This window comes from Sphingomonas sp. dw_22 (genome assembly GCF_018449795.1).
Classification (GTDB): domain Bacteria; phylum Pseudomonadota; class Alphaproteobacteria; order Sphingomonadales; family Sphingomonadaceae; genus Sphingomonas.
Map to the genome: position 1 here is coordinate 1 of NZ_JAAVVE010000001.1, position 115343 is coordinate 115343.

The 115343-nt window shown below is 64.7% G+C and carries 96 protein-coding genes, 3 tRNA genes and 1 pseudogene (1 of these 100 running past the window's edge); 52 read left to right on the forward strand and 48 right to left on the reverse strand.

The annotated features are described in order from the left end of the window. Positions 1–5 precede the first annotated feature (5 nt). From HB724_RS00005 to HB724_RS00025, 5 genes are all read left to right on the forward strand, one after another. Entirely contained in the window at positions 6–1925 is a 1920-nt protein-coding gene (locus HB724_RS00005; protein WP_346344637.1) for a lytic transglycosylase domain-containing protein, read from the forward strand. A gap of 31 nt (positions 1926–1956) precedes the next feature. Next, a complete protein-coding gene (greB, locus tag HB724_RS00010) occupies positions 1957–2433 on the forward strand; it encodes a transcription elongation factor GreB (RefSeq protein WP_213978850.1) in 477 nt (158 codons plus the stop codon). 121 nt (positions 2434–2554) lie between these two features. Continuing rightward, positions 2555–2833 carry an acylphosphatase gene (locus tag HB724_RS00015; protein WP_213978851.1) on the forward strand — a complete coding sequence of 93 codons (279 nt, stop codon included), beginning with the start codon at positions 2555–2557 and terminating at the stop codon, positions 2831–2833. 116 nt (positions 2834–2949) lie between these two features. Continuing rightward, positions 2950–3330 carry a DoxX family protein gene (locus HB724_RS00020; RefSeq protein ID WP_213978852.1) on the forward strand — a complete coding sequence of 127 codons (381 nt, stop codon included), beginning with the start codon at positions 2950–2952 and terminating at the stop codon, positions 3328–3330. 1 nt (position 3331) lies between these two features. Continuing rightward, complete coding sequence (locus HB724_RS00025) at positions 3332–4054, forward strand: NYN domain-containing protein (RefSeq protein WP_213978853.1); 723 nt, start codon at positions 3332–3334, stop codon at positions 4052–4054. Positions 4055–4146: 92 nt separating this feature from the next. Here the strand turns inward: HB724_RS00025 and HB724_RS00030 are convergent, their stop codons facing one another. After that, positions 4147–4809: a hypothetical protein gene (locus tag HB724_RS00030; RefSeq protein WP_213978854.1), complete on the reverse strand. Its 663-nt coding sequence runs from the start codon at positions 4807–4809 to the stop codon at positions 4147–4149. A 144-nt stretch (positions 4810–4953) separates the two neighbouring features. Here HB724_RS00030 and HB724_RS00035 point away from each other — a divergent pair, with 144 nt between their 5' ends. Further along, positions 4954–5757: a transporter gene (locus tag HB724_RS00035; RefSeq protein WP_213978855.1), complete on the forward strand. Its 804-nt coding sequence runs from the start codon at positions 4954–4956 to the stop codon at positions 5755–5757. 7 nt (positions 5758–5764) lie between these two features. On the opposite strand, the gene HB724_RS00040 is transcribed toward HB724_RS00035, so the two are convergent. After that, a complete protein-coding gene (locus tag HB724_RS00040; RefSeq protein WP_213978856.1) occupies positions 5765–6658 on the reverse strand; it encodes a LysR family transcriptional regulator in 894 nt (297 codons plus the stop codon). 95 nt (positions 6659–6753) lie between these two features. Here HB724_RS00040 and HB724_RS00045 point away from each other — a divergent pair, with 95 nt between their 5' ends. Next, positions 6754–7632 carry an aldo/keto reductase family oxidoreductase gene (locus HB724_RS00045; protein ID WP_213978857.1) on the forward strand — a complete coding sequence of 293 codons (879 nt, stop codon included), beginning with the start codon at positions 6754–6756 and terminating at the stop codon, positions 7630–7632. A gap of 50 nt (positions 7633–7682) precedes the next feature. On the opposite strand, the gene ettA is transcribed toward HB724_RS00045, so the two are convergent. Further along, positions 7683–9362, reverse strand: coding sequence for an energy-dependent translational throttle protein EttA (gene ettA, locus HB724_RS00050; RefSeq protein ID WP_213978858.1), 1680 nt, complete (start codon positions 9360–9362; stop codon positions 7683–7685). A 155-nt stretch (positions 9363–9517) separates the two neighbouring features. On the opposite strand from ettA, the gene HB724_RS00055 reads away from it, so the two are divergent. The 3 genes from HB724_RS00055 (at position 9518) to dctA (ending at position 12743) form a co-directional block, all read left to right on the forward strand. Further along, positions 9518–10900, forward strand: a complete 1383-nt coding sequence (locus HB724_RS00055; RefSeq protein WP_213978859.1) for a M20/M25/M40 family metallo-hydrolase — start codon at positions 9518–9520, stop codon at positions 10898–10900. A gap of 205 nt (positions 10901–11105) precedes the next feature. Beyond that, on the forward strand, positions 11106–11321 hold the full coding sequence (locus tag HB724_RS00060) for a hypothetical protein (protein WP_213978860.1): 216 nt from the start codon (positions 11106–11108) through the stop codon (positions 11319–11321). 132 nt (positions 11322–11453) lie between these two features. Beyond that, positions 11454–12743, forward strand: a complete 1290-nt coding sequence (dctA, locus tag HB724_RS00065; RefSeq protein WP_256731219.1) for a C4-dicarboxylate transporter DctA — start codon at positions 11454–11456, stop codon at positions 12741–12743. Between the two features lie 153 nt (positions 12744–12896). Here dctA and HB724_RS00070 read toward each other — a convergent pair whose 3' ends face one another. Beyond that, positions 12897–13706 carry a DUF5694 domain-containing protein gene (locus HB724_RS00070; RefSeq protein ID WP_213978862.1) on the reverse strand — a complete coding sequence of 270 codons (810 nt, stop codon included), beginning with the start codon at positions 13704–13706 and terminating at the stop codon, positions 12897–12899. Between the two features lie 157 nt (positions 13707–13863). On the opposite strand from HB724_RS00070, the gene HB724_RS00075 reads away from it, so the two are divergent. Beyond that, positions 13864–16047 (forward strand): penicillin acylase family protein, encoded by a 2184-nt coding sequence (locus tag HB724_RS00075; protein ID WP_213978863.1) that lies wholly within the window; start codon positions 13864–13866, stop codon positions 16045–16047. A gap of 44 nt (positions 16048–16091) precedes the next feature. Here the strand turns inward: HB724_RS00075 and HB724_RS00080 are convergent, their stop codons facing one another. Further along, positions 16092–16874 carry a hypothetical protein gene (locus tag HB724_RS00080; RefSeq protein ID WP_213978864.1) on the reverse strand — a complete coding sequence of 261 codons (783 nt, stop codon included), beginning with the start codon at positions 16872–16874 and terminating at the stop codon, positions 16092–16094. 49 nt (positions 16875–16923) lie between these two features. Continuing rightward, positions 16924–17898 (reverse strand): LysR substrate-binding domain-containing protein, encoded by a 975-nt coding sequence (locus HB724_RS00085; protein ID WP_213978865.1) that lies wholly within the window; start codon positions 17896–17898, stop codon positions 16924–16926. A gap of 94 nt (positions 17899–17992) precedes the next feature. Here HB724_RS00085 and HB724_RS00090 point away from each other — a divergent pair, with 94 nt between their 5' ends. Next, on the forward strand, positions 17993–18928 hold the full coding sequence (locus HB724_RS00090) for an AEC family transporter (protein ID WP_213978866.1): 936 nt from the start codon (positions 17993–17995) through the stop codon (positions 18926–18928). A gap of 53 nt (positions 18929–18981) precedes the next feature. On the opposite strand, the gene HB724_RS00095 is transcribed toward HB724_RS00090, so the two are convergent. Then, positions 18982–19058, reverse strand: a tRNA-Pro gene (locus HB724_RS00095). Between the two features lie 230 nt (positions 19059–19288). Here HB724_RS00095 and HB724_RS20290 point away from each other — a divergent pair. Further along, positions 19289–19948: a choice-of-anchor E domain-containing protein gene (locus tag HB724_RS20290; protein ID WP_256731204.1), complete on the forward strand. Its 660-nt coding sequence runs from the start codon at positions 19289–19291 to the stop codon at positions 19946–19948. Between the two features lie 55 nt (positions 19949–20003). On the opposite strand, the gene HB724_RS00105 is transcribed toward HB724_RS20290, so the two are convergent. The 3 genes from HB724_RS00105 to HB724_RS00115 all read right to left on the reverse strand — a co-directional run bounded on the left by HB724_RS00105 (position 20004) and on the right by HB724_RS00115 (position 22951). Then, positions 20004–20079: transfer RNA gene (locus HB724_RS00105), tRNA-Ile, on the reverse strand. Next, complete coding sequence (locus HB724_RS00110) at positions 20070–21146, reverse strand: polysaccharide deacetylase family protein (protein WP_346344627.1); 1077 nt, start codon at positions 21144–21146, stop codon at positions 20070–20072. Before HB724_RS00110 ends, HB724_RS00105 begins: the two co-directional genes overlap by 10 nt. Before the next feature lie 2 nt (positions 21147–21148). After that, positions 21149–22951, reverse strand: coding sequence for a HAMP domain-containing sensor histidine kinase (locus HB724_RS00115; protein WP_256731205.1), 1803 nt, complete (start codon positions 22949–22951; stop codon positions 21149–21151). A gap of 174 nt (positions 22952–23125) precedes the next feature. Here HB724_RS00115 and HB724_RS00120 point away from each other — a divergent pair, with 174 nt between their 5' ends. Continuing rightward, complete coding sequence (locus HB724_RS00120) at positions 23126–23593, forward strand: Lrp/AsnC family transcriptional regulator (protein ID WP_213978867.1); 468 nt, start codon at positions 23126–23128, stop codon at positions 23591–23593. Between the two features lie 69 nt (positions 23594–23662). Here HB724_RS00120 and HB724_RS00125 read toward each other — a convergent pair whose 3' ends face one another. Continuing rightward, complete coding sequence (locus HB724_RS00125) at positions 23663–24940, reverse strand: tetratricopeptide repeat protein (RefSeq protein ID WP_213978868.1); 1278 nt, start codon at positions 24938–24940, stop codon at positions 23663–23665. Between the two features lie 206 nt (positions 24941–25146). Between HB724_RS00125 and HB724_RS00130 the strand changes: the two genes are divergently transcribed. The 8 genes from HB724_RS00130 to HB724_RS00165 all read left to right on the forward strand — a co-directional run bounded on the left by HB724_RS00130 (position 25147) and on the right by HB724_RS00165 (position 34339). Next, the gene (locus HB724_RS00130) at positions 25147–25737 is read left to right on the forward strand and encodes a hypothetical protein (RefSeq protein WP_213978869.1); all 591 of its coding nucleotides are present in this window, start codon (positions 25147–25149) and stop codon (positions 25735–25737) included. 113 nt (positions 25738–25850) lie between these two features. Next, positions 25851–28661: a DNA gyrase subunit A gene (gyrA, locus tag HB724_RS00135; protein WP_213978870.1), complete on the forward strand. Its 2811-nt coding sequence runs from the start codon at positions 25851–25853 to the stop codon at positions 28659–28661. 108 nt (positions 28662–28769) lie between these two features. Then, the gene (locus HB724_RS00140; protein WP_213978871.1) at positions 28770–29681 is read left to right on the forward strand and encodes a collagen-binding domain-containing protein; all 912 of its coding nucleotides are present in this window, start codon (positions 28770–28772) and stop codon (positions 29679–29681) included. Between the two features lie 3 nt (positions 29682–29684). After that, the gene (locus HB724_RS00145; RefSeq protein ID WP_213978872.1) at positions 29685–30038 is read left to right on the forward strand and encodes a DUF952 domain-containing protein; all 354 of its coding nucleotides are present in this window, start codon (positions 29685–29687) and stop codon (positions 30036–30038) included. A 44-nt stretch (positions 30039–30082) separates the two neighbouring features. After that, on the forward strand, positions 30083–30496 hold the full coding sequence (locus HB724_RS00150; RefSeq protein ID WP_213978873.1) for a hypothetical protein: 414 nt from the start codon (positions 30083–30085) through the stop codon (positions 30494–30496). A 44-nt stretch (positions 30497–30540) separates the two neighbouring features. Then, positions 30541–32814, forward strand: coding sequence for a TonB-dependent receptor (locus tag HB724_RS00155; RefSeq protein WP_213978874.1), 2274 nt, complete (start codon positions 30541–30543; stop codon positions 32812–32814). Between the two features lie 52 nt (positions 32815–32866). After that, positions 32867–32942 (forward strand) — tRNA-Glu (locus HB724_RS00160). A 164-nt stretch (positions 32943–33106) separates the two neighbouring features. Next, positions 33107–34339: an integrase arm-type DNA-binding domain-containing protein gene (locus HB724_RS00165; RefSeq protein ID WP_213978875.1), complete on the forward strand. Its 1233-nt coding sequence runs from the start codon at positions 33107–33109 to the stop codon at positions 34337–34339. A 12-nt stretch (positions 34340–34351) separates the two neighbouring features. Here HB724_RS00165 and HB724_RS00170 read toward each other — a convergent pair whose 3' ends face one another. Continuing rightward, positions 34352–34558 carry an AlpA family phage regulatory protein gene (locus tag HB724_RS00170; protein ID WP_213978876.1) on the reverse strand — a complete coding sequence of 69 codons (207 nt, stop codon included), beginning with the start codon at positions 34556–34558 and terminating at the stop codon, positions 34352–34354. A 569-nt stretch (positions 34559–35127) separates the two neighbouring features. Between HB724_RS00170 and HB724_RS00175 the strand changes: the two genes are divergently transcribed. Then, complete coding sequence (locus HB724_RS00175) at positions 35128–35844, forward strand: hypothetical protein (RefSeq protein ID WP_213978877.1); 717 nt, start codon at positions 35128–35130, stop codon at positions 35842–35844. 53 nt (positions 35845–35897) lie between these two features. On the opposite strand, the gene HB724_RS00180 is transcribed toward HB724_RS00175, so the two are convergent. Then, positions 35898–36248, reverse strand: a complete 351-nt coding sequence (locus tag HB724_RS00180; protein WP_213978878.1) for a hypothetical protein — start codon at positions 36246–36248, stop codon at positions 35898–35900. Between the two features lie 29 nt (positions 36249–36277). Here HB724_RS00180 and HB724_RS00185 point away from each other — a divergent pair, with 29 nt between their 5' ends. Both HB724_RS00185 and HB724_RS00190 read left to right on the forward strand, forming a co-directional pair. Next, positions 36278–36661, forward strand: a complete 384-nt coding sequence (locus HB724_RS00185) for a hypothetical protein (protein ID WP_213978879.1) — start codon at positions 36278–36280, stop codon at positions 36659–36661. A gap of 39 nt (positions 36662–36700) precedes the next feature. After that, positions 36701–37012 carry a GIY-YIG nuclease family protein gene (locus HB724_RS00190; RefSeq protein WP_213978880.1) on the forward strand — a complete coding sequence of 104 codons (312 nt, stop codon included), beginning with the start codon at positions 36701–36703 and terminating at the stop codon, positions 37010–37012. On the opposite strand, the gene HB724_RS00195 is transcribed toward HB724_RS00190, so the two are convergent. After that, the gene (locus HB724_RS00195) at positions 36990–37208 is read right to left on the reverse strand and encodes a conjugal transfer protein TraD (RefSeq protein WP_213978881.1); all 219 of its coding nucleotides are present in this window, start codon (positions 37206–37208) and stop codon (positions 36990–36992) included. The genes HB724_RS00190 and HB724_RS00195 overlap by 23 nt on opposite strands. Positions 37209–37245: 37 nt before the next feature. Next, positions 37246–37551 (reverse strand): conjugal transfer protein TraD, encoded by a 306-nt coding sequence (locus tag HB724_RS00200; RefSeq protein ID WP_213978882.1) that lies wholly within the window; start codon positions 37549–37551, stop codon positions 37246–37248. 171 nt (positions 37552–37722) lie between these two features. Between HB724_RS00200 and traA the strand changes: the two genes are divergently transcribed. The 9 genes from traA to HB724_RS00245 all read left to right on the forward strand — a co-directional run bounded on the left by traA (position 37723) and on the right by HB724_RS00245 (position 50847). After that, a complete protein-coding gene (gene traA, locus HB724_RS00205) occupies positions 37723–40737 on the forward strand; it encodes a Ti-type conjugative transfer relaxase TraA (RefSeq protein ID WP_213978883.1) in 3015 nt (1004 codons plus the stop codon). Between the two features lie 17 nt (positions 40738–40754). Beyond that, positions 40755–41498 carry a DUF6118 family protein gene (locus HB724_RS00210; RefSeq protein WP_213978884.1) on the forward strand — a complete coding sequence of 248 codons (744 nt, stop codon included), beginning with the start codon at positions 40755–40757 and terminating at the stop codon, positions 41496–41498. 142 nt (positions 41499–41640) lie between these two features. Then, entirely contained in the window at positions 41641–43140 is a 1500-nt protein-coding gene (locus HB724_RS00215; RefSeq protein ID WP_213978885.1) for a hypothetical protein, read from the forward strand. 495 nt (positions 43141–43635) lie between these two features. Next, on the forward strand, positions 43636–44295 hold the full coding sequence (locus HB724_RS00220) for a LuxR C-terminal-related transcriptional regulator (RefSeq protein WP_213978886.1): 660 nt from the start codon (positions 43636–43638) through the stop codon (positions 44293–44295). Positions 44296–44439: 144 nt separating this feature from the next. After that, positions 44440–45189, forward strand: coding sequence for a hypothetical protein (locus tag HB724_RS00225; protein WP_213978887.1), 750 nt, complete (start codon positions 44440–44442; stop codon positions 45187–45189). Next, positions 45189–45614, forward strand: a complete 426-nt coding sequence (locus tag HB724_RS00230) for a hypothetical protein (protein ID WP_213978888.1) — start codon at positions 45189–45191, stop codon at positions 45612–45614. The genes HB724_RS00225 and HB724_RS00230 overlap by 1 nt, the downstream gene beginning before the upstream one ends. Positions 45615–46272: 658 nt before the next feature. Next, positions 46273–47475 carry a cupin domain-containing protein gene (locus tag HB724_RS00235; protein ID WP_213978889.1) on the forward strand — a complete coding sequence of 401 codons (1203 nt, stop codon included), beginning with the start codon at positions 46273–46275 and terminating at the stop codon, positions 47473–47475. Positions 47476–47533: 58 nt separating this feature from the next. Then, positions 47534–48727, forward strand: a complete 1194-nt coding sequence (locus HB724_RS00240; protein WP_213978890.1) for an HlyD family efflux transporter periplasmic adaptor subunit — start codon at positions 47534–47536, stop codon at positions 48725–48727. Next, positions 48724–50847 carry a peptidase domain-containing ABC transporter gene (locus tag HB724_RS00245; RefSeq protein ID WP_213978891.1) on the forward strand — a complete coding sequence of 708 codons (2124 nt, stop codon included), beginning with the start codon at positions 48724–48726 and terminating at the stop codon, positions 50845–50847. The genes HB724_RS00240 and HB724_RS00245 overlap by 4 nt, the downstream gene beginning before the upstream one ends. Positions 50848–51440: 593 nt before the next feature. On the opposite strand, the gene HB724_RS00250 is transcribed toward HB724_RS00245, so the two are convergent. Genes HB724_RS00250 through HB724_RS20300 form a run of 3 tightly spaced genes read right to left on the reverse strand, consistent with a single transcriptional unit; the run spans position 51441 to position 52736 of the window. Next, positions 51441–51947, reverse strand: a complete 507-nt coding sequence (locus HB724_RS00250) for a site-specific integrase (RefSeq protein ID WP_213978892.1) — start codon at positions 51945–51947, stop codon at positions 51441–51443. Continuing rightward, on the reverse strand, positions 51851–52585 hold the full coding sequence (locus HB724_RS20655; RefSeq protein ID WP_213978893.1) for a DUF3596 domain-containing protein: 735 nt from the start codon (positions 52583–52585) through the stop codon (positions 51851–51853). The genes HB724_RS00250 and HB724_RS20655 overlap by 97 nt, the downstream gene beginning before the upstream one ends. Before the next feature lie 16 nt (positions 52586–52601). After that, complete coding sequence (locus HB724_RS20300) at positions 52602–52736, reverse strand: hypothetical protein (protein ID WP_256731207.1); 135 nt, start codon at positions 52734–52736, stop codon at positions 52602–52604. A gap of 527 nt (positions 52737–53263) precedes the next feature. Here HB724_RS20300 and HB724_RS00260 point away from each other — a divergent pair. Further along, on the forward strand, positions 53264–54793 hold the full coding sequence (locus tag HB724_RS00260; protein WP_213978894.1) for a hypothetical protein: 1530 nt from the start codon (positions 53264–53266) through the stop codon (positions 54791–54793). 12 nt (positions 54794–54805) lie between these two features. Then, positions 54806–55672: a CoiA-like domain protein gene (locus tag HB724_RS00265; RefSeq protein ID WP_213978895.1), complete on the forward strand. Its 867-nt coding sequence runs from the start codon at positions 54806–54808 to the stop codon at positions 55670–55672. Here the strand turns inward: HB724_RS00265 and HB724_RS00270 are convergent. Further along, on the reverse strand, positions 55650–59456 hold the full coding sequence (locus tag HB724_RS00270) for an SIR2 family protein (RefSeq protein ID WP_213978896.1): 3807 nt from the start codon (positions 59454–59456) through the stop codon (positions 55650–55652). The two genes, HB724_RS00265 and HB724_RS00270, sit on opposite strands and share 23 nt — an antisense overlap. A gap of 169 nt (positions 59457–59625) precedes the next feature. Between HB724_RS00270 and HB724_RS00275 the strand changes: the two genes are divergently transcribed. From HB724_RS00275 to HB724_RS00285, 3 genes and pseudogenes are all read left to right on the forward strand, one after another. After that, positions 59626–59874, forward strand: a complete 249-nt coding sequence (locus HB724_RS00275; RefSeq protein ID WP_213978897.1) for a hypothetical protein — start codon at positions 59626–59628, stop codon at positions 59872–59874. Continuing rightward, positions 59853–64343: a hypothetical protein gene (locus HB724_RS00280; protein ID WP_213978898.1), complete on the forward strand. Its 4491-nt coding sequence runs from the start codon at positions 59853–59855 to the stop codon at positions 64341–64343. Before HB724_RS00275 ends, HB724_RS00280 begins: the two co-directional genes overlap by 22 nt. Before the next feature lie 176 nt (positions 64344–64519). After that, positions 64520–64636 (forward strand): annotated as a pseudogene (locus HB724_RS00285) (IS5/IS1182 family transposase); the annotation flags it as partial. A 50-nt stretch (positions 64637–64686) separates the two neighbouring features. Here the strand turns inward: HB724_RS00285 and HB724_RS00290 are convergent. The 3 genes from HB724_RS00290 to HB724_RS00300 form a co-directional block, all read right to left on the reverse strand. Further along, complete coding sequence (locus HB724_RS00290; RefSeq protein WP_213978899.1) at positions 64687–67737, reverse strand: efflux RND transporter permease subunit; 3051 nt, start codon at positions 67735–67737, stop codon at positions 64687–64689. Beyond that, positions 67734–68807 (reverse strand): efflux RND transporter periplasmic adaptor subunit, encoded by a 1074-nt coding sequence (locus HB724_RS00295; RefSeq protein WP_346344628.1) that lies wholly within the window; start codon positions 68805–68807, stop codon positions 67734–67736. Before HB724_RS00295 ends, HB724_RS00290 begins: the two co-directional genes overlap by 4 nt. Positions 68808–68899: 92 nt before the next feature. Beyond that, complete coding sequence (locus tag HB724_RS00300) at positions 68900–69532, reverse strand: TetR/AcrR family transcriptional regulator (RefSeq protein ID WP_213978900.1); 633 nt, start codon at positions 69530–69532, stop codon at positions 68900–68902. Between the two features lie 91 nt (positions 69533–69623). Here HB724_RS00300 and HB724_RS00305 point away from each other — a divergent pair, with 91 nt between their 5' ends. Beyond that, on the forward strand, positions 69624–71063 hold the full coding sequence (locus HB724_RS00305) for an efflux transporter outer membrane subunit (RefSeq protein ID WP_256731208.1): 1440 nt from the start codon (positions 69624–69626) through the stop codon (positions 71061–71063). A 648-nt stretch (positions 71064–71711) separates the two neighbouring features. Beyond that, positions 71712–72575 carry an alpha/beta hydrolase gene (locus HB724_RS00310; protein ID WP_213978901.1) on the forward strand — a complete coding sequence of 288 codons (864 nt, stop codon included), beginning with the start codon at positions 71712–71714 and terminating at the stop codon, positions 72573–72575. Between the two features lie 882 nt (positions 72576–73457). On the opposite strand, the gene HB724_RS00315 is transcribed toward HB724_RS00310, so the two are convergent. After that, positions 73458–74771: a citrate:proton symporter gene (locus HB724_RS00315; protein ID WP_213978902.1), complete on the reverse strand. Its 1314-nt coding sequence runs from the start codon at positions 74769–74771 to the stop codon at positions 73458–73460. Positions 74772–74910: 139 nt separating this feature from the next. Further along, positions 74911–77184 carry a TonB-dependent receptor gene (locus HB724_RS00320; RefSeq protein ID WP_213978903.1) on the reverse strand — a complete coding sequence of 758 codons (2274 nt, stop codon included), beginning with the start codon at positions 77182–77184 and terminating at the stop codon, positions 74911–74913. Positions 77185–77308: 124 nt separating this feature from the next. Between HB724_RS00320 and HB724_RS00325 the strand changes: the two genes are divergently transcribed. After that, the gene (locus HB724_RS00325) at positions 77309–78226 is read left to right on the forward strand and encodes an NAD(P)-binding domain-containing protein (protein ID WP_213978904.1); all 918 of its coding nucleotides are present in this window, start codon (positions 77309–77311) and stop codon (positions 78224–78226) included. Here HB724_RS00325 and HB724_RS00330 read toward each other — a convergent pair. Continuing rightward, positions 78223–79257: an ornithine cyclodeaminase gene (locus HB724_RS00330; protein WP_213978905.1), complete on the reverse strand. Its 1035-nt coding sequence runs from the start codon at positions 79255–79257 to the stop codon at positions 78223–78225. The two genes, HB724_RS00325 and HB724_RS00330, sit on opposite strands and share 4 nt — an antisense overlap. 122 nt (positions 79258–79379) lie before the next feature. Here HB724_RS00330 and HB724_RS00335 point away from each other — a divergent pair, with 122 nt between their 5' ends. Beyond that, positions 79380–79802 (forward strand): Lrp/AsnC family transcriptional regulator, encoded by a 423-nt coding sequence (locus HB724_RS00335; RefSeq protein ID WP_213978906.1) that lies wholly within the window; start codon positions 79380–79382, stop codon positions 79800–79802. Here the strand turns inward: HB724_RS00335 and HB724_RS00340 are convergent. From HB724_RS00340 to HB724_RS00355, 4 genes are read right to left on the reverse strand one after another with little or no spacing between them, the layout of a single operon-like run. Then, on the reverse strand, positions 79799–80095 hold the full coding sequence (locus HB724_RS00340) for an antibiotic biosynthesis monooxygenase family protein (protein ID WP_213978907.1): 297 nt from the start codon (positions 80093–80095) through the stop codon (positions 79799–79801). The two genes, HB724_RS00335 and HB724_RS00340, sit on opposite strands and share 4 nt — an antisense overlap. Further along, positions 80095–80487 (reverse strand): cupin domain-containing protein, encoded by a 393-nt coding sequence (locus HB724_RS00345; RefSeq protein WP_213978908.1) that lies wholly within the window; start codon positions 80485–80487, stop codon positions 80095–80097. The genes HB724_RS00340 and HB724_RS00345 overlap by 1 nt, the downstream gene beginning before the upstream one ends. Beyond that, a complete protein-coding gene (locus tag HB724_RS00350) occupies positions 80484–81848 on the reverse strand; it encodes an aldehyde dehydrogenase family protein (protein WP_213978909.1) in 1365 nt (454 codons plus the stop codon). Before HB724_RS00350 ends, HB724_RS00345 begins: the two co-directional genes overlap by 4 nt. Then, on the reverse strand, positions 81845–82885 hold the full coding sequence (locus HB724_RS00355) for an isocitrate/isopropylmalate family dehydrogenase (RefSeq protein WP_213978910.1): 1041 nt from the start codon (positions 82883–82885) through the stop codon (positions 81845–81847). The genes HB724_RS00350 and HB724_RS00355 overlap by 4 nt, the downstream gene beginning before the upstream one ends. A gap of 216 nt (positions 82886–83101) precedes the next feature. On the opposite strand from HB724_RS00355, the gene HB724_RS00360 reads away from it, so the two are divergent. After that, positions 83102–84541: a serine hydrolase gene (locus HB724_RS00360; protein ID WP_213978911.1), complete on the forward strand. Its 1440-nt coding sequence runs from the start codon at positions 83102–83104 to the stop codon at positions 84539–84541. A gap of 15 nt (positions 84542–84556) precedes the next feature. On the opposite strand, the gene HB724_RS00365 is transcribed toward HB724_RS00360, so the two are convergent. The 9 genes from HB724_RS00365 to HB724_RS00405 form a co-directional block, all read right to left on the reverse strand. Next, complete coding sequence (locus HB724_RS00365) at positions 84557–85594, reverse strand: proline racemase family protein (RefSeq protein WP_346344629.1); 1038 nt, start codon at positions 85592–85594, stop codon at positions 84557–84559. Next, on the reverse strand, positions 85591–86553 hold the full coding sequence (locus HB724_RS00370) for an ornithine cyclodeaminase family protein (RefSeq protein ID WP_213978912.1): 963 nt from the start codon (positions 86551–86553) through the stop codon (positions 85591–85593). The genes HB724_RS00365 and HB724_RS00370 overlap by 4 nt, the downstream gene beginning before the upstream one ends. A gap of 1 nt (position 86554) precedes the next feature. After that, positions 86555–87349 carry a pyrroline-5-carboxylate reductase gene (gene proC, locus HB724_RS00375; protein WP_346344638.1) on the reverse strand — a complete coding sequence of 265 codons (795 nt, stop codon included), beginning with the start codon at positions 87347–87349 and terminating at the stop codon, positions 86555–86557. Positions 87350–87426: 77 nt separating this feature from the next. Then, complete coding sequence (locus tag HB724_RS00380; RefSeq protein ID WP_213978914.1) at positions 87427–88353, reverse strand: GntR family transcriptional regulator; 927 nt, start codon at positions 88351–88353, stop codon at positions 87427–87429. Positions 88354–88478: 125 nt separating this feature from the next. Then, entirely contained in the window at positions 88479–90098 is a 1620-nt protein-coding gene (locus tag HB724_RS00385) for a dipeptide ABC transporter ATP-binding protein (protein WP_213978915.1), read from the reverse strand. After that, complete coding sequence (locus tag HB724_RS00390; RefSeq protein WP_213978916.1) at positions 90095–90904, reverse strand: ABC transporter permease; 810 nt, start codon at positions 90902–90904, stop codon at positions 90095–90097. The genes HB724_RS00385 and HB724_RS00390 overlap by 4 nt, the downstream gene beginning before the upstream one ends. Further along, on the reverse strand, positions 90901–91845 hold the full coding sequence (locus HB724_RS00395) for an ABC transporter permease (RefSeq protein WP_213978917.1): 945 nt from the start codon (positions 91843–91845) through the stop codon (positions 90901–90903). Before HB724_RS00395 ends, HB724_RS00390 begins: the two co-directional genes overlap by 4 nt. Further along, positions 91845–93419, reverse strand: a complete 1575-nt coding sequence (locus HB724_RS00400; protein ID WP_213978918.1) for an ABC transporter substrate-binding protein — start codon at positions 93417–93419, stop codon at positions 91845–91847. The genes HB724_RS00395 and HB724_RS00400 overlap by 1 nt, the downstream gene beginning before the upstream one ends. Then, complete coding sequence (locus HB724_RS00405; RefSeq protein WP_346344630.1) at positions 93412–94560, reverse strand: C45 family peptidase; 1149 nt, start codon at positions 94558–94560, stop codon at positions 93412–93414. The genes HB724_RS00400 and HB724_RS00405 overlap by 8 nt, the downstream gene beginning before the upstream one ends. Positions 94561–94733: 173 nt before the next feature. Here HB724_RS00405 and HB724_RS00410 point away from each other — a divergent pair, with 173 nt between their 5' ends. Both HB724_RS00410 and HB724_RS00415 read left to right on the forward strand, forming a co-directional pair. Further along, on the forward strand, positions 94734–96167 hold the full coding sequence (locus tag HB724_RS00410; RefSeq protein WP_213978920.1) for a M20/M25/M40 family metallo-hydrolase: 1434 nt from the start codon (positions 94734–94736) through the stop codon (positions 96165–96167). Next, positions 96167–97831, forward strand: a complete 1665-nt coding sequence (locus HB724_RS00415; RefSeq protein ID WP_213978921.1) for a tannase/feruloyl esterase family alpha/beta hydrolase — start codon at positions 96167–96169, stop codon at positions 97829–97831. The genes HB724_RS00410 and HB724_RS00415 overlap by 1 nt, the downstream gene beginning before the upstream one ends. Before the next feature lie 6 nt (positions 97832–97837). Here the strand turns inward: HB724_RS00415 and HB724_RS00420 are convergent, their stop codons facing one another. Further along, positions 97838–99004, reverse strand: a complete 1167-nt coding sequence (locus HB724_RS00420) for a lactonase family protein (protein ID WP_213978922.1) — start codon at positions 99002–99004, stop codon at positions 97838–97840. 60 nt (positions 99005–99064) lie between these two features. Here HB724_RS00420 and HB724_RS00425 point away from each other — a divergent pair, with 60 nt between their 5' ends. Both HB724_RS00425 and acnA read left to right on the forward strand, forming a co-directional pair. After that, complete coding sequence (locus HB724_RS00425; RefSeq protein WP_213978923.1) at positions 99065–100384, forward strand: MFS transporter; 1320 nt, start codon at positions 99065–99067, stop codon at positions 100382–100384. After that, the gene (acnA, locus tag HB724_RS00430) at positions 100381–102966 is read left to right on the forward strand and encodes an aconitate hydratase AcnA (protein ID WP_213978924.1); all 2586 of its coding nucleotides are present in this window, start codon (positions 100381–100383) and stop codon (positions 102964–102966) included. The genes HB724_RS00425 and acnA overlap by 4 nt, the downstream gene beginning before the upstream one ends. Here acnA and HB724_RS00435 read toward each other — a convergent pair. The 7 genes from HB724_RS00435 to HB724_RS00465 form a co-directional block, all read right to left on the reverse strand. Further along, the gene (locus tag HB724_RS00435; protein ID WP_213978925.1) at positions 102950–103975 is read right to left on the reverse strand and encodes an alpha/beta hydrolase; all 1026 of its coding nucleotides are present in this window, start codon (positions 103973–103975) and stop codon (positions 102950–102952) included. The genes acnA and HB724_RS00435 overlap by 17 nt on opposite strands. Positions 103976–104037: 62 nt before the next feature. Continuing rightward, a complete protein-coding gene (locus HB724_RS00440; RefSeq protein ID WP_213978926.1) occupies positions 104038–105006 on the reverse strand; it encodes a threonine/serine dehydratase in 969 nt (322 codons plus the stop codon). A 13-nt stretch (positions 105007–105019) separates the two neighbouring features. Beyond that, on the reverse strand, positions 105020–106120 hold the full coding sequence (locus tag HB724_RS00445) for a pyridoxal phosphate-dependent aminotransferase (RefSeq protein ID WP_213978927.1): 1101 nt from the start codon (positions 106118–106120) through the stop codon (positions 105020–105022). Positions 106121–106195: 75 nt separating this feature from the next. Next, positions 106196–106933 carry a helix-turn-helix transcriptional regulator gene (locus HB724_RS00450; protein WP_213978928.1) on the reverse strand — a complete coding sequence of 246 codons (738 nt, stop codon included), beginning with the start codon at positions 106931–106933 and terminating at the stop codon, positions 106196–106198. Continuing rightward, positions 106930–107829, reverse strand: a complete 900-nt coding sequence (locus HB724_RS00455) for an alpha/beta fold hydrolase (protein ID WP_213978929.1) — start codon at positions 107827–107829, stop codon at positions 106930–106932. The genes HB724_RS00450 and HB724_RS00455 overlap by 4 nt, the downstream gene beginning before the upstream one ends. Before the next feature lie 112 nt (positions 107830–107941). Next, positions 107942–108757 carry an NAD(P)-binding domain-containing protein gene (locus HB724_RS00460; RefSeq protein ID WP_213978930.1) on the reverse strand — a complete coding sequence of 272 codons (816 nt, stop codon included), beginning with the start codon at positions 108755–108757 and terminating at the stop codon, positions 107942–107944. After that, a complete protein-coding gene (locus HB724_RS00465; RefSeq protein ID WP_213978931.1) occupies positions 108757–109662 on the reverse strand; it encodes a dihydrodipicolinate synthase family protein in 906 nt (301 codons plus the stop codon). The genes HB724_RS00460 and HB724_RS00465 overlap by 1 nt, the downstream gene beginning before the upstream one ends. Before the next feature lie 90 nt (positions 109663–109752). Here HB724_RS00465 and HB724_RS00470 point away from each other — a divergent pair, with 90 nt between their 5' ends. The 3 genes from HB724_RS00470 to HB724_RS00480 all read left to right on the forward strand — a co-directional run bounded on the left by HB724_RS00470 (position 109753) and on the right by HB724_RS00480 (position 111984). Further along, on the forward strand, positions 109753–110106 hold the full coding sequence (locus HB724_RS00470; RefSeq protein ID WP_213978932.1) for a RidA family protein: 354 nt from the start codon (positions 109753–109755) through the stop codon (positions 110104–110106). Positions 110107–110172: 66 nt separating this feature from the next. Then, on the forward strand, positions 110173–110871 hold the full coding sequence (locus HB724_RS00475) for a GntR family transcriptional regulator (protein ID WP_213978933.1): 699 nt from the start codon (positions 110173–110175) through the stop codon (positions 110869–110871). Positions 110872–110952: 81 nt separating this feature from the next. Further along, a complete protein-coding gene (locus HB724_RS00480; protein ID WP_213978934.1) occupies positions 110953–111984 on the forward strand; it encodes a proline racemase family protein in 1032 nt (343 codons plus the stop codon). A gap of 87 nt (positions 111985–112071) precedes the next feature. Here HB724_RS00480 and HB724_RS00485 read toward each other — a convergent pair whose 3' ends face one another. Continuing rightward, the gene (locus tag HB724_RS00485; protein WP_213978935.1) at positions 112072–112674 is read right to left on the reverse strand and encodes a TetR/AcrR family transcriptional regulator; all 603 of its coding nucleotides are present in this window, start codon (positions 112672–112674) and stop codon (positions 112072–112074) included. Between the two features lie 70 nt (positions 112675–112744). Here HB724_RS00485 and HB724_RS00490 point away from each other — a divergent pair, with 70 nt between their 5' ends. Further along, on the forward strand, positions 112745–113752 hold the full coding sequence (locus HB724_RS00490; RefSeq protein WP_213978936.1) for an NAD-dependent epimerase/dehydratase family protein: 1008 nt from the start codon (positions 112745–112747) through the stop codon (positions 113750–113752). Positions 113753–114118: 366 nt separating this feature from the next. Here the strand turns inward: HB724_RS00490 and HB724_RS00495 are convergent, their stop codons facing one another. Continuing rightward, positions 114119–115343, reverse strand: partial view of a hypothetical protein gene (locus HB724_RS00495; RefSeq protein WP_213978937.1) — the 3' portion only. 716 nt of this gene lie beyond the right edge of the window; the window shows 1225 of its 1941 coding nt (coding positions 717–1941); the start codon falls outside the window, past its right edge; the stop codon is at positions 114119–114121.

Below are 115343 nucleotides of genomic sequence, written 5' to 3' on the forward strand. Positions count from 1 at the left end.
AGCAGTTGCAATGGTATGGCGCGGCATTGGCGCGGGGCGTCGTGCCGGCCGGGCAGATGGTGCAGAGCGATTCGCTCGCCGACGCGCTGATCGAATGGAAGCGGCTCCAGCAATCGGACAATTACGCTTTCTCCGATTATGCCAATTTCCTGCTGATGCATCCCGGCTGGCCCGGCGAGACGCGGCGGCGGGCGGCGGCCGAGACGGTGCTCGACAGCGGCAGCTTCGCGCCGGCGCTGGTGATCCGCTTCTTCGAGAAGTTTCCGCCGCTCACGCCCGCGGGCCGGGTCCGCTTTGCCGAGGCGCTGGCGGCGTCGGGGCGGCCGGGCGAAGCGAACGAGCAGGCGCGGCGCGCGTGGCGGGCGGGGCAGCTCCGCACCACCGACGAAAGCAAGCTGATCGGCGCCTTTCCGGGCGCGCTGACCGTCGCCGATCATGACGCCCGCGAGGACATGCTGCTGTGGCAGGGCGCGATCGCGGCGGCGCAGCGGCAGGTGGTCTTCACCTCCCCCGCCAAGCGGCAGGTCTTCGAGGCGCGGATCGCCTTCCGCACCAAGGCTCCCGATGTCGAGGTCAAGGCCGCGGTGCCGCCGGGCGGGCGCAACGATCCCGGCTTCATCGCCGACCGCGCGCGCTGGCTGCGCGACGGCAACCAGAGCCCGGCGATGCGCGCCTATCTGGCCCAGCCGCGCCAGTTGAACGGCTTTCCGGGCGATGCCGAGAAATGGTATGAGGTGCTGCTCGCCGCCGCGCGTGGGGCAGCGGCGGACGGGCAATACAGCCTTGCCTATCAGATCGCCTCCCAGGTCGATGATGCCTTCCCGGCCGGCACCGACATCAGCGCGCTGCCGCTAGGCGAGCGCGACGACTATACCAGCCTGGTGTGGCTGGCGGGGCAGACCGCCTATTACAACCTCGCCCGGCCGCGCGACGCGATGGCGATGTTCGATCGCTATTCGCGCGGATCGCGCTCGCCCCAGACCCAGTCCAAGGGGCTGTATTGGGCGGGTCGCGCCGCCGAGAGCGCGGGCGATACGGCCGGCGCCCAATATTATTTCGGGCGCGCGGCGGGCTTTCCCGACCTTTATTACGGCCAGCTCGCCAGCGAGCGTATGGGGCGCACGCTCCAGGGACCGACCAGCCTGGCCGGCAAGACCGCCGATCCCGTCGAGCGTGAGGCATTCTTCCGCAAGGAGATCGTGCGCGCGGCGCAGATGCTCGGCTCGATGGGCAACCGCACCGACCAGGATCTGTTCATCCGCCAGATCGCCCAGGACGCCAAGACCGACAACGACCATATCCTCGCCGCCGAGCTGAGCCGCACGATCAACCGGCCGGATCTGGGCGTGATGGTGGGCCGCAGCGCGCTCCAGAACGGCCTGTCCGACTATACCGCCGCGGGCTACCCCTCGGTGCCGGTGCCGGCGACGCAGCAGGATTACTGGACGATCATCCACGCGATCGCGCGGCAGGAGAGCCAGTTCAACCGCGACGCGGTCAGCCATGCCGGCGCGCGCGGGCTGATGCAGCTCATGCCGGGCACCGCGCGCGAGACCGCGACCAAGCTGGGGCTGAGCTATGATCCCAGCTCGCTCAATGCGAATACCGATTACAACATCCAGCTCGGATCGAGCTATTTCCAGCGGATGCTGACCTATTATGGCGGCAATTATCCGCTGGCGGTGGCGGCCTACAATGCCGGGCCGGGCAATGTGAACAAGTGGATCAAGGCCAATGGCGACCCCCGGCTGCCGGGCGGCGACATGGTCAAATGGGTCGAGCAGATCCCGATCTTCGAGACCAAGAACTATGTCCAGCGCGTGCTGGAGAATGCCGTGGTCTACGACCTGATGAACCCCCAGCATGCGCGCAGCCGGGGGCCGGCGAATTTGAGCTGGTATCTGGGGAAGAACCGGCCGGGGTGACGCCCGCACGCCCGCGCGGTAAAGCCGTCGGATGGATCGTCCCAACTACATCACGCCTGCGGGCTATGCGGTGCTCAAGGCCGAATATGACGCGCTGCTGGGCGGCGAACGGCCCCGGCTGGTCGAGGTCATCTCCTGGGCGGCGGGCAATGGCGATCGTTCGGAGAACGGCGACTATATCTATGGCCGCAAGCGGCTGCGCGAGATCGATCGGCGGCTGGGCTGGCTGTCGAAGCGGATGAAGGCCGCCAAGGTGGTCGATCCCGCGCAGCAGGTCGATCGCAGCAAGGTCTATTTCGGCGCGACCGTGACGGTGGCCGACGAGGATGACAACGAGCGCACGGTCACCCTGGTCGGCGACGACGAGACCGATGCCGGCAAGGGGCTGATCGGATGGAACGCGCCGCTCGCCCGGGCGCTGCGCGGCGCGGCGGTGGGCGACCTGCGCCGCGTGACGCTGCCGGGCGGCGAGCGCGAATATGAAGTGATCGCCGTCGCTTATCCCTGATCCGCACGCGACGGAGCTTGCCTTGGCTGCGGTAAACCGCTTGGGCGCGCCCCTTCCCTTATGCGCCAAGCTGCTAAGGTAAACGCGGCCGGCAGTTTTCGGCCGGGTGAGCGTGGGGTATATGGCAATACAACGGATTTTCGTCAGCGGCCGCGTGCAGGGCGTGGGCTATCGCGACTGGGTGGTGCGGACCGCCCAGCGGACGGGGCTCACCGGCTGGGTGCGCAACCTGAAGGACGGCCGCGTCGAGATATTGGCGGCCGGCGAGGAGGACGCGCTCAACGCGCTGATCGAGGGATGCCGCGAAGGCACTCCGCTGGCGCGGATCGATCATGTCGAGAATTATCCCGCGGACGGCGAAAAGGCGCACAAGGGCTTCACCAAACGCTTCACCGCCTGAAGGCCCCGAACGGAAACGATCGGTTTCGGGACGCGGCAGTTGATAATGCTGCGGCGGCATGAACATATTCCGCTCTCGAAACGGCACGGCGATCGTGCCCGAAAAGGAGTGATCCCATGCCCATCCCCGCAAGCTGGTCGTCCCCGCTGCTCAGCCTGCTGCGCATCGCGGCCGGCCTCGCCTTCCTGCAGCACGGCGTATCGAAGTTCTTCAGCATCCCGCCCTTCCCGATGCCGCTCAATCCGCTGCTATATGCGGCAGGCACGATCGAGCTGGTCGGCGGCGCGCTGATCGTGATCGGCCTGTTCACCCGGCCCGCGGCGTTCATCGCATCGGGCATGGCGGCGGTCGCCTATTTCCTGGTCCATGCGCCGCAGAGCTTCTTCCCCGCGGTGAACCAGGGCGAGGCGGCGCTGCTCTATGCCTTCATCTTCCTCTATCTCGCGGCGGCCGGCGGCGGCGCGTGGAGCGTCGACGCGCTGCGCAGCAAGGCCTGACATGGCGGAGGGGCTGCCCACCGGGAATGTCGCCCTGCTGATCGACGCGGACAATGCCTCCCCCGCGTCGATCGATCCGGTGCTGACCGTGCTGGCCGATCTCGGCACGGTCAACATCCGGCGCGTCTATGGCAATTGGAGCAAGCCGGGGCTCAAGGGCTGGACCGAAGTCGCGCTGCGCTTCGCGCTGGAGCCGCAGCAGCAGTTCGACCTGACCAAGAACGCCACCGACATGAAGATGACGATCGACGCGATGGACCTGCTCGCGGGCGGACGCGTCACCGGTTTCGGGATCATGTCGTCGGACAGCGACTTCATGCCGCTGGCCACGCGGCTGCGGCAGGACGGGCTGGTCGTCTATGGCTTCGGCCGCGCGACCACGCCCGAGGGCTTTCGCGAGGCGTGCAACCGCTTTATCGACGTCGATACGCTGACGACCACCAAAAATGCGGAAATACCCCGCGTCGAGACCGCCGCGCCCGCGTCCAAGCCGGGCGCGGTCGACCAGGAAGTCGTCAAGCTGCTGATCGACGCATATCAGAACGCCAAGCGCGATCCCCAGGGCTATGCCAGCCTGAGCGAGGTCGGCCAGCGCGCCGCCAATCGATCGAGTTTCGACACGCGCAACTATGGCTTCGCACGGCTTTCCGATCTGTTCGAAGCGGTGCCGGGCTTCGTCGTCGACCGGCGCGACGGCGGGGCGTTCGTCAAGCGGGTCGGCTGAGCGGGGTCGGCATTCCGCGTTGCGGTTGCCTCCATTCCGTCACCCCGGCCGAAGTGCCGGGGTGACGGTGGAGTTTTCGGGCACCCCTCAGCTCATTGCGGCTGGATGGCGCTGCAATCGCCGCCGGCGCGCTGCGCGAAACCGTCGGCATAATAGCCGAGCTCCGCGCGATCGGCCTTGCCGATCTGATAGCGGACCTTGCGCTGGTCGCTAGTGGTCACTTCGACCGTCCACGCCTCACGGCCGTTCACCTGTTCGCTGCCGACCACGTCGAGCGTGAAGCGGCCGAGCCCCTTGTCATATTGATAGAAGGGCATCTCGAAATGCGCGCCCTGCGCGAGCGGCAGCGCCGCGAAAGTCAGGCCCCAGAGATTGCCGTCCCAGATCCTGCCGTCGAACGCGGTCTCGACCGGCGCGGCGCCCGGACGGGTGGTGACCGCCCTGCCTTTGCCATAGGCGACGCGGACATGCTCGACGCCCGATTTGCGGCTGTCCATCGCGATCGGCGTCAGGTCTGCCCGGCGGAGCACGAAATGATCGCGCAGGTCGAACTTGCCGTCGCCGATGCGCTGGTGGACGACGATATCCCAGGCGGGCACGCCGTCCGCGGTGACGGCGCTTATCTTCTGGAAGGTGGCCCCCATCACCGTGTCGCCGCGCACGATCGCGTAGCAGGCCGTGGAGGGCTTGAGCAGCGCGCCGTCGACGACGGGCGAAGCGGCTTGCGCCAGGGCGAGCAGGGCTGAAAGGAGCATGCCGTCCTTTTATCGCCTCCCGCCCCGGCGCGCCATGGTGTTTTACATGACTAACACGGGACGAAGACCGGCGATCCTGCCCGTTTGTCCCGCTTCGCCGTCCGCGCGTTCTATGATGGGAAGGCAACTAGGCAGGACGAACGGATGTCGAGATTCTTGGTCGGGTTCACCGTCGCGATGCTGGCGGGCGTGGGTGCCGCACAGGCACAGGAACTCCGCCCCTTCTGCGCCGACCGGCCCGGGCTGGGAACGCCCGCCTGCACCGTCGATACGGGCCATGTCGTCGCCGAGCTCGGCGCGCTCGACTGGACGCGCGACCAGCAGGGCTCGGTGCGCTCCGATGCCTGGACGGGGGGCGATCTCCTGGTCCGGCTGGGGGTTGCCGACAATCTGGAGGTCCAGGCCGGCTGGACCGCCTGGGGCGCGGTGCGCACGCGGGACCGCGCGAACGGAACGGTCGCCAGGAGCAATGGCGCGGGCGACGTTACCCTCGCCGTCCGGCGGAATGTCTCGCATCCCGACGGCTCGGGATTCTCCGCCGCGGTGATGCCGTTCGCGACGCTGCCCGTGGGCGGCGCGACGATCGGTGCGGGCGATTGGGGCGCGGGGGTGGTGGTGCCGCTCAGCTACAGCCTCAACGATATTTTCGGCATCGCCGTGACGCCCGAGGTCGATGCCGCGGTCGATGGCGACCGGCGCGGGCGTCACCTCGCTTATGGCAGCGTGATCGGCCTGAGCGCGGCGCTCGGCGCGACGCTCAGCAGCGCGCTCGAATTCCAGGCGGTGCGCGACGAAGACCCCGCGGGCCACGGCACCCAGGAGCTCGCCAGCCTGTCGCTCGCATGGCAGCCCAGGGACGGATTGCAGTTCGATGTCGGCGCGGTTGCCGGGCTCAACGCCGCCAGCCCCGATGCCGAGCTGTATGTGGGCGTGGCGCGGCGTTTCTGACCGTCCCTCATGCCCTGATGAAATCGACAAAGGCGCGCAGCGGCGCCGGCAGATGGCGGCGGCCGGGATAATAGAGGAACGGCCCCGAGAATTCCTGCCACCAGGGCTCCAGGATCGGCTCCAGCGCGCCGCTGTCGAGATGCGGCTTCAGCCAGCCTTCGAACAGATGGATGATTCCCAGGCCGTCGACCGAGGCCCTTACCGCCAGATCCACCGCCGCGCCCGCCTGGACGATCAGCGGCCCGCCCGGATCGATCCGCACCACCTCGCCCGCGCGTTCGAACTCCCAGATCGGCATCGCACCGCTGGTGAAGCGCCCACGCAGGCACGCATGATCTAGCAGGTCGCGAGGATGCTCCGGCCGGCCGTGCGCGGCCAGATAGGCGGGCGACGCCGCCGTGGCGAAGCGCTGGATACGCGGGCCGATCGGCACCGCGATCATGTCCTGCTCCAGCCGCTCGTCATAGCGGATGCCGGCATCGCAGCCGGCCGCCAGCACGTCCACGAACCCATCCTCCACCGTCACTTCCAGCCGGATCTCCGGATAGGCTTTCAGGAAGGGCGCCACGATCGGCGGCAGCACGAGGTTCGAGACGCTGGCGGGGACGTTGAGCCGGAGCGTGCCCGCGGGGCGATCGCGAAAGGCGTTGACGACGTCGAGCGCCGCTTCCACCTCGCCCAGTGCGGGAACGAGGCGCTCAAACAGACGCTGCCCCGCCTCGGTCGGCGCGACGCTGCGCGTGGTGCGGTTGAGCAGGCGCACGCCCAGCCGCGCCTCCAGCCGGCGCACAGCCTCGCTGAGGCCGGAGGCCGAAATGCGGCTCGCGCGCGCCGCGTCGCGGAAGCCCCCTGCCCGCACCACCGCGACAAAGGCCGATAGATCGTCGAGTTCCGCCGCCATTGTTCGATTTTACGTACAGCCCGTGCCGATTGCCACCGCTTATCGCACTTAAACCCAGCCGCCATATTGCCGGAACAATGGAACGGAGACCTGTCATGACCGATATCACCGCCGCCGGCACCTTCCGCATGGGCGATCGCATCGTGAACCGCCTGGGCTATGGCGCGATGCAGCTCGCCGGCCCAGGCGTGTTCGGCCCGCCCAGGGACCGCGACGCCGCGCTCGCCGTGCTGCGCGAAGCCGTGGCCAGCGGCGTCGACCATATCGACACGAGCGACTTCTACGGCCCGCACGTCACCAACCAGATCATCCGCGAGGCGCTCTCGCCCTATCCGGAGGCCCTGACGATCGTCACCAAGCTGGGCGCAGTGCGCGGCGCGGATGCCTCCTGGCTTCCCGCGATACGCCCTGACGACCTGATCGCCGGCGTGCACGACAATCTGCGCAATCTCGGCGTGGAGGCGCTCGATATCGTAAACCTGCGCGTGATGGGCAGCATCCACGCCCCCAGCGAAGGCCCGATCGCGGAGCAGTTCGAGACGCTGGCGGCACTCCAGCAGCAGGGCCTGATCCGCCATCTCGGCGTCAGCAACGTGACCCCGACACAGCTTGCCGAAGCGCTGGCGATCGCCCCGGTGGTGTGCGTGCAGAACCAGTACAACCTGGTCCACCGCGAGGACGATGCCTTCATCGACGAACTGGCGGCCAAGGGCATCGCCTATGTGCCGTTCTTCCCGCTGGGCGGGTTCACGCCGCTCCAGTCGGGGGCGCTGAATGCCGTCGCGGAGAGGCTGGGCGCGACGCCGATGCAGGTGGCGCTGGCATGGCTGCTGCACCGCTCGTCCAACATCCTCCTGATCCCCGGCACTTCCTCCCTCGGCCATCTGCGCGAGAATCTGGCTGCGGCGTCGCTGGAGCTTTCGGAGGAGACGCTTGCCGAACTGGATGCGATCGGCGGCAGGGCCATGGCCTGAAATCGAAACGGGGGGCCGATCGCCCGCCCCCCGTTTACATATCTACTCGGTCAGCGCGTCAGCTTCTTGTACGCCAGCGCGGTCGGCCGGTCCGCCGCGTCGCCCAGGCGGCGGCGCTTGTCTTCCTCATAGGCTTCGAAATTGCCCTCGAACCATTCGACATGGCTGTTGCCTTCGAAGGCGAGGATGTGCGTCGCCAGACGATCGAGGAAGAAGCGATCGTGGCTGATGACCACGGCGCAGCCCGCGAAATTCTCGATCGCTTCCTCCAACGCGCCCAGCGTCTCGACGTCGAGGTCGTTGGTTGGCTCGTCGAGCAGCAGGACGTTGCCGCCCTTCTTGAGCATCTTGGCGATGTGGACGCGGTTGCGTTCGCCGCCCGAGAGCTTGCCGACGTTCTTCTGCTGGTCCTGGCCCTTGAAGTTGAACGCGCCGACATAGGCGCGGGTGCTCATGTCGTGGCCGTTGACCTTCACATAATCGAGCCCGTCGGAGATCTCCTCCCAGACGTTCTTCTTCGGGTCGAGATGGTCGCGGCTCTGGTCGACATAGCCAAGGCGCACGGTCGATCCGAAATCGACCTCGCCGCTGTCGGGCTTTTCCTGGCCGGTGAGGATCTTGAACAGCGTCGACTTGCCCGCGCCGTTCGGCCCGATCACGCCGACGATGCCGCCGGCCGGCAGCGTGAACGACAGATCCTCGAACAGCAGCTTGTCGCCATAGGCCTTGGAGATGTTCTCGACCTCGATCACCTTGCCGCCCAGCCGCTCGGGCACCTGGATGACGATCTGGGCCTTGCCCGGCGCGCGATTCTTCTGCGCCTCCACCAGTTGCTCGAACTTGGCGATACGCGCCTTGGACTTGGTCTGACGGGCCTTCGCCCCCTGTCGGATCCACTCCAGCTCGTTCTTGATCGCAGTCTGGCGCCCGGATTCCTCGCGATCCTCCTGCTCGAGGCGCTTGGCCTTCTTCTCCAGATAGGTCGAGTAATTGCCCTCGTAGGGGAAATATTTCCCGCGATCGATCTCGAGGATCCAGCCGACGACGTTATCGAGGAAATAGCGGTCGTGGGTGATCATCAGCACCGCGCCGGCATATTCCTTGAGGTGGTTTTCCAGCCAGTTGACGCTTTCGGCATCGAGATGGTTGGTCGGCTCGTCGAGCAGCAGGATCGACGGCTTCTGGATCAGCAGCCGGGTGAGCGCGATGCGGCGCTTCTCGCCGCCCGACAGGTTGGTGACGGGCCAGTCGCCGGGCGGGCAGCGCAATGCCTCCATCGCGACTTCGAGCTGGTTGTCGAGCGTCCAGCCGTCGACCGCGTCGATCTTGGCCTGGAGCTCGCCCATCTCCTCCATCAGCGCATCGAAATCGGTATCGTCCTTGGGATCGCCCATCTCGGCGGAGATCGCGTTGAAGCGATCGACCAGGTCGGCGGTTTCGCGCGCGCCCTGCTTGACGTTCTCGAGCACGGTCTTGGTCGGGTCGAGCTCCGGCTCCTGCTCCAGATAGCCCACGGTAATATATTCGCCCGGCCATGCCTCGCCGGTGAAGTCCTTGTCGACGCCGGCCATGATCTTCATCAGCGTCGACTTGCCGGCGCCGTTGGGGCCGACGATGCCGATCTTGGCGCCCTGATAGAATTGCAGGTTGATGTTGCTCAGCACCGGCTTGGGCGCGCCGGGGAAGGTCTTGGTCATGTCCTTCATGACGAAGGCGTATTGCGCAGCCACTGTAGCGGTCTCCGATGGGGAATTTCGAATGCGGGAAGTTTGGCGGCGCATGTAGCGATCCACGGCCGCGATGGCAACGCGGGCGTCGCCGGACACGATATGGGAATCGCGATCCCGATTGGCAAATGTTACGGGGGTGGCTAGCATTCGGGTCCATGACCAAGCGCCTCCTCCTCGCGGCCGCCGCCGCCCTCGCCCTTCCCCTCCCCTCGCTGGCCCAGACGGCGCCCGATGTCGCCAAGCTGCGCGACGCGGCGCTGAGTGACGACAAGGTCGCCTGGGACATCGTCGAGGGGCTGACGACCGAGGTCGGCCAGCGCCTCGCCGCGACCGAAGCGGAGGCCCGCGCGCGCGCCTGGGCAGTGAAGAAGCTGACCGCGCTCGGCTTCCAGAATGTCCATATCGAGACCTACCAAATGCCGGTCTGGGTGCGCGGCGCCGAGACCGCCGAGGTGGTCGGCCCCTCGGCACAGAAGCTGACGATCACCGCGCTCGGCAATTCGGGCAGCACCGGCCCCGGCGGCGTCGATGGCGAAGTCGTCTATTTCCCCACCCTGGCCGACCTCCAGGCCGCGCCGGCGGGGAGCCTGAAGGGCAAGATCGCGTTCGTCAGCAACGCGATGACCGCGACGCAGGACGGCTCGCAATATGGCTATTACGGCGCCGCCCGCCGCGCCGGGCCGAACCTGGCGGCAAGCAAGGGCGCGGCAGCGATCCTGATCCGCTCGATCGGCACCGACTATCACCGCAACCCGCATACCGGCGTGACCAACTGGGCGGACGGCGTGAAGCCGATCGCCGCGGCGGCGCTCTCCGTGCCCGATGCCGAGCAGCTCGAACGTCTGCTGAAGCGCGGCCCGGTGCGGCTCAAGCTGCTGGTGACGCCGCAGTTCAAGGGTCAGGCGGAATCGGGCAATGTCGTGGCCGACGTCCCCGGCAGCGATCCGGGCGCAGGGATCGTGCTGATCGGCGGGCATCTCGATAGCTGGGATCTCGGCACCGGCGCGATCGACGACGGTGCCGGCGTGGCGATCACGACCGCCGCGGCGATGCGGGTGCGCGCCGCCGGCCAGCCGAAGCGGACGATCCGCGTCGTCTGGTTCGGCGCCGAGGAGCCGGGTGGCTTCGGCGGCGAAGCCTATGCCAGGGCGCATGCCAGCGAGCGCCATGTGCTGGCGATGGAATCCGATTTCGGCGCCGATCGCGTCTGGAAGTTCGAGACCAGCCTGCCCGACGCCGCCAGGCCGATCGCCGACCGGCTGGCCGCAGCGCTGGCGCCGCTCGGCATCTCGCGCGGACGCAGCGGCGCGCATGGCGGCACCGATGTCGGCCCGGTGATCCAGACCGGCGTGGGCGGAGTCGATATGTCGCAATCGGGCCTGCGCTACTTCGATTACCACCACACGCCCGACGATACCCTCGACAAGATCGATCCGGCGCAGTTGCGGCAGAATGTGGCAGCCTGGACCACGATGCTCGCGATCGTCGCCAACGCGCCGGAGGATATCGGGCCGGTGCCGCGCCATTCCAGTGAATAATTTCAATCACTTGGTGGAAGACAGCGCAAATCGCAGCGGGCCGATTAACGGCGCCGGGATGGCAACATCCGGGCAGAAAAATGGCAAAAATCTTGCGACGCGGTGAATTTACGATTGACGGAATCGTAACGGCCGCTATTTCAACGGCTTCGCGAAGGCAATCGGGCCGGATGCGAAACGTTTGAGTCCCACTGGGAGCGCCAATATGAAGAAGATCCTCATCGTTGCTGCGACTGCCGGCCTGATGTCGCTTGCGGCTTGCGAAGGCGGCACCACCAACACGGAAGCCGCAAACACCGCAGTCGAAGCGAACGCCTCGATCTATCAGGAAGACGCCGAGAACGGCGCCAACGTCATTGCCGAGAACGTGATCGAGAACGCTACCGACGGCAACGTCGAAGCGCCGGCGAACGCGAACTGATCGGCCATTCCGGTCGCCTGGCGATCGGAAGCTGAAGGATAGGAAGGGCGTCCCCTAACGGGGGCGCCCTTTTCCATTGGGGTGACGGTGCCCGGCACGCTATCGGCGGGACGCGCGAAGGGGATGAGCATGATGCCCAATCACGGCGGACCCGTAGCGCCCGGACGGCCGCACTTCTGGCGACTGCTCTATTTCTGGGTGCTGGTGGCGATCGCCGCGGGCGTGACGCTCGGCTATTTCCGGCCCGGCATCGGCGCGGCCATGCAGCCGCTGGGCGAGGCGTTCATCGCGCTCGTCAAGATGATCATCCCGCCGGTGATCTTCCTGACGGTGGTGACCGGAATCGCCGGATCGCACGGGCTCGGCTCGCTCGGCCGCGTGGCGATCAAGGCATTCGCCTATTTCCTGTTCTTCTCCACGATCGCGCTGATCGTCGGCCTGGTGGTCTCGCACATCGTCCAGCCCGGCGCCGGCATGCACATCGATCCGCGCACGCTGAACGCCGCCGCAGTCCATGGCTATGCCGAGAAGGCGCATGAGACGAGCGTCACCGGCTTCCTGATGGCGATCATCCCGACCACGCTGGTTTCGGCCTTCACCAGCGGATCGATCCTCCAGGTGCTGTTCGTCGCGGTGCTGTTCGGCGTCGCGCTGGCGCTGGTGGGCGAGCCCGCGCGGCCGGTGACCGACCTGCTCGAGCGGCTTTCGCTGGTGGTGTTCCGGCTGGTCTCCATCGTGATGTGGGCGGCGCCGGTGGGGGCGTTCGGCGCGATGGCCTTCACCATCGGCAGATATGGCGTAGGGACGCTTTGGAGCCTCGGCGCGCTGGTTGCGACCTTCTATCTCACGTCGCTGATCTTCGTGCTGGTGGTACTGGGCACGGTGGCGGCGCTGACCGGCTTCTCGATCCTCAAGCTGCTGCGCTATTTGAAAGCCGAGCTGCTGCTGGTGCTCGGCACCTCCTCGTCCGAAGCTGCCCTGCCCGCGCTGATCGAGAAGCTCCAGCGCGCCGGCGCCGCCAAGGACGTGGTCGGCGTAATCGTGCCCGCGGGCTATTCGTTCAACCTCGACGGCACCAACATCTACATGACGCTGGCGGCGCTGTTCATCGCCCAGGCGACCGGCGTCGAGCTGACGCTGGGCGAGCAGATCGGGCTGCTGCTGGTCGCGATGCTGAGCAGCAAGGGCGCGGCGGGCGTGACCGGCGCGGGGTTCGTCACGCTCGCCGCGACGCTGGCGATCGTGCCCAAGGTGCCGCTTGCGGGCATGGCGCTCATCCTGGGCGTCGATCGCTTCATGAGCGAATGCCGGAGCCTTACCAATTTCGTCGGCAATGCCGTGGCGACGCTGGTGGTGGCCCGCTGGGAAGGCGCGCTCGGCCTGTCCAATCCGATCTATTTCAACTTCGATCCCGATTTCTGACGGGAGCCCGGTCGGGATCGCGAGTCGGGCGCTGGGGAACGGACTGTTTCGCGACATTCAACTGCGCGATCCCGGTCATGTTCCCCAAAGGCGCCCGTCCACGCATGGGCAGGCATGGCGGTGCGTTGTTGCCCCGCGCCCGGCCCGCACGTCTCAGTCGTTTGGCAGATAGGTACGGGCGTCCACCAGCACATAGCCGGGCGTCTCGCTGACGCATTGTTGCAGCAGCGGCAGATGACCGGCCCCGAAGAAGACGATGACGCGATCGCCGGGCCGGGCTGCCTGGAGGAGGTTGGCGCAGATGCCCAGATTGCGCTTGTACCAGGCGAGCGTCGCGTCCAGGCCGGGTTGCTCCTTGCCTGCGCCCAGCTCCAGGATCTCCCGATAGAGGCCGTGCGATCGAAGCGCCGCTGCCGAATCGTTCAGCAGCCGGAGCGTCGCCGCCACGCCCTTCTCGCGCAGGGTCTTTTCCTGCGCCGCGACATTGGCGTCGCTGACCTTCGTGATGTCGTCGATGACCGCCTGATGTCCATGCGCCGTCGCGAATGCGACGGCCGGATCGAACGGCAGGGACATCGGCATGTCGAGTCCATGCACGCGCGCAAGCCCATTGGCGCGCGCTACGCGAAAGCCGAGCTGCACGATTTCGCTTCGGTCGGCGGGCAGCGCGTCGGCCAGATATTTCTTGTAATCCGCGTCCGGCGCGCCCGGCTCCCATTCGACGCCGACCAGGGTCGGCTTGAAGGCGGACAGGGCCGCGGCGACCTTGACGATTTCGGCCTGCCGCGCCGGGGCCAGCATGTCGTCTACAGAGGCGTTCCGGTAGTCCTTCCCCGGATTGTCGAAATGGAAGACGCCTACGACCATCACCTGGATGATGGGTTCCGCCGGCTTGTCCTGGGCCATGGCCGGCGGCGTCGCCAGCAGAAGACAGCCGGCCACCAGCGCCTTGAAGATATTCATCGAAAACTCCCTTGCCGCCACATCGCGCGGCAGGCGTCGCATGCCCCTAAGCCCGAGTTGCCATCGGCGATAGCGCCAAAGCGCGCCGGAAGCGCGGGAACGGCCGGTCGCCAGCCGGCGCATGGCCTTTCGGCTTTTCCCGCGTTACGCAGGCGCAATGGAAAAGACCCTTCGACGCACGCGCTCCGCGCTGATCCTGCTGGCAATGCTGACGACCGCGGCAAGCGCGCCCGATACCGACATGGCGCGGTGGCGGGCGGAAGCCGCGCGGGTCACGATCACGCGCGACGACTGGGGCATCCCCCATGTCCACGGCCAGTCGGACGCGGACGCCGTGTTCGGCCTGATCTATGCCCAGGCGGAGGACGATTTCTCCCGCGTCGAGGCGAACTATCTGACCGCGCTGGGCCGCACCGCCGAGGCGGAGGGCGAGGAGGCGATCTGGACCGATCTGCGCCAGCGGCTGTTCGCCGATCCCGCCGAGCTGAAGGCGCAATATGCGGCGAGCCCCGCCTGGCTGCGCAAGCTGATGGACGCCTGGGCGGACGGGCTGAACTATTATCTCGCCACCCATCCGGAGACGAAGCCCAAGGCGCTGACCCGGTTCGAGCCGTGGATGGCGCTCAGCTTCACCGAGGGCAGCATCGGCGGCGATATCGAGCGGATATCCCTCAGCGATCTCAAGACCTTCTACGGCCGCCCTACCCCGCCGACGCCGGAGGAACTGGGCATGGTCCCGCGCGAGCCCTCGGGATCGAACGGCATCACCATCGCGCCGAAGCTGACCGAGAACGGCCACGCCCTGCTGCTCATCAATCCGCACACCAGCTTCTATTTCCGCTCCGAGGCGCAGATGACCAGCGCCGAGGGGCTGAGCGTCTATGGCGCGAGCACCTGGGGCCAGTTCTTCATCTACCAGGGCTTCAACGCCAAGGCCGGCTGGATGCACACCTCCGCGACGGTGGATAATGTCGACGAGTTCGCCGAGACGATAGCGCGTGGCCCAAACGGCTATTCCTATCGCTACGGCACCGCGCAGCGCCCGGTCACGGCGAAGACGGTGACGATCCGCTATCGCAAGCCCGACGGCACGCTGGGCGAGCGCGGCTTCACCACCTGGCGCACGCATCACGGCCCGATCGTCGCGGCGAAGGGCGGCAAGTGGATCGCGACCGCCTTGATGTGGAACCCGGTTCCGGCGCTGGAGCAATCCTATCTGCGGACCAAGGCGACCGACCTCGCCAGCTATCTGAAGATCGCCGAGCGCAAGGCCAATTCCTCGAACGACACGCTGTTCGCCGACAGCAAGGGCGAAACCGCTTTCCTGATGCCGCAGTTCATGCCGGTGCGCAGCGCCCGCTTCGACTATACGAAGCCGGTCGACGGCAGCGATCCCGCGACCGATTGGAAGGGCCTGCACACGCTCGCCAGCCTGCCGAGCGTCCTCAATCCGCGCACGGGCTGGACCCACAACACCAATGACTGGCCGTGGAACGCGGCCGGCGCGGACAGCCCCAAGGCCGCCGACTATCCCCGCTACATGGACCAGGTGGGCCCGAACGCGCGCGGCACCCATGCCGATCTGCTGCTGACCGGCAAGACAGGCTGGACGGCGGAGAAGCTGCGCGCGGCGGCGTTCGATTCCTATCTGCCCGCCTTCGCCCGGCTGCTGCCAGGCCTCGTCGCGGCATGGGACAAGCTGCCCGAAAGCGATCCGCGCCGGGCGGCGCTGGCCGATCCGATCGCGCTGCTCCGGGGCTGGGACTATCGCTGGGGCTATGATTCCGCCGCGACCAGCCTGGCGGTGTTCTGGGGCGATCAATTGTGGCGCGAGGTCGGGAGTTTCGCCCAGGCCGAGCGGATCAACGTGCCCGACTATATCGCCACCCGAGTCGAACCCGGCACGAAGCTCGATGCGCTGACGGCGGCGGTCGATCGGCTCAAGCGCGACTTCGGCAATTGGCGGACGCCCTGGCGCGAGATCAACCGCTTCCAGCGGCTGGACGATGCGATTCGGCCGCATTTCGACGATGCGGCGGCCTCGCTCCCGGTGCCCTTCACCTCGGCGCAATGGGGCAGCCTGGCCTCGTTCGGGGCGAAGACCTGGCCGGGGACGAAGCGCTATTACGGCACCAGCGGCAACAGCTTCGTCGCGGTGATCGAGTTCGGCCCGCGCGTGAAGGCGATGGCGGTGATGGCCGGCGGGCAGAGCGGCGACCCCCGCTCTCCCCATTTCGCCGACCAGATCCAGCGCTATGCCGAGGGGCAGCTACGTCCGGTCTATTTCTATCCCGACGAGTTGAAGGGACATGTCGAGCGGACCTATCGCCCCGGCGATTGAGGGCCGTCGAACGGACGGATCATCGTGCGGCGTGCCGACCGGCATCATCCGCGCAATTCCGGCAGGAAATGCTCCATGACGGCGCGATTGAAGGGATCGCGCGCCATGCGCTGCATCATCTCGATCACGCGCTCGTCTTCCTTGACCCCGAGGAGCCACAACGCCTTGTCGAGGACGCGCCGGTCATAGGCGTAGCGGCCGCCGCCTTGCGTTTCGATGTGCGTGAGAATGCGGGCAATGTCCGGCTCGGCCAAGGCGAAGAGCCTCTCGAAATCCGCCAGGAACGCGCTGGCCTGCTCGGCCGTATCGATCTTGCCGGGGTGTCTGGTGCCCAGTTCCCGGTTGAGCGCCCTGAGCGCATAATCGTCCCACATGGTCGCGGCCTGGGGATGATAGAACCAGAGCATCTTCATGCAGAAGGACCGCAGCATGCTCGGGCGCTTGCCATGCGCGACCACGACGTCGCGAACGGCCTCGATCGCCTGCCACCACAGCCGCGCCAGCGTCTCGGCCGCGGTGTCCGGGGCGCCGCGATAGATGGGATCGAGTGCCTGCGCGATAGCGGCCAGCCGCGCTTCACGGCCGTCCTTTGGAGCCAGCGGGTAGTGAAAAACGCGATATTCCTGCGCAAAGGCCTGTAGCATCGCCGCCGACAGCGGCCCTTCCCGAACCGCGGCGACGATCTGCGCATCGGTCGGGCGCACCACATTCTTTCGATCCAGATTGACCGGGTCGATCCATTGGTTGCGGGCCTCCAGGCCTCCCCATGTCAGCGCGCCGAATCGCGTGCGGCCAAGTTTCAGGCAGTCAGCGTCGTTCCAGGTCAAGTTCTCGGCTCCTTCGTTCAGGGGCCGGCTATGACAAAGTCGTTGAGAATTATTGAGCGGCACCGTCCGGCATGCGCGACCTGGCGCGCTGCCCGGGCGATCTTTCACAGCCGGCGCTCGGGCGCTCGCGCGCTCCGGCAATCTCGGAAGCGACGGCGCGCGCGGCCGTCAGGAAATGCGGCAAGGCCGGATTCAGGTTGCCCGTCCGCCAGGCCAGAACCTGCTCGACGATCGGCGGATCGGCCAGCGCGCGGAACTTGACGCCGCTGATCCCGAGCTTGCGGAGCGACTGGGGGATGAGGGCGATGCCGATATTCTCCGCGACGAGGCTGACGATCGTCTGCTGGAGCTGCGTCTCCAGCCGGATCAGCGGCTCGCCGCCTGCCCGCGCCAGATAGTCGGCGATCGCCTGGCGCAATGTCGGCGTGACTTGCGTGGGCGCCGCGATCAGCGGTTCGCCCACAAGCATCTCCGCGGAAACGAGCTTATGGGCGGCCAGCGCATGATCGGCGGGCACCGCAAGGCAAAGCGGCTCGCGATGGATGACCGCGGTGGCGAGCCCCCGCACCGGCCCCGGGCTGAAGGTGATGCCGGCATCGAATTCGCCGTTCAGCACGCCGTCCACGAGAACGGTCGGCAGAACCTCCCGAAGATGCAGTCGGACCTGGGGCCTTGCCGCAATGAAGCGCCGGGTCAGCGCGGGCACGCTGCCATAGGCCGCATGCATCATGAACCCGATGGTCAGCTCGCCCAATTCTCCCGCATGCGCCGACTGCGCGTTGCGGCATGCCTGGTCGAACGCGGCGAGCACGGCCTTGCTGTCGGCAAGGAAACGCTCCCCCGCATAAGTGAGGCGGGCCTGTCGCGAATGGCGCTCGAGGAGCCGCACGCCCAGCTCCTTTTCCAGCGCGATCACCTGCCGGCTGAGCGGCGGCTGTGTGACGTGCAGCCGCTCCGCCGCACGCCCGAAATGGAGCGTCTCGGCGACCGCGACGAAATAGCGCAACTGGCGGATGTCGATCATGTGATACGCAATCGGAATGGATCGGGCCTGTAAACGGCATTAGATTGCATCAAATCGCCGGAATATGCCACGCACTCCTGCAAGCGAGGCCGGCATGTTGTCCGTTCTGACCGTCATTCTTCCGATATTCGCGCTGATCCTGGCGGGCTTCGCGGCGCGCCGGATCGGCGTGCTCGGCCCGCATGCGACCGGGGAGCTCAACCGCTTCGTCGTCTATCTCGCCTTGCCCGCCCTTCTTTTCGACATCGTCGCCAGGGCGCGCTGGAACGCGATATGGCAACCTGCGTTCATCGCGACCTTCGGCCTGGGCATGGCGCTGGTGTTCGCCGTCACCGTGGGATTTCGACGGCGCCGATCAAGGCATCTCGCCGATGCGACGATCGATGGCCTCAACGCCGCCTATGCCAATACGGGCTTCATGGGCTTTCCCCTTGTACTGGCGGTGTTGGGACCGGCAGCGCTGGCGCCGACGCTGATCGCCACCATCCTCACCGTCTGCATCCTGTTCGCGGTCGCGCTCATCCTGATCGAGGTCGGCCTCCAGACCGAGCGGCACCCCCGGCACATGGCGGCGAAGGTGATGGGTTCGCTGGCCCGCAATCCCCTGCTCATCGCGCCCGTGCTGGGCACATTGTTCCTCACCCTCCACATCCCGGTGCCCAGCCCGGCGGAAAGCTTCCTCAAACTGCTCGGCAGCGCGGCATCGCCCTGCGCACTCGTCGCCCTGGGGCTTTTCCTGGCCGAGAAACGCGAGAGCGCTGCGCCGGCACCGGGGACCACCGGGCTGCTGGTGGGACTGAAGCTGGTAGCGCAACCGGGCGCGACCTGGGCGCTGGCGACCGGGATATTCCATCTGTCGGCGCCGCTCACACAGGCAGCCGTCCTGCTGGCGGCCCTTCCAACCGGCACCGGGCCGTTCATGGTAGCGGAGTTCTACAGGCGCGAGGCGGGCATCACGTCCGGCGCCGTTCTGGCCTCGACGATCGCCTCGCTCGCGACAATCGCCCTTTACCTGAGCCTGGCGACATAGCGGCGAGCCGGAAACCACAGCATAAGACATTGAAAGCATTTGCTTCCAATGAATGGTCGGGGAGACAGGATTCGAACCTGCGACCCTCTGGTCCCAAACCAGATGCGCTACCAGGCTGCGCCACTCCCCGACGCGGGGCCTGCTAGCCGCTTGAACGCTCGCGGACAAGCTTTGCTGCACGCGACGGCGTTTCGCCTGGCCGGACGACCCGCATCGCCCCGTTTCGATACGTTAAGGATGGCGCGGTAAATCATCGTTCTATTTTCCATGGTTAACACGCGTTTTTCATTCCCACGCCCGTTGCGGCAAATAATTCCCTGCATCAGGACCAAGTGCGTTCAGTCAGCAGGATGCACCGATATGAAGACGATCCTTCTCGCGGCAGTCGCCGCATGCGCCGTCGCGGCCCCCGCGAATGCCGCCACGATCATCGAGACCGTGACCGTCGATGCCGCCGCGCCGCAATCGGCGACGCTGTCGTTCGGCAAGTTCAATCCGCTGCTGGGCACGCTCAACAGCGTCAGCCTGACATTTGACAGCGTCCTGAACGCATCGGGCACGCTCACGAACAATTCGCTGTTCTTCGGCCGCTATTTCCTGCTCACCAGCGGTGGCATCGCCTCGCTGAGCGGCAACGGCTTCAACATGATCGAGCTGCTTTCGGCCGGCGCCAGCCTGGTCCATGTCGCGCGCGACACGACCATGCACATCGGCCCCTATGCCGATGCCGGCAGCAGGACCGCCACGCTCACCTCGAACCTGGGCGCGTTCATCGGCAGCGGCGCGGTGCCGTTCGATTTCAGCTCGGCCAGCCTGTTCGCCGAGATCGGCCTCAACGGCTCGCTCTCGATCGTGCCGCTGATCGGCGGATCGGCCAGGCTGACCTATGACTATACCCCCAATGCGAGCGCGGTGCCCGAGCCGGCGAGCTGGGCGATGCTGCTGCTCGGCGTGGGCGCGATCGGCGGGGCGATGCGCCGGCGCCGCGCGGCGGTGACCACCACCGTCCGCTACGCCTGAGGGTGAAAAGGGGCGACGCATCCGCGCCGCCCCTTTTCGCAGCGGCAATCGATGCTGGTGGGCCCGGCAGGACTCGAACCCGCAACCTAGCCGTTATGAGCGGCCAGCTCTAACCGTTGAGCTACAGGCCCCCAGCGCCTGTGGCACTAGCGGAAGGTTGGGCCGCGCCGCAAGCCGCGTCGGCGGCAGCGACGATCTCCGCCAGCGACGCGGGCGCGACGCCAAGGTGCGCCAGCAGCGCGAACATGCGACCCCACCAGCGATGGAATACGGCGAGATCGGCGGCGTCGCGCACATAGGGCGTATGGCCGGGCTCGATCGACGGCGAGTGGAAGCTGAAATTGAGCAGCCGCACGCCCTCGCCCACCGCCACCCGCACCGCCTCCAGCGCCTCGCCCAGCGGCATGTCCTCGGGCGTCAGCGCAACGCGGGAGAGGAGGCGAAGGCGCGAGGCGACGCCGCGGCCGTGCGGAACCTTCGAGAGCCGGCGATAGAGATCGACGCCCCCTGCCCTAGCCATGCCGGTGAAGACGGTGGTGAGCGGCAGCTCGAACAGGCGCCTTTCCGGGCCTGTGCGAAAGGCGTGGCTGCCTATCCTTGAGAAATCGGGCCCGCCGCCGCCGGAATAGTCATAGGCAGCGCGCATCGAGCTATCGATGCGGTAGCCGAGTTCGGCCAGCAGCCCCAGCGTGTTCGGGCCGATGCCGTAGCGCCCCGCGCGATAGACGATCGGGCGCATGCCGAAGGCTTCGGCGATCGTATCGGTCAGCAGCGCCAGCTTGGCGGCTTCGAGCGCAGGCGAAAGATTACCGGAGAAGCTGTTGATATCGCCTACTTCCTCCTCGAACGGCGGATTGACCCAGGGGTGGAGCTGGGTGCCCACCGCCGAGCGGCCGTCCTCGATCAGGCGGCGCAGGATCTCGACCGAGCCGGGCGTGGAGGCGACCGGATAATCGACCAGATAGGTGAGTGGGACGCCATGATCCGCGAACCGAGCATGCGCGGCGGGCATCGCGGCGATGGCACGCGTGCCGCAGGCGTCACGGCTGAAGGGCGCGCTCCAGTCGAACTCCTCCTCGGTATCGACGAAGACGGCGAAGCGCGTGCCGAAGGCATCCGGCCAGTCGAGCAGCGCCCCGGGTGCCGGCGCCGGCACGCGATAGCCCTGCCCCCGGCCCGGCGGGGTCGCCTCCCCCACGATCAGCTCAGATGCGCCTGTCCCACCTGCTCGCTTACGGATGCCGGGAGCCGCAAAGTCAAGCTCTCGGGCGCGATCAGCAGCGAGCCGCCGAGCTCGCGGGCGAGATTGCGCGCGAGGCGCAGCGCGAAGCCGGTGCCGAGCAGCGTCGCATCCTCGCGCTCGTCATCGATGCCGAGCACCGAATCGCCCGGATAATCGGCAAGCGCCGCGGGCCGATCGATCGTGATCGCAACCTTGTGATCGCTCTCCAGCGCGAGCTGGACGCCGATCCGCTCGCCCGGGCCGCTGGCGGAGACGAGCGTCGCCATCAGCCGCGCGAGCAGCCGCTCGACCGCGCGGCGATCGCCCTCGACGAGCAGATCGTCGACCGGCAGCGAGATGATCGAGCCGCGCAGCGCGGCAAGCTCGGCCAGATCGTCGGCGATGCCGGAAATCAGCGGGCGGAGATGGACTCGTCCCGGCACCAGCGAGAGTGCGGCGCTGTCGATCCGCGCGGCGAGATCGAGATCGTCGATCGCGCCGAGCAACTCGCGCGCCTGGGTGCGGATGATGTGCGCGCGGTCGCGATAGGGATCGGCGACCGGACCCAGCATCTGCGTCTCGATCATCTCGGCGAAGCCGGCGATCGCATTGGTGGGCGTGCGCAGCTCATGAACGAGCTGGCGCAGCGAATCGGCGGGCGGCGCGGCCGGCGCGCGCACCGGCTCGGCGCGCTCGTCGGTGCGCGGGCGGCGCGCGGTGCCGCGATAGCCGGTGAAGCGGCCATTGGCGGGATCGAACACGGGAACGGCGGAGATCAGCCAATCGCCGCTCGCGTCCGAATCGCCTTCGATCGTCATCCGCGCGGTGCTGAAGCTGGCGCGGCGGCGGAACGCGCCCGAAGCGATGCCGTCGACCCGGCTGCCCTCCGACGTGCCCTGGAAATCGAGCGAGAGACCGACGACCGGCGCGCGGCTGACGCCCGCCACCCAGCGGACGATGCCCTTGGCATCGGTTTCGAAACGGAAATCCTCAGCGCGGGGAAGCGGGCGAAGCGGGCGCGGCCCCGTCTCTTCGCGATCGCGCCAGAAAGCGTCGATCCGCGCGACCACTTCGGCAATCTCGAACGGTCCCCCGCCCTCGACGGCATCGCCCTCGGGCACGTCGAATGCCGGGTGCGACGCCTGGAGCACCGTCAAATCCGCCTGATCCATGCCGGGAATCTGCGCCGACGGCTCAACCGATGCAATGGCCTCGACCGGGTTGTCCACAGAGATCGTCCCGCTTTGGACCGGCTCCGTCACGATCCCGCCCGGCGCGCCGGAAGCCAGCGCGATGAAGGAATAGTCTTCAGCCGGCGCAGGAGGGGTCACGGCAGGCGCCGTCCGGTCGCTTTCGTCGGGCAGCACGAAATCGATGGGCCCGAAGCTTTCGAGCGCGCGCTTCACGACCGGGCCGAGATCGCGGCGATGGCGCAGCACCGAGCGCGCGGCCGGCGCGAGCTCGGGCAGCAACTGCACCCATTCGGCCGAGGCCAGGCGCGCGCTGCGCAGCACGGGCAGCGCGATCGCGATGTCGTCGAGCGCGAAGAGGCGCACCAGCGGCGCGGGCGGATTCGCGAATTCAAGCGCACGCGCGCTGGCGGCCCGGACGGGCGCAGAAACCTGGCCGCGGATCGCGCGCAGCGTCGCCATCGCCCTGGTGTCGGCGGCGACGCGGCGCCGGCCGATCAAGTCGACGAGTTGCCGCCATGCCGAATGCACGCCATAGGGCGTGTTCAGATCGGCCGCGAGCACCGTCTCCAGAGTGTCGTCGAAGCGCAAGGCGAAGTCCCGTCCACCGGCGCCGGGAAGCGGGCCGTAAACGATTCATTAACCGCCGCCGGGCACCCCCGAAAACAGCCCATTTCGGCACGTCGCATTGTGGGACAATTGCGTTGCGGCGTAATATAATTATGCTAGCGAGCAATCTCAGGAAACGAATCTACGGGAATCAGGATGCGATTCGACGATATCGACGTGCGAATCCTCGGCTTGCTCCAGGACAATGGCCGAATGACCAATGTCGAACTGGCCGAACGTGTGGGGTTGACAGCCCCGCCCTGCCTGCGGCGCGTCCGCGCGCTGGAGCAGGAAGGCGCGATCAGCGGCTATCACGCGGCGCTCGATCCGGTAGCGCTGGGCTATAACCTCACCGTCTTCGCGATGGTGAGCCTGAAGAGCCAGGCGGACACTGATCTGCGCGCGTTCGAGCAGCTCGTCGCGGACATCCCCGAAGTGCGCGAATGCCATATGCTGAACGGCGAGATCGACTTCATCCTGAAGATCGTCGCGCCGGACCTGCAGAGCTTCCAGCAGATTCTGACGACCAAGCTCACCACCGCGCCCAATGTCGAGCATGTGAAGACGTCGCTGACGATCCGCACGTCGAAATCGCTGCCGGGCGTGCCTGTCCCCGAGATGTAAAAGCCCCGAGATGTGAGAAGGGGCGGCCTCGCGGCCGCCCCTCTCCGTATCTTCGCGATCCCGCGCCGCTCAGGCGAGCGGCGGCAGGTCCAGCGCCGTGGTCCACAGCAGGGCGACGTCTGCCGAGCCGGGCGCCTTGACCAGGCCGAAGGCGGTGCGCGCCTCGTCCTTGCGGCCGAGATAATAGAGCGCCTGGCCGCGGTGCAGGTTCACCTCGTCCGCGTTCACGCCGCCCTTCTGGACGGCAAGGTCGTAGAGCTCGAGCGCCTTGGCGTAATTGGCCGAGGCCAGATAGGCATCGGCGGTCTGCGAGGCGGTGCTGCCGTCCTTGGCCGTGGCAGCCTGCTTCGCCAGCGTGTCGAGCGAGCCCTCGGCCTTCACGCGGGTCTGCGCCGCGGCATACATCCGGTCGAGATCGGCATTGCCGGCAGGCGCCTTGCCCGAGGCGCGGCCGTCGCCGACCACCGCCACGGCTTCCCAGGGAAGGCCGGCCTGGGTGACGAGGTTCGAATATTCGAGATAGTCGTTGAGGTCGGCCAGCGCCTTGGTGGCGCGCATCAGGCGATACAGGTCGATCTTCTGCGCGTTGCTGAACCGCGCGCCCGAGCTGTTGGCGCCTTCGCGGAAGATCAGGATGCCCCAGCGCCAGTTCTGCACCGAGGGGTAATCCGCCAGCAGCCGCGATAGCCACTGCGCCGTCGCCGCGCGATCACCGGTCTGGTAGACGCGCGGAATGGCGAAACGATACCAAGCTTCGGGCGCCTTCTTGCCCGTCGCCTTGTTGGCCTCGATCGCGCGATTGACTTCGGCCACCGACTCCGCGGGCTTGCCCGTCGCCGAATAGGCATTGGCGAGCAGGATCTCGATGTCGGGCTGCTTCGAACCGGCCTCGCGCGCCTTGAGCAGCAGCGGAATCGCCTCGGCGAACTTCTTCTGCGAAGCCGCCTGCTGGCCGAGCAGGAAGTTGTACTGCCCCTGGTAGATCGGCATGTCCGTGGCGGGCGTCCGCGGGCTGGCGACCAGGATGGGCAGCGCCTTCAACTGGCCTTCCTCGTTGTTGCGCGAAGCGTCCATGCGGAAGCGGAGCCACGCCGCATAATAGCGCTCGTCGTCATTCTTCGCGGCGGCTTCGGCGGCGGCGATACTGGGTTCGGCGGTCGCCCAGTCCTTGGCGTTGACGGCGGTTTCGGCGGCGGCAGCCGGCTTGCGGAACTCGTCGCTGACCTTGAGCCCGGCGTCCTTGTCCGCCTTCTTGTCGGCCTTCTGCGCGGCGGCAGGCGCCGCACCCAGGACGGTGGCGCCCATTGACAGCACTGCGGCCAGCGCCAGCTTGGATACGAACCTCATTGTAGAACTCTCCTCGTGGGGGAACGGGCAGACGGGATCCCGGCTCCTCTAATTGCGCGCCCCGCGCCGTTCAAGCGCACCGGTAACCGATGCAGATCGCTTGATGAACGCGGATTGAATGCCTGCGATCCATCCGCACCGATCCTTGCTGGCATTTGTCTGCGATTGACGTTTAGGCTCGACAAACGATCCGGGGGAAAAAGAAAATGCCGATCCTGCTTGCTTTGATGGCCCAGACCGCGACTCTCGATGCCGATGATTCGAAGGCCGCGCTCGCCTGCGCGATGGCTGTCGCGGTCGCCAGCCCCTCGGAAAATCCCATGCGGATCACGTCGCAGGTCAGCCATTTCGTGATGCAGGCGGCAAAGGCCGATCCGGGCGGCAAGCCCTTTCTCGAGCGCATGGGCGAGCTGACCGGCGCGGCCGACCAGACCGCCGACTCGGCAAAGGCCCTGCTCCCCGAATGCGACCGCCGCTTCCCGCTCGCCCGTGCGAGCGCCACGGTTCGGCTGCCGGCCGATACGTTTCAGCGCGATCTGATGTGTTTCGGCATCCTGGGCATATTCAGGGGCGCGGCGGGCCAGTTGGAGGAGGATAGCGGCGATGCCGGCGCGCTGGACAGGATCCAGACCGTGCTGGCCCCGATCAGCGACCGCCTGACCGACGCAGCGCTGAACGCGCACGGCATCACATCCGAAGACGCTTTCTCGGCCGCGATCGGCGAGCAGATCAAGGCATCGCTGGCGCTCGGCAATGGCGAGGACGTGGCGCGCGCCTGCGGCGTCGCGAGCCTCTGAGAGGCCTTAGACCCTCGCGCGCGTACACGCACGCGCGGGCGCGCGGGGTTGGCAGAAGGCATCCGCCCCGCTAGAGCCATCGTAACGTCACAAAACCCGAAAGACATGATCCTTTGACCGACGAGACCGTCCTCGCCGACCCCTCCGACATTACGCCGATCTCGCTCGTCGAGGAGATGAAGACCTCGTACCTCGATTACGCGATGAGCGTGATCGTAGCGCGCGCCCTGCCCGATGTCCGCGACGGCCTGAAGCCCGTCCATCGCCGCATCCTCTACGCCGCGCAGGAAGGCGGCTATGTCGCCGGCCGGGCCTATCGCAAATCGGCCCGCCTCGTCGGTGACGTGATGGGTAAATATCACCCGCACGGCGACAGCTCGATCTACGACGCGATGGCGCGCATGGCCCAGGATTGGGCGATGCGGGTGCCGCTGATCGACGGCCAGGGCAATTTCGGCTCGATGGACCCCGACAAGCCGGCGGCGATGCGCTATACCGAGGCGCGGCTCGCCCGCGTCGCATCGGCGCTGCTCGACGACATCGACAAGGATACCGTCGACTTCCAGGACAATTACGACGGCTCGGAAAGCGAGCCGACGGTCCTGCCCGCGCGCTTCCCCAACCTGCTGGTCAACGGTGCCGGAGGCATCGCGGTCGGCATGGCGACCAACATCCCGCCGCACAACCTCGGCGAAGTGATCGACGCCTGCCTCGCCTATATCGACGGCATGACCGGCGCCCGCGAGGCGGTCACCCTCGAAGACCTGATGGAGATCGTGCCGGGGCCGGACTTCCCGACCGGCGCGCTGATCCTTGGCCGCTCGGGCTGCCGCTCGGCCTACCAGACCGGGCGCGGATCGATCATCGTCCGCTCGCGCTACGAGTTCGAGCAGCGCGGCGAGCGCCGCTCGATCGTGCTCACCGAGATCCCCTATCAGCAGGGCAAGAACGCGCTGGTCGAGAAGATCGCCGAGTCGGTGAAGGAAAAGCGCGTCGAGGGCGTCAGCGACATCCGCGACGAATCCTCGCGCGAGGGCGTCCGCATCGTCATCGACCTGAAGCGCGACGCCACGCCGGAAGTCGTGCTCAACCAGCTGTGGCGCAACACCCCGGCGCAATCGAGCTTCCCGGCCAACATGCTCGCGATCCGCGGCGGCCGGCCCGAACTGCTCAACCTGCTCGACATCGTCGAGGCGTTCGTCCGCTTCCGCGAGGAGGTCATCACCCGGCGCTCGAAGTTCGAGCTCGCCAAGGCGCGCGACCGGGCGCACATCTTGCTCGGCCTGGTGATCGCGGTCACCAATCTGGACGAGGTCGTCCGCATCATCCGCGGCTCCTCCAGCCCGACCGCGGCGCGCGAGGCGCTGCTGATGCGCGAATGGCCGATCGCCGAGATCGCATCCTATATCCGCCTGGTCGAAGCCGTGGAGACCGAAGTCACCGGCGACGTCTATCGCATGAGCGACGTCCAGGTTCGCGCGATCCTCGACCTGCGCCTGCACCGCCTCACCGCGCTCGGCCGCGACGAGATCGGCGACGAGCTCGCCAAGCTGGCCGAATCGATCGCCGAGTTGCTCGAGATCCTGGGCAACCGCGCCAAGCTCTACACGGTGCTGCGCGGCGAGCTGGTGCTGGTGCGCGACACCTATGCCACCCCGCGCCGCACCGAGATCGCCGCCGCCGCCGACGGGATCGAGGACGAAGACCTGATCGAGCGCGAAGACATGGTCGTCACCGTGACGATGGAAGGCTATATCAAGCGCACGCCGCTCGAGACCTTCCGGGCGCAGCGCCGCGGCGGCAAGGGCCGCGCCGGCATGGCGACCAAGGACGAGGACGTCGTCACCCACCTGTTCGTGACGAGCACGCACACCCCGGTGCTGTTCTTCTCCACCGCCGGCAAGGTCTATCGCATGAAGGTGTGGCGCCTGCCCGAGGGCGGGCCGGCCACGCGCGGGCGGCCGATGATAAACCTGCTGCCGCTGGCGAACGGCGAGACGATATCGACCGTGCTTCCCCTCCCCGAGAACGAGGAGGAATGGGGCGCGCTCCACGTCATGTTCGCCACCGCCAAGGGCAGCGTGCGCCGCAACTCGATGGATGCGTTCACCAACGTCCCCTCGAACGGCAAGATCGCGATGAAGTTCGAAGGCGACGATGCCGATGATCGGCTGATCGGCGTGGCGCTGATGGACGAGGGCGACGATGTGCTGCTCGCCAGCCGCCAGGGCAAGGCGATCCGCTTCGCCGCGACCGAGGTGCGCGAGTTCCAGAGCCGCAACTCCACCGGCGTGCGCGGCATCAGCCTGGCCGGCGGCGACGAAGTGATCTCGCTTTCGGTGCTTCACCGCGCCGGCATCCGCGACCAGGAGGAGCGCGACGACTATCTGCGCCACGCCCCCTGGAAGGGCGAGGATTCCGAGCGCGCGCCGCGCCAGATGGACGATGCCCGCTTCGAGGAGCTGAAGGACAAGGAGCAGTTCATCCTCACCGTCTGCGCCAACGGCTATGGCAAGCGCTCTTCGGCCTACGAATATCGCCGCACCGGCCGCGGCGGCCAGGGCATCACCAATATCGACAATCTCAAGCGCAACGGTCCGGTCGTCGCCAGCTTCCCGGCGCATAACGGCCAGCAGCTCATGCTCGTCACCGATCAGGCCAAGCTGATCCGCATGAATGTGGGCGATACGCGCGTGATCGGCCGGGGTTCGGCGGGCGTGAAGCTGTTCGACGTCGCCGACGACGAGCATGTCGTCTCGGCCGCACGGATCGAGGAGAGCGAGGACGAAGCCGAGGTGGATCTGGCCGACGGCGCTGTCGCAGGTGCCGCGACGCCGGACGCCGATACGGGCGAGGATCTGGCGGCGGGTCCGGGCGGCGACGCCGATGGAAATCCCGATCCGGGACAGGGGGACGACGCATAGCCGTCCGATTTTACAGAATTTGACTAATATCGGCCCTTGCCCGCGCCTATGTAGCGCCCGGTGCCAGGGTAAGGTGCCGATCGGAGTTATATGTCCATTCATCGTTCAGTGAAGATTGCCGCTGCGTGCGCCCTGTTCGCCGCCGGTTCCGCCCATGCGCAGACCGCGAAGGATTATAACGTCTTCGTATTCGGCAATTACAGCGCGTCGGGCAGCGACGTCGAAGGCCGGCTCGCGGCGGGGGGCGACGTATCGATCAGCGGCTACAGCGTCGGCGAAAAATTGGGCTCCGCCTATGCCGACAGCGACAATCTGGTCGCCGGTGGCAAGCTCAGCTTCAACAACGGCCGGCTCGTTCACGGCAACGCCGTGGGCGGATCGCTGAACGTCGGCAGCAGCGCGAGCTTCGGGAACGGCGCGGCGCGCGCGGATTCCACCGGCATCGATTTCGCAGCCGAGCAGCTGCGGATGTTCGGCCTTTCCAGCACGCTCGCCAGCGAAGCCGAAACGGGCGCGATGACGTGGCAATATGGCGGCTATACGCTGACCGGTTCCGGCGCCGCGCTCGACATATTCAATGTCTCGGGCGCGAACCTGTCGGGCGCGAACAGTTTCAACATCAGCGCTTCGAAAGACGCATTCGTCGTCATCAATGTGAGCGGCGTGGCGGACATGTTCCACAATTTGGGCATCAACCTGACCGGCATCGCCGCCGACCATGTCCTGTTCAATTTCTACGAAGCGAAATCGCTGACGATCGAGGGCATTTCGATCAAGGGATCGATCCTGGCGCCGCAGGCGAACGTGAATTTCAACAGCGGCCAGTTCAACGGCACGCTGATCGCCAATTCCATGACCGGCGGCGGGCAATTCAACTATGATCCCTATGCCGGCACGCTGCTGGACCCGACGCCGACCGGCGTGCCCGAGCCGGCCGCCTGGGGCATGATGATCGGCGGTTTCGCCCTGGCCGGCGCGGCGCTGCGCCGGCGCAAGCGAGGTGCTCGCGCGTTCGCATAGCTCATGACCGATCGCCCCCTGCTCGCCTACAAGGTGCTGACCGCCGATCAGATGGCAGCGCTGGAACGCGACGGCGCGTTCGCGGGCGCGCCGGTCGATATGGCGGACGGCTATATCCATCTCTCGACCGCCGGCCAGCTCGGCGGGACGATCGACAAGCATTTCGCCGGTCAGCAGGATCTCTGGCTGGTGGCGGTCGATCTGGCGGTGCTGGGCGATGCGGTGAGATGGGAGACCTCGCGCGGCGGCGCGCTGTTCCCGCATATCTACGGCACGCTGCCGCTGGACGCCGTCATCGCCTATAGCGAGCTGCAATACGAACCCGACGGGGCATTGCGCCTGCCCGTCACCGGTTGAATCCGGACTTGCCAATCCCCCCTCGGAAGTCGAGAGGCGGCACGATGATCGGAACCGCGAACATGCGTGCGGGAGGATGGCGGCGCGTCGCGCTGTTCCTCGTCGCGTGCTCGCTGCTGTTTCGCATCGCCGTCCCCGCCGGCTGGATGCCACAAGCCTATGCCCAGGGCGTCACGCTCGCCTGGTGCAGCGGCATGGGCGACGCCGCCCCCGCCGAAGCCAGGGTACTGATCGACAAGGCCCTGGGCGGGCAGGACGCGCCGAAGCACAAGCCCGCTTCCGACCAGCCCTGCGCCTTCGCCGCCGCCGCGCATCCGATCGCGCAGGTCGCCCCGGCCCCCCTGCCCATGCCGGCCGCGCACGAGCCGGTGGCGGTCCACCCTGTCCTGCCCGCCTTTCCCGGCCGCGGCCTTGTCGCACCGCCGCCCTTCGCCACAGGACCGCCGCTCCACGCCTGAACCGGAATTTTCCTGTTTCAGTCGGAGCATCTATGTCTTTCTCAATGCCATGCCGCGGGCGCCTGCCCCGCGTTTCACTCGTTCTCGCCACCCTGCTGGCGTTTCCCGCCCATGCCTCGGATGAGGACAAGGACCAGGACGGGAGCCACAAGCCCGTCATCATCGTCACCGGCCAGCGCGATCACGCGACGATCGAGAACGCCCCCTCCACCAGCGCCCATATCGATGCCGAGCGGATCGACGCCACGATCAACGCCGTCAATGTCGAGGACACGGTCAAATACCTGCCCAGCCTGGTCGTGCGGAAGCGCCATATCGGCGACACCCAGGCCCCCCTGGCCACGCGCACCTCGGGCCTGGGCGCCAGCGCGCGCAGCCTGATCTACGCCGACGGCGCACTGCTCTCCTCGCTGATCGGCAACAACAACACCAGCGCCAGCCCGCGCTGGGGCCTGGTCTCGCCCGAGGAGATCGAGCGGATCGACGTCCTCTACGGCCCCTTCTCGGCCGCCTATCCGGGCAGTTCGATCGGCGCGGTAGTCAACATCACCACGCGGTTGCCCGACAAGCTGGAGGGTACGCTGAGCGCGCTCACCAACATCCAGGACTATAGCCAGTACGGCACCAAGGCGCTCTACCCGACCTGGCAAGTCGCCGGCACGCTGGGCGATCGCTTCGGGCCGCTCTCGCTGTTTGCCGCCGCCACGCATACCGCGAGCAAGGGGCAGCCGCTGAGCTTCGTCACCGCCAACCGGCCCGCCACACCGGGCACTGGCGGAAGCGCCGCGACCGGCGGCTATGACGCGCTGAGCCGCACCGGGGCACCGATCCGCGTGCTCGGGGCCTCGGGGCTGGAGACGCAGCATCAGGACGTGTTCAAGCTCAAGGCCGCGCTCGACGTCACCGACGGGGTCCAGCTCCGCTATGTCGGCGGCCTGTTCCTCGATAACACCAATGCCGCCGCCGAGACCTATCTCTCGAACGGATCAGGCCAGGTCTATTCAGGGTCGCTCAATATCGGCGGTTATCCCTACGGCATCGCCGCGAGCGCCTTTTCAGGCGGAGTCTATTCGAAGGACTCGCGGCATTGGTCGCACACCCTCTCCGCGCGCGGCACGGGCGCGCTGGCCTGGGAGCTGATCGGCTCGCTCTACGATTTCGACCGCGACGTGCAGCGCAGCCCGAACGGCGCGCTCCCGGCGGCGAATGCCGGCGGCGCGGGGCAGATCGTCCGCCTCGACGGCACCGGCTGGCGCACGCTTGACGCCAAGGCGAACTGGCGAGGCCTGAGCGCAGGCGGCCATTGGGACCGCTTCACGATCGACAGCGACCGCTACGCCACCGCCGACTGGATCCGAGGCACCCAGGGCGCGCTCAACCTCGCCTCGCGTGGCAAGACCGAAACCTTCGCCCTCTGGGCACAGGACGCGATCCAGGCCGGCCCCGTCACGCTCACCCTGGGCGGACGCTATGAATGGTGGCGCGCGTTCGACGGCTACAACTATTCACTGACGCCCGCGCTGGCGGTGACCCAGCCCGAGCGGCATGCGCACGGCTTCTCCCCCAAGGCATCCATCGCCTGGGCGCCCGCCGCCGACTGGACGGTGCGGCTCTCCGCCGGCAAAGCCTATCGCTTCCCGACCGTGGGCGAACTCTATCAGGCGGTGACGACCGGCACGACACTCAGCGTGCCCGATCCGACGCTCCGGGCGGAACGCGCGCTGTCCGAGGAACTCGCGATCGAGCACGCCGATGGCCATGGCTCGCTACGGTTGTCGCTGTTCAACGAGATCGTCGAGGATGCGCTGGTATCGCAATCGGCGCCGCTCGTGGCGGGATCGGCGACGCTCTACAATTATGTCCAGAATGTCGGGCGCACCCGCGCGCGCGGCGTAGAGCTTGCGCTCGATCGCCGCGACGTGCTGCCGCGCTTCGATCTGGCCGGCAGCCTGACCTATGCCGACGCCACGACGCGCGAGGACACCGCCTTCCCCGCTGCGATCGGCAAGATGCTGCCCAGCGTGCCCCGCTGGAAGGCGAGCGCCGTCGCCACCTGGCGGCCGGACGACACGGTCTCGCTCACCGCCGCCGCCCGCTATGCCAGCCGCAACTGGGGCAGCCTCGATAACAGCGACGTGATCGGGAACACGTGGCAGGGCTTCTACAAATATCTCGTCATCGACGCCCGCGCCCGCTTCCAGGTGAACAAACGCTACGCTTTCGCGCTCGGCATCGATAACCTGACCAACGACAAATATTTCCTGTTCCACCCATTCCCGCAGCGATCGGTAACGGTCGAAGCAACAATGCGGCTATGAGCGCTTGACGACCAAGGCGGGTACCCTTAAGTGCCCGCCTTCCGCAGCACATGGCCCCTTCGTCTAGCGGTCTAGGACGTCGCCCTCTCACGGCGAAAACACGGGTTCGAGTCCCGTAGGGGTCACCAAAATCCTCTCCCAGAGGGTTCCAGAAGATGCCATAACTGGCTGATTTCTGCGGGTTTTTCGTGGTATAGGTATCCCATACGGAGCGGCTTCGTGCCACCGGATACCACCATGTTGATGGTATATCTGATGGTAGCGCGGTCCTCCCCCAAAAGGAGATACCATCATGGCGCTTACCGCTGTTTCGATCAAAAACGCCAAGGGCCGCGCAAAGCCCTACAAGCTCACTGATGGCGACGGGCTGTTCCTGTATGTCACCCCCAATGGCGGACGCTACTGGCGGATGAACTACCGCCACCTTGGCAAGCAGAAGACGCTGGCCTTTGGCGTCTATCCCGATACCGGCCTTGCCGAAGCCCGCGAGCAGCGCGACGCGGCCCGAAAGGTTCTGGCGCGCGGCGACGATCCGGCCGAGCGGATCAAGCTGGAAAAGGTTGCGGCAGCCGTCGCGGCCTCCAACAGCTTCAAGGCAGTGGCCGACGAATGGCTTGTGAAGGTCGAGCGTGAGGGCCGTTCTGCCGTTACCATGAAGAAACTGCGCTGGCTGCTGGACTTCATCAATGAGTCCATCGGCAAGCGCCCCGTCGCCTCCCTCACCGCGCAGGAGCTTCTTATCATGCTCCGCAAGATGGAGGGCAAAGGCCGCTACGAGACGGCTAAGCGGCTTCGCAGCACGTGCAGCCAGATATTCCGCTACGCCATCGCCACAGCGCGAGCGGAGCGCGACGTTGCCGCCGACCTTCGCGGCGCGCTGATCGCTCCCCAGCCCGTCCACCGCGCCGCGATCACCAACGCCGACAAGGCGGGCGGCCTGCTGCGCGCCATTGAGGCGTTCGAGGGGCATCCCAACACCAAGGCGGCGCTGCGGCTCTTGCCCCATGTCTTTGTGCGCCCCGGCGAACTTCGCTATGCCGAATGGGCCGACTTCGATTTCAACAAAGCCTTGTGGACGATCCCGCCGCACAAGACCAAGATGCGGCGCGTCCACAGCATCCCCCTGTCCCGGCAGGCGCTGGCAATCCTCGAAACCATCGAGCATGACGCCGAGTATAGCTCCTACTTGTTCCCGTCGCTGCGTTCGGTCGATCGGCCCATGTCGGAGAACACCATCAACGCGGCGTTGCGGCGCTTGGGCTTCGCTCAGGACGAAATGACCGGCCACGGCTTCCGGGCAATGGCGGCGACGCTGTTGAACGAAATGGGCCTATGGCATCCCGACGCGATTGAGCGCCAGCTTGCCCATTGCGACAACAACGCGGTGCGCCGCGCCTACACGCGGGGCGAATATTGGGACGAGCGCGTGCGGATGATGCAGCACTGGTCGGACCATCTCGATTTCCTCCGCGACGGTGCGAAAGTCATCAAGGGCACGTTCCGCAAGGCGAAGGCCGGGGAGTAACCCGGCCTTGCGTCATTCGGCGGCGCGATCTTCGCGGTAGCCTGCGGGATTGGCGATCCAGCGATCCACGGCGGACTCATACCAGCCGGTGCCGTGGACGCTGATCGGCACCTGGCGCGGGAACGTGCCTTCGGCGACCTTGCGGTAGAGGGTGGAGCGGGACAGGCCGGTGCGGGTCAGCACGGTCTTGAGACGGACAATCCTTTCCTTGTTACTCACGGGACGCACTTCCATTCTATGACGATTGATAAAACCCCCAAAACAAAGCATTGGTAAGCCGGAAGCACGATGCAAGAGTGCTCCGGTCAAGATGTGGCGAGCATAGTGCTCACGGCGGTCTAAGTGTGGGTAACGGTGGGCAACGGCGGCGAACTACGGCAAACGGCGGCGTATGTCGGTGGACGGAGGAACGGGGCGAAAATTCGCTCCCTATACTCGCACGTTTCTTTGTCCGCCGTGACAAATGGGCCACAGCAACGACCGGCTTTTGTGGTGGAGCAGACGCGGCCCGATGAACTCGGCCTGATTCCGATTCGCACGACATGGCGGACCTTCCCAAACATAACCAACTCGTCCGCCAAGACCGCATGCTGTATCGAGTTATTCGGGAACGCAAGAGGGGGAGGCACTACAGTGCCGATCGCGCCAACTTCGTGAGACGGCATGAGATTTTTTTGGTTCGGGTTGGTGCGTGATTGGTTTGTGGCGTTTCCGTTCGCTCGTGGCATGAACAGCCTATGCCCCACGCACTACCCATCCGATTGCCTTGGCCCGCCGATTTCCCCGATGTGGTGATCCACACCGATGTTCGGACGCGCGACAACCATCCCGGCTACGGAGCCGCCAAAGCAGGAGACGCCGACGCGGCGCTTACGCTCGCTTCCGATCTTCTGTCAGCCGCCGGGATTGAGCAGCTCCGGTTGATTGTCCACGACCGGCCCGCATTGTTGCTGCCTGTCATCGCGGACGAATTGACGGGCTTCAACGCGATCCCCGATGCGATGGCGCAGATATTGGGCGATGAACTCCGCCTTGCGGTGATCGCGGGCGAGATCGTCCAGACCAACAAGGTTGGGCACACACGCGCGCCAGCCTTTCAGCGTCTTGTGACACCAGCCACGTTCGAGGGGCCGGTGCAGCAAGGCGCAAGCTATGTGTTGGTTGACGATCATGTCGGCTTGGGCGGCACACTCGCCAATTTGCGCGGTCATGTCGAAGCGCGCGGCGGAATGGTCATCGCGATCACGACGCTGACCGAGAGCCGCGACGCCCGCGCAATTTCATTGCGACCCGCCACGCGAAACCTGCTATGGGAGCGTCATGGCGAAGCACTTGATGACCTCTGGAAAAGCCAGTTCGGCTACGGGATCGACTGCCTCACGGAAGTCGAAGCCCTCAACCTATGTCGTCAACAATCCGTTGCCGCCATCGAGGATTTCTTGGCTCAAGCAGCAGTCGAAGCACGTAGCCGAGGTATCCAGACAGCGGTTGAGCCGGACGGCTGACTGCTAGTCCATGCGAGGATGCAGGGCGACCGGGTAATCTCGAATACCCGCCCTCATTTCGTGATTCTTAGATCGGCTCGCATCGCTTCCTTCAGGTCGTGATCGGCCTTCATACGCGCCGCACGATCATCATTGGTTTCGACAATTCGGCGGATCGCATCACGAACTGAAGCTGGTGCAACCAACTCGCATCGCATCTGCCAGTAGGCAAACGCCTTGGCAGCTTCGTCCGTCCCTTCGACAGCCGCGCGATGATAGGCTTCCAACAATCCGACATATGCAGCTTGCTTCTCGCGAAACGCGCGCTCGTCCTGCTTCGATCGTTGCGCCAGCCATGATTGGACCAGGGCCGTGACGATCGATCCGAGGCCGAACGCTGTCAGAAGTGGAATGAGCTGCGCCATTCCGACAGTGTAACGACGATCGTTGCCCGATGCGACGTTCGTTCTACAGTTTCGGGATGCGGGACGAAATCATTTCGGAGATACGGCGATTAGCGGCATTGAGCGGACAACCGCCCGGACAAAAGCTGTTCGCCAAGGAAACCGGCATTGCCGAGCACCAATGGCGTGGGCGATATTGGCCGCGTTGGGGCGATGCCCTTCTTGAAGCCGGGTTTGAGCCTAACAAGTGGAACGGTCGCGGCGATTCCGGCGATGTTCTTTCAGGCTTGATCGCGGCTTGCCGACACTACGGCCGCCTTCCAACCGGCTCTGAACTCGAAGTGCTGCGACGAGCCGAGCCGTCGGTCCCGCATCCGAGCGTCATTAAGCGTCATTTCGGGCGGCGATCCGACATGATTGTGGCGCTTGCCTAATACGCGGCGGCAGATACGACGCTTTCGGACATTGCGGCGATGCTGCCCGATCAAGCGGACGCCGCTTTGCAGCCCCGTCCACCATCGAAGTCGATCGAAGGCTTCGTCTATCTCATTAAGTCCGGTGACTTCTACAAGATCGGGCGCAGCGACGAACTGGAACGGCGAGTAAAGGAGATTCGCGTCGCCCTGCCGGACAAGGCCGAATTGGTCCATTCGATCCGCACCGACGATCCGCCGGGCATCGAAGCCTATTGGCATCGTCGCTTCGCCGATCGCCGCGCAAACGGCGAATGGTTCAAGCTGACTTCGATCGACGTGTCAGCTTTCAGGAAACGGAAGTTTCAATAGCGTCGAACGCCCGCTTGCCGCGCCGCTTCCACAGGACGAGCACGTTGTCGCGTTCTTCGCCTTGCAGCTTGACCGCAATGGAGAGGAACGCACCGTATAGGGTGGCGCGATCGTCATCGGTCAGATCGACCAGTCCGGCCTTGACGACAAGGCCGCCCAATTCGATCAAATGGCGCGTTCTCTCCCGGCGTTTCATCACCCACTCCCGCGTGTCTATTCGCGCTTTGCGTGCCTCAACGCGATGCCGCGCCGCCTTCAAGCGGTAGAGCGCCTTTCGGTTGTTGTTCAGATCGCGACGCAGGCCGGCGTTGCTTGCCGCGAAAGAAGGCCGCGCCTGCCTTGCGCCACCCCTCGCTTGTCGCGACATCTTTGTTGGCGACGGCATCGAGCAGCACGCCCGCGAGCAGATCGGCGTCGAGTGCATCGGCCCCGGTTGCCGCGACCAGCTCGCCAAGCTGGCGCACCCGCCGTTCCTTGAGCGCCTTCGCTCTGTCGGCCAGCGCCTTCAGCTCCGAATCAAAGTCGCGCGGTTTACGCATCACAGTCTCCATTCTTGTCGGATGGAGTGATTCTAGAGTATTGCTTTGCGTGATGCAGTAGAGTCGCCGGGACGTTCTGGAACCGCCTAGTCCCTGCTCGGATTTTATTCGAGGAGGGCGCGCTTATACGTCGTTCCGACGTGCGCTCAGAAGTGTAAATGGTATGCCGCTATGGCGATATACCATTTCAGCGTGAAGGTCATCAGCCGCGCCGGCGGACGCAGCGCCGTGGCGGCGGCCGCCTATCGTTCGGCCGACCGGCTGCACGACGAACGGCTGGATCGCAACCATGATTTCACCAACAAGTCGGGCGTCGTCCATTCGGAAATCCTTTTGCCGGAGAACGCGCCCGAGGAACTGGTCGACCGCGAAAAACTATGGAACGCGGTCGAGGCCGGCGAGAAGCGGAAGGATGCGCAGCTATCGCGCGAAGTCGAGTTCGCCATTCCGCGCGAGATGACGCAGGCGCAGGGCATCGAGCTTGCCCGCGACTTCTCGCAGGCCGTGTTTGTCGATCGCGGCATGATCGCCGACCTCAACGTGCATTGGGATGTCGGCACGGACGGCCTCGCCAAGCCGCACGCCCATGTCATGCTCACCATGCGCGAGGTGGGCGAAGACGGGTTCGGCGCGAAGGTTCGCGACTGGAACAAGGCCGAGCTTGTCGAGCAATGGCGCGAGCGTTGGGCCGATCATGTCAACACGCGGCTTGCCGAACTCGACATAGATGCCCGCATCGATCATCGCAGCCTTGAGGCACAGGGCATCGGGCTTGAGCCGCAGGACAAGATCGGCCCCGCCGCGCAGCGGATGGGCGAGCGCGGGCTTGAGTCCGAGCGCATCGAGGATCACCGCGAGATTGCGCGCCGCAATGGTGAACGCATCATCGAGAACCCGCGTCTCGCCCTGGACGCAATTACCCACGGCCAAGCGACGTTCACGCGCCGCAACATGGCGATGTTCATCCACCGCCACAGCGACGGGAAAGAGCAGTTTGACGCCGCGATGAGCGCGGTGCGCGGCTCGCCCGATCTTGTCGCCCTGGGCAAGGATGGGCGCGGCCAGGATCGGTTTACCAGCCGCGACATGATCGAAACCGAGCAGCGGTTGCAGCGCGCATCGGAATTGATGGCAGAGCGCGAACGGCATCGCGTGGACGAGAAGGATCGCGCCGCCGCATTGGCGCAGGCGGAAGGGCACGGGCTGGCGCTGACCGGCGAGCAGCGCGGGGCGTTCGAGCATGTGACGGGCGACCGGAGCTTGAGCGTCGTCGTCGGCTATGCGGGCACCGGCAAGAGCGCGATGCTTGGCGTTGCGCGGGAGGCATGGGAGCGCGCGGGGTTCGAGGTGTGCGGAGCGGCGCTGTCCGGCATCGCGGCGGAGGGCTTGGAGAACGGCTCCGGCATCGCCTCGCGCACCATCGCCAGCATGGAACATGGCTGGTCGCAGGGGCGCGACCTTCTCACCGCCCGCGACGTGCTGGTGATCGACGAGGCGGGCATGATCGGCACGCGCCAGATGGAGCGCGTGCTGTCCCATGCCGCCGACGCCGGCGCAAAGGTCGTGCTGGTAGGCGACCCGCAGCAGTTGCAGGCGATCGAGGCGGGCGCGGCGTTCCGGGCGATCCATGAGCGCCACGGCGGCGTCGAGATTACGGAGGTTCGCCGCCAGCATGAGGGCTGGCAGCAGGACGCCACCCGGAACCTTGCCACCGGCAGGACCGGCGAGGCGATCCGGGCCTATGCGGATCATGGCATGATCCACGCGGCCGAGAGACGCGAGCAGGCGCGCGGCGAACTTGTCGAGCGTTGGGATCGCGAGCGCATCGCCGCACCGGATCAAACGCGCATCATCCTCACCCACACCAATGACGAGGTGCGCGAACTGAACGCGGCGGCGCGCGACCGGATGCGGACGGCGGGCAAGCTTGGCGATGACGTGTTGGTGAAGGCCGAGCGCGGCAATCGCATGTTCGCTAGCGGCGACCGCATCATGTTCCTTCGCAACGAGCGCGGCCTTGAGATGAAGAACGGCACGCTGGGGACCGTCGAGCAAGTGAACCAGCAGGGCATGACCATCCGCACCGATGACGGGCGTTCCGTGGCATTCGACACCAAGGATTACGCCCATGTCGATCATGGTTACGCCGCCACGATCCACAAGGCGCAGGGCATGAGCGTGGACCGCTCCCATATGCTCGCCACGCCGGGAATGGATCGGCACGGCGCTTATGTCGGGATGACGCGCCACCGCGACGGCATGGCCCTCCACTACGGCCGCGATGACTTCAAAGACGATGCCCGCCTTGTCCGCACACTGTCCCGCGAGCGCACCAAGGACATGACGAGCGACTATGCGCGCGTCGAACCTGTCCGCGAGTTTGCCGAGCGGCGCGGCATCAGCTTTGGCGAGCGTGTCATGGAGATCGCCCGCGCAGGGGCGGAGAAGGCGCGCGGGATCTTCGACGGGTTGCGCCTCTCGCTCCCCGGTCAGCAGCGCGAGCCATCGCCCACGCCCGAATCCCGTCGCGGCATGTTCGACGGCCTTGACCTTGGCCGTTTCGTTTCCGCGCCGGGCCTCGATCCTGCCCGTCAGCAGCAGCGTGAGCATGACTCGCAGCCGCTACGGGCGAGCGGCTTGCGCGGCGCGGTCGAGCGTTACGCCAAGGCGCTCGACGCGATCCAGCAGACCCGCGCGCACGGTATCGACCCCATGCCCCACCAGCGCGAGGCGTTTACCCGAGCGCGCGATGCTCTGGACACGATCCGGCCCGAAGGCTCCACCGATTTGAACAGCGCCTTTCGTCACAGCCCGGAACTCATCCGCGAAGCCGCCCAGGGACGCGGCCAGGCTGCGATGCGCGCGATGCAACTGGAATCGGAAATCCGCATCGATCCTTACAACCGCGCTGACAGGTTCGTGGAGGGCTGGCAGCAATTGCAGCGTGCCCATCAGGAACTGCTGCGCGACGGCGATTTCCGGGGAGCGAAGACCGCCGCGCAGCAGATGGCCAGCATGGCGAAAAGCCTCGAGCGCGACGCCCAGCTCGAATCGGTGCTGGGCCTCAGAAGCCGCGAGCTTGGCCTTGAGCTCGGCAGGGACTTGGGGCGCACCCTGTCGCGCGACATCGCCGATTCCATTCCCTTCGATCACGGCCGCCAGATCGGCCGCGGCATGAGCCGCTAACCACAGGAGAAGATGACATGGATGATGAACAATCGCTGTTGAGCGAACCGCAGGCCCGCCCCAGCACGGCGGCAGAGGCGTTCGCGCGCCTTGAGGCCCGCGTGGCGGCGATGGAGTTGCGGATGGACGGGCGCATGGCGATGATGACACGTGCCCTGGAGCATATCGCTATCGAGAAACAGACCATCGAGATTCCCGACTATAATCCGACGCTCGGCAAGATCAGTGGTCACCTTGCCGATATGGGCAAGCGCGTGAAAGCGATGGAGGAGTCTCCGGCTATGGAGATGACGCCGGAGGCTATGGCAGGACGCATTTCGAAAGCAGCGGAAGCCGCGCGCCAAGCCGACAATGCCGCCTTCCGTCTATGGGACAGAGCATTAGATGAAAAGGTGCGCATGGTCGAGACGATCATCGGCACGGCGAACACATGGGAACAGCAAAAGAGCACATTGTGGATGACCGGCTATATTGTCGGGCTTACTGCCTTCCTGTCGGGCATCTTCTTACCCGTTATCGTGTTCCAGCAGTTGCCGGGAAGCTGGCACCGGCCGGAAAAGATGGCGGCATGGGTAATGGGCGAACCCACGCTGGCCGGTGCAGGTGTCCGCTTGCTGCGTCTTGGCGACCCGGAGGGCTGGGACACGGTCACCGCCGCCGCCAGGATGCGGCGGGAGAACCGGGACGCTATTGCCGCATGTGAGCACGCCGCCATTAAGGCGAGGAAGCCGCTGCAATGCTCGATCAACATACAACGGTAAATCGTTGACCGGTACTCAATGGGGGATAGCTTTCGAGGCGACCGATATTCGGCGTAGAGCTGTGCGATGCGAGCGACTGTCAACGCAGACTCGGTCGAATGCATTGTTGATAATCGTTCGCAAATGGCGCACTGAAAGGCTCATGCGTCTGCTTGCTCAAGCTCTGCTTTTCGCCCTCTACACACTCGTCGCCGCCATCCCTACTGCGGCTTCCGCGCGCTGGATGGAGGCTCGGTCGACCAACTTCATCGTCTACAGTGATGGCGGTGAGGATAGCCTGCGCCGGTCGGTCCTGCTTCTGGAGGATTATGACAGGCTGCTGCGGCGACTGACAGGTACGACGGCTGCCCCCTCGGCGAGCCCGCTTCGGGTCTACCTAGTTGGCTCTTCTAGCAAGCTTGATCAGGTCCAGCCGGTACCGAACGGTGTGCTCGGCTTTTACAGCGCACGCGTTGGCGGCACAGCGGTCTTTGCGGTGCGCGGCGACAAGCCCGGCATCGGTGGCGAGGAAGTGCTGCTGCACGAATATGCGCACCACTTCGCTGCCCGCTACTACCCCGCTTATTATCCAGTTTGGTATAGCGAGGGCTTCGCCGAATATGTGATGACCGCGCGGTTCGAAGGCGATCGGATCGAGGTCGGCCGCTACAATCCGGGCCGGGCCCTCACGCTGCTGCGCGGCACCTGGCTGCCCGTCGATCAGATCTTTTCCGGCCGGCTCGGCGACCTCAGCCGCGAGCAGGTCGGTCAGTTCTACGCGGAGAGTTGGCTGATCGTGCATTATCTTTTCGCGGACGACGCCCGGCGCGAGGAGTTATCGCGCTATTTCGCTGATCTCCATCACGGCATCGCAGAGACGCAGGCGTTCAGCACGGCTTTCGGCACCGACCACAAGACGTTCGAGGTTGCGCTGAAGCGCTACATGGCGGGTGACATCGCCTATGGTATTATGGCGCGGCCCCCGGTTGCCGACGTCGAGATTGAGGTGCGGCCGCTGCCGCCGGCTGCCGACAATTTGTTGTTGCCGCTTGCCGCGCTGATGATCGGGATTCCGGAACCGGCGCGCGAGACGGCGACGTTCGCGGCGATCAAGGCGGCCGCTGCGCGCTACCCCGATGATCCATACGCCCAACGCGTGCTGGCCCGCGCCGAGATCGGCTCGGGCGACAGGGCCGCCGGAGCTGCGACTATCGACCGGCTGCTCCAGGCCGCGCCGAACGATGCCGAGTTGCTTTACTTCCGGGGGCTCGGCGACTTCTACACGGGGCGGAAAGACGCCGCGGTTCGCGCCGAGCGGTTTGCCACAGCGCGGCGGTGGTTCGCCCGCGCTGCCGCTGCCGATCCAGGCTATTACACGGCCGTCTACCGGCTCGCGCAGACCGCATCCACAGGTGACAATGTGGAGGAGACGCTCACGCAACTCACGACGGCGCAGGCTCTGGCGCCGCTCGTCGGCGACATAGCGATCGATGCCGCGACGGCCTTGATCGCTAAGCAGCGCTATGCCGAGGCGGAGCGCGTGCTGATTCCGATCGCGACCAACCCCCACGGCGGCAATGTCGAGCGTGCTCGTGCGCTGCTGGCGAGTTTTCAGCAGTCTTCCGAGCAGGGTGACCAGGATCGTCGTGCCAAAGCACAGTGATACCATACTTCCAGGGACTTCCGCCACGCCCCATTCGCAACTCCAATACCGGCCTAAATGCAAAGCGAGCTCGGAGAGCACGAGTCGCGGAAGAACCCAAGGATTGGGTTAATTAGATATTATATAATAAAATTCTTGAGAAGCATCCGAATTGGGTTAAGTTTATAACTCGCATCAATCAAAATGCCAATTGACACGCCTACGATCGAAGTTATGATATCATAATACATAAATGGATCATCATCTTTGAAATATACACCATGAATATCTTGTGGGGCGTGATTCTAGATTTATCATGCGGACGCAATGATGGTGTCGCGTAGGGCGGAGCTTAAAATGTCCTTAGTTCACCTTGGACATTTGTTGGGTGATGTTACAAGAATTTTGCATTCTTTGCGCGGCATTCGGTCGATTTCGGATCTAGCTCGGACTATCGAGTTGTTCTGCCTTTCCGCGAACATTCCCTTCTTTTGGCTCTTTTGCGAGCATGGTGCGATGACTACGGACGATCTCATCCTGAACATCGCGCAACTCCCGTCGACGTTGACGGGCGGACTCCATGCGCAGGAGGCGATGAGGCGAGGGATCGCGAATATCGTGGTTTCAAGTGCAACGAGCGTCCTTTGGTCGGGATCGCAGCACCGGCCCGACACTCCACGAAAGGCAGCAAATTGGTCCGCGATGCTGGCCGAACATGGAATCACCGAAGGAGTCAGTGTCGCCGTACGAGTTCCTGGCCGGCGCCGAACGACCATCAGCTTCTTTACGGATCGCGCCGAGCCGGATTTCTCCGGGATTGGAATTGCCACCGAAATTCTCGGGCCGCGTATCGTTGAGGCAGCCCGCAGTTTGCGCGCTATGCCTTCCGCGCCCAGAACCTCTAATCGCGTCACCGATCGGCAACGACAATGCCTCACATTGATTGCTCAGGGCATGAGCGATTGCGAAGCAGGAAAAATTCTGGGACTGAGCGATCAGACGGTCCACGCCCACATCGAGACCTTGCGGCGACGATATGGCGTACGTCGACGTTCTCAACTGATCGTCTGCGCCCTCTATGATGGTGCGATCTCATTCGAAGACATTCTCGGCACCCCCGCGGCAGCGCAAAAGTGGTCCCGTGAAGAATCCGCTGTCTACAATTGGGAGGAATAAGCAATCCGGCTACACCCCTAATTGGGGAGTTTCCCAGAAACTCGCATTATGGTTCCTCATCCCTGCGGTATCTGACCGCGTAAACGACGAAAGGGCTAAGCGATGCGGCATTTCAGTGGGGAATTCTCTGGAATTCGGCTCTTGATGGACGACGAGCTCGACGCAATCGCCGGCGGCGAAGGCGAGGACACGGACGACTTGCAGCGTCCTGATCTAGCCGACGAGGCTGATATCGTCGTCACGGGCGAGCGCTTTAAATACGGCGCTCTCGTGCCCCTGTGGGATGGCTGGTCTCAGCCGGTGCCGCCACCCGTCGGCGGTAGCACCGTCAGCTACGCGGATTGGCTCAATATCCAACAACAGCAATGTCAGGCTGACCTGCAGGTCGATGGGGTTGCGACACAGATCGCGGACCTAATCAAGCAAAAGGCGGACTATGCTTCGCGTGAATATGGCGCGCTGATCTACATGGTGAACGGCGAGATCAAAATGGGTCCCCTGACGCCAGGCCAAACGGTCGCAGAGGCGCTGGCCGCCGGACTGCCGGCTCCCGAGACCCGATTCAAATTGCCATCGGACTGGGGCCCCGGCGCACAGGTTCTCGCGATCGTACACAGTCACACTAGCGTCGGGTACAGCGGCGCCGACTTGATCGATCAACGCTATCCTTCGACTTATACCGTCGGCGGTGTAGCCTCCGGCGATTATGCCAATATGGACCGGCTGGTCGCATCTGACCCCCGTTTCGCTCCGGCTGCAGCATTCGCTCAATATATTCTCGGACCGGACGGCGTGCTGCGTGAGTTCAATTATTCCGATGGTCATGTGACCGCCGCGAACGATACCACGCACGACCACGACAACCTGCTCAAAGACCGCCCATGCGCACAGTGATGCTGTTTCGCCTGGGAATGCTCGGCATCTTCTGTGCGATGGCGGTCGCCAATCAGGCTTTGGCCCAGTCGGTGAGCACCCAGCCTTCCGGCGGCCAAGATATCGTGCTGGCCGGCAACCGCCGGCCAGCCGCGGAGACAATTTCAGCGACCGCAAGCTGTGAAGGTGTCGATTTTACGGTCGTTATTGCGAACAAACGCTGGGAGCCATCGCGCCTCGTCCGGTTCTCGATCAGTAGCCATGGTGAAATCTCGTCTGCGTTGACGCGCAAGCTGGAAAGCCGACTTTCCTCGTTGCGGCAAGTTTACATTACTGGATTCATCTGCCGAGGACCGGCTCAAATCGACGTCGCAATCGTCGGGCTCAAGCTGAAGCCTGAAGGCCCGAACGACGAAACGCTCGAATGGCATAGTCTCGGACGATAGCCGAGCGTCACCGCTTCTCGAATGGTAACGTAGCCGTCGCAGCGACTGGCCCAGGGTCTTGCGAAGAGCCGGGTGTGCTTTTCGCGCGTTCGCCACATTCCTGTGCCGAAAAGAATAGGGTACGAAAGCACCCCCAATTGGGGAGGTTTACCGCACACAGCGGTTGTGGTTCCCTCTCCTTGATAGAAGACGTGATTGGGTTGGCAAGAGCCACTTCATCCGACAGCTGCTTCAGCGCTTGCTGATTTGAAAGGGAAGAACAGCCATGCGGCACTGTTTCTTGGCTTGGCGCGTGGGTCGTTCTCTACGAGCACGGGATCGTCGATCACCTGCACGCGATAACCTATTCGAAGCAGGGCTCTGGGCCGAACGCTCCATACGTCCTTGTCCACAATGGCAACCTGACCGGCCCCCTGTGCTCGATCACCGCAGCATCGCTAGCGGGGGTCCATGCTGCCGATCCGGGACATCTCTGAAGACGGCGGCGGCATGTGTTTCCATTTCCCGGACCGGCGCCGAACTCGCAAACAACACGGGACTCTTACGCATGAGCTTGATCGGGCCGGCATTCGGCCGACGCAAGTGAGCTCGGACGTCTGCTTGATCGGCACTCCAACCAACAGCGAACACTTTATTTTAGCGGCGTCAGGGTGAAGAGATGGCAGCGTTTGCATTCGGGATGAGTCGCTTCGAGTTTCGCGAAGAGATATTCGAGCGACGCCCGCAGCTCTGGCGGAGCGGCTTCACCGGGCCGTCACTCGGGTGGTCACTGATCGACCGCGCGCTCGACCTGCAGGATCCCACGCGTGAGCTACTCAAGGTTCTGCGCCGAGGTAGGATCGAGCCCGACCAGTATGTCGAGCAATTCGTAGACATCGGCGTGCGCCGCCGCCGCATTCTGAAGCCGAAGCTCTATGCCCTCTTGGCTGAAGGCGCCACCCTCGTTCTCAACCGCATCGAGCTCGTCTCACCGGAGATTCGCGAACTGTGCATGCAAGTCGGGCGCTTCGTAGGTGCCCAAACGAGCTGCAATGCCTACGCGACGATCGGCGATCTCGCAGCGACGAACGTTCATTGGGACACCCACGACGTCTTCGTGGTGCAGGCCGCTGGCCGCAAGCACTGGCGGGTCTATGAACCTACTCACCTTTTGCCGATCAGCAGCCAGATCAGCAATGACCGCAAGGATGAGGTGCCCACCGAGCCGTTTCTCGACGAAGTTCTTGAGAAGGGTGACGTGCTCTACGTGCCGCGGGGATGGTGGCACCGGGTGGAACCCACGCTGACAAGTGACACGATCCATTTCACAATTGCAGTGCATACGCCGCTGATTCTCGACTTCCTCGTATGGGCCTCCGCCACGAAACTGCCCGAGCTTCTCGAAGTCCGACACTCATTGCTCGGAGGGGAACTCGATCGAACCCGAGTGGCCGAAGCGGCTGCGGCAATCGCGTCCGCCCTCAACGATGAGACCCTGCTTGCTGCCTTTTACAGTCGCTCGCGGGAGCGCGAGCGTGGCGGTACGGGTTTCGAGATCGCGCGCGTTATGACGGGAGAAAACCCCCTTGCACGCGAAACCATCCTATCGATCAACTCGCGGCATGCTGGTCCTGACCAAAGTTCTTACATGGTCAACGGCATCGAGATCGCGCTGTCGGGGCCACATCGGCATATCCTCGACATATTGAGCACCGATATTGATTCCTCTCTCGGAGACTTGGCCGCTCAGCTTCCCTATCTCACCTGGAGCCAACTGCACGAGATCGCCCGTGACCTCATCCGAGCAGATCTGATCTTCGTCGCTGGCGCGGGCGATCTCGAGCCAGCCGCCATGGTCTCGGCTGACAATGAACTCGTCTGAAATCAGACCTTCTCCGCAGCTCTTCCGCCAGCAAGTAGTGGAGAGGCGGCGACAGAGATTGATCGGCGATGTCATCATCACGGACAGTTACGCCAGTTCGGCATTCGTCTGGGCAGTTGCATGCGCATCAGCCCTTCTTCTCGCCTGGGCCGCGAGCGCCGAATACCCCCGCACGACGCGCGTGCCCGGCATCGTCACGACAACTACCCCGGGATCCAAGGTCTATGCGCCGCGACCAGGGACCATCTCTCGTCTGATGGTCCGCGATGGGCAACTAGTTCGAAAGGGGGATGCAGTCGCTCTCGTCGACGCGGATATGCGCGACAGCGACACCCGGGCGGTGAGCGGGAATATGCTCACATCGCTGGAGCGCGAACGGGGAAATATCACGCGACAGCTGTCTGCCGTGGAGGATTCGACGAATACAGACCGAAATCGACTTGAGGAGCAGCTCAACAGCCTCGCGCGAGAAAAGGTGTCGCTGACGAAGCAAATTTCATTCGAACGATCCGTAGTCGCTTCGATGTCGAGCTCATATCAGCGTGTGGCGCCGCTCGCAGACAAGGGGTTCGTGTCGAAGCTCGAACTGGAACGCCGCGAACAGGCATTGCTCGCGGAACGCGAACGCGAGCAGCAACTCGAACAGCAGCTGGCTCAGCTCGATTCGCGCTTCGCTGAACTGTCTGGCCAAAGGGCCCAACTCTCGTTCAGTCTCGCAGAGCGCGGTGCCGAATACCAGGGAAGGCTTGAAACGATCTCGCAACAGCGAGCACGCGTGCGCGGAGATGCCGCCTTTAGCATCGTTGCGCCGATAGCCGGCCGCGTAACGGCGCTTCAGACGTCCTTGGGCCGTTCCGTGGACCAGCGCCTCCCTTTGATGACGATCGTTCCGGAAGGTTCCCAGTTTGCGGTCGAATTGTTTGCCCCCTCCAGCGCCGCTGGATTTCTTCGGGCAGGCCAGCCGGTCCGCATCTTGTACGATGCTTATCCATATAAACAGTTCGGCAGTTTCAGGGGCGTCTTGTCAGTGATCTCCCACAGTGCGCTGGCGCCGGCCGAAGTGGACGCGGCAATCAGGATAGACGAGCCGGTCTATCGCGTGGGCGTCGCCTTGGAGAACGGGCCTGCTACGGGCCGGCAGGCCCTGATGTTGCAGTCAGGCATGACCCTTTCCGCAATCGTAATCCTTGAGCGACGGTCATTTCTTGGCTGGTTGCTTGAACCGGTCAACGCGGTTCGGACTTTGCAATGAGCGCCTTCCTGGGTTTCGGGCCAGATCTCGGCGAGCGCCAAAGCGAAGCGGGGGAATGTGGTTTGGCTTGCCTCGCCACCGTTGCCCAACACCACGGCGACAAGACGGATCTCGCCTCGTTGCGAAGACGCTTCCCGGTTTCATCCCGCGGAGTGACGTTGAAGGGATTGATTGGCATCGCTGACCAACTGGGCTTTCATACACGCCCGCTGCGATGTGATCCCGATTCACTCGCTCAAATAAACTGCCCGGCAGTACTGCACTGGGACATGAACCACTACGTGGTTCTAGAGCGCATCGATCGGCAGCCATGGGGGTTTCGGTGCCAGATATTCGATCCCGCATCGGGCAGATCCAGACAGCGACTTGCCGACCTCGCCGATCACTTCACCGGAATCGCACTTGAGCTTTTCCCAGGAACGAATTTTCAGCCCGCGGCGACAAGGCAGCGCCTGCGCCTCGACCATCTATGGACCCGAATTCGCGGCCTCGCGCCGGCACTCGCGAGAATTTTTGTTCTGTCGGCGATAATGCAGATTATCCTGCTGGTGACGCCGCTATACACCCAGCTTGCCATCGATTCCGCGCTCCCGAGCGGCGACATAGATCTGCTCAACATCATTGCGGGCGGCTTCGCGGCAGTGCTGGCGATCAATGCCGCCGTGTCATGGATGCGGTCCCGGCTCGCCGTCAGCCTCAGCAACAGCCTCGGCCTCTACATGGCGGTCAATCTATTCAGACACACGATGAGCTTGCCGACGAGCTGGTTTGAGAAAAGGCACCTTGGTGATATCGTCTCGCGGTTCGGATCGCTTCAGCCCATCACCGATCTGCTCGGTCGCGGACTCGTCAGCTCCCTCGTGGACGGCCTGCTCGCGACCACCACCATCGTGCTGATGTTCGTCTATTCACCGCTCCTGACGTGTCTGACGCTTTCCGCTCTTCTTCTCTACATCATTGTCAAACTGGCATTTTTCCGGGCGATAAAATACTCGAATATCAGCTTGCTGACCGCGCAAGCAGTCGAGAGTTCGAATTTCCTCGAGAACATACGAGGTGTCTCGACAATCAAAATGTTCTGCCAGGAGGCCAACCGACAGCGCCTCTGGCAGAACAAGAAGATCGACGTCATAAATAATACGGTAAAGCTTGGACGACTGTCTTCCGGCTTCGATGCACTTAATACATTCGTTGTTGGTCTAGAGAATATTGTTTTCATTTACGTTGCGGTTAAACTCTCCACCTCTGGCGCGATCTCGCTCGGGATGGTGTTCGCATTTCAGGCCTATAAGCAGAGCTTCATCGGAGCAGGCACTCGCCTGGTAGAGCAGATCCTAAGCTTCCGGCTCTTGGACGTTCATCTCGACCGGCTCTCGGATATCGCGCTCTCGACCCGCGAGTCAGCGGAGATACCGAGCCGCGAAAGGCGGGTGAGGGAGGTCGAGTTACGGAACGTCAGCTTCAGCTACGGAGCGGGCCTGCCTTTCGTCTTGCAAGGCGTCAACCTCACGCTTGAGGCCGGGAAAGTGACGGTGCTGGTCGGCCCATCCGGCAGCGGCAAGACGACACTGATGAAGATCCTGTGCGGACTACTCGCGCCGACGTCGGGCGAAATCCTAGTGGATGGCCGTCCTCTACGCGAGTTCGGCGTCAGGGCATATCGCAATCTGCTCGGTGTGGTTAGCCAAGACGACAGTTTGTTCGCTGGCTCAATCGCAGAGAATATCTGCTTCTTCGATCCCGACTATCGTATCGATGAGGTTCGGGAGGCCGCGCGAAAGGCTGCGATCGACCATGATATTGAGCGCATGCCGATGGGCTATGACACACTGGTCGGGGACATGGGATCGAGCCTATCCGGCGGTCAGAAGCAACGTGTCCTGCTGGCGCGCGCACTCTACAAACAGCCTGACCTGCTTGTCCTTGATGAAGCAACTTCGCATCTCGATATAAGGACCGAACTGCAAGTCGTCTCCGCACTTCGCGAGTTAGGCACGACTCGCCTGATGGTCGCGCATCGGCCAGACACCATCGGTCTAGCCGATATCGGCTACAATGTCGCCGGAGGTTTCGTCACAAAGTTTTCTAATGTGGCACCGGCATTGGCCAGGGAAGCATAGCCATCTCCGACGAGAGGATTGAATGAGGCGGAAAGTTTCGGGATTTTTTGCTCGCGACCCCGCCACCTCCCCGATAAAGAATGTCGTTCTATTTCCACTCCCGACAGGCGATAGTGGCACATCTCAGATCGCTGTCTCTAGCGAGTTATAACAAAGGTGCCCGGCGAACCCGAGGCCACCGACGTTATAACTGATGCGCTCCGGGTTTCGCTGACGAAGTCGAGGATAACGGTGCGGCGCTTCGATACTCAGATCGACATCTCGATCATCGTAGCGGCGAGTTCCTGCCCTCATCGGTTCCTTCGGCCGCTTGGATAGGCACTATGTCCAAGTAATATCATTTAAACCCACACGATCCCAATGGACAGTTGGCACTTGTGATGGTATAATTAGCTGGTCGGGAATAAGAACCAACAGTAAATCAATACCTTGCCGTGATCGCCAGGTGACCGTAGGGGTCACCAACTAACTCATTGATTTTATTGACTTATTTCAGGATCACGGGAAAACACCCCGTGGAAGGGCGCAGAAAAGCGCGGTTTTCCGTGGAAATAATCCATTTGAACGCCCTCCCATGGAAAATTCAGCGGCGATCAGGCACTGGGCCGCACATTGCCGAACAGCCGGTTGAGCTTCTCTGCTTCCCGGCGATGGTCCGCCCCATCGATCCATTTGGCATAGTAGATGAACACCGTCCTGGGATCGACGTGCCCGAGCTGCCTCGAGATATAGGCTGGATTGACCCCTCCCATCAGCGCTACCGTCGCGAAGGTGTGACGGGTTTCCTTCGCATCCCGCTTCCGGATACCCAGCGCGGCCAGCGCGGGATGAAAATAGAGTTTCCGCTGGTCCTGGACGTCCGGCCACGGCTTCCCGGTTTCAGGGTTGAGAAAGATCGGCGTGGCTGGATCCGCCCGCTCGCTATGCTTCCTCTGACGTTTCAGCACTGCGATCATTCGGTCGCTCAGATCAACGTCGCGCTCGATGGCCGTCTTCGTCCCCTTCAGTTCGCCACGGACGCGCGCGCGTCGGACACGGATCGTCCGGTGCGTCCAGTCAACATCACTCCAATAGAGTGCAATCTGCTCGCTGGGCCGCACACCAGTCCCGAAAGCAACTCGTACCAGTTCCAGGCCTGCTCCGGTGCGTGCTCGCGCAAATGGTCGAGTATCTCTTCCATCTCGTCCGGCGTGAACGGGTCCGGCAGCGGTTTCTGATGTCGCTGATTGCGGATATTGCGAAGCGGCGAGTGCTCCAGCAGCCCGTCGTCCACCGCCGTCTTGAAGATGCCGCGTAGCGGGGTCAGATTATTGTTCACCGTCTTGGCGGACACCTGCGCCGATCGCCTGGCGATGACCTGGCGAACCTCCGAAGGCCTGATCTCATTGATCGGTCGATCCCGAAAAACCGGAATCCAGATATCTTCGATCATGGCCTTATAGTCGGTCTTGGTCCCCTTCTCGGCAACCACGCCCTCGAGCCACGATCGTGCATAGGTCGAGAAGCGCCTTTTGGACGCTTCGACCGATCCCGGGAAATACCGCTCGTAGCTGAAGATATCGAAGGCGACATCGTGCCGGATCCGTGCGACGAGTTTCTCCGCAGCCTTGATATTCGTCGCTGTCGGCTTCCAATGCAGAGTCTGGCGATGCGGCTTGCCGTCATGGACGAACCGGATCCGGAGACAAGTCTTCAATATTTCAACGCCCGTGCCGGGCGGACGTCCACGACGTGCCATTGCTCTTAACCTTGTTTCAAATGAACGAGACGCGCGGATGCGCGCCGACGGGCCGCTTATCAGCAGCCGCAGCGATCAGCGTCGTCGAGTTTGGATCGACCAAGAAGCGGCGCGCTCGCGCCGGCCTCTCCAGATTGTAGGCATGCTTCATCCTCAACTCTCCCATGGGCGAGCTCTCGGAGGTCATGAAGCGCTGCGAATATAACGCTGACGATAAGATGAAGGAAGAGGAACCCTACAGAGTTCCACCCATCCCTATCCCTCCCTCCGACGTCGTAGAAGAGGAGACCGGTCGAAGAGTCGGTGGTGACGGGAGTTGGGCCAGTAGTAGACTGGCAGCTTTCAAGTTTGCACGCCCAGCTAGCTGACGTTCCAAATCTCGTCGGCAACATCCGCGTCGCGGGACATGACGAACCGATCCCACCGGCTACCTGACAAACTCTCTTCCGCCACCATCTAGCAGCAGAGGGTCTCCACTCAGGCGCGCGACTATCTCAGCTCGGTTTGGGGCGTTGCGGGGCCATGCCCCGCAGAAGGGGTACAGTGAGACCTTGGGCTCGCCGTCAAGGGAAGGCTTTCCCCTCGTTATCCAGCATTTTCCTCGTTTCCGTCGGATCGCTCTTGATCTCACGCCTTAATCGAACAAGAACAATTAGAGAACTTAATTGCGGGTATGGCATGGTCGAATGGCACGATGTCGCGTTCCGGATTCCCAGGCTGGGATCGCTGACCGACGAGCAATTGGAGGCTCTCTATAGCGAGCGCGACGGGCCATGGTCCGTGGCGATCAAGGCTGCCTTGCGCCACTTCGGCACCGATAAGCTTGATCTCGATGAGAATTGGGCATCGCGATCGCCGGATTGGGAATGCCCAGCCTGCGGCCGGCGCAAGCCCGAGCTATTGCGGATGTCGGACAGTGGCGTGCTGCTCGCGCGGCTGGACGTTCATCACGATCACCTCACCGACTATTTCAAGACCATCCTCCATGCCAAGCATGGTTCGCAATGGCGGGCCGCGATTCCGGCCGACAGTGTGCATATTGAGAAGCTCGGTTCGCAGCTCGTTGCCCGCTTCGAGCCCAGCACGGTCTGCTCCGACTGCAACGGCGCCGATGGCACGGTGAAAGCGCGACGCCGCGACATTCCTCGTAGCTTCAGTTTTCGACCGAGCGAGATTCGGCGGTTCGTCCGCTCGCGTCCCAATGCGGAACATGAGATCGACTATGGCCTCGCCTATTCTCTCTTTAGCGAGGTTCGCGCCGATTTTGAGCGGCGGGTCGCCCTGGTGGACATGCTGGCGGATATTCTGCTCGCCGGCGACATGACAATCGAGCCGGGGAATCTGCCGTCTCCCTGGGCCGGCAATCCAATGGGCATCCTCAACCATCTCCACGGCTGGTTCTCCCGCGCTTGCGATTTGTCCGCGGCGATCCACCAAGATCTCTCGGACTTCGAGGCGCGGTCGGTCTCTCGCGACGGTGTCGCCTCGAACCCGAAGAAGAAGCCGCGGGTCGCCGCCCCGCCGAGTGAGGAGGACGTCGCAAACTATGACGGTGGTGGTGCCGCGGACCTTTGGCATGCCGCGCCGGTCGACTGGCGATGTCCGGCCTGCGGTCGGAATCGGGCTGAAATCCTGCGGCGTTCCAACAACCGCAAGCGTCCTTGGGCCGGTAAGCTGGTACGCCACACGGAGTTCATACTGATTGCCGGATCGGCGGAGGATGGAGAATTCCCGGTCGAACCCTTCATCGACCGACATGAATTGCACCTCATCTGCCTTGATTGCTCCACCATTCTGCCCGGCATCAAATCACGGCGGCCGGACATTTCTGCCTCTCGGGCAATCTTCCAGTTTCGCGACATGGTCGCCGTCGCGCAGGCTGCACCGAACCAAGCGCATAACGTGGATTGGGCAGCGGCGGCGGAGCGCGCCCGCGCCAGCCTTCCCCTTCGTGAACTGGTCGATCGTTATTGGCGGCTGCACAATCACGCTGACCACGTCCGCGCAACCTATCGCTCCTCACTCGTCAAATGTGGTGGCGACGAGAAGCGTGCCTGGGCGCGCCTTAAATCCTATTTTGCCGATGATCTTGAAGGAATGGAGGATCCGGACGAGCATCTCGATTGGCTCCTCATCGAGGCCGATCGCATCTGCATCGACGACCCGTATCGCGTGATCGACCGCGAGCCAGTCACCGTCGGGATATAAGAAGCCAGCACGATGCAATATGCACTGGTAGACGGCACCCGGCGTGAGGCTTTTTCTGGGGGACGGGGTGATTGTCCCGTCTGCGGGGCAGCAACCCTCGCCAAATGTGGTCCGCGCATCCTTCACCACTGGGCCCATGCCGGACGCCGGGATTGCGATCTCTGGTGGGAGAATGAGACCGAGTGGCACCGGGCATGGAAAAGCCTTTTCCCCGCCGAATGCCGGGAAATCTCGCATACCGCAGTCGATGGCGAGATTCACCGCGCCGACATCAAGACGCCCACCGGCATCGTCGTCGAGATTCAGCACTCGGCGATGACCGATGCGGAACGGCAATCACGCGAGGCCTTCTACGGCAATCTGGTCTGGGTGATCGACGGGCGTGGCTTTCGCGACAATTTCGACATCTACCACATTCTCCCCGATCCGGCGTCCGAGATCGCGCGGGATCTCGTTTGGTCAAAAGCAAGTCGTCCAATGCAGGGCGCGGCGCGCGGCCTCTTCTTCCGCCTCTCAGAGGCCCAGGCGGAATTTCCGGATGAGACGATCACCAAGGCCACGATGCGTGGCGGCTTTTACCACGGCATCGGCGAGATCGAGACAGAGGTGGCACAGGCTTATCGGGGTCATCATCAATATGATTGGGTGCGGCCGCGCCGCGCCTGGCTGGACGCGACCTGCCCCGTCTATATTGACTTCGGGGATGATCGACTGGTGCGGCTCGAGACCTATGACGAGTCCGGTCTGCGCTGCATCCGCCTCATCTCGAAGCGCAAGTTCGTCCATGACGTGATTACGGAAACGGATGCCCACGCAATCGCGACGCGATTCTATCCGCTCGTTCCGGACGATCCCATCAGCGCTGGCGACGCCGTCTGAGTTCCGAAAGGCGAGGATCAGATCCGACCACGGGGTCTTCGGACAGCAATGCCAGGGTATCCTCGATCTTATATGGCCATTGCTGCGCATCCTCGCCAAGCACGGCCCATAGCAGGTCTAGCAGTGCCGCCGGATGCTCATGCGCTGGATGCGGAGTCGCGTTGCTGGTGGCCAGCACCATGTGCATCGATGTCGACCGGGCCGGTACAAGGCGCGGTAGGATCACGGAAACGACGGCGGGCATCTGATTGCCGCTACCCAGGGCGAGATCGACCAGGCGAGCTGACACGCTCGGGTTTTTGAGCGCACGCTGCTTTGGCCACACCGTGCGTAGAAAGGGCACCAGCCGCTCTGGCCAGCGTGTCTGCGTGTTATTCGACCAATGCCCCAGGTGCCATAGAAACTGGCCGCGGAGTTCATCATCCGCGTGAATCAGCACTTCGCGCAACTCCGTGTCGGTCAGGAGGCGTTCGGGCTCGGCGGCAGCGGCGTCCCCACCCCAGCCGCCAAGCAGCATACTGGCAATGACCTCATTATTTTTGCGCCGCGTCTCGCCCGCTTTCGCACGGGCGAGGAGGCCGGGCTTGATTCGCTCAAACAGGGCGTGCGACGGCATGCGGGCCGACCAGAAGATTCCATCCCATAGGGCATCTCCGTCGGCGTCATCGGCGTTAATGGAGGGCAGCAATGCACGCTCGGTCCAGGCCGGGTCAACATTGAAGAACCAGTTATAATGGGCCCCGAGCATCACCAAGGCATGCCGGCGGCGATCGCCGGGCAAGGCGAGGAGTTGGTCCGCGCGCGTCGTCCATTGGTCCGGGAAACCGCCACCGACAATACGATCCCGCTTCATGGGATCGTCCAGTAGTAATCGCGCAAGCCGGCCTGTCGGCGCGTTCAACGCGTCGTCGGCCCAACTCCCGTCAGCCCGATGCGGGGCGTCGTCACCATCCAGCGCGAGCGCGGCAACCACTCGATCCCACAGTGCGGGCAAGATCGTAGTCGCATCGCCATATAAACGGTGACCGATCCTTTGCATCCAGTCGGCGACCGGATCGGCGATAGTGTGAAGCAAGGGCAGCGGGAGCTGGCGCAGCCGGCCGCTGATCAGCGCGATCATGCGTGCCGAGTCCTTCAGACGCGCTTCGGCATATAGAAACGCTGACCAGGCGGGGAGTGGAACCTCGCCTGATCGCGCGACGAACGTCAATGCCGCAAGGGCGCGCAACGGCCGCTCCTCGGCAAGACCGCGAAAGGGCTCGCGCTGGACATGATCGAAGAAATCGGCTCGTCCCCCAGCCGCCCGCGCCGCACTCAGGATTTCCGGTATCGGCGTATCGAGAATGGCATCCGGCGTCGTATCGGTCTCGATACGATACACCTCGGGCGCATGCGAATCCGCGGTGTGATCGCCGATCACCGTTGTCCATTCCGGGTCGAGCGCACGCAGCGCGGCGAACTCGGCCTCGACATCGAAGCCGAAAGTCACCCCTTGCGATACCAACCAATGAAGGCGGCTCAACCGATAATGAGCCTCAGCCCGACTTGGTCCGCCACGCACCTCTTCCTTCCACGGATAGGTGGTTGTCAGCAGGCGCAGCTCGATCGAGCTGCGCGAGGAAGCCGACAGATCCGGCCATAGGTCTCGGATAGCGTACAGCAGATCGCGCTGGTGATGGGTCGACCAGAACAGCTCGTCGGATAGCGTGAGAAGGATCGCAGCTCCCTCGTCCGGATCGATGATGCGCATCGCCGCCGCCCATATGCGAAGACGAGCAAAGACATACGGATCCTCGGCCGGCCAACGCAATACCTCGGCGCGCGCGGCTATTGGGTCCAAGGCCCGCAGGCGCGTCATCAGACCCATGAACATGAGGATCGGACAGCGAATGCCATATTCGTCGTTGCCGAGCGGCGGCCCATCATCGTCGGGCCGCGTGTGCTCGAAATGGATATAGTCGTTGCCGGACAGCTCCCGCTCAAGTGAGACGGCTAGTTCGAGATGTCCGCGCAGCAGGCTGATCGCGGAACCGATATGATCGTCGGGAATGTTCAAGGGGTCGTGCGGACGCGGATATTCTACGTCAAAGTGAACCAGCTTTTCAGGAGGCTCGTCCCAAAACAAGGGATGGCGAACGCCATAGGCTTTGCTGGCGGTCAACTGCGGCTTGTAGAGATCGACATAAGTGCGCAGCAGCGACGCCGACCAGCCCTCCTGCCCCACGCGCGCTTCGATGTCATAGCGCACCATATCCGTGTCGGGCCGCACATCCGCCCGGGCTGCAAACAGCCAACGCCATTGCTGGCGGATGGCATTGGGGAAACGAGCCGGATCCTGACGCAGCCATGCTTCGATGCTGCGCACGACCTCTGGATGGAGCGCGGTCTGATGTCCAGCCCACCAAAGCGCGATGGGCTGGTGCGCGATCCGCTGTAGCCAAATTCCGATACTGTTGAGGCGCGGTGGCAGGGGCACCATTTCCCGAGCCCTTCTTCCTCGCAAATCTGCCATGGTCCCATCGCCCATATCATCCAGGTCGCCTCGATTGAGGGCGAAGACATCGAGCGCATCCGTGGGGACCTTGCGGTTGCGCAGATAGTCGTCGCCCGCTTCGGGATTAGGGACGGGGTCGGTGGCCAGCCCCAAGGCGCTGAAAGGATCGAACTGGGGCGACTCCTCGACATAGGGATCGACCTTGTCCGGATTAGCGAAGCGATGCACCGGGTCGAAGACGAGCAACCAACGCGCGTCGAACGGGGTGTCGGCGGTGGCAAATCGCCGCGCGCCTTCGCGAGTGGTCATGAGTTGAGCGATTTGAACCCGACTATGCGGGTCGAGACTGTCTGGTCCGGCGAGCCCCTTGGCAAGAAGGCCGTCATACCAACCGTCTAGGTTCCGGGCACGCTCCGCCCATGCCGCCAGCGTATCCCAAAGCGGCGAGAACCAGTTACTGCTGTCGAAGGCGATCGCCTGGACACCCTTATGCTCCCATAACGCCTTGGCGGCCTCGCTCTCGCCGTCCTGGAAGGCATAGAGGCGGTTGCGGGTCCCGGCCTCCAGATTCAGCGCCTCTAAGAGATATTGCACCGGCGGATCTTCGGCTGTGTAGCCAACGAAGACGATCTGAAAGCGGGACAGGAGCGACTGGATAAAGCGTGTTGCCCAGCCATCAGAGAGATAGGCGCGGCCGAAATCAGCGCTAGAAACGACAAATTCTTCATCGGCCGGCTGGCGATAAGCGGTGTCGACCCGGCCGTGGAGATGCACGATCCCGCGAAATTCACGATCGCTGTGCGGATCAGGCAGTCGAGGCGGCCCCGAACATGGGAGATTGGGATCGCAGGCCTCGAATAACAGGTCGAAATTGGTGGTGACGAGCCGTGTCACCCCGGCCCGGGACGTGGCGAGCATAAGGAGGATGCGATGCGCTCCGAGGCCTGCATCGGTCGCGGGCGTGATGGCTTCGGCAACGGCAGCGCGCACATCGGCCACCTCGAATTCGCGTTCCAAGAGCCCAAAGACACGATCGGTGGCAAGCAACCCGCCGACGCCCGCCATGCGGCCCATTTCAAGAGCCTTGTTGAGCAACGCGCGCGCGGGGCTGTCCTGGGCAGCGCCCAATATCTCGATGACGTTGCGACCCAGCCTTTCGAAGTTAGGTAGTCCCGCTTCGTGCTGGGAAACCCCGGCCCCGCAGAAGAAAATGACATCGCCCGCATCGCGGGCCACGAGCAACTCGTCGGGAATCGAGGGGCCATCGGGGATGAACTGCATGCTGATCATTACGGCCTAGGGGTATTTGCCGTCCACAATCTTCGGCCGCATTTCCAGTAATAAACGCTGGGCGCTCGCCGCGCTCGGATCCGATTGGGAGGCAAATCCCCTCGCACCCCCCTTGAACGGCTTACTGGCTTGTTCCATGATTGTTCCGCTGTAGCGCGGTGGGGGATTCTTGACAGAGGCGATCATCAACGAGGCCGCGATTGACGCCGGCGAGCCCTATTTCATCGTGTATGTCGATAGACCCAAGGGCGTCGGCCAATCGGTCGTCGCCACTCTCGAAACGGGTCTTATTGGACCGGTAACGCCTGAGAAGATGACACCTCGATGGCTGACGGGTTTCGAGCTTCCCGCTAGCCAGATGGTCGCCGGCCAATCGAATAAAGATGGCGCAAAAAGATGCTTGATTTCACGCGGCTGAGGCCGGCGGCTGATGGCTGGCGCGGATCCTTCGAGGCATTGATCCGTCAGCTAGGCAGAGCTGATCCCCCTGCGGAGGCGCGCGAATTTCGCCATATCCACGGCGCTGGAGGCGATGGCGGCATCGAAGCCTATTGGGTGCTCCATAACGGGGACGAGATCGGATATCAGTCGAAATTCCACACCCATGTGCGGGAGATCGACTGGGGGGCGATCGATGCCTCGGTCGCCACCGCGATGCGAACCCACTCGCGGCTCGTCCATATGCACATCGCGGTGGCCTGTGATCTTACCGACCGGGTTGGCGGCCGAACTGGGCGCACTGGCTGGGAAGCCTGGGAGGCGCATCGGAGTCGATGGTTGGCGGCTGCCGCGGCAGACTCTCGCGAGATCGTGTTTGAGCTTTGGGGCGCATCCGAAATTGAGCAGCGACTGACGGCCCCTGCTGCCGTCGGGCTCCGCGATTACTGGTTCAATGAGACGAGCCTGACGGCCGCATGGTTCAAGGCGCGCTTCGAACAGACCGTCGCGATGTTGGACGAGCGTTTCCACCCCGATGACCATGTCGAGATCGAGGTGAGCGAGGTCTTCGATGGTCTTCGCCGGACGCCCCGCTGGCGTAGAAAGCTGGCGGACGCTTTTGAAGCGGTTCAGGAAAATGGCGGTATTGACGCGTCGAGCCTTCCAGCCCCCATCAGCGCGGCATTCACTTCGCTCGAAATAGCTCTTCAACCTTTGCTCACGCGGAAGGAAGAGTTCGACCTACCGCACGACCAGCCCGTACCCATCACCGATTGTCTCGCCGATGTCGCGGACGTCACTCGGCATATTCGCGCGGCGATGGACGTGTTGGACCGCGATGCGCCCATCGAGCGTGGTGGTCCGGGCGGTACCCGTGGTGGAGCCGCTGCCGACCGCCATGGCTACATTCGAGGCCGATTGCAGCGGCTCTGGGAAACGATCGACGATTTAGAGGAAGGGCTGAAATCACGATGCCAGCACGCGGATGCACAGCGCTGCGTTTTCCTGTTTGGCCGAGCAGGTACCGGCAAGTCCCATTTCCTTGCTTCTGAAACCGCATCGGCTCTGGAAACCGAGGAACCGGCCATCATGCTGCTCGGAACAGATTTCCTGAGCACGGAAGCACCAGGCACCCAACTGGTTCGGCGACTGGGGTTGGAAACCACATTCGAAACCTTTCTCGGCATGATGGATGCCGCCGCCGAGGCGCGAGGATCGCGCGCGCTCTTCGTCCTCGATGCGGTGAACGAGGGCGCGGGCGCCTCTCTTTGGCGCGAACGTCTCGCCGGGTTTGTCGAGACCGTGCTCAAACGGGATCGTCTGGCAATCTGCGTGTCGTGCCGGACTGAATATATCGATTATGTCATCACCCCGAGGGCCCGGGAAGCAGCCGTCGAGATCGTTTTGCGCGGCTTCGCGACGATAGAGGAGCAAGAGCGAGCCGCGCAGGTTTATATGGATCGGCGCGGCATCCTCCGTCCTTCGACGCCGTGGCCCTCACCGGAGTTCGCCAACCCTCTCTTCCTGCGTACCGCTTGCGTCGCTTTGCAGGCCGAACGGCGGACGAGCTTTCCGCCAGGCCTGCGCGGCACGCGCGAGCTGATTAGCTTTTATCTGAATACCGCCACCAGACATCTCGGCACGACTTACGACGGATCCGACGAACTTCGCGGGCCACTCCGCCAGGCGATGCTGGAATTGGCGGCGGCGATGGCCCGGAACCGAGCCGATCACATCGAACGCCAAGAGGCATCGAGGATCGTTGACCAGGCCTTTCAAACATATGAGCGACCGAGCGGTTCTACGTGGTTGGACGTGCTGCGTCGGCAGGGATTGATCCGCTCCGACCCGGGCATGATCGATGACGATCCGCTCGCCGTCTCGACCGATGTCTTCCGGTTCGGCTTCCAACGATTCCAAGATCATCTAACCGCCCAGTCGCTTCTTGAGACCGCGCAGGGGCCGAACGAGCTGTTCGCCGAGGGCGGGCCGTTAGCTTTCGTCCTGACGAAATACGGCATAGAATATGACTGGGTTGGCGTGTTTCAGGCGTTGACCATCGAATTCGCGGACCGGTGGCAGATCGAGCTAGTTGACTGCCTGCCGGGCGGCTTTGACAAATGGTGGCATGATGCTGCTGTTGAGGATGCTTTTGTCGAGAGCGTTCGATGGCGAACGCCGAGCGCATTTAGCGATCGGTCGGATGAGCTACTGGATAGCCTGCAGGGCGAGGTCCAAGCGCTCGATCTTTTGCTCGAGCTATCGCCAATACCGGACCATCCGCTCAATGGCGTGCGTCTCCACGAGATTCTAGCCCGGATTCCGCTGGCGACCAGGGACTCCTTCTGGACGGTCCATATCAATCCCGCCTACTCCCAATCCGGACACCCGGCGGCACGGCTCGTCGAATGGTGTTTCGGCCCGGGTCGCTCCCTCGCATCGATCGAAAGTCTGCGCCTTGTGCTAATGGCCTTGGCGTGGTGCTTTTCCTCCACCAATGGAAAACTTCGCGATCGAGGGACCAAGGCGGCCGTCGAGATTCTGCTCGAACGACCCGAACTCGCTCCCGGATTCGTGGAGACGTTCGCGACGGTCGACGATCTGTATGTCGCTGAGCGCGTCGTTGCCGCCGTCGCGGGAGCGTGCCTGAGAGATCCCGTCCCTGCCCGCCTCGACATCGCCGCCAAAGCCATTTGGAGCAACATCTTCGCGGCGGGAACTCCGCGACCTCACCTGCTTCTACGGGATTATGCCCGACTCGTAATAGAACTCGCATCTGATCATGGCGTCCTCCCGCCGGACTGTGATTTGGTGAGGTGTCGACCACCCTATGGCTCGACGGCGCCGGGATTTGGGCTGGACGCTGCTGCGATTGAGGCCGAGGCGAAGGTAGTCGGTGACTATTCCATCTTTTCCTCATGTGCCGGCTGGGGCGGCGACTTCGGACGCTATATCATCAAGAGCCGGACGAGCGATTTCACGACTGTAAGACTATCCAAACGCCGTCCACGGACGCACGAGGAGGCATTCGAAGAGTTTCGGGAACATTATGTATCCGGTGATGAAACTAGATCGACACTCCTCCAATTGCTCGAATTCTACTACGAACGACAGGGGGCAAATCTCACGAGCGAGCATCTCGCCGAGATCAATAGCGGCATTACCGAGGTAGAGACGTTTCTGCTCGGGGAATTGCCCAAAGCAGCACGCCGTCGATATCGAACCGATGTGAAACCTCATCTCCGCGGCGAAAAGGGATGGCAGGTCGGCGAACTCCAGCTTCCTCGCATTGATGCCGAGCAGGCAAAACTATGGGTCGCTCGCCGGGCGTTGAGGTTTGGCTGGACGAGCAAACTGTTCCCAAGGGATGGATCGCAAGGAGATGATCGCTCGCGTGCGTCCCGGACCGAGCGGATCGGCAAGAAGTATCAGTGGATTGCATACCAAGAGCTTCTGGCTAGGCTAACGGACCGCTTCTGGCTCGCCGAGGAATGGGCGGATGGCGACGCCCATGACTATGACAATCCGCGCGACCTCGAATTCACGCGCGACATCGATCCGACCGCCCCCCCAGCAGATCGCGTCACCAAGGCGAGTATAGGCGAACGCCTCCCGCAGGTGCCTCGGCTGAAAATTCGCGAAGTTCCGATCCAAGAGATGAGGGAGTGGGTCTTCGAGGAGACCGTTCCGGGAGACAGGCTACGCTTAGGTCTGTGTGGAGATGTCGAGCAGGACGGCGAGTGGCTAACGCTCTACCGCTACAGCTCTGTCAAGCTGGACTACACACCGAAGAGTCGCTTTACGGGCGCGCCGTTCAGACAAGACGACTTCCATTTCCTCAAGATGATCGGTGTTCCCGTCAGCGAGCGCGCCGCATTTCGTAGGAGTGTCCGTGAAACGAAAGTCGATTTCCACGACTGGCTTGGCGGCGATCTGACCGATGGCCCTTATCTCTATGAGGTTGGTAATCGCAGCACTTGGCCCGACCGGGAGTGGGTCGAAAAGGAGGAATGGCAACGGGGAGCCTTCAGCTATCTGTCATTTACACGCGGATATCATTGGGAATGGCATCTAGATGGGTCACTGCCGGAAGGTCTCATGCTGCGGCTTCCCAACCCTTGGCTCCTGCGGGCCCTACGCGCGTCGGCGGATTCTCGGGTGCCGGGCGTATATAGAGATCCGGCTGGTGTTGCGATGATCGTGTCCAATCGTAGCGAAAGCAATGCCTACTGCCTTGTCCGACGAGCGCCGCTTCTCGATGCACTCCAAGAGATGGGCGTAGCGCCGCTTTGGGTCGGAATTGGCGAACGAACTGCTTGGCCCGATCTCAACGAGAACGCTGGGCCGAGCCGTCGTTGGAATGGTCTCATGTGGCTGCAAGTCAATGGCGCGCGTAACGAGGTGTGGAAGGAGGACCACGTTCCCGAAGAGGCACGCCGCCGCGGGTAAGCAAGCGTCCTTCCATGCTGGATCGCCGCCGGTCCGCGGTTCATCAATCGTCTTGGTTTTCCCGCGCTCGCAGGGGAGCAGCTAGACCTAATGCGCCGCGCACGACATTCATCTAGGGTCAGGACCCATTGATGTGAGAGGCGCGATCTGATTCAGGCTCCGCGAGGGGACCGAATGTGAGCGACCTGTACTGGCTGACGGACGAGCAGATGGCGCGGCTCGAGCCGTATTTTCCGAAGAGCCATGGCAGGCCGAGGGTGGACGATCGGCGCGTGCTGAGCGGGATCATTTTCAGGCGGACAGCGCCATTGACTCGCGTCATGGTGCCGCCCGGACGAGATCGCTAGTTCCCAGCCACGCGGAACCAGATGGCGTAGAGCGCCGGCAGGAAGAGCAATGTCAGTACCGTGCCGATCGCAGTGCCGCCGATCAGCACGAAGGCCATCGGCCCCCAGAAGCTGGATGTCGTCAGCGGGATGAAGGCGAGTACGGCCGCAAGCGCGGTCAGCAGCACGGGCCGCGCCCGTTGCACCGTTGCCTCGACGATCGCGTCATGGGTGGAGAGCCCGGCCTTCTGGTTGTCGTGGATCTGGCCGATCAGGATCAGCGTGTTGCGCATCAGGATGCCGCCGAGGCCAATCATCCCCAGGATCGCATTGAACCCGAAGGGCTGCTGGAACAGCAGCAGCGCGGGGACCGCGCCCACCAGCCCCAGCGGCGCCGTCAGGAACACCATCGCCATTGCCGCAAAGGAGCGGACCTGCAGCATGATCACCGCAAGCATCAGCACGATCATCATCGGGAACACCGCCCCCAACGCCACATTGGCCTTGGCGGCCTCCTCCACCGCGCCGCCGGTGTCGATGCTGTACCCCTGCGGGAGCGCGGCGCGGATCGGCGCCAATGCCTTTTCCACCTGCGCGCTCACTTCGGCGGGCTGGAGACGTTCGTCGATGTCGCCGCGCACGGTGATGGTCGGCACGCGGTCGCGGCGCTTGAGGATCGGCGCTTCGGGCCGGTATTCGACACGGCCGATCTGATCGAGCGGCACGCTTCGCCCGTCCGTGGTTGCCAGTGACAGGTCGGCGAGGCGCGCGGGATCCAGGCGCTGTGCGCCCACGGCGCGCGCTTCGATCTCCACCGTTCGGATGTCCTCGCGCACCTGCGTCACCGGTACGCCGCTCAGCAGGAGCTGGAGTTGCTGCGCCGCCGACTGCGGGTCGAGACCGATCGCCCGCAGCCGCGCCTGGTCGAGCACGAAATGCGCGGTCGGCACGCGGTCGCCCCAGTCGGTGTTGACCTGGCGCATGTTTGGATCAGCGCGCATCACGTCGGCCACCTGGCCGGCGATCGCGCGCAGGCGATCGGGATTGGGGCCGCCGACGCGGAACGTCACCGGATAGGGCACCGGCGGGCCGAACAGGAGCTGCGTTACCCGCACGCGCGCTTCGGGCGCCAGGCCACCGGCAATGCGCGCGCGCAGCCGCGCCTTGAGCGTATCGCGCGCCTTTGCGTCCGGCGTCAGAATGATGATCTTGGCGAATGCCGGATCGGGCAGCTCGGGGCTGAGCGACAGGAAAAAGCGTGGGGCGCCCTGGCCCACATAACTGGTCACCACCTTCGTTTCGGGCTGTGTCCGCAGCCAGGTCTCCACCTTGCGCGTCGCCGCATCGGTCGCCTCGATGCTGCTGCCCTCGGGCATGTAGATTTCGGTTATCAGCTCGGGCCGCTCGGAAACCGGAAAGAACTGCTGCTTCACCAGTCCCATGCCCAGCACCGAGAGCAGGAACGCCGCCACCACGGCACCCGCCGCGAACCACTTGCGGGTGATGGCCCGGCGGACGATCGCGCGGAATCGCTCATAACGCGGCGTGGAATAGATCGCCGCGTGGCCGCCCGGCACCGGCTCGATGGCCGGGAGCAGCCGGACGCCGAGATAGGGCGTGAAGGTGACCGCCACGATCCATGACACGATCAGCGCGAAACCGACCACCCAGAAGATGTTGCCGGCATATTCGCCCGAGCTCGACTTGGCGAACCCCACCGGCATCAGCCCGATGATCGTCACCAAGGTGCCCGCCAGCATCGGCGCGGCGGTGGAGGTCCAGGCATGGGCCGCTGCCCTGGTGCGCTCCCAGCCTTCTTCCATCTTCACCACCATCATCTCGATGGCGATGATGGCATCGTCGACGAGCAGGCCGAGCGCCAGGATCAGCGCGCCGAGCGTGATCCGGTCGAACACGCGGCCGGTCGCCTCCATCACCACGAACACCGCGGCGAGCGTGAGCGGCACGGCGGCGGCCACGACGATGCCCACGCGCCAGCCGAGGCTGACCAGGCTCACCACCATCACCACGGCAAGCGCCACGAAGAACTTCAGCATGAACTCGCCGACCGCTTCGTCGATGTTCACTGCCTGGTCGGAGACCTTGCTGAGTTGCAGGCCCAGCGGCAGGTCACGCATGATCGCCCGTTCTTCGCCCTCCAGCGCCTTGCCGAGCGAGAGGCCGTTCCAGCCGTCGCGCATCACGATGCCGAGGAGGATCGTGGGCTCGCCGCCATTGCGGATCAGGAAAGTGGGCGGGTTCTCATAGCCGCGCGAGACCGTTGCGATGTCGGAAAGGCGCAGCGTGCGGCCGCCGGCCACGATCGGCGTGGCGCGGATCTGGTCGAGGTCCGAATAGGCGCTGTCGAGCCGGACGAACACGCGCGGCCCCGCCGTCTCGACCGAGCCCGCCGGCGCCACGATGTTCTGCCGCGCGAGCGAAGCCAGCACGTCGCCGACCGGCACGCCCAGCGTCGCCAGCTTCGGGAAGGAGAAATCAACGAAGATGCGCTCCGGCTGCTCGCCGATCAGGTCGATCTTCTTGACGCCGGGCACATGCAGCAGCCGCTGGCGCAGCATCTCGGCGTAGCGGGCGAGCTCGCGCGGCGGCATTCCCTTGGCCTTGACCGCATACAGCGCGAAATCGGTGTCCGAATATTCGTCGTTGATGAAGGGGCCAAGCGTGCCCTGCGGCAAGTGCGCGGCTTCGTCTCCCAGCTTCTTGCGCGCCTGGTAGAATTGATCGGGCACCGCCTTGGCGGGCGTCGAATCCTTGAGCGTGAGGGTGAGAAAGGCGAGGCCGGGCCGGGTGAAGGCCTCCACCCGGTCGTAATATTCCAGCTCCTGGAGGCGCTTTTCGAGCGGCTCCGCGACCAGATCCTGCATTTCCTGCGCGGTCGCGCCGGGCCATGCCGCCGTCACGGTCAGCACCTTTACCGTGAATGTCGGATCCTCGGCGCGGCCCAGGTTCAGAAAGGAAAGCGCGCCGGCAACGATCACGATGATCAGTACGAATAGCGTGACCGCCCGCTCGCGCACGGCAAGTGCGGACAGGTTGAAGCCGCTCATCGCGCGGCTTCCGCGGTATGGACGCGGACGGTCTCGCCGGCATGAAGCTGGTCCGCGCCGAGCCCTACCACCCGCTCGTTCGCGCGCAGGCCGGCAACCACCACGGCGGTTTCGGCATCGAGCCGGGCGACGCGCACGCGACGCCACTGGACCTGGCTGCCTCCCGACGGCAGCACCCAGACCCCCGGGCCCGAGCCTGAATCATGCAGCGCCCCCAGGGGCACGACCACGCCGTCGTCGCGCGCTGCCGAGAGCGCGACGTTGACGGTCTGGCCCAACGGCGCCCGCGCGGCCTCGCCGCTCAGCACATAGCGCGCGTCGAAGGTGCGCGTGCGGGGATCGGCGGACGCGGAGAGTTGGCGCAGCCGCGCGGGCGAACCGGCCGACGCGCCTTCGATCGTCGCGGTCGCCGTCGAGCCGATCGCCGGACGGACCGTTTCCGGCAAGCTGACGGAGGCTTCGTGCGGCCCGTCCTGCGCAAGCCGCACGACCGCCTGCCCCGCCGAAACCACCTGCCCGGGTTCGGCAAGCGTATCCACCACGACCCCATCCGCATCGGCGCGCAGCACGGCATAGTCGCGCGCATTGCCGGCCGTGCGCGCGGATGCCTCCGCCGCGGCAAGCTGGGCCTGTGCGCTGTCGGCGGCGGCCCTTGCCTGGTCATAGGCCTGGGCCGAGATGGCGCCCTCCTTGTCGAGCCCGCGCAGCCGCTTCTCTTCGGCGGCCGCCTGAACCGCCCGGGCCCGGGCTGCGGAAACGGTCTCCTGTTGTACGGCAACCGCCAATCCGAGGTCGGTTGGATCGATGCGCATGAGGGGCTGGCCACGGCGGACGCGGTCTCCCACGTTCACCAGCCGCTCGACGACCTTGCCGCCGACCCGGAAACCCAGATCGCTCTGCACGCGTGCGGCAACGACGCCCGTGAAGCTGCGCGTGGCTTCGACGGCTGGCCGCACGGTCGCGATCTGCACCAGCGGCGCCTCGGTACGCGGATCGCGCTCGGCGGTCCCGCTGCAACCGGCGAGCAGCACGACGAGCATCGCGGTTCCGAACCGCGACGAAGAAGGCACACCAGGCATGAAGCTACCCCAACGAGTGACGATTTTTTCCATCTGTCACCACGTGACGATTCTGTCAATCCGTCACTCCTGGGGTATTCGAATCAAGGGGCCAAGCTGCGCAGCACCAGCCGCGCCATCGCCCCGGCAGCCTCTTCCAGATGATCCAGCCGGGTTTGGAGAAGCGCCGGATGGGAAAAAGGCGCCATCGTCTGGAGGATGGTGCCGCACACCTCGTCGATCGGCGTCTTGCGCTCGAATTCGCCGGCCTCGCGCCCATCGAGCACGATGCGGCGGATAATCTGCCTCAGCGCATCGAGATGCTCGCCGATCGAACTCCAATTCTCCTCCACGGCGACCAGCGTGATTTCATGAAGCTGGTGCTCATTGAAGAACAGGGCGCGCCCCTGCTCGGCCAAGGCCCTGTAGATCTGCCCGAGGCGCGACTCGGCGGAGCCGGGCCCTTCGGCGATCGCCCAGAGCGCATCGTCGATCCCGCGAAGCGTCATGGCGCAGATCGCCTCGCCGATCGCACGCTTCGAATCGAAGAACTTGTAGATATAGGCCGTCGAGAAGCCGATCGCCCGCGCGAGATCCACCACCGAGGTACGACGATAGCCGACCTGGTGAATGTGCTGCTCGGCCGCGCGGATGATCTGCTCGCGCCGTTCATGCTCGACCGGCCCGCGTTGGCCGGCCCTCTTCGGAGGCCGCTTCCCGTCAGTAACACTGTCCATGGATTTTTTCTTACACCAATTTCCCGATTGACGGAATGTTACGATTATGAGATTTCGTCACTAGTTCCGCAAGTTCACTGAGGAAGCCTGCATGCCGAACCTTCAGGCACGCCCGATCCGTTTCACCACGATGTTCGCTGCCGGCATTGTCCTGGGCGGTTGCGCGGTCGGTCCGGACTATGCGCCGCCGCACCCCCAAATGGCCGCCAGCTTCCGCGCCACCGCCAGCCTGCCGCCCGCAGCGGCGCCTGCAGCCGATCTCTCCACGTGGTGGCGCGCGTTCGACGACCCGATGCTCGACAAGGTGGTGAACCAGGCGCTCGCCGAGAATCTCGATCTCGCGCAAGCCGTCGCTCGTGTCCGCCAGGCGCGCGCCGCTGCGGGGATCGCCCGTGCCGCACTGCTGCCGAGCGGCGAGTTCAATGCCTCGGCGGCGACTGCCCATCAGTCGGTGGAGACACCCACAGGGCGAATCCAGCAAGCCCTGGGCGTCAACCGTGACGGCAATCTTTACGACGCCGATGCCGGCGCTAGCTGGGAGGCAGATGTCTTCGGCGGGCTGCGGCGCGGCCAGCAGGCGGCGCTCGCGGACTATCAGGCCGCCGATGCCGGCGCGGCAGCTGCGCGCGTCGCCGTGGTCGCCGAAGCGGCCGACACCTACATCCTGTTGCGCACGCTGCAGGCGCGGCTGGCGGTTGCCCGCGAACAGGCCGAGACGCAGCGCCAATTGCTGGGCCTCGCCCGCCTGCAATATGCGCGTGGCATTCTCGCCAAAGTCGGCCTGCACGAAGCCGAGAGTGCCTGTACGACCGTCGAGGCACAGGTGCCGACGCTCGAATCGGCGCTCGAATCGGCGACCAACGCCCTCGAAGTGCTGATGGGCGTCACGCCGGGAAGCTGGCACGCCCCGCTTGCCGCACCTTCCCCCATTCCCGCTCCACCTGCGATCGCGAGTGCGGACGGCCCGGCCAGCCTGCTCCGTCGGCGGCCGGACATCATCATCGCCGAGCGCAGGCTTGCCGCTGCCAATGCGCGGATCGGCACGGCGCTTGCCGAATATTATCCGCATTTCTCGATATCGGCGCTACTCGGCTTTTCGAGCACGTCCGCGGCGAGCATGTTCGGCTCCGGTGCAGCGCAGGCACAGGCGATCGCGGGCGTGCGCTGGCGGCTGTTCGATTTCGGCCGCGTCGATTCCGAAGTCGCGGCTGCGCGCGGGCGCCATGCCGAAGCGCTGGCGGCGTATCGCCAGACGGTGCTGCAGGCGACTGCGGATGTCGAGAATGCGTTCACGTCCCTCGCCAAGAGCCAGGCCCAGGCGCGATTGCTGCAGTCGAGCGAGGATTCGCTCGACCGGCGGCGGCAGAGCGTGCGGACGGCCCAGGCGCGCGGCGTCGTAAGCCGTGTCGACGTGCTGCAATCCACCGGCCGCCTGCTTCAAGCCCGGGATGCGCGCGTCAGCGCCCAATCGGACGCGGTGCGTGCGGCAATTGCGTCCTTCCGAGCTTTGGGCGGTGGTTGGCAGGGGTAGCGGGCACGTCCCCCGGATGTAAAACCTAAGTATGAAAGATAAATCTCAAGAATAGAATAAATAACATTCCACTATCGATTAATATAAACAGACCGATCTGCATGTCCTCGCATGACCATCGGACATGCGACCGCGGCATGCCGCCGGAGCCTGCAGTCCAAGTCGATGGAACGGATCGGCAAGAGGAGCAAGGGACAACGATGCTCAAGCCTGCCGACATACCGCTGCCCTTCAATCGGAGGTCCGCGCGACGTCAGCGGCGCATCGGCAGCTAACTGATCGCCCTGGGCACGAGCCCCGCCGGAACACCAGTATCATCGACTCCAAGGGGGCGGTCCCGCCGCCCCCGTCGGGGAGGTGCGCCCAACGTCCGGGGGATGCCGGACGCCAACTGCCACGAAGGAGACCGACAGTGACGAAGCCAAATAGCCGGACCGGTGGTCCCACGCAGCGCAACACCCACCGAACCACTGCACGCCTTCTGAAGCTCACCACCATCTTCGCAGGAGTAATGACCATGACCGAGACTGCACTCGCCCAGGACATTGCCAATGACTCGCACCTCGACCCGCAGGTGCGCGCCTTTCTGACGGAAGTGAAAAGGATCCCAGCCCGTTCTGGGAACTGCCGCAGCCCAAGCCGCAGGAAGTGCTGAAGGCCCTGCAAAACCAGACTCCGGTCGACATGTCGGGCGTCACCACCACCGAGCGGACGATCACACAGGACGGCCGCACGGTGGAGATTTACATCATGAAGCCCGAGCAGGTGACTGGCAAGCCGGGCGTGCTGCTGTTCATTCATGGCGGCGTATGGATCATCGGTAACTTCGCCAACCACCAGCGGCTGCTGCGCGACCTGGTCGTCAAGTCGGGACAGATCGGCGTGTTCGTCGAATACACGCCCCTGCCGCAGGCCAAGTTTCCCACGCAACTGGAGGAATCCTATGCCGCGCTGAAATGGGTGCATGAACATGGCGCCGAGATCGGCGCCGAGATCGGCGCCGACGGCAGCCGCATCGCGGTCGCCGGCAATTCGGTGGGCGGCAACATGACTGCGGCGATCGCGCTGATGGCGAAGGATCGCAATGGCCCCAAGATCAGCTACCAAGTGCTGCTGATCCCGGCGACGGATGCGAGCGTCGACACTGCATCCTATCATGCGTTCGCCAGCGGCTTCTTCCTGGCGCGCGCCTTCATGAAATATGGCTGGGATCTCTATGCTCCCGACGCCGATGCGCGCAACAATCCTTATGTCTCGCCGCTGCGGGCCGGCGACGCGGAACTGAAGGGGCTGCCGCCCGCGCTCGTGATCACCGCCGAGAATGATCCGCTCCGCGACGAGGGGGAAGCCTATGCCCACAAGCTGATGGGTGCCGGCGTCGAGGTGGCGGCGATGCGCTACAACGGCACGATCCACGACTTCGTGGCGCTAAACGCGCTGCGGCATGTGCCGACCACCGAAGCGGCACTGCAGCAGGTCGCCGACGGCATTCGCGAGCATCTGTCCCGCTGAATAACCGCACGAAAAAGGGCTGGCGCCAGCCACGGCGCCAGCCCTCACGCATGGAAGAGTTTCGCGCGACGGCCCGGCATTGTCGAAATCACCGAGCCGAGAACTTCGTGTTCGGCTTCTTGTCCCTTTAGCCCAAAGCTTGCGGGCGATCCGACACCTATCGATGTTCAGGCAGTACGCTCCAGCTTTGGTCCCACAATCTGGTGGTACGATTGGGCGAGGTGGGTGTGTGAAGTTCTGGCATTTCATAGACTCTCGAACACCGGCCCGGAGCGGCCAGCCTTCCGTCGAACGCCCGCTATCCGGAGGAGACCGAATACCTCTGAACGACGATGGACAGCACTGCTTCAACCGTCGCCCTCACGCCTGCGCCCCACCGGCCGGCGCCCAACGACTTTCGCGCCGCTTTGGCAGCAATCAGGTCCGTAGGAGAATTCGTGGGAGCAACATAGGATTGGAAGTCATCCAAGGGGAATTCTTTTGTGTATTTTCAGATCTTTGAGCCCCCATTTGGATCCCCTCCATTCTCCCAAAGGCACGTTTTTCGAGTCCCGTAGATCGTTTCGAGATTCCACGGCAATCGATGCGGATATCCTAAAATCAATCGATTCTCTTCGCATCTGTCTTCCCCATCCTTGTTAGCCGATCACGTCGGCATTTGCATTTTACGCAATGATAGTAACATATTGATATTTTTAAAGTTACATGCATTATTGCCGGTCGGAGCAGGAAGTCGAGCTGCGGCGACGCCCTCGGGGGCGAGCCTGCGGGGCGAGATTCGCCGTTGGCGGCGATCAACAATCAGGTTTCGATTGCGGAGCGCGTGGCCGGAAGGACTCGGGGCTCCCCTCTTCCCCGTGCTCCGCCCGCAAAAGTCCGGACTTATCGCCGCAGGGGGAACACGCCGGTAACAAGCCCAACCACCAGGAAAACGCCACAAGCGCCGAGCCCCCATTTCCAAGTAAACCGCTGGTGATCGCCCAGATCAATGTCCGTCTGGCCGACAAGCAGATAGGTGGAGGCGACTAGAGGGCTCAATAAATGTATCTGCTGGCCTACCAGGGAGGCCCTGGCCATCTCCACCGGGCCGATGCCATAGGTGACGCCGGTCTGGGCAAGTACGGGGAGCATGCCAAAGTAAAATGCGTCATTGGAGATAAGCACGGTGAAAGGGATGCTCACGATCGCCACGATCGGAGCCATATATGGTCCCAGCCAGGACGGGATGATCCCCAGAACAGTGCCCGCCATCGCATCAACCATCTTGGTGCCCGAAAGAACGCCCGTGAACACGCCAGCCGCGAAAACAAGGCTCGCAGTGCCCATCGCGTTACCCGCATGCGCGGCGATACGCGCGCGCTGCATGTCGAGCTGAGGATAATTGACCATCGCCGCGAGGGCGAAGGCCAACATGAAGAGCGGAACCAAGGGGATCACGCCCGTAATCAGGAATACCAGAAGCGCGCAGGTCAGCCCCAGGTTCACCCAGAACAGCGCGGGCCGCTTCAGGCTCAGATCTCCCCCAGCCTCCTCGGCAACGACCTCTTCGGCGATTTCGCTGTCGGGCTCGCAAGGCATGCTCGCCAGGCGCCGGCGCTCCCTCAAGCCAAGCCGCCAGGCCACGAAGAAAGTCCAAGCCGCCGTCGCCGCCATCGCGGGAATGAGCGGCACGAAAACGTCCCGTGCGTCGACATGCAACGCGGTCGCGGCGCGGACGGTCGGGCCGCCCCAGGGGGCGATGTTCATCACCGCGCTCGCCATTATCAGCAGGCATGCAAGAACCCGCCGATCCATCCGCAAATGACGATAGAGCGGCAGCAGGGCCGCGATGCAGATCATATAGGCTGTGGTGCCATCGCCATCGAGGCTGACGATCAGGCAAAGCCCCACAGTGCCCAGCGCGACCTTCACCGGATCGCCATGCACCAGGCGCACGATCGTGCGGATCAGCGGATCGAACAGCCCGGCATCCATCATGATCCCGAAATAGAGGATCGCGAAGAGCAGCATCACGCCCGTGGGCGCCAGGCTGCGGACGCCCTCGATCATCATCTCGCCGAGCCCGGCATGGAAACCGGCGGCCAAGGCGAACAGCGTGGGGATCAACATCAACGCGAGGAGCGCCGAGAGCCGCTTCGTCATGACCAGCGTCATGAAGGTCGCGACCATCGCAAAGGCGATCAGTGCCAGCGGCATCCACCCATCCCCCATGCCGGCTTCATCGTTCGCGACCGGTCTTCCGACCGGATATTCCCGGCCGATTTCTTATCGACTTTTCAACACGAACGCCCCGCCGTGCCGCCCCTTCCGGAGCGCGCACGACCGGGCTCGCGGTTCACATATCCACCGAGATGGAGAACTTCACAACCGAAGGCATGCCCTGCGCCACGAAGTCCGCACCGGCGGTCGCCCAATAGCGGCGATCGCCGACATTCTCCCAGTTCAGCCGGAAATTGGTCTTGGTGCCCGAAATCTCGGTCGCATAGCCCAGGCCCAGGTTGAACGTGGTGTAGCCGGGCACGATAATCAGGTTCTGCGCGTTGAGCGCGCGGCTTCCAACATGGAACACCCCGGCATCGACACTTAACCCCGGCACCAGGGAGCTGAACTTATAGTTCGCCGCCAGCGAGAACGTATTCTTGGGGGCGCCGTCCACCCGGTTGCCGACATTGGTGGTCGTCTGGCAGCGCAGCGCTTCCGCATTCGCCGCCGGCACCGCCGTCGTGCAGCTTCCGTTGTTGTTGTAGAGAGGAAGCCCCGCGCCATTGCTCGAAAGCGTGGTCGGCGATCCTTCGGTATATTCGGTATCGAGGATCAGCCCGGTGGCATAAATCGTCAGTTCCGGCGTGACCTCGCCAGTCGCGCTGAATTCGACGCCTCGATAGGACTGGCGCCCATCGATCACATAGACATTGGCGCCGTTCACATAAGCCGCGCCACGATTGATGTCGAAATAGGCCGCCGTCAGCAGCACGCCCCGCTTCGGCTCGACCTTGACGCCCGCCTCATACTGCCGGCTTTCCGACGGCGGGAGCTGTACGCCCGAATTGATCGCGGTGGTCGGAGCCAGCGGCGTCGGCTCGAGGCCCTCGATATAGGTACCGTAGACGCTCGCCCACGACGTCGGCTTGGCCACGGCGCCATAGGAAAAGGACGTCGGCTTGCCGTGGAACGTGACCAGCCCGGTCGCACGCTGCGATTCGGTATAGTCGGAGAAACGCACGCCGCCGAGCAGATCCAGGAACGAACCCACGCTCAGCCGATCGAACACATAATAGCCAATATCGTCGACGCGAACCTTGCGAACGTCTCCGGTGCCATAGTCCGGCCGCGCGAAGGGTACGTCGGGGAAACTCAGCGGATCGGCAATGTTCTGGACGAAGGTCTTGTTGACCGTGTTGGGATTGTCGCGGTCGCGGATATTCTCCGAGGCGCCGATCAGAATGTTGTTGGTGAGGATACCCAGCTTGACCACGCCGGCCAGTTCGGCGCGGTAATTCTTGTTGAAATTGCGCTCGCGCGGCGCGTTGCCGATCGTGAGCGTATAATTGTCATTGCCCAGAGGCTTGCCGAAATCGATATAGCCGGCCTTGCGATAGCGCGTCATGTCCGACGTGCCGTAGCTCGCGCTCAATTCCCAGGCAGGCGAGAATTTCCAGCGCATACCGGCAAGGACGTTGGTTTCGTCGCCATAGGTCTTCACCCAATCGCCCGCGCCGAAATTCAGGCTGTTGCTGCGAAGCGCCGGCAGCGCCGCGGTCGGATCCGGATTGCCGGCCGTCTGCGGCGGCTTGGTGGTGTAGCGGTACGTCGGCGGCTCGCCGGCGTTGGTGTAGATCCGCTCGACATCGAGGGTGAAGGTCAGGTTGCTCGCCGGCTTCACGTCGAACGCGCCGGAAAGCAGCGAACGGCGGCCCTTGGTGTCGTCGATGCCGGAATCGAGATGGACATAGGCGGCGTTCAGCCGCGCGCCGAACACGCCGTCGCCCCAGGTATTGCCGTAATCGAGCGTGCCACCGATCTGCCCGGCGCTGCTGCCGATGACCGAGGCGCTGATCGACTGGATCGGCGTCGGCCGCTCCGTGGTCAGGTTGACGATGCCTGACGGAGTGGTGAAGCCATAATAGAGCGCCGAAGCACCTTTCAACGCCTCGACACGTTCCTTGTTCTCCAGCGGCAGACCGACCAGGTTGATGACCGGCAGCGTGCCGTTCAGGCGATAGTTGCCGCGATTGTCGATATCGATGCCCCGGATCGCGAGGCTGCTGTAGAAGGTGGAGGAAATCTGCGAGGTCGAGACGCCCGCCGAATTCTTGAGCGCGTCGCCGACCGACAGCGCCTGCTGGTTGTCGATCAGCGTCCTGGGAATGACCGAGATAGTGAGCGGCACGTCCAGCGGACGGGCGCCGCGAAAGCTGCCGACCTGCACCGCCTCGGTGCCGGTACGGTCGCCAGTGACGACGATCTCGTCGAGCGCGGCCTGGCTGCCTTCCTGGGCCTGGGCCCCGGAATCCTGTGTATCAACGGTCGTCGTCTGCGCGGACGCAGATTGCGCGATTAGCGCGATGGCAGCGACGCTGCTCGCCATCAAAAGCCTAGTAGTCACCATTTTTACCTCCCTGAGTGTCCCCGCGGACCGCCCGCTCACGCGGGTCATGTATTTTCGACGATGGTAATGATAGATTGTACTATGTAAAGCAATAAATACATTGGATCGGATCAGGGAGCCGGACATGCGGACCGTCGAACTCGAAGCCCTTCTGGATGCGGTCGAAGAGCTCCCCCTGATGCGCGAGCTGGAAGCGGCGTTCATCCGCCTCAGCGCGGGCGAAGCGCAGGTCATGGCGGTCGGCCATCTCGCGTTCGACGCGCGATCCGGCGATTGCCACGTCAAGGGCGCGCATCTGGCCGGGGACGATCTCTTCGCCGTCAAGTTCGTCAACAGCTTCGCTGCACCGGCGAGCGGCAAGCCCGGAAGTGACGGCTTCATCCTCCTGTCGAGTGCCGAAACGGGACAGGCCGTGGCCTTGCTCCGCGATCATGGCGCGCTGACCGACATCCGCACCGCGCTGACCGGCGCGATCGTCGCGCGGGCCATAGCGGCCGACGATACGCGCACGCTGGGTATCGTCGGCTCCGGCAAGCAGGCGAAAATGCAAGCCGAGGCGATCAGGCGTCACTTGCCGATCGAGCGGATCCTAGTATCAGCGCGACAACCCGACCGCGCCGAAGCGCTCGCTGCCACGCTGGGCGGCGCGGCAGCCGGTCTGGAGCAGCTTTGCGCGGAATCGGACTTTATCGTGACGGCCACCGCCGCGCGAGCGCCGCTGATTCACGCCGGATGGGTGCGGCCGGGAACCCGGATCATTGCGCTCGGCGCGGATGCGCCGGGCAAGCAGGAACTCGACCCGGCGCTTGTCGCATCTGCCGCAGTGGTGGTCGATTCACGTGCGCAATGCTTCGATCATGGCGAGGCGGGCTGGGCGGTGCGCGCCGGCCAGCTCGATCCGGATGCCGTAATCGAGCTGGGCGAATTACTCGCGAGGGGCGATCGGTTTCCGGCCGATCAAACGGTCGTCACCGATCTTACCGGCGTCGCCGTCCAGGATCTCGCCATCGCCAAGGCGGTCTGGATGCGATTGGCGGGCTAGGCCGCCGCCGCTTCGACCGGCACTGAGCGGACCAGGCCGAAGAGATCGCGGGGATCGGCGGGCTGCGCCAGCAGGTCGATCTCGCGGTGGAAACGCGGATCCTGCGTCGCATCGGCAAGGTAGCGTAGCGCCGCGAAGTCCTCGATCGCGAAACCGACCGAATCGAACAGCGTGATCTCGTCCGCATGACGGCGGCCTGGCGCCTCGCCGGCAATCACGCGCCACAACTCGGTGACTGGGAAATCGGCAGGCATCTGCTGAATCTCGCCCTCGATCCTGGTCTGCGGATGATATTCGACGAAGACGCTCGCCCTGTCGAGGATCGCGGGCTGGAGCTCGGTCTTGCCCGGGCAGTCGCCGCCCACCGCATTCAGGTGCATGCCCGCGCCGACCATATTATCCGAGAGGATGGTCGCCAGCTTCTTGTCGGCGGTGACGGTGGTGACGATGTCGGCGCCGTCCACAGCCTCCGGCGCGGATCGCGCGACATGGATGCGGAAGCCCCTGCCCTCAAGGTTGCGCACGAACTTGGCAGCGGCTGCCGGATCGACGTCATAGACACGCAGACGATCGACCCCCTGCATCGCGCCGAACGCGATCGCCTGGAATTCGGATTGTGCACCCAAGCCGATAATGGCCATGCACCTGGCATCAGGGCGCGCAAGATGGCGCGCGGCGAGCGCCGACATCGCGGCCGTGCGCAGCGCCGTCGTGATCGTCATTTCCGCGATCAGATGCGGATAGCCGGTTGCGACATCTGCAAGCACGCCGAACCCCGTCACCGTCTGCAGCCCCGCTTCGAAATTGCGCGGATGGCCGTTCACATATTTGAAGCCAAAAGCTTCCGCATCGGCGATCGGCATCAGTTCGATCACGCCGTCACTCGAATGGCTGGCGAAGCGCGGCGACTTGTCGAACGCCGCCCAGCGCCGATAGTCCGCTTCGATATACTCCGCGATGTCACAGAGCACCGTCTCGATTCCGCGCGCGCGCACCAGCGCCGCGACATGCCCGACTTCCACCAATCGCATAGCCTGTCTCCCATTCCGACGAGACGAAAATGGCGCAGATATGTGTCGCGCTAAATTGCACTATTGCATCATGAAGTGCAAAAAGGTTGACAAATTGCCCTGTCGAGACGAGCATTCTTCATATGCAGCCGCTGGACTCGGTCGATCGCCGCCTGATCGCGGAACTGCGCGTCGACGCACGCGCACCCGTCTCTCACCTCGCCAAACGCGTGGGAGTCTCGCGTGCGACCGCAGAAAAGCGGATCGCGCGGATGATCGCCACCGGCGCCATATTGGGTTTCACGGTGCGTGCGCGAGATGATGTGCGCGGCGAAGTGCGCGCAGTGATGCTCATCGAAGTCGCCGGCCGATCGACGAGCGCGGTGATCCATAGCCTGAAGGGCATGCCCGAATTACGGACGCTGCACACCACGAATGGTGGCTGGGATCTCGTCGCGGAGATCGAGGTGGAAACACTCGCCGAATTCGACCGCGTGCTGCGCGAAGTACGCAGCATCGACGGAGTGCTCAACAGCGAAACCAGCCTGTTGCTAAGTTCGGCCTAGATGGAAATACCGATCGGCAGGCCGTGCTCCACCACAGGCTTCGAAGCGAAGAAATCGCCGACAAGCTCGCGCCATCGGGCGAAACCGGCGGTTTCGCGAAACGCTTCATGCGCCGCGACATCGGCCCATTCCACGATCAGCCAATAGCAGGCAGGAGCCTCGTGCGAGCGCAGCAGACGCATCGCCGAGCATCCTGTCGCGGCACGGAATTCGGGCACCGCACGACGCGCTCCGGCCTCAAAGGCGGCCTCACTGCCCGCGCGCACTTCGATACGGGCTATTTCCGTCGCCATCACCGTTCCTCGTCGATGCGTGTCGTCACGCCCGTGGCGACGATGGTGCGCGTCGCGTCGATCGAGGCATAGGTCCAGAAGATCGCCATCGCCTCGGTATCGGAGGCGTTACGGAAAAAATGCGGTACGCCGGCGGGAATCCAGCTCGTGTCGTTCGGCTGCACGGGATGATCGACCCCGTCGATATGCGCGAACCCAGTGCCTGAAAGCACCACGACACATTCCTCGCAATTATGCGTGTGGAGCGGCACGGCGGCCCCCGGCGCGAGCTGGGTGATGCCGGTGAGCATCGCCCGCGACCCACGTCCGGCGGTGACCAGCGGCGTGGTGACGATGCCGCCGCCCCGATCCTTGACCGGAAGCCCGGCGGGGCGAAGGAGTATCCCGGTCATATAGCCACCTTGATCGTCTTGGCGTTGACGAATTCGTTGAGCCCCGGCTCGCCCAATTCGCGGCCATATCCCGAATGCTTGATCCCACCGAAGGGAACGCGCGGATCGGAGGCGACCACCGCGTTGACGAATACCGCGCCGGCGTCGATCTCGCGCGCCAACGCGGCGCCGCGTTCCGTATCGCGAGTCCAGATCGACGCGCCCAAGCCGAACGCAGTGCGGTTGGCCAGCGTGATCGCCTCCCCCACATCGGCCGCGCGGACGATCGCCGCCGCAGGGCCGAACGTCTCCTCATCGAACGCGGCCATCCCCGGCCGCACGCCGTCAAGCAGCGTCGGCGCGTAGAAGAAGCCGTCGCCCTTCCCCTCCGCCGCCCCGGTCACGAGCGTCGCGCCCGCACCGAGCGTGCGGCGAACCTGATCGTCGATCGCGGCCCGCAGGTTGGCGCGGGCGAGCGGACCAAGCGTCGTAGCCGGATCGGTCGGATCGCCCATCCGCAACCGCGCATCCATCGCTGCGCGAAACGCATCCACGAAATCCGCCGCGACGGCTTCTTCGACGATGAAACGCTTGGCGTTGACGCAGCTTTGTCCGGCATTGGTGAAACGGGCAGCCACCGCCTGCGCGGCGGCATGCTCCACATCGGCGTCGGCCAGCACCACGAACGGGTCCGAGCCACCGAGTTCAAGAACCTGTTTCTTGAGCGCCCCACCCGCCTGGGCGGCGACGATCATGCCGACCTGCGTCGATCCCGTAAGCGTCACTCCGGCGATCCGGAAATCGGCGATGATCCCCGCTATCCGATCCGGTTCGACGAAGATATTGGTGAACAGGCCCCGGGGTGCGCCGGCTTCTTCGACCAGCTTCTCGATCGCGAGCGCACATTGCGGCGTGTTCGCCGCATGCTTCAGGACGGCGCCGTTGCCCGCCGCGAGCGCGGGGGCGAGGAACCGGACCACCTGCCACAAGGGATAGTTCCACGGCATGATCGCAAGCACCACGCCCAGCGGCTGATATGCGACACAGGTTCCCGGCGCGGCGGCGATGACGGTATCCGCCAGCATGGCAGGCGCCGCACCGGCATAGAAATCACAGTTGAGCGCACATTTCTCGACCTCAGCTATCGCCTCGCCGATCGGCTTCCCCATTTCGGCGGTGATGGTCGCGGCGAGTATGTCGCGGTCGCGCCGGAGCAGCCCGGCAATCGCGGAGAGCAGCGCCCAGCGCGCCTCGATCGCCACCCGCCGCCACGCCAGCTGCGCCGCGGCCGCGCGTTCCAGAGCCCGCTCCACACCGTCGCCGTCGAGCGGTTCGAACCGGGCCAGCAGTGCGCCCGTCGCGGGATTGACCGAGGCGATCACAGCGCCTGGACCACGGCATCGGCAAAAGCGGCAGTGCCCAGCATCCCGCCGATATCGCGCGTCCTGGTCCGGGGATCGTCGAGCGTGCGATCCACTGCGGCCTCGATCCTGCGTGCCGCACCGGTCAGCGCCGCGTCGTTCGCGCGTCGCCCCATCCAGTCGAGCAGCATCGCCGCCGACAGGATCAACGATGTCGGATTGGCGATCCCCTGCCCGGCGATGTCCGGCGCGGAGCCGTGCTGCGCCTGGCCCACGCAGATATCCTCGCCCGCATTGATCGAGCCGCCCAGCCCAAGGCTACCGCTCAACTCTGATGCCTCGTCGGACAGAATGTCTCCGAACATGTTGGTGGTCACGATCACGTCGAAGCGCGCCGGATCGCGGATCAGCAGCGCGGCTGCCGCATCGACGATCACTTCATCGAGTGTCACGCCCGGATGCTGCGCAGCAATCGCGCGCACCTCGCGCAGGAACAGGCCGTCGGTCAGCTTCAGGACGTTCGCCTTGTGCACCACGGTCAGCCGGCCGCTGCGCGCGCTGGCGAGCTCGCATGCCGCCTGCGCCACATTCCGGGTCGCGGCCGCGGTGATCTTGCGGATCGAGAACGCGCTGTCGGGATCGGGCATGAACTCGCCCGGCCCCATATGCATGCTGCGATCGGCGTAGAAACCCTCGGTATTCTCGCGCACGATGATGAGATCCATGGGCTTGCGCAGGATCGAAAGATCCGGCCGGGAACGGCAGGGGCGGATATTGGCGAACAGATTGAACCGCGTACGCAGAGTCGCGGACGGATTGGGCTGCCCCGCCGGATAGGTATAGTGCGACACCGGCCCCAGCAGAACGCCGTCGGCGGCCGGAACCGCCTCGAGCACCTTGTCGGGAAATGTCGACCCCTTCGAAACCAGGCTGGCCTCGCCAATTGCCATCGTGCGGATCTGGATCAGATCCTTCGCCGCCGCCTGCATCACTGCGAGCGTGGCCTCGGTGATTTCGGGGCCGATGCCATCGCCCGGCAACACCAAGATGGTCTTCATGCCCTTTCCCGGCACCACCGCCGGGCCTCCTGCTGTATCATTCGCGCTCTCCGGATCGATCCGACAAAAATTGCATTATCGATCTTCAAAGTCCAGTCGATCGGGCAATTTTTGGATTTTATATATCAACAATACAAAATTCTTGACCCTGCGACGATGCAATTCTAGCCCCGCCACAATCGGCTGAGACGAGTCCGAGCCAATTGGAGTGCAGGGGTGAGCGAGGTAATCGGGGCGAACGAAGCAATCAGGAGTGACGGGCTTCGCCGGGCGCAGCCTTCGGACAGGCAGGTAGACGCCACCGCGATCCAGCGCTTCCTCGATGACGTCGAGGGTGCGGGGCTGGAACTGCAGAGCCTGATGCTCTGGCGCGACGGCGCGGTGGTCTGCGAGGGCTTCCACTGGCCCTATGGTCCGGACCGGCCGCGCATGAGCCATTCCATGACCAAGAGCGTCACGGCATGCGCGATCGGCCTGCTCGTCGATACGGGCGAGCTTGCGCTGCAAGATCGCGTCGCGAGCTTCTTTCCGGAGGTCGCGATCGACCCGGCCTCTCCCGCCGCGCGGATGACGGTGGAGGATCTCATCACCATGCGCACCGGGCATGCGGAGGAAGTCTCCGGATCGATCTGGCGCGGGATCCGGACGAGTTGGATCGCCGAATTCTTCAACATCCCGATCGTACACGAGCCGGGCACCCATTATCTCTATTCGAGCGCGGCCAGCTACATGCTCTCGGCCATCGTCTCGCGCGTGACCGGGGATACGATCCACGCCTATCTGACGCCGCGCCTCTTCGAGCCGCTGGGGATGAAGCAGGTGCGGTGGGATATCGGCCCCGACGGCGTCAATCCTGGCGGAAACGGCGTCACTTTCCTGCCCGTCGACTCGCTCAAGCTGGGCATCCTGCATGCCCAGAAGGGCGTATGGGAAGGCAGGCAGATTCTGCCGCGCTGGTGGGTCGAAGCGGCAACGCGCGCGCAGGGCGCGGACGACTACGGCTATCACTGGGTGATCGGCGACACCTATTTCGTAGCGCTCGGCCAGTTCGTCCAGATGTCCCTCGTCTATCCCGAATATAACGCGGTGCTGGCGATCCATTCAGCAATGGAGGAGAGCGCGGTCCTGCTTCCCCATCTGAAGCGCCACTTCCCCGCCGCCTTCGCCGGCGGCAGCATCGAGGCCGACCGCGCGCTTGCGGAGCGGCTCGCCGGATGGCCCACGGAACCCGCCTTGTCCTCGGCTCCGAACGCGGAACCCGCGTCTCTGGAAGGCGATTGGATCGTGGCGGCGAATAACCTGGGCGTGGAGCGGATCGGGCTGTCCTTCGCAGGAGACTCGGTGCGGCTGGCGCTGACCGACGCGAGCGGCGAGCATGTCCTGACGGCGCCTCTCGATCGCTGGCGAACCGCTCCCCTCACCTTCCCCGGCGCGTCGCTGCACCACGGCTATGCCATGGCCGAAACCCCGACCGTGACCGGCGCGCGCTGGATCGCCGCCGACAGGCTGGAGATCGCGCTGCACTTCGTGGAATCCGCCTTCCGCGATACGCTGACCATCGCACGCGACGGCGACGCCCTGACGCTGGACCGGCGGGTCAACATCAATAGCGCGGCGCGCGCCTGGCCCACGCTGCGTGGCAACCGCCCGGTTTGACTCCCGGCCGTATATCTAGGCCGGGAGGTCGGCGAGCCTCACCGGCAGGGTGAAGCCATGCGCGAAGCGATCCTCCGCCTCGGCGATGAATTCGCAACGCGCCGCATAACGGGATCGGCCCGCCACCCGCACACGCGATTCCACACCGTCGGCGCCCCGCTCCGCGATCGCGAGGGTGCCCACAAAGCCTTCGCCCGAAACGCCGCGTATCTCGCAGGACTGCCCGATCTGCATTTCTCCCCGCGCCGCAGCGAGTGCGATCCGCGCGGTGACACCGCTGCCGGTCGGCGAACGGTCGATCTGCCCTTCTGCGAAAATGCACAGATTATAGCTGGGCCGGCCACCATGCGCGCCGAGCGGCACATCGTCAGTCAATATCGTGCCGTAGAGAAAGCCGAGATCGGGCTCGCTCGGATGGCGGATCGTCAGCGCGGCCCGGATCGCGGCGGTAATCCCGGTTCCTGCACGCACCAGCTCGGCTAACGGTGTCTCCATCAGCGATAGTCCGATCCGGGAGGCCGACAGGATCGCGTAGAAGGCGCCGCCGAACGCGATATCGAAGGTCACGTCGCCAAGCCCCGGCACATGCACCGCCTGATCGAGATGCGTCGCGAAGGAGCGGACGCTTTCGAACGCGACCAGCGGGGCTCCCTCGCCCTGCTGCTCCACCTCGACGCGGACGACGCCGCAAGGCGCCTCCAGGCCGAACGCGGCGCGGCCGTCGACCATCGGCACCCGACCGCTGTCGACCGCCCAGCGACCGATCGCGATCGTGGCATGGCCGCACATCGTGCTGTAGCCCTGCTGATGGGTAAACAACACCGCGAGATCGGCGCCTTCCGCGCAGGGATCGGTCGGAATCACGCCATACATCCCGTCATGGCCGCGAGGTTCCAGCATCAGCATCGTCCGCAACGCATCGAACCGGGTCAGCGCGTCACGGCGCTTTTCCAGGATCGTCGCGCCGCGAAGCTCCGGATATCCGCTTTCGACAATGCGGACCGGCTCGCCGGCGGTGTGCATGTCGGTCGTACGGATCACGATGTCTGTCACTTCGTCCTCCCGATGCTTTCGAATACAAGGCCGGCCGCCGCGAGATCGGCCAGCGCGGTGCCGACCGCCTTGAACAAGGTGATTTCTCCATCCGAACGGCGGCCGGTGATATCTCCGGCACAAAGGCCCGCCAGCGTGCCCACCGCCTCCCGGCCCGGAATCGCGCCGCTCGCCAGCGGGCCGATGAGATCCCCCGATTCCTCGAAGCCCGCCTCACTATCCACAAACACCCGGGCACGCGCGAAACAATCGTCATCCGCCTCGCGCAACGCCGGCGTGAAACTGCCGATCAGGTCGAGATGCGTGCCCGGACGCAGCCAGGCGCCACGGATCAGGGGCTCCGCGGAAAGCGTCGCGCAGCTTATGATGTCGGCCTCGCACGCCGCATGCTCGAGCGATGGAGCATGGACCGCGTCGATCCCCTGCTCGCGCAAGGTCGCGGCGAGCGCGATCGCGCGCTCAGGCCGGACGTTCCATACCATCACCCGGTCGATCGGGCGCACAGCCCGAAACGCATGCGCCGCAAGACTGGCGAGCCGTCCGGCACCGACGATCAGCAGCGACCTCGCCTCCTCGCGCGCCAAATAGGCGGCGGCAAGCGCCGAGACCGCGACCGTCCGTCGTGCGGTGATCTCGTTGCCGTCGATCGTCGCCAGCGGGATGCCGGTGGACGCATCGAACAGCAGATAGCCCGCATGAACGCTCGGCAGCCCCAGCGCGGTATTGTCCGGGAAGATATTGGCGAGCTTGACGCCCAGATAGCCACCTTCGCGCCAGGCCGGCATCAGGAGCAGCACGCCGGGAGCCCGGTTCTCCACCGGCACAAAGTGATGGTGCCGCTCGGGCACCGTGGCGCCCGCCGCGAAGGCCTCGCGGAGCGCCGTGACCAATTCGGGAAAAGGGAGCGCCTGTTCGGCAGCGGATGCGTCGATCACCAACGGCGGGGACATGACAGCCATGCTAGTCTCCGAGCTCGCGGGCACGCGCGGTGGTCGCCGCGACCGTGCGCTCGACCAGTCCGGCGAGCAGCCCATCGGCCATGAGCACCTTCAGCCCGGCCTCGGTCGTCCCCGCGGGTGAGGTTACGTCGCGGCGCAGGCGCTCCGCGCTCTTGTCGCTCACGCGCAACATCTCCCCCGCCCCGGCGATCGTCTGCCGCGCGAGCCGCTCCGCGATGGGATGGGGCAGCCCGGCGGCAACTCCCGCCGTCGTCAGGCAATCGCACAGATGGAAGATATAGGCCGGTCCCGAACCGGAAACGCCGGTCGCCGCGTCGATCAGCCCTTCATCGTCAAGCCATTCGAGCGTTCCGCTGCTGCCCAAAAGCCGCTCGGCAAGTGCGCGATGCGGCGCCGGGCAGCCGCCCGAGGCAACCGCCACCGTCGCTCCGCGGCCTACTGCCGCGGGCAGGTTGGGCATCGCGCGAACGAAAGACGAAGCACCCGGGAACAACTCCGCCAGATTGGCGATCGTCTTGCCCGCCATGATAGACACGACCAACGTGTCGCCGCCCGCCACCGCGCCATGCTGCGCGGCCAGCCCGGCTATCTTCTGCGGCTTCACGGCCAGGACAAGCGTCTGGCCGCTGCATGCCTCGACCGGCGCGTTGAGCGCGAAGCCGGCGTCGCGGGCCCATGCCTCAAGTTCCGGCGCCGGAGACGGATCGACAACATGGACATCCCGCGCATCGATACCACCGGCCAGCCACCCGTGCAGCAGGGCAGATCCCATGCGCCCCCCGCCGAAGAGAATGATACTATCCTGTCAATCCATCGCCTTACCCCTTACCGGGGAAAGATTGTACTATTGACATCAATAGTACAATAAGCAAATCAGGCGATGGTGGGCTCGACTTCCTTGGCGCTGGTCAAATGTGCCTTCATCAGGTCATGCGCCCGGCGATTGTCGCCATTGGCCAGCGCATCCATGATCTGGACATGCTCGTCAATCGAATCCAGCACACGCTCCACGCCGTTGACCCACTGGATGTTCAGGAACGAGCGAAGCCGATTCTGGCGCTGGACCGCGTCGAGGATATAGCAGTTGCCGGAGCAGCGTGCGAGTTGCTCGTGGAAATCGGAATTGATCTCGAACAGTTCGACCGCAAGCGTATCGCGCCATTTGCGCTTGCGAAAGGCGATATGCCGCGCACGACTGCGCTCGAACCAATCCAGGTCGAGCTTGAAGGTCGACTCGATCAGCCCCGCAGGCTCGACGACGCTGCGAAAGGCATAGCTGTCCGCGCGCGCCTGGCCCGAATTGATCGGAAGCGCGAACGACCAGCCATTGCCGGGCTTGCGCTCGACCAGCCCGAGATCGGCGAGCTGACGCAGGACGCGGACGACCGGGCCAAGCTTTGCCCCCAGGATCCGCACAATCTCCTGCTGGCTGCATTGATCCGGCAAGCGGCCGGCGTTGCGAGCCTTCGCGATCGCGATGAAGAGGCGCTGATCTTCCTCGGTGGTGGAATTCACCACTTCGATTTCGGGCGCCTCGGTAACCGGTCCGCGCAACACATAGCCTCGATTGGCGCGCTGCTCGACGGTCCCCTGTTCCGCAAGGAGTTTCAGCGCACCACGCACCGGCGTACGCGAGACATCGAACATCCGGCACAGGTCCAGTTCGACCAAGTGATGGCCCGGCCCTGCCCCCTGCTCCTTGAGCATGCGCAGGATGCGCCCGGCAAGATCGGACTGAAGCCGGCTGGCACGGGGCTGTTCCGCCAATTGATGGTTCTCTGACACGGCCGCCATGTTCATCTTCGGGCAAATCCTTGTAATCGCGACGCATGCACGCGCATCGATCCGGTGCGAAGAATATACTTTCGCGCCGGAAAATGCAAAGTGTCGCGGCCAGTGCGACGGCAAGGGAAGAGCAGCGAACCTCAGCTAGACGCAATCTCCGCCAACGCCAGCCCCGGAGTCGCAGCGAGAAGACGGCGCGTATAATCATGCGCTGGGGCCTCGAACACCGTTCCGGTCGGCCCTTCCTCGACTATCCTGCCGGCTTCCAGCACTACCACACGATCAGCGATCTGCTCGACCACCGCCAGGTCATGCGTGATGAACAGGCACGCAAAGCCGCGCTCCGCCTGGAGCTTCTGGAACAGAGTGAGCACCTGCAGCTGGATCGTCAGGTCCAGGGCGGAAACGGGCTCGTCGGCAACCACCAGCCGCGGCTGCGAGGCGATCGCGCGGGCGATCGCGATGCGCTGACGCTGGCCGCCGGACATCTGGTGCGGCAGACGGTCCTCGAAACCCTCAAGGCCGACATCGGCCAAGGTCGCGAGCACGCGCTCGCGCCGACCGGCCCGGTCGAGCCCCGGTACATGACGGAGCGACGCGCCGACGATCTCGCCGATACGCAACCGCGGATCCAGCGAGGAAAAAGGATCCTGGAACACCAGCTGCGCGGCGCGGCGAAACGCCGTACGCTCGGCACCACGCATCTCGTGCAGCGCGATTCCCTCGAAGCGGATGGCACCACTTGCCAGCGGCTTCAGACCCAGTGCCGCGCGGCCCAGCGTGGTCTTGCCCGATCCGCTCGCGCCGACCAACGCCACGATCTCGCCCTCACGCACATGCAGATCGACGCCGTCCAGGACGCGAACGGGCTTGCCCGCCCGCAATATGCCGGGCTTGCCGACGAATTCGACACATGCGTCCTCGATCGCAAGCAGCACCGGAGCGTCCGCCGCCACAGGCACGCGGCTTTCGTCGCGGCGCGGCAGCGATCCGACCAGCTTGGCGGTATAGGGATGCTTGGGCGCGGACAGCACCTCACGCGTCACGCCCTGCTCGACAAGCACGCCCTTTTCCAGCACCAGCACGCGCTCGGTATATTTGGCGACCAGGCCCAGGTCATGGGTAATCAAGAGCAAAGCGGTGCCGGTTTCGGCGGTAAGCTCGACCATCAGGTCCAGCACCTCGCGCTGGCTCAACGTGTCGAGCGCGGTCGTCGGCTCGTCCGCGATCAGCAGGCGCGGTTTCAGCAACAGTACCGAGGCGAGCATGATCCGCTGACGCATGCCACCCGAAAACTCATGCGGATGCCGGTTCAGGCAGCCTTCGGGATCGCGGATATGCACGCGCTCCAGCATCGCGATGCTGCGCGCCCGGATCTCCACGTCGCTCAGATCGCAATGTAGCCGAAGCCCTTCGGCGAGCTGACGCCCGATTGTCAGTGCCGGATTGAGTGAGGTCATCGGCTCCTGGAACACCAGCCCGATCCCCGCCCCGCGCACCGCACGAAGCCCCGCCTCATCCAGCCCGGCGAGATCGCAGCCGTCGAACCGGATCGCACCGGCCGCGCGATGCACGCCCATGGCAAGCAGTCCGGGGATCGCCCGCGTCGCCATCGTCTTGCCGCTGCCGGATTCGCCGACGATCGCCATCCGCTCTCCCGCGGCGAGGGTGAAGCTCAACCCGGCGAGTAGCGGCGGCCGTCCCGGCTGATCGGCCTCGATCCGCAGATTCTCGATTTCCAGCAAGGGCACCCCGCTCATCGCCGGCCTCGCGGATCGATGCGGTCGCGGAGTGCGTCGCCCAGCATATTGATGCCCAGCAATGTCGCTACGATGCACAGCCCCGGCGCGATACTGAGCCAGGAAGCGGTGTAGATATAGGGCCGCGCCGAAGAGAGCATGTTGCCCCATGTCGGGGCGGGCGGCGGCACGCCGACGCCGAGGAAGCTCAGGGCACTTTCCGAAAGCACCACCCAGCCGAACAGGCTGGTAGCCAGCACGATGATCGGCGGCAGAGCATTGGGAAGCACGTGACGCCACATCGTGTAGAGCGCGCCGTCCCCCGCGACCTTCGACGCCTCGACATATTCGCGCTCCCGGATCGAGAGCACCGCCGATCGCACCACCCGCACCGTCGCCGGCAGATAGGCGATCGCCAGCGCGATCACGATGCTGTGGCGGCTCGATCCCAGCACCGCGATCATCGCGAGCGCCAGCAATATGCCGGGAAAGGCGAGCAGCGCGTCGTTGACCGTCATCAGCAGCCGATCGGTCCAGCCGCGAAAGAAGCCCGCGAGCACGCCGAGCGCCGATCCGATGACAATGGCGATCGCGACGGTCTGGACAGCGATCATCGCGCTGATCCGCGCACCGAGCATCGCCCGCGCAGCAACGTCGCGACCGAACTCGTCGGTGCCCAGCCAATGCGCGAAGGACGGCGCCTCAAGCGCATGATCGAGGTCGATCGCGAGCGGATCATAAGGTAGCCAGACCAGCCCGATCAATATGGTCGCAACCAGCAGGCCCACAAGCGTGTAGCCGATAAGAGCGTGGACTGGGGGCTTCATGCGGCGGCAACCCGAGGATCGAACAGGGGGTAGAGCAGATCGACGATCAGGTTGATAAGCACATAGACGAACGCCGTGAACAACAGGCAGCCCTGCACCACGGGATAGTCGCGCGACAGCACGGCATTGACCATCAACCGTCCCAATCCCGGCAGCGTGAACACCGTCTCGATCACCGCGACCCCACCCAGCAGATGGCCGAGCGTGAGGCCCACCAGCGTGAGCGTGGGCGCGAACGCATTGGGGAATACGTGGCGGCGCAGGACGACGCCTTCGCGCAGACCCTTGGCGCGGGCATGCGTCACATAATCGAGGCCGAGCACGTCGATCGCACTCGATCGCATCATCCGGGTCAGCACGCCGCTTTCGGAGATGGTCAGCGTCAAGATCGGAAGGACGAGGAACAGCAATGCCGCGAGGCCCCCTTCGGATACCGGGACATAACCGACTACCGGCAACCAGCGCAGCGTCACGCCGAAGACGAGAAGCAGGATCAGTCCCAGCCAGAAGCTCGGCACCGCGAGCACCAGGCTCGCCGACCAGTTTACTATCCAATCGAGCCGCCGGTCACGCCGCCATGCCGCGAGCAAGCCGAACGCTATCGCGATGCAGGTCGCCAGCGCGACCGCGACGAGGACCACCGTCGCGGTCAACGCGAAGCGCGTGAGGATCAGGGTGGTTACTGGCTCGCCCGTCACGATCGAAGTGCCGAGATCCCCTTGGAAGACCTGCCCCATCCAGGCGAGGAACTGCACCGGAAGCGGCCGGTCGAGCCCCAGCTCGATCCGCAGCGCGGCGATCGCGGCCGGGTCCGCGCCCTCGCCGAGCATCACCTGGGCCGGATCGCCCGGGATCAGGTGCACGAGGAAGAACACCGCCAGCGAGACGAGGAACAGCGTCGGCAACGCGAGCAACAACCGCTTGAAGATATAGCGCAGCATCAGCGGCCCCCTATCCCGACATTCCACAGCCGCTGCGACTGGGCGGGCCAAGGCCGATATCCCGTCACGCCACGGCCGAGCGCCGTCACGCGCCGGGTGTTGTAAAGGATCACCGCCGGGGCTTCGGCCCGGAACTGGCGGTCCATCGCGTCGAACACCGCCTGGCGCGCACGCGGCTCCTCGGTTTCGAGCGACTGGCGCAGCAGCGACAGCGCGGCCGGCGTGTCCCACACCTTGCGCGGATCGACGCGCTTGTCGCCGACGAACGCGTTGAAGAGCAGCGACGGATCGAGCCGCGCCGAATAGCCGAACAGCATCGCCTGATAGGTGCCGCTCGAATAGCGGGCGAGTTGCGTCGCCCAGTCGAGCGTGACGATCTCGAAATTGATTCCCGCCTCCCGCGCCATCGCCTGCACGACAATCGCGGCGTCATAGATTTCGGGCGGCGCGTGGCTGGTGATCAGGGTGATCGGCCGCCCGTCATAGCCCGCCGCCTTCGCCAGCGCGCGCGCGGCGGCGAGGTCACGTTTGATGAGCGGCCGCTCGACGCCGGTGAAATAGGGACTGGCGACGGGTATCGGCGAGCTGTCCGGCGCGCCGGTGCCGTGCGTCGCCGCCCGCGTCAGGCTCGCCACGTCGATACTGAGCGCGATCGCGCGGCGCAGGCGCGGATCGGCAAGCACAGGATCCTGGGTCTGGAAAAGGATGCCGAAGAAATCCATGCTCGGCGCATCGACCAAACGCACGTCGCCGGCCCCCTTCACCGCACCAAGTTCGTTGGGCGAGAGTCCGTCGAGCACGTCGAGGCTGCCGCGCAGCAGGGCGGCGCTGGCCGCGGAGCCGTCTGGGATGGCGACGAAGCGCACGCGATCGACAAGCGCCCGCTTGCCGCCGCCATTGCCGTCGGTGGCGCCCGGAAGCGACTGGTAGCCGGCGAACCGCTCGAGTTCGACGAACTGGTTGTGCCGCCATTCACCCCATTGGAACGGGCCGGTGCCGATCGGGCGGAGCCACTTGCCGTCCTTGCCCACCGAATCGCGATGGACGATGCCGGTGCCGCCGCAATCGGCACGCGCCAGCGTCTTGAGCAACAGCGGCGCGGGCCGATCGAGCACCAGACGCACCGTCAGCGGCGCCGGCGCGGTGATCGAGACGATCTGCGCGATCCCCTTGGGCCCCAGATCGGCGCGGCACCGCCAATGCGTGGCGGGCGCCAGATAGCGCTTCAACGACCAGGCGACATCGTCCGCGGTGAGAAGGGCGCCGTTGTGGAAGCGCACGCCCTTGCGAAGCTGGAAATCATAGGTTCTGCGATCGGGGGATATCGTCCAGCTGCTCGCCAGCATCGGCCCGATCGAACCATCCTCGCGCGAGGCGACCAGCCCCTCGACGACATGGAGCAGGACCGAATCGGTGTTCAGGTCGCGCTTCGTGCCGGGATCGGACGAGATGATGTCGGCATTCAACCGTGCACGCAGGATCGTACCCTGCCCGCCAGCCGGCACGGCGGGCGAGCAACCGGCGAGCGCCAGGGCCATGATCGGAAGCAGGCGTAGACCGGAAAGTTCAGGCATCGGCGATTTGTGGTCGTAGGCTCGCCGGCTGCGCGGCAAGCGTGTAGCGCACATAGTCTCCGCCCAGCGCCGGCATCATCGCCAATTCCATCTCACCCCATTCGGGCCGCATGATGAGCGATGCGACGGTGGCCGACATCCCCGTCACGGCCGAGGGCCGAGGGGGTACGCAGATCGCGAGCGGCGACCCCATCTGATCGAGCAGCACACGGCGGATATCCTCGATCCCGATCCGATCCTGTGGGGCAAGCAGTCGCTCCGCCCGCTGCTGACGCCAAAAGGTGCAGGGGGAATCGGGCACGCCAGTTTCACGCAGCTTGGTGAGCGCGATTCCGTTGAGCCAGTGATTGGCGTGGACGAGCAGGCCATTGGCCGGTTCTACCACGAAGGTTTCGTCGGGCGCACATTCGAGATCATGGACGATGCCCGACGCGGCGTGGCTCAACGCCAGATTGTTCGACGCCGATTTGGGCGTCGCATAGACCGCCTTGAACGCTTCCGAATAATTCGACTGCTGCAGCGCCTTACGGCGCAGCAGGGCGAGCGGCACGCCGATCCGGCGATAATCGCGCTCGCATTCCAGATAGTTGCCGGTGATCGCGATGCCAGCCGAATTGAATCCGAACCGCGCCAGCCCGCCGGCCTCCGTGAAAGTCAGGATGTCCGGCCCGTCCTCGCCACGGATGCGCAGCACGACGCAGGTTTCGGCGCAGGTCGCCTTCCAGTCCCAATTGTGCGCATGGATGAGGGCTCCTTCAGCGGCGCGCTCGGGCTGGACGATGATGGTGGTGCATCCGTCCGCGCCACGCTCGGCGAGCAACCCCTCGCGCAGCACCGGGTTTCCGGCCATCTTGAGCAATTCGGTCCGCGCGTTGAGCAGCACGATATGCGCCATCGGCACGTCCGCCCCCGCAGCGATGGCGCGCATTTCCTCGACATGTCCTGCATCGAAGGATTCGATGATCGGGAGATACGCCTCGACCAGTTCGGCAAGGCCGGTCTCCGTCAGGCCCGAGCGCTTCATCTGCTCCAAATAGTGCCCAACGCCGATGCGGATTTCACGGGCGGTTTCAGCGCCGTAGCGCTCACCGCGCTCACGCGCCGTCCCCCAGATCTCCACCATGCGACATGCGCCGACCATTCGTCACCCCTCGTTATAGCCAGTGCGTAACACTGTTTTGTCGCTTTTAAAAAGACAAAAAATGCACCCGATCGGATAGAATGTTTCGCCCCGCTCCTGCTGCTGGCAACAGACCATGTTGTATTTTCAAAATCAGTGATACATGATTGCGCCGTCAAAAAAAGAGGTCGCCGATGCCGTCTGGAACGCTGCGAAACACCGGAACCATGCTGATCCTGCTCGCGGCTTCGTGCCCTATGGTGGCGCTGGCGCAGACCGATGCCGAATCGCGCTTCCGCACGCTCTATCGGGATCTGATCGAAACCGATTCGAGCCCGACCACGGGAAGCTGCACCAGCGTCGCCGAAAAGGGGCGCGCCTATCTGCTGGAGGCGGGCTTCTCCTCCACCGATACCGAAGTGGTCATCGCGCCCGATCTGCCGCGCGACGGCAACCTCGTCGCACACATCCCTGGCACCGATCCCAAAGCCGAACCGATCCTGCTCCTCGCGCACATCGATGTCGTCCCGGTGAAGAAAGGCGACTGGCAGCGTGATCCGTTCAAGCTTATCGAGGAGAATGGCTATTTCTATGGCCGGGGTACCGTAGACGACAAGGCGATGGCGGCGATCTTCGTCGACAGCCTCGCCCGGCTGAAGAAGGAGGGCTTTCGCCCCCGTCGCACGATCAAGCTGGCGCTGACCTGCGGCGAGGAATCGGGCGGCCGCCTGCGCGGCATCCGCTATCTGATCGATAAAAGGCCCGAAACCGTGAAGGCCGCATTCGCGATCAACGAAGGCGGATCGGGCTATCTGGACAAGGATGGCAAGCCGCTGACCTTCATGGTGGAGGGTGGGCAAAAAGCCTATCAGGACTTCAAGCTTACTGCGACCGGTCCCGGCGCGCACAGCTCGCGGCCCGGCCCCGACAATATCCTGACGCGCATGGGCGCGGTGCTGGTACGGGTCGGCGAATATCGCTTCCCCGCGCGGATCGGCTCCGTCACGCGCAATTTCTTCGCACGTTCCGCCCCATCGGAAACAGGCCAGACCGCCACCGACATGAAAGCGGTCGGCGCGGGCAGCGACGATCCCGCCGCGATCGCACGGCTGTCCGCAGGCGATCCGGTGTGGAACGCGATGATCCGCACCACCTGTGTCGCCACGCTCATCAATGGCGGGCACTCCAAAGCCGCTCTGGCCCAGAGCGTGGAAGTCAACGTCAATTGCCGCATCCTGCCCGGCCAGAGCGTGGCCGAGGTGCGCGAGCAATTGACGCGGGTGGTCGACGATCCCGCCATCACCATTGCCGACAATTCGCCGGTGCTCGATGGGATCACTGGCCCCTCCCCGGAACTCACGCCCGAGATATTGGGACCGATCGAGGCCGTGGCGAACGAGATCTGGCCGGGAGTTCCGGTGATCCCCGGGGTTTCGCCGGGAGCATCGGACGGGCGCTTCCTCAACGCGGCGGGCGTCCCCACCTTCGGCGCGAGTGGCGTGTTCCGCGATCCCGATGGGAATGGTGTCCACGGCCTGAACGAACGGCTGCGGGTCAAGTCGCTGCTCGACGCGCGGACGTTCCTCTATCGCCTGATCCGGCGGTACACTGCTGGAAAGGGCAAGTGATGCGGCGGACTCTCCTGGGCCTTCTCGCCACAAGCTTTCTCGGGAGTGTCCCCGCGCTGGCACGCAGCCCGGCCGAGGATTGCGCCAGGCTCAAGGATGCCGCGATCCCGCATGTCGAGATCCTGGTCGCGAAGCCCGTTTCCGGAACCTTTGTCGAAGATTTCGTCGCCGATCGGAGACCGCGCACCTATACCGGCCTCAAGCCCTTCTGCCGGGTGCGCGGGATCAGCCGGCCGGTGCCGGGCTCAGAGATCGGCTTCGAGGTCTGGCTGCCGGCGAGCGGATGGAACGGCCGGCTGCACATGATCGGCAACGGCGCCTATGTTTCCAACATCTCATACAAGCAGATGATCGCAAGGCTCGACGATGGAGACGTAGCCGTGGCGACCGACACCGGGCACCAGGGATCCGATCTGCGCTTCGGCTGGAAGCATCCCGAGCGCATCGCCGATTTCGGCCATCGCGCGGTGCATGAATCGGTCCTCGCCGCGAAGCAGGTCGTCCGCGCCTTTTACGGCCGCGCCGCGAACTGGTCCTATTTCAGCGGCTGCTCGACCGGCGGCTATCAGGGACTCAGCGAGGCCCAGCGCTATCCGGAGGATTTCGACGGCATCATCGCGGGCGCGCCGGGCAACAACCGCACCAACCTGACGCTCGCCTTCCTCTGGAACTATCTCGCCAATCATCGCCCGAACGACGACGCACACCCGATCCTGGGCAGCTCCGAGCTGCTCCTCATCAACCGCGCGGTCACGAAGCAATGCGACAAGCTCGATGGGGTTGCCGACGGCGTCGTGAGCGATCCGCGCATGTGCGGATTCAAGATCCCGTCGCTCGCCTGCATGCCCGGGGACAAGCCGGGCAGTTGCCTGACCGGGGAGCAGATCACCGCCGCGCAGCGCATCTATGACGGTCCGAAGGATCCCCGTACCGGCGCGCAGATCTATCCCGGCTATCCCCTCGGCACCGAAGGCGTGATGAGCGGCGCGAGCGACGAGCATCCGGGCTGGACGGGCTATTGGTCGGAAACCAAGCGCCCCGACGAGCCGTCGCGGGCGGACATGTTCCGCTATTGGGTGTTCGACGATCCCGAATGGAACTGGTGGAAGTTCGACTGGGGCGCCGATATCGACACGATGCACGCGCGGCTCGCCGCCGATTTCAACGCGACCAGCACCGATCTGAGCGCCTTTTCGCGCGGCGGCGGCAAGATGATCCTGTTCATGGGCTGGCAGGATCCGGTCGGGTCGCCGATCGAGGCGATCAACTATTATGAGGACGTCCGGTCGCGAATGGGCGGCGACGATACAAAAACCCAAGCATATCTGCGGCTGTTCATGGTGCCCGGCATGGATCATTGCGCGGGCGGCCCGGGCGCGACCAACTTCTCGACCGCGACGCGGGATTCGACCCCGCCGGTCCGCGATGCACGACATGACATGCTGCTCGCGCTTCAGGCCTGGGTGGAACAGTCTCGCCCGCCCCAGTCGCTGATCGCCACGCGCTACGCCACCGAGGATGCCACCATTCCCGCGGACCGCCGGCAGATCGCCTTCCAGCGGCCGATCTGCGTCTATCCGGCCAAGCCGGAATATGCCGGTGGTCCGGTCAATTCGGCAGCGAGCTATCGCTGCGTTTCGCCGCCGGTGCCGAAGCGCCGCTAAGGCCGCTCAGGCAAACTGGATGCAGGTGGGGCTGCCGGTTTCGGCGACGATCGCGCCCGCCTGTGGCACGCCGTCGGCACCGATCGGCAGGCGGACGATGGTGTGGCTTTCCTCGTTCGCCACGAACAGCGCATGTCCGTCAGGCGCGATCGTGAAGAAGCGCGGCGTCCTGCCGCCGGTCGCGGTCCAGCCGCGAGCGGTCAGCCGCCCGGTGCGGGCATCGACCGCGAACGTCGCGATGCTGTCGTCGCCGCGGTTCGATGCGTAGACGAAGCGTCCGTCCGCCGATACCGCGATCTCCGCGCCCCGGCTGTTGCCGGTGAAGCTGTCAGGCAGCGACGACAGGATCTGGAACGGCGTCAGCGCGCCGCTCGCCGGGTCCGCAGCATATGCCGTCACCGTGGAATCGAGTTCGTTGATCGCATAGGCGAAGCGCGCACCCGGATGATAGGCGATATGCCGGGGCCCCGCGCCTTCCCGCGCGATCGCCGCCGCCTGCTCGACCGCCGCGAACTTGCCGTCCGCACCAACCATATAGACGTCCACGCGATCGCATCCCTTGTCCGGAACCGCGAAGAAACTCCCCGTCCGATCCGGCTCGATCTGGTGCGGTTTGGGAAAGGGCTGCTCGATACGGTGCGGCCCTGCCTTGCCCTCGAAGGCGACGATGTCGAGCGGCTCGGCGCCCAGCGTCCCGTCGGGGGCGATGGCGATGCTGGACAGGCCCGAACGCACCTCGCCCGCGACGATATGGTTCACGACGACCAATATCGGATGGCGCGGATGGATGGCGAGATGGACGGGATTGCGCCCGCCCGTCGTCACCCGGTTCGCAAAGGTCAGGCGTCCGCTGCCACGGTCCACGCGGAACCCGCTCACTTCGCTGCCGTCACCATGGACGGTGTAAAGCATTGTCCCCGCGGCGTTCAGGATCAGATAGGAAGGATTGACCAGATCGCCGACCGTCTGGACCGGCTGCCAGGCGCCGCCGGCGGGGTCCGCGCGATAGACACCGATCCCATCGCCTTTCGCGTTGCGTTCCCGGCTGGTGCGGCAACCGAGATAGACGATCCGCGGCATTGCTTTTCCTCCCTGAGCCAGCGCCCGCTTGCCGAGCAACGACGAGAGGCCAAGTGCGCCACCGCCGATCATCGCATCCCGCCGCGTCGCCATCCTTCACTCCTCTCCATACAAGTCTTGCTCTTTGTATTATGCAATGTCAAAGAACATTGCATGGAGATGGAATCGACGACGGGGGACCGCCTCAGCGCGGCGGACGAGCGCGCGACGATGCGTCGGGTGTTTCGGCGGATCGTGCCGCTGTGTTTCGTGCTTTACATCATCTCCTATATCGATCGGGCCAATATCGGTTACGCGGCGCTCCAGATGAACGCGGAGCTCGGTCTCACCGCCGATGCCTTCGGGTTCGCCGCAGGCATCTTCTTCATCGGCTATTTCCTGTTCGAAGTGCCCAGCAACATGCTGATGGCGCGCTATGGCGCGCGCGTCTGGATCGCACGCATCCTGATCGGGATGGGCATGGTTTCGATGCTCACCGCGTTCGTGCAGACGAGCTGGCAGCTCTATCTCGTCCGATTCCTGCTTGGCATTGCCGAGGCCGGCTATTTCCCCGCGATCATCATCTATCTCACAAGCTGGTTCCGCGCGCGCGAGCAGGCAACGGTGGTCGCGCTGTTCACTTCGGCCATCCCGGTTTCCTATATCGTCGGCACGCCGATCAGCACTTTCATCATGGATCATGTGAGCGGCTTTGGCCTGACCGGCTGGCGCTGGATGTTCCTGATCGAAGGCGTACCGGCAGTGATCGGCGGACTGCTCACCTATCGCCTGCTCGTCGATCGCCCGGCGAACGCGCGCTGGCTGCGGCAGGAGGAACGCGACTGGCTGGAGGGCGAGATCGCGATCGAGCACGCCGCACGCGACGGCGTGAAGCATCTCGGCACTTGGGGAGCGATCACCGATCGCAAGGTGCTGTTCCTGTCGCTGGTCTATTTCGTCTATCAGGCGGGCAGCCTGGGCGTCGGCTATTGGCTACCGCAGATCGTCAAGAGCGCCGCTTCGACGATGAGCAATGTCGAGATCGGCCTGGTCGCGACAATACCCTATGTGATCGCGACGATCGGGATGATCTGGTGGTCGCGCCGATCCGATCGAACCGGTGAGCGCCAGCGCCATGCCGCATGGCCGCTGCTCGCGGCCGCGATCGGGCTGGCGGCGGTCGTCCCCGTTGGCGGGATCGTCGCCTCGGCCGCCCTGCTCTCGCTCGCGCTCACCGGCTTCTACGCCTTCAAGGCGCCCTTCTGGACGCTTCCCGGGATCTTCCTCTCCCGCAGCACTGCCGCTGTTTCGATCGCGGCGATCAATTCGATCGGCAATCTGGGCGGGTTCGTGGGCCCCTATGCGGTGGGCCTCGTCGCGAAGGAGAGCGGCAAGCCCGCGCTGGGTCTGCTCTTCCTCGCCGCGCTCACGCTGGTCGCCTTTGCGATGGTGTGGCTCGCCCGTCTCGCCCCCCGTGCGGAGTATGGCCAATGATCCGCACCCGCACGATCCGCAGCCACGGGCGCGAGTATCGCATTGTCGATCTCGCCGCCTATGGCATCCGCCGCCTCCCCTATGTCCATCGCATCCTGCTCGAGAATCTGCTCCGGAAAGCGGCGGACGACACGGATGCGCTGGCGCCGGTGGAGGGCTGGCTTGCGTCCGGCCGGAGCGACGCGGAGATCGCCTTCTGGCCCGGCCGCGTGATGATGCACGACACGACCTGCGGGCCCGCGCTGGTCGATCTCGCCGCCGCGCGCAGCGCCATCGCGGAAGCCGGAGGCGATCCCGCCACGATCAACCCGGTGCTGCCGGTCGACGTCTCGACCGATCACAGCCTGGCAATCGACGTGTTCGGCTCGGCTCGCTCCGCACGCCTCAACATGGCCCGCGAGATGGCGCGCAACGCCGAACGCTACCGCTTCATGAAATGGGCATCGTCGGTGCTCGATGGCTTCACCGTCCATCCGCCCGGCACCGGCATCATGCACACGATCAATCTTGAGCGGCTGGCATATGTCGTCACGTCTGGCGCGAGAGACGATGAGCTTTGGGCGATGCCCGATACGCTGATCGGCACCGACAGCCACACGCCCATGATCAACGGGATCGGCGTGCTCGGCTGGGGCGTCGGCGGGCTGGAGGCGGAGAGCGTGATGCTCGGCATGCCAGTGATGATGCGCGTTCCCGAAGTGATCGGCGTCCGTTTCATCGGCTGCCTCGCGGAGGGCGTGACTGCGACCGACCTCGCTCTTCACGTCACGCACCGGCTGCGCCAGCTTCCGCTTGCCGGCCGCTTCGTCGAATATTTCGGTCCCGGCGTCTCAACCCTGTCCGCCGGCGACCGCGCCACCGTGGCCAACATGGCGCCCGAATATGGATCGTCGACCGGCTATTTCGCAATCGACGAGGCAACGCTCGCCTATCTGCGCCAGACTGGCCGCCCCGCACAGCAGATCGACATGGTGGAGCGCTATGCGCGGGCGACGGACCTGTGGTTCGATCCCGCCGCCGAACCTGTCTATCACGAGATCGTCGAGATCGATCTCGCCACGGTCCGCCTCTCTCTTTCCGGCCCGCGCCGTCCACAGGATCTGATCGCGCCCGCCGATACGCGCGCGCTGCTTTCCGGAGGCGTCACCGCGCACGGCATTCCGGCACATCCCGTCGCGATCGCCGCCATCACGAGTTGCACCAACACCTCAGATCCGCGCCAGCTGATTGCGGCCGGGCTGCTGGCCCGCAAGGCGCGCAGATTCGGGCTCCGGCCGCCGTCCTGGGTCAAGACGGTGCTCGCCCCAGGCTCGCCCAGTGCCGAGCGGATGCTGACGCGCGGTGGCCTCCTCGCCGATCTCGAAGCGCTCGGCTTCGGCATCGCCGGTTATGGCTGCGCGGTGTGCATCGGCAATTCGGGACCGCTGGTCGAAGCGATGACGTCGGCTGCAGGGCGCGGCGAGGTCCGCCCCACGGCCGTGCTCTCCGGCAACCGCAACTTTCCCGGCCGTGTCCACCCGCTTGTCGAGGACGCCTTCCTCGCCTCGCCCGCCCTTGTCATCGCCTACGCGCTGCTGGGCGACGCCACCCGCGACGTTTCGCGCGATCCGCTGGGCTTCACGCTCGATGGCAAACCGATCCACCTCGCCGATATCTGGCCGAGCGGCGCCGAGATCGACGCGGCCGCCACAGCCGCGATCCGCCCGGATGATTATGCGACGGCCTATGACGCCGCCGAGGACAGTGCGGACTGGGCCGCGCTCGATGCTCCGGCGACTCAGCTCTATCCCTGGGATGCGGGCTCCACCTATCTCCGCCGCCCGCCTTTCGCGCGGATCGAGGGAGAGAGCCGTCTGGGCAATTATCTCGCGCAGCCGCTGCTCGTTCTCGGCGACGACATCACGACCGACCATATATCGCCGGCCGGCGCGATCCCGGTGGACAGCGACGCCGCCCGCTGGCTGGTGGCGCATGGGTCCGATCCGGCCGACCTGAACGTCTTCTCCTCGCGGCGGGGCAATTGGGAAGTGATGCTGCGCGGCCTCTTCACCAATCGCAGCGTCCGCAACCTGCTGGACGAAGGCGTCGCACCCGGCTCGACGATCCACGCGCCCAGCGGCGAGACAGTGCCGCTATGGCAGGCGGCGGCACGCTATGCGGAAGCGGGCCAGCCCGTCGTCATCCTGGCAGGCGAGCGTTACGGCATGGGCTCGTCGCGCGATTGGGCGGCGAAGGGCGCCAGCCTGCTCGGCGCGCGCGCCGTGCTCGCCAGCAGCTTTGAGCGGATTCACCGGTCTAACCTCATCAACATGGGCATCCTGCCGCTGCGCCTGCCCGGAGAGCGGCATCCGGCGACGCTGGGACTGAAGCCCGGCGACACGATCGAGATCGACGCGGCATCCGAACGGCTCGGGCCGCGCACGCTTGTGCCGGTGACGATCCGCCATGCCGACGGACGTACCTCACGGTTCGATGCGCATGCCGAGATCGAGACGATGCTGGAGACGGCGGTTCTGCGCGCAGGCGGAATCATCCCGATGATCCTCGCGGATCGGCTCGCGCCGCTCAACGCCGCGTCGTAACCCTCGCGAAGAAGTCGAGCGTCCGCTCCAGCGCCTGGAGGTTCGCGGCGCGCGTGGCTGCCGGAGTCTTGCCGATCAGGCCATGCCCCATCTCGGGGATCAGCAGCGTCTCTACGGGCCGCCCGGCTGTCTTGAGCGCTGTCGCCATTTCCTCGGTCTGGTGGAATGCCACCTCCTCATCCGCGGTGCCGTGGATCAGCAGCATCGGCGGCGTCTGCGGACCGACATGGCGGACCGGGCTGGCCGCCTCCGCCTTGTCGGCGCACGCGGCAGGCTCGCAGCCGAGCAGCGGCGCGATATTGCCCAGCGCCGAACCGGCCTGCTCGCCCAGCGCCGCGAGATCATAGATGCCGTACCAGAGCGCCGCGCCCTGGACGCAGTCCGAAACGGCGAGCGGCTTCGCTGCCTGCGCCGCCGCGCGCCCCATCCGCCCCGTCGATGCCGGCGGATCGAATGCCGCGACGCCGCAAGTGGTCGCCGCCAGTCCCGCGAGATGCCCGCCGGCCGATCCGCCCCACAGCACGACGCGATCGGGGTCGATGCCATAATCGCCGGCCTTGTCGCGCAGATAGCGGATCGCCGCCTTCACATCTTGGATCTGCGCCGGGAAACGCGCCTCCCCGCTCAACCGATAATCGACCGAGGCGACGACATATCCCCGCGCGGCCACCATCGCGAGCACTGCAGGGAAATCGGCGAACGCTCCCGATCCGCGCGCATCGCCCCGGCTCCAGCCACCGCCGTGCACCCACAGGATCAGCGGACGCGGCTTCGATCGGCTGCGGTCCTCGTGCAGATAGAGGTCGAGCTGAAGCGGTCGGAAGCCGACATAGTTGGCGAACTCCACGCGCGGCCGCGCGACGATCCCGCCGGGATAGCGCGCCGCGACCTCGGGAAAACGGTCCTCGCGGACCGATACGGCGGAAACCGCAACCTTATCGAGCGAAGAATCCTGCCCCTGTGCAGGCCCGGCCAGCGCGAGCGCCCCCAATATCATCAGCGCGCGCATCTGCGTCCCTCCCTCGATGGTCCGCAAGCAATGCATCATTCATCTCGATAATACAAACCAGTTCAGGCGGCCCCGAACCTCATCGCATCCAGGAAGGTTTCCAGCCCCACATTGCGGCCACACAGCACCACCGCCACTTTCTTGCCGCGATAGTCCTGCGCCGCCTGCGTCAGGCCCGCCATCGCGACTCCGGCGGCACCCTCGATCATCCAGTGCTCGGCATCGGCCACGGCGCGCATGGCACGGGCGATCTCCCGTTCGCTCACTGTCAGGATGCTGTCGATCACCTGCTGGCAGATCGGGAAAGTCATCGATCCGGGCTCGACCGCGCCGGTCGATCCATCCGACAACGTGGGATATTCAGGCGTGGCGATGATTTCCCCGGCGCGAAGCGAATCGAGCATGCAGGTCGAAGCCTGGGGCCAGACGCCGACGACCCGGGTGCCGGGGGAAAGCGATTTGAGCGCGGTGCCGACGCCGCCCACCAGCCCGCCACCGCCGACGCAGATGAACACGGCGTCGAGCCCCTGGGCCTGCTCGGCAAGCTCCACGCCCATTGTGCCTTGTCCTGCGATCGTATCGAAGTCGTTGTACGGCGCGACATAGGGGATACCGCCCTGCTGCGCGACGCGGCGCGCCTCCAGCTCGGCCTCCAGCGCCTCGCCGTCCACCGTCACCAGAGTCGCCCCCTCGGCACGGATCGCGTCCGCCTTCACCGCCGGCGTCGTATTGCCGACATAGACCGTTACCTTGATCCCGAACTTGCGGCCGGCATAGGCGACCGCGCGGCCATGGTTGCCGGTCGATGCCGTCACTACCTCCGGATGCCCGCCCTGCTCGGCCAGCAGCCTGATCTTGTTGGTCGCCCCGCGCAGCTTGAACGCGCCCGTGGGCTGGAGATGATCGCACTTGAGCAGCACCTCGCAACCGAGCGCGGCGGAAAGCGCGGCGCTATGCTCCAGCGGCGTGACCTTCACATGCGGGCGGATACCGCGATGGGCGTCGTGGATGCGGTCGATAAGGGAGGTCATGTGCGTGTCCTGTCTATCCGCGAAGCGCGGCGGAGATGCCGGCGAGCCCGCCCTCCAGTTCCTCGGCGGTCGGCCAGGCATAGCCCAGCCGGAAATAGCGATCGGGCATCTCGAACCAGTGCCCCGGCCCGACATAGGTGCCGTGCCGTTCGAGCAGGCGACGGTAGAAGGCGGCGGTGCCGCCAGGCGGATCGGCCTTCATACGCGGAAAGCACACCACGCCGCCCATGGGCCGCACCCATTCGAGATTCTCCTCGCCCGCAATCCACTCGGCCACGCGGTCCAGCCGCCGCCGCCATTCGGCCAGCATCGGCTCCAGGAAGGCTGCGCGACGCGCGAGTAATTCCTCCGCCACCCATTCGTTGATTACACTGCCGCAGATGCTGATCTGCTCCTTGGCCGCCAGAAACAGCTCCTGCAGCACCGGGTCGCGGTTGATGATCCAGCCCACGCGGATTCCGGGCACGCCGAACGCCTTGGAGAGTGAGGCGACGCTGATGACATGATCGCCCATCGACGCCGCGATCGGCAACCGCGCGGTCAGCGACAGGTCGCGATAGGTTTCGTCGACCAGCAGCCGGCAGCCGCGCGCCGCCGCGAAATCGGCGAGCCGCCGCAATTCCGCCTCCGCCATCATCACGCCGGTCGGATTATGTGGGCAGGTGACGCTTATCAGCCGCGTCGCCGGCGTCATCGCGGCGGCGATCCGGTCGATATCCAGCGCAAACCCGTCCTCGAACGCCAGGTCGACAAAGCCGATGCCGCAGCCGATCGCGCGCGGCGTCTCCAGGTTGGTCGCGTAATTGGGGCGCACCACCACCAGATGATCCCCCGCATCGAGCAGCGCCGTCGCGATGATGAACAGCGCCCCCGCCGCCCCGCCGGTAATCAGCACGTCGTCGGCCGAAACGCCCGTCTCCCCGGCCACCACCAGTTCCCGCAGCCTGGAGCCGCCACGGTGCTCGCCATAGAGCAGGGTCAGGTCGGGCACCTGCAGCCCCAGGCTGCCCAGCGACTGGTCCGCTATCGAGCTTTCGGACAGATTGAAGCGGATATTGCCATAGCCATACTCCTCCGGAGATTCGACTTCGATCGGCATGCGGACATAGCGCATCTTCGGAAAGGCCTTGCTGCTGGAGGCCGCTTGTCCCGCCTGGGGCGCGAACGCGCCATCCCTCCGGAGAGGGGGTCAGCGCGCCATCGCGAACAGCTCGGCGATCGAGCCCACCCGCAGCTTGCGGAATATCTGCTTGCGATGGTCCTTCACCGTGTGGCGGCTGATCGCCATTCGCAGCGCGATCGCCTCGCTCGAGCAGCCGCGCAGCAGCAGGTCGCAGACTTCGCGCTCACGCGGCGTCAGCCGCCCGCGCCATTCGATCGTGCCGCCTAGCGCGCGGTGCCGCTCGAACGCTGCCGCGATCGGGCGGCCCGATGCGTTGAGCGCCGCGATCGTCCGCTCCGGCGCCGCGCTGCGTGCGCGCTCGCGATAGAAGCCCAGTTCGACGATGCCGCCCCAGCCCCTGAAATAGAGGCAGACTTCCTCCTGCCGCTCAGGCCAGCCGAGCGTCCGATAGCCCAGCTCCTCCTCGGGCGCATGGACAAGGAACGGGAGAACCGCCGGATCGGCCCGCAGCGCGGTCCGCGCAAAATCCCGCGCGCGAACCGCGCCATCGCCGCGCAAGGCCGCGAGCATCGGGTTGATACGATAGGTCTGCCGCGCATAATTATCGATCCCCGCGCGGCACCCGACACGGCTGAAATCCTCCGCCAGCGCTTCGCCGCCGTCCCTGGGACGGTGCAGAAACGCCGCCGAAAGCTCGAAGCCACTGAAGCGGCACAAGGCGTCCGCGACGCGAGGCACGAAGTCCGGTGCGCCGATCGCGCCGATCGTTTCCGCCAGCGCCGCCTCCATCGTGGACATGGTCATTGGGCCGCGAACGCCCGGCCAAGCGCGGCCTGCGTCGCGGCGGGTGCATCGATCCACGGGAAATGTCCTGCATGCGGGATCGTGAGATGCCGCACGCCCGGCCAGACCGGATCGAAGGCCGGCTCATAGCCGCGAATCCAGTCGATATCGCCGGCCATCGCCACCACCGGAAAGTGCGGCCGCGCGCTGTCCGGCGGGACCGAATAGTGCCGCTGATAGTCGTCGGAAAGCGCGGCGATTTCGAGATGGATCGCCGAAGCGGCGAGCCCCGCCGCGAAATCCTCGCCCCGGCGCGGATCGAAGAAGCTCGCGGCGAATTTGATCCGCATCGCCGCGATCCGATCGCCACGCGCACGGGCGGCATCATAGGCGGCGACTTGCGCGGATGTGAGCCGCGCACGCCAGCTATCGAGCGGCAATGGCGGCCTGGCCAGGTTCGGGCCGACCGAATCGAGCAGGATGAGCCGGGCCATGTGTCGGGGATATGCCGCCGCATAGGCCTGAGCGGTGGCCCCGCCGAACGAGTGCCCGATCACCGTCACCTTGCCCGCTCCAATCGCGATGCGCAGCGCCTCAACATCCGCGATCGACCCGGCTACCGTCAGCCGGCTGCCGTCCCCCAGTGCCGCACGTGAGGCACCGGTCCCGCGCGGCTCCAGCAGAATCGCCCGCCGGCCGGTCCGGGCGACCATATGCGCGAAATCCAGCATATATCCGGCGTCCAAGCCTGGCCCGCCGGGCAGTATCAACACCACGTCGCCGGTTCCGCAGTTCCGATAGCCGAGCGTGCCGCCATCCGCGGCAAAGCGGCGCACGGCACATTCCGGCGCCGCATGCGTGGCAGGCGAGCCCAGGCCGGCCACCAGCACCGCCGCTATCATGTTTCGCAGGAACATCGCGATTCCCCGATCGGGCCTGAGCCATCCGGCTATGTATTATCGATATCGATAACACATTTGATGTCATACCCGCAATTGCGCGCAAGCCGAAACAGGCGCCGTGGCCCGATCAGCCGTTGCTCGGAATATGATCCTGCAAGGTTGCCTTCCCTGCGATCCGCGCGCCCAACAGGTCCAGCGCCTCGGCGGGCAACCCCGTCCAGCCCGCGGCGCGCAGCTCGCGCCAAGCCTGCTCGTTGAGGCCGCCCGGCGTGGAATGGTCGACAATCAATCGATCGAAGCCCTCCCCCGCCCGCTCCTCGGCGGTCACGCCCAGCGCATTGAAGAAAGCGGCGACGAACGGAGTTGCCCGCTCGCGTGCCACGCCCTGGTCCGCCAGCCAGGTCTCGATCGACTCCAACAGGCCGAAATAGCTCGCCATGAACCCGGTCACGGTCCAGAGCGCGTCCAGTTCCCTCTCGTCGCCCAGCTCGATGAGCTGTCCGAGCCCTTGCAGCAGGGGGGCGATCTCGGGCGATGCCGGATAGAGCATCAGCGGCCCCATCCGCCGTGCCACCGCCGGCAAGGGAGTCACGCGGTGAATGGTCTCGACCGGAGCCACCAGGGGCCGCAATGCGACGGTATCCAGCGTGGCGATCAGGCTGACGATCCGCTGTCCCGCGCGAAAGCGCAGCGCACCCAGAACCTCTGCGGCGATCTGGGGCGTGACGGCCAGGAACACGATCTCCGCGCCATCGACCACCGCCTGGTTGCTCGCCGCCACCTTGACGAAGGGGTAGCGCTCCGCGAGCCGATGCGCACGCTCGGCGCTGCGCGGCGACAGCAGGAAATCGGCGCGATGCTCGCCATTCGCGCACATGCCGGTGATCAGCGCCTCGGCAATCGTGCCCACACCGACAAAGCCGACAACCGGCAGCGCGCCCATCAGGCGGATACCTTCATCTGCGCCAGCGCGTCGATCGCCGCCCGGATCGTCGCGATCACCTGCTCACGCTCCTCGCCCACCAGCGGCAGGCGCGGCGCGCGTGTCCATTCGGGTGCCCCGTAGACGAGGTGCTCGGCCATCTTGATATACTGGACCAGCTTGACGTGCGTATCCAGATGGAAGCTCGGCGTGAGGATCCGATAAAGCGCGCGCGCCTCGTCATAGCGCTGGGCACGGCAGAGCTCGAAGATCCGCACGCATTCCGCGGGCCAGGCGTTGGTCATGCCCGAAACCCAGCCCGTCACACCCAGCGAGCAGCTCTCGACGATAAGGTCATCGACGCCGCAGAAGACTCTGAACCGGTCACCGAATTCGATATAGGTATCGGTCACGCGCCGGATGTCACCCGTCTCTTCCTTGATGCAGACGATCTCGGGCACGTCGGCCAGTTCCCGGAGCACTTCCGCCGTGACGTCCACGCCATAGGCGATCGGATTGTTGTAGATCATGATCGGCAGGTCGGAGGCGCCCGCGATCTCACGATACCAGTGCGCCGTCTCGCGCGGGTCCGTCTTATAGCCCAGGCTCGGGAACACCATCAGCCCCTGCGCACCGAAGCCCTGATATGCCGCGGCATGGGCCTTGGCCGTCTCCAGCGTGATCTCGGCAAGCCCGGACAGCAGGGGAACCCGCCCCGCCACCGCCTCACTCGCCGCGCGGATCACCCTCTCGCGCTCCCCGGCGTCAAGCGACGCGTTCTCGCCAAGCATCGGCAGCACGATCACCCCCGAGACGCCGCTTCGAATCAACCGATCGAGACTGGCCTGAAAAGCGTCCAGATCGATGCTCGAATCCTGCTTCATCTTGGTGGTTACCGCGGGAAATACGCCGGACCAGATTGCCATTTTTCACCTCGCCAAATTTCATTGTATCCAATATACTATTGTTGCGGAGGCGCAAGTGCGATCTTCGCCACTTCACCAAGGGAGACTCTGATGACCGATATTCGCCGACTGCATCCAACGGTTCGCATGAACCAGGCGGTCATCCATGGGGGGCTGGTCTACACAGCGGGCCAGGCGGCGCAGGATAATCCAGGCGCAAGCGTCGCGGTGCAGACCGCCGAGGTTCTGCGGCGGGTGGACGATCTGCTGCGCGACGCGGGCACGGACAAGACTCGTATCCTGACCGCCTATCTCTACCTGCCCGACATGGCCGATTTCGGCGAGATGAACCGCGTATGGGATGCCTGGGTCGCGCCGAACGCCAAGCCCGCCAGAACCACCATCGCCGCCGGTTTGACCGAGCCGCACTACAATATCGAGATTGGCGTCATCGCTGCGCTTTGAGGGACGCGTGGCAATGCCCGCCTGCTGCGGCTAGGGAGAGCGAAACGCGGATTGGCAAGGCATCGCATGCGGCAAGACCAGAAATCGTCGAGAACCCATCGGATCGAGCGACGCACCATTCCCGAGAATATCCGGAACTCGCTTCAGGAGCGCATCCTCAATGGCGAGTTCCGGGAAGGCGATCCGCTGGTTCAGGAAATAATCGCCGAGGAATATGACGTCAGCCGCATCCCCGTACGCGAAGCGCTCCGGCAGCTCGAAGCGAGCGGGCTGGTCGTCATCCAGACCCATAAGGGCGCGGTCGTCGCGACTATCCCTACTGAACAGGTTGAAGAATTGTTCGAGTTGCGCGCGATGCTCGAGGTCGATCTGCTCGAGCGCGCGATCCCCCGCATGACGGATCGCGACATTGCCGAGGCGGGCGATATCCTGACCGAGTTGGAGGCATCGTTCGCGCGTGGCGACCGGGCGAGTTGGGGCCGCCTCAATTCGGCCTTTCACCGCCGGCTCTATGCGCCGGCCGGCCGGCCCCAGACCCTTGCCCTCCTCCAAGGCATCGGACTGCAGGCAGAGCGCTATATTCGCCTCCACCTCGTGCTGACCGACGGCCTTGACGATGCCCTGCGCGAGCATCGCGAAATCCTGCGCCTTTGCGCGATGCGCGATGTCGCCGCGGCGGCCAGCTATCTGCGTGACCATATCCTTCAGGCCGGCCGCGCGCTGGTCGCCGAATTGCGAGCGGAGCGCGCACGCCGAACGGCCTGATCCAATCATTGACGATAAATTGTATCCAATATACGTCTTGTATCGGCCGCGTCTGGCCGCCGGTATGGGGATTGCCACAAAATGCGATTGCAGCAGGTTATAACGGTGGTCGGCGTGCACGCCGAGGGTGAGGTCGGACGCGTCATCACAGGCGGCGTCATCGCGCCTCGGGCCGCGTCGATGTTCGAACGGCAACAGATCCTTATCCGCGATCAGGACTGGCTACGCGAGATGCTGCTGTCGGATCCGCGTGGCAGCGTGAACGCGGCCGTCAATCTGGTGACGCCGCCGATCGCGCCGGAAGCGGATATCGGCATGATCGTCATAGAATCCGACTATTACCCCCCGATGTCGGGCTCGAACCTCATGTGTACCGTCACCGCCGTTCTCGAAACCGGAATGATCCCGATGTCGGCGCCGATCACGCGGCTCTGCGTCGATACGCCAGCCGGGCTCGTCCATGTCGAAGCAGAATGCAGCGACGGGAAATGCCGTCGCGTTTCCTTCCGCAATGTCCCGGCCTTCGTGATGCACCGCGACCGCGAGATCGAAGTTCCTGGCCTCGGCGCGATCACGGTCGATGTCTCCTATGGCGGGATGATATATGTGATCGTCTCCGCCGAGCAACTCGGCTTCACCCTGGCGCGGGACGAGGCAAGATCCCTTGTCGAAATGGGCGAACGCATCAAGCTCGCGGCTGCGGAACAGCTCCCGGCGGTGCATCCCGAGAACCCGGGCATCAACACCATCAATCAGACTCTGTTCGCAGGCCCTCTAGTCGAACGCGACGGGATCAAGACTTCGAAGAATGCCGTGGTCGTCTCGCCGGGACGGATCGATCGCAGCCCATGCGGAACGGGCTCGTCGGCGCGCATGGCGCTGATGCATGCCCGTGGTGAGCTCATGCCGGGCGAGCCGTTCGTCCACCAGTCGATACTCGACACCGAATTCACCTGTGCGATCGAAAGCACCACCACGGTGGGTGGCCTCGATTCTGTCCTCACGCGCGTCGGAGGCCGCGCATGGCTTACCGGAGTCTCGCACTACGGAACCGACCCGGAAGACCCCTTCCCTCACGGTTATCGATTGAACGACACTTGGTTGGCTTGTTGAGCGGAACCAGACAAAACGCGCCCGCTACCATGCGCTCTCGGCGGCAGGAGGCAACTGGGAAGATGAGCGGCACCTACAAGTCGTCCGTCAACACGCCTTTTCCAGATTGAGGATCGCAGCGATTACGGGGGCCAGCAAGTTTGTAAGCAGTTCCGGACTCGCCGTCACCAGCGGATCGAGCTGGAGCATTTGGCGCATCATCTGCACGCCGGCGACCAGCGATAGAAGTATCGCAGCTCGCTCTGCCGCATGTTCTCCCCCAACCGCGCGCTCGGCGGCGACTTGATGAGCAACGGCAATGCGCTCCCGTGCGATCTTCGCGGCAACGGGACTCGATGTTGATCGGAACAGGATCAGGAAGCCGTCGAGCGGATCAGCGTCGCGTCCGGTCAAGCCGATCAGGGCTCCAGCAAAGGCACGGGCAATATCTGGTGCGGCGAGGTTTTCCGCCGATAGGATGACCGGATCGCGCATGCTGTCCGCGACCACTTCACCGAACAGACCTTCCTTGGACCCGAAGTAGCGATTGACCATCATCGCGGTCACGCCGGCACCTTCGGCGATACCTCTCAGGCCCGCCCCTTCATAGCCACGCTCTGCAAACACGCGCCGTGCCGAGGCCAGGATGGCTGCCTTGGTTGTCTCCGCCTTGGCAGAGCGGGTCGATGCAGATTGTTCGCCGGACTTCATTATACACCTGTAGACTCTACCGATTGAAGAAGTATACAATCGTAGACAAATTGGGCAATGCGAGGTGTGTATGAAGAAGGTGCTGGTGACTGGCGGGTCCGGCTTCGTCGCGGGATGGGCAATCATCGAGTTGCTTCGGCAGGGTTATGATGTCCGCGCGACGCTACGCTCGACCAGCCGCGAGGTTTCCGTTCGCCGCGGGATTGCAAGTCAGATCGCGGCGGACGAGCGGCTCGAGTTCGCAATCGCCGATCTGACGCGCGACGCCGGGTGGGATGCGGCAGTCGCGGGTTGTGACCATGTCCTCCATATCGCATCGCCCCTGGGTCGCGAGGCGCCCAAGGACCGCAATGCCCTGGTCGAGCCGGCGCGGGGCGGCGCGCTGCGTGTGCTAAAGGCGGCCGTCGCGGCCGGTGTCGAGCGCGTCATCATGACATCGGCGGCCGTGGCCGCACGCAAACGCGGATCAAATGCTGTCAGCACCGAGGATGTCTGGGCCGACCCCGAAGACCCACTGCTCGATCCCTATCGGCGTTCCAAGATTCTCGCAGAACGCGCGGCATGGGATTTCATGAGGGAAGCGCCGGGAAGGACGAGTCTTACGACCATCTTGCCGGGTGGCGTGTTCGGCCCAATCCTCCCCGGTGGGGAGCAGGGATCGGTGTGGGTCATTCGGAATATGTTGGAGGGTAAACCACCCCGCTTGCTCAATCTCGGGCTCTCGATTGTGGACGTGCGCGATTTGGCGGCGGCACACGTTGCCGCGCTAACCGCACCGGGAGCCCCCGGTGAACGGTTTCTTTGCACTGGCCCGTTTCTGTGGATGTCGCAGATCGCGAAGTTGCTGCGTGACGGTCTCGGACCGGACGGGAAGCAGGTTCCGACTAAAGTGCTACCCGATAGGCTCGTCTGGCCTCTGTCCATAGTGATGCCCCGCCTTCGCATGTTCCGGAACGACATTGGGCAGCGCCGCCACGCAGACAACGGCAAGGCGATGTCTGTGCTTGGCTTTGAACCGCGCCCCTCAGCAGATACGCTACTGGAATGCGCTCGCAGCCTTATCGCCGAACAGCGCTAATTGGGGGTAAGTTTCGCCAGTGACTGACATAGCGACCGGCGCAGTCAGGTCCGAAGTGGAATAGCGCCTCTCCATCAACATCGCTCAAAGACCGGCCCAACCGATACGGCCCACCCGTGGTCGCTCTCACACCCCTCCGTGAATGAAGGGTAGCTTTTGGGAATCGGGCTGCAGCGGCAGCGCGTAACGGGTACGTACAAGCTTTAGCCGATCAGGCAAGCTACTGATTACACTATAATTTATTTCAGGCGCCCCCTCCCGCAGGGGATCACCAGGGGTTTCAACGGATCAGTGCCACGACGCGATTTCCACGACATATTGACCTCGCCACTGAGCTTTGTTTTCTTGGCCAGCCCCCGAGCGCCCTCAGAGCAGCGCGTCGCGCAACTCGGGGCTCATCCGCTTGAGCCGCTCCTGCCCGTCCACCGCCGGCGGCGTCCAGGGGAAGTCGAGCGTCGGGGCGTTGGCGTAGCGCTGCATCCGCAGCACCAGCCGCGCTCCCGCGCCCGGTGCCAGGCGAACCGTGACGAAACGCGCGCCCACCGGCCTGTCGGCCTTGCCGTCGGAGACCGAGACGATCTGGTGCTCGCCATAGGCGCCGCCCTGGATGGTGACCGTGCGCGCCTCGCTCTGGCTGGTGTTGACCAATGTCACGGTGGTGGCGTCGGCGGTGAGTCCCTCCACCAGCGCGGCAACGTCCCTCGGCATGCCCGCCCGCCGCTCGTCCAGATCGAAATAGCGCAGCCGCACGAACTGGAGCGCCCCGCCCACGGTCGGCGAATAGCGCGACCAGCCGGGCCGGCCGACATGGATGCCGCCTTCCATCAGTTCGATCAGCGCGGTGACGTTCGCGGGGTTCTGGTCCATCACCGTGTCGGCGAAGCGGGTGTCGGGCGTCGTCTGGTCCGAGAGCAGGGCCGCATGGGCGTTGCGGATGCGCTCCAGCGCGGCCCGCAGCGCGACGATCGGATAATTCGGGTTCTTGCCCTCGACGAAGGACAGCCACGGATTGTCCGGCGCGCGGGCGCGGTCCGAGGGCTTCATGGTCAGGTAATAGATGTCCTGCGAACCGACCAGCCACTTGCCCGGCTCATAGGAATACCAGCCCTTGTCGCCATACATGCGCGGCGCCGAGAGCTTGCCGTCGACCGTCTTCGCATTGGCGTTGATATGGTCGGTCATGCGCCGCCAGACGTCGAGATACTTGTCGTCGCCGTTGCTCGCCAGATAGGCGTTGAGGAAGCCCGACAGCACGAACGGGATGCGGTTGCGGTCCTGGCGCTCGCCGGTCTGCGGCACCACCGGGCTGAACGACCAGCCATAGACGCCGCCATACCATTTGCCGCCGGCCTCGCCGCCGATCGTGCCGTCCAGGCCGATATTGGTGGGGATCATGTCGTTGGTACGCCGCGCCCGATCGATCCAGGCATCGGCATATTCGAGGATCCAGTCGCGATATTTGCGCTCGTGCGCGAGCATATAGGCGTTGAGCGCGAGCCCAGTCGCCTCCAGGTTGAGGGGGTTGTCGCCGAGCGTGTCGTTATAGTCCTTGAAGTGCGCGACCATCTGTTCGTAGCTGTGCTCGCCGTGG

Coding starts and splice junctions, on each gene's coding strand:
- HB724_RS00420 (WP_213978922.1), bottom strand. CDS start 99,004: ATGGCGACGCGGCGGGATGCGATGATCGGCGGTGGCGCACTTGGCCTC.
- HB724_RS00035 (WP_213978855.1), top strand. CDS start 4,954: ATGTCGAGATTCTTGGTCGGGTTCACCGTCGCGATGCTGGCGGGCGTG.
- HB724_RS00415 (WP_213978921.1), top strand. CDS start 96,167: ATGCGGCGGACTCTCCTGGGCCTTCTCGCCACAAGCTTTCTCGGGAGT.
- HB724_RS00470 (WP_213978932.1), top strand. CDS start 109,753: ATGACCGATATTCGCCGACTGCATCCAACGGTTCGCATGAACCAGGCG.
- HB724_RS00210 (WP_213978884.1), top strand. CDS start 40,755: ATGGATGATGAACAATCGCTGTTGAGCGAACCGCAGGCCCGCCCCAGC.
- HB724_RS00245 (WP_213978891.1), top strand. CDS start 48,724: ATGAGCGCCTTCCTGGGTTTCGGGCCAGATCTCGGCGAGCGCCAAAGC.
- HB724_RS00390 (WP_213978916.1), bottom strand. CDS start 90,904: ATGAAGCCCCCAGTCCACGCTCTTATCGGCTACACGCTTGTGGGCCTG.
- HB724_RS00485 (WP_213978935.1), bottom strand. CDS start 112,674: ATGAAGTCCGGCGAACAATCTGCATCGACCCGCTCTGCCAAGGCGGAG.
- HB724_RS00190 (WP_213978880.1), top strand. CDS start 36,701: ATGCTGCCCGATCAAGCGGACGCCGCTTTGCAGCCCCGTCCACCATCG.
- HB724_RS00480 (WP_213978934.1), top strand. CDS start 110,953: ATGCGATTGCAGCAGGTTATAACGGTGGTCGGCGTGCACGCCGAGGGT.
- HB724_RS00320 (WP_213978903.1), bottom strand. CDS start 77,184: ATGGTGACTACTAGGCTTTTGATGGCGAGCAGCGTCGCTGCCATCGCG.
- HB724_RS00440 (WP_213978926.1), bottom strand. CDS start 105,006: ATGACCTCCCTTATCGACCGCATCCACGACGCCCATCGCGGTATCCGC.
- HB724_RS00385 (WP_213978915.1), bottom strand. CDS start 90,098: ATGAGCGGGGTGCCCTTGCTGGAAATCGAGAATCTGCGGATCGAGGCC.
- HB724_RS00290 (WP_213978899.1), bottom strand. CDS start 67,737: ATGAGCGGCTTCAACCTGTCCGCACTTGCCGTGCGCGAGCGGGCGGTC.
- HB724_RS00025 (WP_213978853.1), top strand. CDS start 3,332: ATGGCGGAGGGGCTGCCCACCGGGAATGTCGCCCTGCTGATCGACGCG.
- HB724_RS00305 (WP_256731208.1), top strand. CDS start 69,624: ATGCCGAACCTTCAGGCACGCCCGATCCGTTTCACCACGATGTTCGCT.
- HB724_RS00270 (WP_213978896.1), bottom strand. CDS start 59,456: ATGATCAGCATGCAGTTCATCCCCGATGGCCCCTCGATTCCCGACGAG.
- HB724_RS00130 (WP_213978869.1), top strand. CDS start 25,147: ATGCCGATCCTGCTTGCTTTGATGGCCCAGACCGCGACTCTCGATGCC.
- HB724_RS00015 (WP_213978851.1), top strand. CDS start 2,555: ATGGCAATACAACGGATTTTCGTCAGCGGCCGCGTGCAGGGCGTGGGC.
- HB724_RS00490 (WP_213978936.1), top strand. CDS start 112,745: ATGAAGAAGGTGCTGGTGACTGGCGGGTCCGGCTTCGTCGCGGGATGG.
- HB724_RS00180 (WP_213978878.1), bottom strand. CDS start 36,248: ATGGCGCAGCTCATTCCACTTCTGACAGCGTTCGGCCTCGGATCGATC.
- traA (WP_213978883.1), top strand. CDS start 37,723: ATGGCGATATACCATTTCAGCGTGAAGGTCATCAGCCGCGCCGGCGGA.
- HB724_RS00215 (WP_213978885.1), top strand. CDS start 41,641: ATGCGTCTGCTTGCTCAAGCTCTGCTTTTCGCCCTCTACACACTCGTC.
- HB724_RS00370 (WP_213978912.1), bottom strand. CDS start 86,553: ATGGCTGTCATGTCCCCGCCGTTGGTGATCGACGCATCCGCTGCCGAA.
- HB724_RS00020 (WP_213978852.1), top strand. CDS start 2,950: ATGCCCATCCCCGCAAGCTGGTCGTCCCCGCTGCTCAGCCTGCTGCGC.
- HB724_RS00445 (WP_213978927.1), bottom strand. CDS start 106,120: ATGCGCTATGTCCGCATGCCGATCGAAGTCGAATCTCCGGAGGAGTAT.
- HB724_RS00300 (WP_213978900.1), bottom strand. CDS start 69,532: ATGGACAGTGTTACTGACGGGAAGCGGCCTCCGAAGAGGGCCGGCCAA.
- HB724_RS00235 (WP_213978889.1), top strand. CDS start 46,273: ATGGCAGCGTTTGCATTCGGGATGAGTCGCTTCGAGTTTCGCGAAGAG.
- HB724_RS00195 (WP_213978881.1), bottom strand. CDS start 37,208: ATGAAACGCCGGGAGAGAACGCGCCATTTGATCGAATTGGGCGGCCTT.
- HB724_RS00345 (WP_213978908.1), bottom strand. CDS start 80,487: ATGACCGGGATACTCCTTCGCCCCGCCGGGCTTCCGGTCAAGGATCGG.
- HB724_RS00040 (WP_213978856.1), bottom strand. CDS start 6,658: ATGGCGGCGGAACTCGACGATCTATCGGCCTTTGTCGCGGTGGTGCGG.
- greB (WP_213978850.1), top strand. CDS start 1,957: ATGGATCGTCCCAACTACATCACGCCTGCGGGCTATGCGGTGCTCAAG.
- HB724_RS00340 (WP_213978907.1), bottom strand. CDS start 80,095: ATGGCGACGGAAATAGCCCGTATCGAAGTGCGCGCGGGCAGTGAGGCC.
- HB724_RS00145 (WP_213978872.1), top strand. CDS start 29,685: ATGACCGATCGCCCCCTGCTCGCCTACAAGGTGCTGACCGCCGATCAG.
- HB724_RS00315 (WP_213978902.1), bottom strand. CDS start 74,771: ATGCCGCTGGCACTGATCGCCTTTGCGATGGTCGCGACCTTCATGACG.
- HB724_RS00090 (WP_213978866.1), top strand. CDS start 17,993: ATGTTGTCCGTTCTGACCGTCATTCTTCCGATATTCGCGCTGATCCTG.
- HB724_RS00355 (WP_213978910.1), bottom strand. CDS start 82,885: ATGAAGACCATCTTGGTGTTGCCGGGCGATGGCATCGGCCCCGAAATC.
- HB724_RS00185 (WP_213978879.1), top strand. CDS start 36,278: ATGCGACGTTCGTTCTACAGTTTCGGGATGCGGGACGAAATCATTTCG.
- HB724_RS00380 (WP_213978914.1), bottom strand. CDS start 88,353: ATGAACATGGCGGCCGTGTCAGAGAACCATCAATTGGCGGAACAGCCC.
- HB724_RS00030 (WP_213978854.1), bottom strand. CDS start 4,809: ATGCTCCTTTCAGCCCTGCTCGCCCTGGCGCAAGCCGCTTCGCCCGTC.
- HB724_RS00070 (WP_213978862.1), bottom strand. CDS start 13,706: ATGAATATCTTCAAGGCGCTGGTGGCCGGCTGTCTTCTGCTGGCGACG.
- HB724_RS00200 (WP_213978882.1), bottom strand. CDS start 37,551: ATGCGTAAACCGCGCGACTTTGATTCGGAGCTGAAGGCGCTGGCCGAC.
- HB724_RS00155 (WP_213978874.1), top strand. CDS start 30,541: ATGCCATGCCGCGGGCGCCTGCCCCGCGTTTCACTCGTTCTCGCCACC.
- HB724_RS00055 (WP_213978859.1), top strand. CDS start 9,518: ATGACCAAGCGCCTCCTCCTCGCGGCCGCCGCCGCCCTCGCCCTTCCC.
- HB724_RS00400 (WP_213978918.1), bottom strand. CDS start 93,419: ATGCCTGAACTTTCCGGTCTACGCCTGCTTCCGATCATGGCCCTGGCG.
- HB724_RS00335 (WP_213978906.1), top strand. CDS start 79,380: ATGCAGCCGCTGGACTCGGTCGATCGCCGCCTGATCGCGGAACTGCGC.
- HB724_RS00225 (WP_213978887.1), top strand. CDS start 44,440: ATGGACGACGAGCTCGACGCAATCGCCGGCGGCGAAGGCGAGGACACG.
- HB724_RS00120 (WP_213978867.1), top strand. CDS start 23,126: ATGCGATTCGACGATATCGACGTGCGAATCCTCGGCTTGCTCCAGGAC.
- HB724_RS00450 (WP_213978928.1), bottom strand. CDS start 106,933: ATGACCATGTCCACGATGGAGGCGGCGCTGGCGGAAACGATCGGCGCG.
- HB724_RS00125 (WP_213978868.1), bottom strand. CDS start 24,940: ATGAGGTTCGTATCCAAGCTGGCGCTGGCCGCAGTGCTGTCAATGGGC.
- HB724_RS00330 (WP_213978905.1), bottom strand. CDS start 79,257: ATGCGATTGGTGGAAGTCGGGCATGTCGCGGCGCTGGTGCGCGCGCGC.
- HB724_RS00230 (WP_213978888.1), top strand. CDS start 45,189: ATGCTGTTTCGCCTGGGAATGCTCGGCATCTTCTGTGCGATGGCGGTC.
- HB724_RS00260 (WP_213978894.1), top strand. CDS start 53,264: ATGGTCGAATGGCACGATGTCGCGTTCCGGATTCCCAGGCTGGGATCG.
- acnA (WP_213978924.1), top strand. CDS start 100,381: ATGATCCGCACCCGCACGATCCGCAGCCACGGGCGCGAGTATCGCATT.
- HB724_RS00435 (WP_213978925.1), bottom strand. CDS start 103,975: ATGCGCGCGCTGATGATATTGGGGGCGCTCGCGCTGGCCGGGCCTGCA.
- HB724_RS00075 (WP_213978863.1), top strand. CDS start 13,864: ATGGAAAAGACCCTTCGACGCACGCGCTCCGCGCTGATCCTGCTGGCA.
- HB724_RS00165 (WP_213978875.1), top strand. CDS start 33,107: ATGGCGCTTACCGCTGTTTCGATCAAAAACGCCAAGGGCCGCGCAAAG.
- HB724_RS00475 (WP_213978933.1), top strand. CDS start 110,173: ATGCGGCAAGACCAGAAATCGTCGAGAACCCATCGGATCGAGCGACGC.
- HB724_RS00465 (WP_213978931.1), bottom strand. CDS start 109,662: ATGGCAATCTGGTCCGGCGTATTTCCCGCGGTAACCACCAAGATGAAG.
- HB724_RS20300 (WP_256731207.1), bottom strand. CDS start 52,736: ATGAAGCATGCCTACAATCTGGAGAGGCCGGCGCGAGCGCGCCGCTTC.
- HB724_RS00045 (WP_213978857.1), top strand. CDS start 6,754: ATGACCGATATCACCGCCGCCGGCACCTTCCGCATGGGCGATCGCATC.
- HB724_RS00265 (WP_213978895.1), top strand. CDS start 54,806: ATGCAATATGCACTGGTAGACGGCACCCGGCGTGAGGCTTTTTCTGGG.
- HB724_RS00085 (WP_213978865.1), bottom strand. CDS start 17,898: ATGATCGACATCCGCCAGTTGCGCTATTTCGTCGCGGTCGCCGAGACG.
- HB724_RS00150 (WP_213978873.1), top strand. CDS start 30,083: ATGATCGGAACCGCGAACATGCGTGCGGGAGGATGGCGGCGCGTCGCG.
- HB724_RS00425 (WP_213978923.1), top strand. CDS start 99,065: ATGGAGATGGAATCGACGACGGGGGACCGCCTCAGCGCGGCGGACGAG.
- HB724_RS20290 (WP_256731204.1), top strand. CDS start 19,289: ATGAAGACGATCCTTCTCGCGGCAGTCGCCGCATGCGCCGTCGCGGCC.
- HB724_RS00395 (WP_213978917.1), bottom strand. CDS start 91,845: ATGCTGCGCTATATCTTCAAGCGGTTGTTGCTCGCGTTGCCGACGCTG.
- HB724_RS00460 (WP_213978930.1), bottom strand. CDS start 108,757: ATGGGCGCGCTGCCGGTTGTCGGCTTTGTCGGTGTGGGCACGATTGCC.
- HB724_RS00455 (WP_213978929.1), bottom strand. CDS start 107,829: ATGTTCCTGCGAAACATGATAGCGGCGGTGCTGGTGGCCGGCCTGGGC.
- HB724_RS00410 (WP_213978920.1), top strand. CDS start 94,734: ATGCCGTCTGGAACGCTGCGAAACACCGGAACCATGCTGATCCTGCTC.
- HB724_RS20655 (WP_213978893.1), bottom strand. CDS start 52,585: ATGGCACGTCGTGGACGTCCGCCCGGCACGGGCGTTGAAATATTGAAG.
- HB724_RS00325 (WP_213978904.1), top strand. CDS start 77,309: ATGCGGACCGTCGAACTCGAAGCCCTTCTGGATGCGGTCGAAGAGCTC.
- HB724_RS00060 (WP_213978860.1), top strand. CDS start 11,106: ATGAAGAAGATCCTCATCGTTGCTGCGACTGCCGGCCTGATGTCGCTT.
- dctA (WP_256731219.1), top strand. CDS start 11,454: ATGCCCAATCACGGCGGACCCGTAGCGCCCGGACGGCCGCACTTCTGG.
- HB724_RS00280 (WP_213978898.1), top strand. CDS start 59,853: ATGCTTGATTTCACGCGGCTGAGGCCGGCGGCTGATGGCTGGCGCGGA.
- HB724_RS00405 (WP_346344630.1), bottom strand. CDS start 94,560: ATGGTCGGCGCATGTCGCATGGTGGAGATCTGGGGGACGGCGCGTGAG.
- HB724_RS00220 (WP_213978886.1), top strand. CDS start 43,636: ATGACTACGGACGATCTCATCCTGAACATCGCGCAACTCCCGTCGACG.